Origin of the sequence: Pseudomonas sp. B21-017 (genome assembly GCF_024749245.1) — a bacterium.
In the GTDB taxonomy this organism is placed as follows: Bacteria; Pseudomonadota; Gammaproteobacteria; order Pseudomonadales; family Pseudomonadaceae; genus Aquipseudomonas.
The window spans coordinates 4558116-4672174 of sequence record NZ_CP087194.1; the positions used below are offsets into that span (position 1 = coordinate 4558116).

Sequence of the window (114059 nt, forward strand, 5' to 3'; positions counted from 1 at the left end):
GCACGCGATACTCTTCGCGCCAGGGGCTGAGGTTGTCCGCCGACACTTGGATCGACGCGCGGACCCGGCGCGAGTCCTGAGGATGAATCCGCGAGAACACCGCTTCGGCATTGCTCAGCAGCACCTCCAATTCGAGTTCGTAGATCTCGCGCATCCCGTCGCTGGCGTAGATAATGCTGAAGCGCCCATCGAACTCCATCTTGAACTGGTAAATCCCGCCGGGCACATGGGCACTGAGCTTCTTCAACAACAGGTCCCGCGCCGCCAGAGCCTCGTGGACACGCTTGCGCTCGGTGACGTCGATACAGATCGCCAGGTGCCCAACCCACAGCCCTTGTTCGTCGAGAACTGGGGTCGCCAGCATGTTCACCGTCAAATGGCTACCGTCGCGGCGCACCAGCGTCCACTCCCGGGCTTCATGACCGCCCTCTTCCCCGCCTTCGACCAACATGGCCTGACAGGTCGGAATCGGCTTGCCATAGCGCGCGCTCAACTCCGCCGACCGCGCCTCGAGCTCCCGGGGCAGGTGCAGGTTTTCCAGGGTCATGTGGCCCACGGCCTGCGCACTGGAGTAACCGAGCATGTGCTCGGCACCGGCATTGAAAGTGCTGACGATCCCCCGCAGGTCGGTGGCGATGATCGCCACCTGAGTCGCAGCATCCAGCACGCCGCGCAATTGGCCATGCGTGCCGCGCAGCTCTTGCTCACGGGCGTGCAGTTCCTCGGTCCGTTGCTCGACCATTTTCAGCGCCCGTTGCCGCTGGCTGACCAACACATAGAGAAACACACTGAGCAACAAGCTGAGTAAACCACCCAGCACCACCTGGCTGGTCACTGAAGAATGGTTGGCTTGCAGGAACGCAGCACTGGGGCGCATATCCACTTGATAATCGTGGTCGGCCAGGCGCAGCAAGCGCGTGGAGGATAAGTCACTGGCCCCCGCCGGGTTGGTCGACTCGTACAGCACTTCGTGTTGGTCATCGGTGGACAAGTCGAGAATGCGCACCGACAGAGAATCATGATTCTCTTCAGGCAGCCCGTCCGCCAGCAGCTGGCGCATGCTGATCACCGCCATCACATACCCGGCGGGCGTGGTGCCCGGCAGCTGCTGACGGCTGACCGGTGCCACCAGCAACACACCCCGTGAATAGGCAGGCTCAATGCCTACCAGATGCAATGGTTGCGAGACAACCATGCCGCCAGTTCGATCGGCACGCTCCAGGGTCGAACGGCGCAGGGGCTGGGCCAGCAGGTCGTAACCCAGCGGCGTGGGCAGTCGGCTCTGGGTTTGGGTATAGAGCACCGGCACGTACTCGTCCCGTTCCGCGGCCGGTTGCAACTGGCCGTCGGCGGTGAGTTCGCGAAAGGTGAAATTGCTCAAGCCTTCGTCATGCACGAAGCGTTCAAGCAAGGGGCGTTCGGCGCGGGAAACCCGTGGTGCCCAGGAATAGGCTTGAGTGCGCCGCAAAAGAGGTTTGGCGTAACCGTCGAATTCCTCGCGGGACACCGACTCGGAATTGGCGAAGAACCGGCGCAGGCCATCAAGGCGCTGCTCCTGATCTTCGAAACGTTCTACGATACGGCTGTAGCGTTCACTGGCGAGCAGTTGGAAACGTTGCCGCATTTGCTGATGAAACTGATTGAGCGTGGCCCAGGCCAGCAACCCCGTAAGAATCCCGCCGACGAGCAATACCAGCAGCGCGACCAGCCAGGCCGAGACATCTTCGCTGATAAAACCCAGGATCTTGGGGCGCACGGCGTGTAACGACATAAACGCAACTCATAACGCCAGGTGCCGGAAAGCCCATTGGCCATGAGTTGAGTTATAGCTATTAGCCACTAATTTGACCAGCACTGAAAGAACCAAAGAGCCTTTAAAAATCAAGGCTCTGTGGATCCAATCAGGCTCAAGTGTCAGCGAGCAGTGATCTTCCAGGCACGGTGGATCTTGCCATTACGGGCGAAATCCGGATCGATGGTCTGGGCCGTGATTTCTTCAACGGCATAACGCTCGGTGAGGTTTTCCTCGAGCTGGAACTTGCGGAAGTTGTTGGAGAAGTACAACACCCCACCCGGTGCCAGTCGCGCCATGGCCAGGTCGATCAACTGCACCTGGTCACGCTGCACGTCGAAGATCCCTTCCATGCGCTTGGAGTTGGAGAAGGTCGGCGGGTCGATGAAGATCAGGTCGTATTCGTCACGGCAGGCGTCGAGCCAGGTCATCACGTCGCCCTGCTCCAGACGGTTCTTGTCGGAGAAACCGTTCAGCGACAGATTGCGCCGCGCCCAGTCCAGGTAGGTTTTCGATAGATCGACGCTGGTGGTGCTGCGCGCACCGCCCTTGGCCGCATGCACGCTGGCGGTCGCGGTGTAGCAATACAGGTTGAGGAAGCGTTTGCCGGCCGCCTCTTTCTGAATCCGCATGCGCATCGGCCGGTGGTCGAGGAACAACCCGGTGTCGAGGTAGTCGGTGAGGTTCACCAGCAGCTTCACGCCGCCTTCGTTAACCTCGTTGAACTTGCCCTGGGCGCTCTGGCGTTCGTACTGCTTGGTGCCGCTCTGACGTTCGCGACGCTTGACCACCACGCGGCTCTTGTCGATGTTCAACGCCTGCGGGATTGCCGCGAGGGCATCGAACATCCGCGCCGAGGCTTTTTCCGGATCGATGGATTTCGGCGCGGCGTATTCCTGAACGTGGACCCAGTCGTGATACAGGTCGATGGCCATGGAATATTCCGGCATGTCGGCATCGTAGACGCGGTAGCAGTCGATGCCTTCACGCTTGACCCACTTGCCCAGCGCCTTGACGTTCTTTTGCAGACGGTTGGCAAACATCTGCCCGCCCTCGCTCAGGCGCGGCTGCTCGATCACCGGGGCGGGTGCCGGAGCCGGTTTGATCGGATTGCCGTTCTTGTTGTACTTGCGCTCTTGCGGCTCACTCGGTGCTTCATCATAGGCCGCCTGTTCACGCTCGGCCTGACGCTGTTCCGGGGTGCGACGCTCGCCGGTGACAAACTGGTCTGGCGTGACCTTGATCAGCAGCAATTTGCACGGCAATGCGCCGTTCCAGAACGAATACTGTTTGTGGCTGCGGATGCCCATGCGCTTGCCCAGGTCCGGGGCGCCGGTGAACACCGCCGCCTCCCAGTTCAAGCACGCCTGACGCAGACGCTCGCCGAGGTTCTGGTAGAGGTAGAGCAGGCTCGCCTCATCGCCCAGACGCTCGCCATACGGAGGGTTGCAGATCACCAGGCCTTTCTGGTTCTGGTCCGGACGCGGCTCGAACGTTGCCACTTCGCCCTGGTAGATCTTGATCCACTCGCTCAGGCCGGCACGCTCGACGTTGTTGCGGCCCGGTTGAATCAGGCGTGGGTCGGCTTCGTAACCACGAATCCACAGCGGTGGCTTGGCCAGGCCGGCCGCGGCGCGTTCGGTGGCCTCTTCGTGGAGCTTTTTCCACAGCGCCGGCACGTGCCCGAGCCAGGCGGTGAAGCCCCACTGCTCGCGACGCAGGTTCGGCGCCATGTCGGCGGCGATCATGGCGGCTTCCACCAGGAACGTGCCGACACCGCACATCGGGTCAGCCAGCGCGCCACCATCGGCGGCAATGCGCGGCCAGCCGGCACGGATCAGAATCGCTGCCGCGAGGTTTTCCTTCAGCGGCGCCGCGCCTTGCTGCAAGCGATAACCGCGCTGGTGCAGGCTGTGCCCGGACAGGTCGAGGGACAGGATGGCTTCGCCACGGTCCAGACGCAGGTGAACGCGCAGGTCGGGGTTGAGCTTGTCGATGGACGGACGATCGCCTTGCGGGGTACGCAGTTTGTCGACGATGGCATCCTTGACCTTCAAGGCGCCAAAGTGCGTGTTATCGATGCCAGAGCCGTGACCGCTGAATTCGACGGCCAGGGTGCCGTCGTTGAGCATGTGGTCTTGCCAATCGATATCCAGCACGCCGTGATAGAGGTCTTCGGCGTCCTTCATCGGGAAGCGCTTGAGCACCAACAGCACCCGGTTCGCCAGACGAGACCACAGGCACAAGCGATAAGCGGTTTCCATGGTGGCCATGCCGCGCACAGCCGAGGTGTGCTCGCGTGCTTCCTCAAGGCCAAGCCCGACGGCTTCCTCGATGAGCAGACCTTCAAGGCCTTTGGGGCAAGTGAGGAAGAGTTCGAAACGATCGGACATGGTAATTCCAGAGCCTTTAGCTAAGTGAACCGGCAACGCGTTGCCGATCCGGTTTTCAATCAGGCGTTTTTCTAACAGAACGCCCGCGTGGCACGAAGGTGTGCCGTCCCACCCTGACTGCTCGGGTTAAAAGAGCTTAGATGCCAGGGCAGATAAAAAAGTTGATGAAACAAAATGTCATAAGTCGACCCTTCGTCGAATAATACCCAAGAGCAACGGGTGTCATTCTCGTTAAGGCACAACCCCCAGCATCCAGCGGAGGGCCGATCATACCGGGCTTTGGCCAATCAACACGGCACAAATATCGTGTTACTTATGGCCATACCATCTTTATGGTTACGTTCTTATGACAAAACGGTCATTCCCTCGATGTGACGCATTGGTTAGAACTCAACTCAGGTTGACGTCGCAACGGCGTCAACACCTTGGCTCGCGACGCCGGCAGCGAGCCACCAACGGCAGAATTTTTCTGCCTGACCTCGATTGAGGTCGACGCGATACATACAGTCAACAAGTGAGGGAAACACCCTATGAGAAGACTTAAGCGTGATCCGTTGGAAAGAGCATTTTTGCGCGGATATCAATATGGCGTTGGTGGTAAATCCCGTGAGCTTTGCCCTTTTACTCTACCGTCGGTACGCCAAGCCTGGATCAATGGCTGGCGAGAAGGACGCGGCGACAATTGGGACGGTATGACCGGCACTGCGGGAATCCACAGACTCAACGAACTTCACGCCGTCGGCTAATACAGGGCACACACTCCGACACGACAATCTGATTACGCTACGACTTAACCACGCACGTCCTATCCGGACGGCGGGCTTCGGCCCAGGGGCTCCTTCGGGGAGCCCTTTTTTATGCCTGCAAAGAAACTACGGTGGTGAGGTCGTTTCTGTGGCGAGGGAGCTTGCTCCCGCTGGGCTGCGATGCGGCCCCAAAACCAATCAACCCGGAGTGTCAGGTAAAACGCGGTTGCAGGATTTACGACTGCTTCGCAGCCGAGCGGGAGCAAGCTCCCTCGCCACAAAAGCCCCCACCATCAGGGCCCAAATCAGGCTTCAGCGCAGCGCGGCGATGGCATCTACCGATTCACGAATCAGTGCCGGGCCTTTATAGATAAAGCCCGAATAGATCTGCACCAGGCTCGCACCCGCGGCGATTTTCTCAGCCGCGTGCTTGCCTTCGGTGATACCGCCCACGGCGATGATCGGCAAGCGACCGGCCAGTTCCGCCGCCAGCACCTTCACGGTGTGGGTGCTCTTGTCGCGAATCGGGGCGCCGGACAACCCGCCCGCCTCGTCACCGTGCTCCAGGCCTTCGACGCCGACGCGGCTCAGGGTGGTGTTGGTGGCGATCACCGCATCCATCCCGGTTTCGATCAGTGCCTGGGCCACCTGCGCGGTTTCTTCATCGCTCATGTCCGGTGCGATCTTGATCGCCAGCGGCACATGTTTGCCGTGGCGCAGGGCCAATTCCGCCCGGCGCGTGGCCAGGTCGGCGAGCAATTGCTTGAGCGAGTCGCCGAATTGCAGGCTGCGCAGGCCCGGCGTATTCGGTGAGCTGACGTTGACGGTCACGTAGCTGGCGTGGGCGTAAACCTTGTCCAGGCAGATCAGGTAATCGTCGACCGCACGTTCAACCGGCGTATCGAAGTTCTTGCCGATGTTGATACCCAGCACGCCCTTGTACTTGGCCGCGGCCACGCGAGCGAGCAAGTGATCGACGCCAAGGTTGTTGAAACCCATGCGGTTGATGATCGCCTCGGCTTGCGGCAAGCGGAAAATCCGTGGTTTCGGATTACCCGGTTGCGGGCGCGGGGTGATGGTGCCGATTTCGACGAAACCGAAACCCAGTTGGGCAAATCCGTCGATCGCCGCGCCGTTCTTGTCCAGACCGGCCGCCAGACCCACCGGGTTCGGGAACTCCAGGCCCATGACCGTCACCGGCATTTTCGCCGGTGCCTTGCACAGCAAGCCGTTGAGGCCCAAACGCCCGCCCGCGCCGATCAGGTCCAGGGACAGATCGTGGGAGGTTTCCGGGGAAAGTTTGAACAGCAGCTGACGGGCCAGGGTGTACATGGGCAGGCTTGACTCGGGTGGCGATGAGAGGCGGCGATTATAGCCGCGCATCGAGTCCACAGGCGAGGCGCACGACAAAATCAGCCAGCGATGGCATATGCCTTGCACCAACATGGTCATCAGCACTCATGCCAACGACGGAATGAGTGGCAGGACAATGGCGTCGTCACCGGCTCTGCTCGCGCAGAGGCCATGGGGCGACGTTTTTTTTGGAAGGTGCAAATCGATGAATGAACCATCAGCCGGCCCACTGGCCTGGGTCAACGGCAGCGATGCCCCGGAAAAAACCGAAATCAACCTTGGCTTCATGGCTCTGAGCGACTGCGCCTCAGTGGTGGTCGCCGCCACCCAGGGCTTCGCCCAGCCTTACGGTCTGACCCTGAACCTCAAGCGCCAGTCGTCCTGGGCCAACCTGCGGGACAAACTGGTCAGCGGCGAACTCGACGCCGCCCACAGCCTGTACGGCCTGATTTACGCCGTGCACCTGGGCATCGGCGGCGTAGCCTCCACCGATATGGCCGTGCTCATGGGCCTGAACCAGAATGGCCAGAGCATCAACCTCTCCCACGGCTTGCAGGCCCTGGGCGTGACCAGTCCTGAAGCACTGGACCATCACGTGCACCAAAGTCGCCCAAAACTGACCTTCGCCCAGACATTTCCCACAGGCACCCACGCCATGTGGCTGTATTACTGGCTGGCGAGCCAGGGCATTCATCCGTTGCAGGATGTCGACAGCGTGGTCGTCCCCCCGCCGCAAATGATCGCGCACCTGCAAGCCGGGCGCATCGACGGGTTCTGTGTCGGCGAACCGTGGGCTGCCAGTGCGGTGCGACAGAATCTCGGTTTCACCATGGCCACCACTCAGACCATCTGGCCCGACCACCCGGAAAAAGTCCTCGGCTGCACCCGCGCCTTCGTCGAGCAATACCCCAATACCGCCCGGGCCCTGGTGATGGCGATCCTCGAGGCCAGCCGCTTCATTGAAGCCAGCCGCGAAAATCGCCGCAGCACCGCGCAACTGTTGAGCGCCCCCGAATACCTCGATGCCCCGCTCGATTGCATCGAACCGCGCTTGCTCGGTGACTATACCGACGGCCTGGGCAATCACTGGCAAGACCCACACGCGATGCGTTTCCACAGTGGCGGAGAGGTCAATCTGCCGTATTTGTCCGACGGCATGTGGTTCATGACCCAGTTCCGTCGCTGGGGCTTGTTGCGCGACGACCCGGATTACCTCCGCGTGGCCCGTCAGGTCCAGCAACTAGACTTATACCGTGAGGCCGCCACCGCTGTCGGCGTGCCCGCCCAGGCTCAGGAAATGCGCAGTAGTCAACTGATCGACGGCAAAGTCTGGGACGGTTCGGACCCGGCCGGCTATGCCCGCAGCTTCACGCTGCACGCCATGAGCGACAGCGCTCCCCTTCTCGCCAGCCGCTGACAGGAGCCTGCGAATATGTTGCGTATCCTGCTGATCAATGACACCGCGAAAAAAGTCGGGCGTCTGAAAGCGGCCCTGACCGAAGCCGGGTTCGAAGTCATCGACGAGTCCGGCCTGACCATTGACCTGCCCGCGCGCGTCGAAACGGTGCGTCCGGACGTGATTCTGATCGATACCGAGTCACCGAGCCGCGATGTGATGGAACAAGTGGTGCTGGTGACTCGTGATCAACCACGGCCAATCGTGATGTTCACCGACGAGCACGATCCCGGCGTGATGCGCCAGGCGATCAAGTCCGGCGTCAGTGCCTACATCGTCGAAGGCATTCACGCACAACGCTTGCAGCCGATTCTCGACGTGGCCATGGCTCGCTTTGAAAGCGATCAGGCCCTGCGCGCGCAACTGCACGCCCGCGACCAGCAACTGGCCGAGCGCAAGCGCATTGAGCTGGCCAAGGGGCTGCTGATGAAGATGAAGGACTGCAACGAAGAAGAGGCCTACACCCTGATGCGCCGCCAGGCCATGAGCCGCCAGCAGAAGCTGATACAGGTGGCGGAACAGATCATTGCCATGAGTGAGTTGCTTGGCTGAAGGACACCTTCGCGGGCAAGCCTCGCTCCTACAAGTGCAAGCACAATACCTGTAGGAGCAAGGCTTGCCCGCGAAGGCCGCGACTCGGTTTCCCTTGTTGGCACAGATCTCGCTAAGTAATCCCTGCAAGGTAACCAACGGCGGTTGCCCCACCTACGACAAAGACGTCGCTCACCTCATTCGCCCCCTTTTGCGAATCAGGTAGCGGCGTTTTTCCGTTTTGGCCCCAGAGACCGGGGCTGGTGGTGCGGCCGTTGCGGCGCCCCACCTGCAAGCTCATGACTCCTTCTTGATACGCCTGACAGCTGAGGTGCGCGATGAATTCAAGCTTCTGGAAATCCGGCCATACCCCGACACTGTTCGCAGCCTTCCTCTATTTCGATCTGAGCTTCATGGTCTGGTACCTGCTCGGCCCCCTGGCGGTGCAGATCGCCGCTGACCTGCACCTGACCACCCAACAGCGCGGGCTGGTGGTGGCCACGCCGATTCTGGCCGGTGCCGTACTGCGCTTTGCGATGGGCCTGCTGGCTGATCGCCTGTCGCCAAAAACCGCCGGGATCATCGGCCAGATAATCGTCATCAGCGCCCTGCTCGTTGCCTGGAAAGTCGGCATCCACAGTTACGAGCAGGCGCTGTTGCTGGGCCTGTTCCTCGGCATGGCCGGTGCGTCCTTCGCCGTCGCCCTGCCGCTGGCCTCGCAATGGTATCCGCCGCAGCACCAAGGCAAAGCCATGGGCATCGCCGGTGCCGGTAACTCGGGCACCGTGCTGGCCGCCCTGATCGCTCCGGTGCTGGCCGCCGCGTATGGCTGGAGCAACGTGTTCGGCTTCGCCCTGATTCCGTTGATCCTGACCCTGATCGTCTTCGCCTGGCTGGCCAAGAACGCCCCTGAGCGGCCGAAAGCCAAGTCCATGGCCGACTACCTCAAGGCCCTGGGTGACCGCGACAGCTGGTGGTTCATGTTTTTCTACAGCGTGACCTTCGGCGGCTTCATCGGCCTGGCCAGCGCCCTGCCCGGCTACTTCAATGACCAGTACGGCCTGAGCCCGGTCACTGCCGGTTACTACACCGCTGCTTGCGTGTTCGGTGGCAGCCTGATGCGTCCGCTGGGCGGCGCGCTGGCGGATCGCTTCGGCGGGATTCGCACCCTGTTGGCGATGTACACCGTGGCAGCGATCTGCATTGCGACCGTGGGTTTCAATCTGCCGAGTTCCTACGCAGCGTTGGCCCTTTTCGTCTGCACTATGCTCGGTTTAGGTGCAGGTAACGGTGCCGTATTCCAGTTGGTCCCACAGCGTTTTCGTCGGGAGATCGGTGTGATGACCGGTTTGATCGGCATGGCCGGTGGCATCGGTGGCTTCGCACTGGCGGCCGGCATGGGCGCAATCAAGCAAAGTACCGGCAGCTATCAAATGGCGTTGTGGTTGTTCGCCAGCCTCGGCGTACTCGCCTGGTTCGGTCTGCACGGGGTGAAACGTCGCTGGAGAACCACTTGGGGTTCGGCAGCCGTCACCGCTGCTCGGGTGTGAGGATTGAATGAGCCTGCAACTGAGTTTTGCCGAAGCCAGCGCCATCGGCCCTCGCGAAGAGAACCAGGACGCTCTGCGCCTGGTTACTCCGGCCCCGGCACTGGCGGCGAGCAAGGGTTACCTGTTCGCCATCGCCGACGGCGTCAGCCAATGCGCCGATGGCGGGCTCGCGGCCCGTTCGACCTTGCAGGCCCTGGCGCTGGACTACTACGCCACCCCGGAAACCTGGGGTGTCGCCCAGGCACTCGATCGCCTGCTACTGGCGCAAAACCGCTGGTTGCAGGCCAACGGCGGCGGGCAACCGCTGCTGACCACGGTCAGTGCCCTGGTGATGCGCGGCAGACGTTTCACCCTGGCGCATGTCGGCGATTGCCGGGTGTACCGCTGGCACGCCGACACCTTGCAACGGGTGAGCGAAGATCACGTCTGGGACCAGCCGGGCATGCAGCATGTGCTCAAGCGGGCCCTGGGGCTGGATCAACATCTGGTGCTGGATTTTCTGGATGGCGAATTGCGCCTGAACGAGAGTTTCGTGCTGCTCAGCGACGGCATCTGGGCCGTGCTGGGCGACACCGCCATCGCGGCGATTCTGCGCGATCAGCCTGACCTCAACAGTGCCGCGCAGACCTTGGTCAGCGCCGCGCACCTGGCCGGCAGTCAGGACAATGCCAGCGCCCTGCTGGTGCGGGTCGATGCCCTTGGCGAAACCAGCATCGGCGATGCACTGATTCATCTGCAGCAATGGCCACTCCCGCCTGCACTGAAACCGGGCCAGACCTTCGAAGGCTGGCAGGTCGAAGGGATTCTCGGCCAGAGCCAGCAATCGCTGCTCTACCGGGTGCGCGATGCACAACAACAGCGCTGGCTACTGAAAACCTTGCCCGGTGCTCTACGTGACGATCACCAGGCCGGGCAGGCATTGTTGTCGGAGGAATGGTTTCTCAAGCGTGTAGCCGGTCGACACTTCCCTGAAGTCCATGCCGCCAGTCAGCGTCAGCATTTGTACTACGTGATGCGTGAATACTCCGGGTCGACCCTGGCTGAGTTGCATGAACGCGTCACAACGCTGCCCCTGGCGCAATGGCAGGACTTGGCCGAACGCTTGTTGCGGGCTGTCGGCATCCTGCATCGACGGCAGATCCTGCATCGCGATATCAAACCGGAAAACCTGCTGCTGGGGGACGACGGCGAGTTGCGTCTGCTGGATTTCGGCCTAGCCTACTGTCCGGGGCTGTCCGAAGATCAAGCCTTCGCCCTGCCCGGCACGCCCAGCTATATCGCGCCGGAAGCCTTTCGCGGCGACCCGCCGACACCCCAACAGGATCTGTATGCCGTCGGCGTGACCTTGTACTACCTGCTCACCGGGCATTATCCCTACGGCGAAATCGAAGCGTTCCAGCGCCCACGGTTTGGCGTGCCTGTCAGCGCCAGTCGCTACCGGCCCGACCTGCCGGAATGGATCGCGCAAAGTCTGGAGCGCGCGGTGGCGGTAGCCCCGGATCAGCGCTTTGAAACGGCCGAAGAATGGTTGTTGCTGCTGGAACAGGGAGAACGACGCAGTTTGAGCGTGCGACCCAGACCGTTGCTGGAGCGCGAGCCGTTGAAGGTTTGGCGGACGTTGGCACTGGTGTCGTTGCTGGTGAATCTGGTGCTGCTGTTTTTGTTGTTTCACGGTTAAAAGATCAAAAGATCGCAGCCTGCGGCAGCTCCTTCGGGAGCCCACGATCTCCTGCGGGAGCTGCCGTAGGCTGCGATCTTCTGATTTTTCTGCTTCAAAACCGGGCATCGCGCCTTGAACCGGTGCACGCAAACACCCTCCTCCCATGACCAGAGCCCATAAATCCGGCCCTTGCGAGACTTGGCACAACCACTGCATTACCTTTCCCAACAGACATAAAGCCCGGCCTTCAACGTAGAAGGCTGCGCTGCCCGAGAGAACGGGACAAGGACAAAGGCGTCCTCGCTAGTTAGCTAGCGGGACGCCTTTTTTTGTTTGCGCAAAATTTTGTCGAGCAAGGCCTGAATGCCCTGATGAGGCAGGCCCGAGCTCCCCGGAGAACCTGATGAAAAAACTAAAACTGGTGATGATCGGCAACGGCATGGCCGGGGTTCGTACCCTGGAAGAACTGCTCAAGCTGAGTAATGAGCTGTACGACATCACGGTCTTCGGCGCCGAACCGCATACCAACTACAACCGCATCCTGCTGTCCCCCGTACTGGCTGGCGAACAGACGTTCGAAGAGATCGTGCTCAACGATCTGGACTGGTACCTGGAAAACAACATCAAGCTGCTGCTCAACCGCAAAGTGGTGGAGATCGACCGGGTCAAACGCCGGGTCATCGCCGAAGACGGTACCGAGGCTGAATACGACCGCCTGCTGATTGCCACCGGCTCGACCCCGTTCATCCTGCCAATCCCCGGCAATACCTTGCAGGGCGTGATCGGCTACCGCGACATTGCCGACACCCAAGTGATGATCGACACCGCCAAGACCCACAAGCACGCCGTGGTCATCGGTGGCGGCCTGCTGGGCCTTGAAGCCGCCAACGGCCTGATGCTGCGGGGCATGCACGTCACCGTGGTGCACATCGGCGAATGGCTGCTGGAGCGCCAACTGGACAAAACCAGCGGCCAACTCCTGCAAACCGCCCTGGAAGCCCGTGGCCTGCATTTCCGCCTGTGCGAACAGACCCAGGCCCTGCACGACGCCGGCAATGGCCGGGTCGGCTCAGTGCAGTTCAAGAACGGCGACATCATCCCCGCCGATCTGGTGGTGATGGCCGCCGGCATTCGCCCCAACACCGAACTGGCGGAAAAAGCCGGCATCCCTTGCAGCCGCGGGATTCTGGTCAACGACACAATGCAAACCTACGACCCTCGGGTGTACGCCATCGGTGAATGCGCCAGCCACCGCGGCACCGCCTACGGCCTGGTCGCACCGCTGTTCGAACAAGCCAAGGTGTGCGCCAACCACCTCGCCCAACTGGGCTTCGCCACTTACAAGGGCTCGGTGACGTCGACCAAATTGAAAGTCACCGGCATCGACCTGTTCTCCGCCGGCGACTTCATGGGTGGCGAAGGCACCGAGACCATCACCCTCTCCGACCCGATTGGCGGGGTGTACAAAAAACTGGTGATCAAGGATGACGTGCTGGTCGGCGCCTGCCTGTACGGCGATACGGCAGACGGCGGCTGGTATTTCCGGCAGATCCGTGAGAACCATGCCATCGGCGAGATCCGCGATCACCTGATGTTTGGCGAAAATGCTTTAGGCGATGTAGGACATCAAGGCCAGGACAAAGCCATGAGCATGGCCGACACTGCCGAAGTCTGCGGCTGTAACGGCGTGTGCAAAGGCACCATCGTCAAAGCCATTCAGGAACACGGGCTGTTCAGCGTCGACGACGTGAAGAAACACACCAAGGCCGCCAGCTCCTGCGGCTCTTGTGCCGGCCTCGTCGAACAGATCCTGATCAACACCGTGGGCGGTGCGGCAGACGTCAAACCGAAAAGCGAAAAAGCCATCTGCGGGTGCAGCGACCTCAACCACGGGCAAATCCGCCAGGCCATCCGCGACCAGCATCTGCTGACCATCGCCGGCACCATGAGCTACCTGAACTGGCGCACTCCGAACGGCTGCGCCACCTGTCGCCCGGCGCTCAACTACTACCTGATTTCCACCTGGCCCGGCGAAGCCAAGGACGATCCGCAATCGCGCCTGATCAACGAACGCGCCCACGCCAACATTCAGAAAGACGGCACTTACTCTGTCGTCCCGCGGATGTGGGGCGGTGTGACCAATCCTTCAGAACTGCGGCGCATCGCCGACGTGGCCGACAAGTACAACGTGCCGATGGTCAAGGTCACCGGCGGCCAACGCATCGACTTGCTGGGGATCAAAAAGCAAGACTTGCCGGGCGTCTGGAAAGACCTGGACATGCCGTCCGGCCACGCCTACGGCAAATCCATCCGCACCGTGAAAACCTGTGTCGGCAGTGAGTTCTGCCGCTTCGGCACCCAGAATTCCACGCAACTGGGCATCGAGCTCGAACATGACCTGTTCAACATGTGGTCGCCACACAAAGTGAAACTGGCTGTCTCCGGTTGCCCACGCAACTGCTCGGAAGCGGGGATCAAGGACGTCGGAATTATCGGCGTGGATTCCGGCTGGGAGATGTACATCGGTGGCAACGGCGGGATCAAGACCGAAGTCGCTGAATTCTTCGTCAAGTTGAAAACCGCTGAAGAGGTGCGCGAATACAACGGCGCTTTCCTGCAGCTGTACCGTGAAGAAGCCTTCTACCTCGAGCGCACCGTGCATTACCTGCAACGGGTCGGCATGGAACACATCAAGAAAGCCGTGCTGGAAGACCCGGTACGGCGCAAGGCACTCAACGAACGCCTGCAATTCTCCCTGTCGTTCGAACAGGACCCGTGGAAAGAACGCCTCGAGCAACCACTGCTGAAAAAAGAATTCGAAGTCATTCCCGTGAAGAACCTGGAGGTGTCGGTATGAACTGGCTGGATATCTGCGCACTGGAAGAGATCAACACCCTTGGCTCGCGGATCGTCGCCGGCCCGAAAGGCGACATTGCGATTTTTCGTACGAGCGACGATGAGGTTTTCGCCCTCGACGACCGCTGCCCGCACAAGGGCGGGCCGCTGTCCCAGGGGTTGATCTACGGCAAACGGGTCGCCTGCCCGCTGCACAACTGGCAGATCGACCTGGAAACCGGCGAGGCCCAGGCTCCCGATATCGGCTGCGCCCACCATCATTCGGCACGGGTCGAAAATGGCCGGGTGTTGCTGGCTCTGCGGGAAGCAAGCTGATGGACCGCCAAATCACCGCCTCCACCTGCTGCTACTGCGGGGTCGGCTGCGGCGTGCTGATCGAGCATGACGGCGAGCGCATTCTCGGCGTCAGCGGCGATCCGGCGCACCCGGCCAACTTCGGCAAATTGTGCAGTAAAGGTTCGACCTTGCATCTGACCGGCGACCTGACCGCGCGGGCCTTGTACCCGCAACTGCGCCTGGGCAAAGGACTGGCTCGCAGCCGCACAGATTGGGACAGCGCCCTCGATCACGCCGCCAGTGTCTTCGCCAAGACCATCGCCGAACACGGCCCGGACAGCGTCGCGTTCTATATCTCCGGGCAATTGCTGACCGAGGATTACTACGCCTTCAACAAACTGGCGCGGGCGCTGGTGGGCACCAACAACATCGACAGCAATTCACGGCTGTGCATGTCTTCAGCGGTGGTCGGCTACAAGCGCAGCCTCGGCGCCGATGCTCCGCCCTGCAACTACGAAGACCTGGAACTGAGCGACTGCGTGATGATCGTCGGCAGCAACATGGCCTACGCCCACCCGATCCTGTTTCGTCGCCTGGAAGAAGCCAAATCCCATCGTCCGCAGATGAAAGTCATCGTCATCGACCCACGGCGCACCGACACCTGCGATCTGGCTGACCTGCACCTGGCGATTCTGCCCGGTACCGATGTCGCGTTGTTCCATGGGATTTTGCACTTGCTGCTGTGGGAAGACTGGATCGACCGCGACTTCATCAAGGCCCACACCGAAGGCTTGGCCGAGCTGAAAAAGCTGGTGCGCGACTACACCCCGACAATGGTTTCGCAACTCTGTGGCATCAGCGTCGAGCAACTGCACCAATGCGCGGAATGGGTCGGCACGTCACCGAGCTTTCTGTCGCTGTGGTGCATGGGGCTGAATCAGTCCACCGCCGGCAGCGCGAAGAACAGCGCGCTGATCAACCTGCACTTGGCTACCGGGCAAATCGGCCGGCCCGGTGCAGGACCTTTCTCGCTGACCGGTCAGCCCAATGCCATGGGCGGCCGGGAAACCGGCAGCTTGTCGAATCTGCTGCCAGGCCATCGCGAAGCGGCCAATGCCGAGCACCGCGCGCAAGTGGCCGCCTACTGGGGCGTCGATCAACTGCCCGAAAACACCGGGCTCACGGCCATCGAACTGTTCGAGCAGATGCGCAGCGGCAAGATCAAAGCCCTGTGGATTGCCTGCACCAACCCTGCCCAGTCGCTGCCGGACCAGACCACTGTGCGCGAGGCACTGCAAGCCTGCCCGTTCGTGGTGTTGCAGGAAGCCTTCCACACCACCGAAACCGCCGCATTCGCCGACCTGTTGCTGCCCGCCGCCAGTTGGGGTGAAAAGGACGGCACGGTTACCAACTCCGAGCGGCGCATTTCCCACGTCCGCCGAGCCATCGGCGCACCCGGTGAAGCACGGCCCGACTGGGCGATCACGGTGGATTTCGCACAGCGCCTGGAACAACATCTGCGTCCTGGAGCCTCCAGCCTGTTTGCCTTTGAAACCCCAGCACAGGTCTTCGACGAATACAAACAACTGACTCGCGGCCGCGACCTCGACCTGTCCGGGATCAGTCATGAGTTGATCGACCAGCTCGGACCGCAGCAATGGCCCTTCCCCGCCGGAGCCCGCGAAGGCACCGCGCGGTTGTACCTTGACGGGGTATTCCCGACCGCCAGCGGGCGTGCGCAGTTCGTGACCGACCCCTATCGCGCCGCCAAGGAACAACGCGATGCGCGTTTCCCGCTGACCTTGATCACCGGCCGCCTGCGCGATCAATGGCACGGCATGAGCCGCACCGGCACCGCCGCGCAGCTGTTCGGCCATGTCAGCGAAGCCGTGTTGAGCCTGCACCCGGATGAACTGCGTCGGCATCGCCTGCAACCTGGCGACCTGATCAATCTGAAAAGTCGCCGGGGCGCGGTGATCCTGCCGGTCAGCAGCGACGACAGCGTACGTCCGGGCCAGGCTTTCCTGCCGATGCATTGGGGCGACCGCTTTCTCAAGGGCGGTGTGAATACCCTCACCCTTCCCGCCTTCGATCCATTGTCGAAGCAACCTGAACTCAAACACAGCGGTGTACGACTCGAGCCTGTGAATTTGCCCTGGCAGCTTTTCGCCCTGATCGAAGGTGATGTTCAACAGCACCTGGAGACGTTGCGACCACTCTGCGAGGCGTTTTCCTACGCCAGCCTCAGCTTGGCCGGCCGTGAGCGTCCCGCGCTGCTGATACGCGCCGCCAGCGCCACCGCGCCAGAGCCGCAGTTGTTGCGTGATATCGATCAATGCCTGGGGCTCAACGACGGCCCGGTATTGGCCTACGACGACCCCCGGCGCTCGATCGGTAAACGGGTGCGTATCGAGAACGGCCGGATCACCGCGATTCGCCTGGCCGGTGAAACACTCGCCCAACATTGGCTGCAAAGCCTGTGGCTCGAAGGTCGCGCCGACGAACAACTGCGCCGTTGGCTGCTGGCACCGTTGAGTGCGCCACCAGGCAACGCTGGCGCCCCTGCATCCGGCAGCAAAACCCTGTGCAACTGCATGAACGTCAGCCAGAACGCAATCTGTGCCGGAATCAGCCGTGGCCTGGACTTGCAAGGTTTGAAACAAGAATTGGGCTGCGGCACGCAATGCGGCTCCTGCGTCCCGGAAATCAAGCGTTTACTGGCCGCCACTGCGCAGCCAGTCGCCGTCACCTCGTGAGGAAAACACTATGAGCGCAAAAGTCTGGCTGGTGGGTGCGGGTCCCGGCGATCCGGAATTGCTGACCCTCAAGGCGGTTCGTGCGTTGCGCGAAGCGGACGTGGTGTTGATCGACGATCTGGTCAATCCTGCGGTACTGGAGCATTGCCCGAATGCGCGAATTATTCCCGTGGGCAAGCGCGGCGGCTGTCGCTCCACGCCTCAAGCCTTCATTCATCGCCTGATGCTGCGTTATACCCGCCACGGCAAATGCGTGGTGCGGCTCAAGGGTGGCGATCCGTGCATCTTCGGACGCGGCGGTGAAGAGGCGCAGTGGTTACGTGAACGAGGGGTCGAGGTTGAATTGGTCAATGGCATCACCGCTGGCCTTGCCGGCGCGACCCAATGTGATATTCCACTGACGCTGCGGGGTGTCGCCCGTGGCGTGACACTGGTCACGGCGCACACTCAGGATGACAGCAGCCTGAACTGGCAGGCCCTGGCTCAAGGCGGCACCACGTTGGTGGTCTATATGGGTGTCGCAAAACTGAGCGAGATTCGTGAGCAACTGCTGGCCGGTGGAATGGCCGCCGATACGCCCGTGGCGATGATCGAAAACGCTTCGCTGCCGCACCAACGGGAATGCCGGAGCGACCTGACAGCAATGGAAGAGGATGCCCTCAGCTTTCAGTTGAAGAGCCCGGCGATCCTGGTGATCGGTGCCGTGGCAGCCTGCGCAACTTCATCGATGTGGGAGCGCGACTTGCCCGCGATGGTGGCCGATCAATCAGCCTGAACCCTACCTATTACTCCCTCTTCACCAAATCGCAGACAAAGAAAAGCCCGGCCTAAGCCGGGCTTTTCTTGAGCTGCGAGCTAATTACTTAGCTTGAGCTTCAACCTTCGCTTCTACGCGACGGTTTACAGCGCGACCAGCTTCAGTGGCGTTGTCAGCAACTGGGCGGGATTCGCCGTAGCCAACAGACTGAACGCGGGACGGCGAAACACCGTACTGGTTGGTCAGAACTTGCTTAACGGCGTTTGCACGACGCTCGGACAGTTTCTGGTTGTAAGCATCAGGACCGACGGAGTCAGTGTGACCTTCAACAACAGTAGTGGTGGATGGGTACTGCTTCATGAAGTCAGCCAGGTTTTTGATGTCGCCGTAGCTGTTAGGCTTGACTACCGACTTGTTGAAGTCGAATTTCACGTCCAGCTCAACACGAACAACTTCAGCAACTGCTGGGCAGCCATCAGCGTCAACAGTTACGTTGGCTGGGGTGTCTGGGCACTTGTCAACGTTGTCGCAAACGCCATCGTTGTCGCTGTCGGAGCAAACTTCAGCCGGTGCTGGAACTGGAGCAGCAGCAGGCTTGGAGCCGCCACCGAAGTTCACACCGATACCGACGCTAGGAGCCCACTCGGTGTCGCCCTGGTCGATGTTGTACTGAGCTTCAACGCCAGCACGGGCGTAGAAGTTTTCAGTGAAGTACAGCTTGGCACCGCCGCCAACGTTGGCGAAAGTGGAGCGGTTACGACCCGAACCGTTCTGGCCAATGCTCTGGTCCGAGAAACCGGCAGAAACGTATGGACGGATCATGTCGCCTGGGTTGTTGAAGTGGTACAGAGCGTCCAGAGCGGTATCAGCGCCCTTTACGTTGCGACCATCATCTGCACGTACGTTGTGTACTTCGTCGTAGGCCAGACGCAGTTCTACGTCGTCGGTCAGGAAGTAACCAACCGAGCCGCCGAACAGGTTGCCGTTGTTCTTGAAGTTACGATCGCTGTCGTACTGTTCTTTCTTGGCGAAGCCTTCGATTTCAACTGCGCCTTGGCCTTGTGCCAGCGCGCCGAACGAAGTAGCGGCAATAAGAGAACCAATGGCCAAGCCCAAGGTGTTTTTCAGTTTCATCCGTTAAATCCCCATCTGGTGATTGTGAAGCAGTCCCGCAAACCGGGGGACAACTCGGCGGCAAGTCTATCAGAACTTGCCTACACGTAAGAGATATTTGCGCCAAACTAAGTTTCGGCAATGCCTGCAAATTTCTCACGCAATTTGTCTAGAGCGCGTTTGTACCGCATTTTTGTTGCACTCAAACCCATGTGCATGATGTCTGCGATCTCCTGAAACTCCAGCTCTGCGACAAAACGTAGCACCAGAATTTCACGGTCAATCGGGTTCACATACACCAGCCAGCGATCAAGTCCGCCCTTCTCCTCGGGTTTCGGCGCCTTTTCTTCAGACGCTTCCTCGAGGGGGTCCAGACTCAAAGCGTCCATCAAGCGACGCTTACGCCGTTCCTTCCGATACTGCGTGATGCATTCGTTGTACGTGATGCTGTAGAGCCACGTCTTGAACTTCGATTTGCCCTCGAAGTTCTTCAGGCCGTACAGCACCTTCAACATCACTTCCTGACAGACATCGTCTGCATCACGATCGTTCCCCAGGTACCGTGCACAAACGTTAAATAATGTTCGCTGGTAACGCCGCATCAGTTCTTCATAGGCGCGCGTTACGTGAAACAGCTCGGTATGCGAGCGCGCGACCAACTCCTCATCAGAGAGCTCGCGGGGGTCGTAGCGCGTGGAGAGCGATTGAGCTTTATTCAAAACAAGTCGGGCCGACAGTCAGGTCAATGTCCGCCGCTGCCCTTCAGGGCAATTTGCGGCGGCATACATTAGCAGGATTTGCCGGGTTAGCGGCTACTCACATGCTGCTCCAGGAGAATCCGATTCGAGAGAGAGACTAGCTCACCCTCGTCGGTCAGCACCGTGGTTTTCACCGTGCCGATCTCTTCGATCTGCCCTTCGACCTCGCCAACACGCACTTGTTGCCCAACCTGATACAACTCACGCACATAGATTCCCGCAAGAATCTGACCGGCAATTTCCCGGCTTCCCAACCCCATGGCCAGCGCAACCGCCAGACCAACGGTAATCAAGACGATCACAATCACGTGGTTGAGCAGGTCTGTCTTGACCTCCAACTGGCTGATCGCAACCGAAATACTGATGATGATCACCAGGCCCTGGGCAATCCGCCCCAGGCCCGCGGCGTAATCCAGCCCTACACCTTCTGCCGCGCCACGTACCAGCCCATTGGCCAGTTGCGCCAGCAAGACACCCACCAGCAGCACCAGCGCCGCGCCGAATACTTTCGGAACATACAGCGCCAGCATGTCCAGCGTAGCCGAAACTCGTTCAAGTCCAAGGGATTCTGCGGCAGAAACGAGAAAAATCAGCAGGACGAACCAGTAGACAATTTTGCCGATCAGCGTCGAAATAGGCACCTGGAGGCCGGCGCGGGACAGCAATTTGGTCAGTCCGGTGCCACCCATCAGGCGATCAAGGCCCAATTTGGCGAGCAATTTTGAGAGCAGCGTGTCCAGCAGCTTGGCCACGACAAAACCCAGCAGCAGCACAACCAGTGCGCCAAACAGGTTCGGAATGAAGTTCGCAACTTTGGTCCACAACGCAGTCATTGCAGTGACGAGGCTCTGAGTCCAGAGATCAAGTTCCATATTCAATCAGCCTTATCAGCAGTGCGGGCGGTAGGTTTACGCAGACGAGAAACCGGCGCTACATGGGCCGATCCGTTATTCAGGGCGATCATCAGCGCGGGCAGCCAACGGCCCAGCAGGCTGAACAGATCGCCGGCACCGACCTGGCGGTTGGCGGTTTTCAGTACACGCCCCAGACAGGCATCGTCGTCACGGCTGGACGGCGATGCTTTGAGCATGTCACGCAAAGACTGTTCAAACGGATCGTGCATACGCACCTCTCGTGATGTCTGTCAAAGACGCGGTTAGATTTGGTCGGGTCACATGGCTCATCGTCAGACCCAGCGTAAACGTCGGAATAACCACCACTGCCCCAGCGCCACCAAGACCATCAACAGGCAGGCGATCAGGAAGCCGTAGGGATTGGCAGAGAACGGAATACCGCCGACGTTGATGCCCAAAAGACCGGTCAGAAAACTCATCGGCAAAAAGATTCCGGTGATGATCCCGAAGCGATACATCGTGCGGTTCATGCGCACGCTCAAACGCCGGTCTTCAGCCTCCAGGACCAGCCCCACGCGCTCCCGGGTCAATTCCAGTTCCTCGAGGTAACGGGTCAGGCTGTTGTTCAATTCGTTCCAGTAATCGCCATCGTCTTCGCAGAACCACGGCAGTTTTATCCGCGTCAGCTGACCGAAAATATCCCGCTGCGGCGCCAGAAAACGCTTCAGCCCAGCGGCCCTGCGGCGGATCTGCAAAACAGCCCCATGCTCAGGTGTATACCGTTCGTCGGCATCCAGCTTTTCTTCTTCCTCATCGACAACTTCCGAGAGGTCGCCGACCAGATCCTGCACTTTATGGGTAAGGTATTGCGCCATATACAGGATCAGCTCGGAAGCGCTTCTCGGCCCTTTGCCGTCGGCCAGTTGCACCAACAACTCTTCGGTGGCACGCAACGGCCGCAAACGCAGGGAAATCACCCGTTGGGCCGAACCGAAGATCCGCACCGAGACCATGTCTTCCGGCTCCGCGCCCGGATTCAGGTTGACCCCGCGCAGAAACAGCAGCAGTTCAGAGTCCGGCAGCGGCAAAAGACGCGGTCGGGTGTTCTCTTCCAGCAACAAATCGCAACTAAACTCACTCAGCCCGCTGGATTTGCGCAGCCAAGTCTGGGTTTGCGGGTGACTGCGATCCCAGTGCAGCCACAGGCTTTCGTGGGCCTGCAGCTGCAAATCATCGAGTTCAGTCCGGGCTATCGAACGCGCACCGCCTTTACCGTCCAGCACCAGGGCATGCACCAGCCCCCACTGCGCGTTTTCTTCCTCGAACATCCTCACCCCTATTCTTGAAACAAAAAGCCAGCAGCGCTTATTCAGGCATTTTCAGCGGGCTTGGCGAGACGATCACGCCGTTGTTGTCCGCATAAACGTAGTGGCCCGGGTGAAAGGTTACGCCCGCGAAGGTCACGGCAACGTTGAGATCGCCAACACCGCGCCTGTCGGTTTTCATCGGGTGACTGGCCAGGGCCTGAACCCCCAGATCAGTTTGCGCGATGACGTCGACGTCGCGGATGCAACCGTAGATCACCAGCCCTTCCCAACCGTTGTTCGCGGCTTTCTCGGCCAGCATGTCGCCCAACAGCGCGCGGCGCAGGGAACCGCCACCGTCGACCACCAGCACCTTGCCGTTGCCCTTGAGCTCGACTTGCTCCTTGACCCGCGAGTTGTCTTCGAAACATTTGATGGTCACGATTTCGCCGCCGAAAGAATCACGGCCGCCGAAATTGCTGAACATCGGTTCCAGCACCTGCACCAGCTCCGGATAGGCGTCGCACAGGTCAGGCGTGAGGTAATGGTTCATCGAGAAACTCCTGTAACAAGGAAGACAATCGAGTATGCAGCATACTCGGGCCAAGGCTGGACGGTTGCAAATCGCTCCGTTCGTACGAACACAGCGACCGCATCAATCACTCAAAGTGACCAGAACCACTCAATGCGTCACATATTAGCCGCAAGCCGACCAGAGAGAAATGCCCTTGTTAGAGCATCAGGCTCAAATCGCTGTGGCCAAATCCGGCTTTTCACCCAGTAAAGGCGTCTGTTGATCCGCCAGCCAGCGAGCCACCAACGGCCAGACTTCAGCCTGCGCAGCCTTGCTGACCAGCATTTCCACGTGACCGAAATTATCGCCAAAGCCTTGCTCGCGGCCAAGGGTGATGAACTGCTTGTGCTCGGAGCCGACTTGATCGAACAGCTTATGGCAGGCCCAGGTCGGGTCCTGATGATCGCCCGCGGCACTCACGGCCAGCACCGGCAATTGCACCTCGGCCAAACCCGCCCACCAGTCTTTGTCGGCATCGCCGAAGCGGCCGAACAGCCCGTACCAACGCATGCTTTCCAGGGCCAGGCCTATCGGCTCGTCCTCCGGGCCGCGCTTGAGCCGAGAGCCCGACAGTTGGGCAAAACGCTTGAGAATGAAGCGCCCGCTCCACTCCACCGGTGGAAACTTCAACGGCCAGTAAGTACGGCTGACTTGCGTGCCGAAAAACGCCGCGGAAGCCACGGCGGGCTCGCCCAGGTACTGGCCGCCCAACGCCGCGGCGAGGGTAATGCCGCCCAGCGAATGGCCGATCCAGTGCGGGATCTGGCCGCTTTGCTCGCGCACGAACGCGCCAATGGCCGGCAAATCGTAACGCGCATAGTCGGCGACGCTGTTCTGGCGATAGTTCTGGTTGCGCTGAGACAGGCCGTGACCACGCATTTCCGGAATCCACACATCGAATCCCAGACGCGTCAGGTAAGCGCCCAGGCCCAAACCTTTGGGAGAAAACCAGAACCGCCGATTGGAAAAACTGCCATGCAGCAGAATCACCGGCACGCCACGCACCGCCGGCTCATCGGCCAGGCCCAGGCGTGTCACAGCCAGCTCAACGGTGCCGTCGGGGCTGTTGCCGGGTTTCAAACGATAGACGTCTTCGCTCAGATCGCCGCGCCGCTCGGCGCTGATCAGGGCGACAGGAAATAGGTTGCTGCTACTTTGCATATGCTCTTGCACAAAAAAGGGCGGCATCCAGAGGAGCCCGCCCTACTTGAATCTCTGAAAGGGCCGATCACAGATCGGCCCCTTCACTCACACCATCAGGCCGAAGCCTGACCTTCAGCCAGGAAGAACCAGGTTTCCAGTACGGAATCGGGGTTCAGCGAAACGCTTTCGATGCCCTGCTCCATCAGCCACTTGGCCAGGTCCGGGTGGTCCGAAGGGCCCTGACCGCAGATGCCGATGTACTTGCCGGCCTTGTTGCACGCGGCAATGGCGTTGGCCAGCAGCTTCTTGACTGCAGGGTTACGCTCGTCGAACAGGTGCGCGATGATCCCGGAGTCACGGTCCAGGCCCAGGGTAAGCTGGGTCAGGTCGTTGGAGCCGATGGAGAAACCGTCGAAGAACTCGAGGAACTCTTCAGCCAGGATCGCGTTGGACGGCAGTTCGCACATCATGATCACGCGCAGACCGTTGTCGCCACGGGCCAGACCGTTTTCAGCCAGCAGATCGACCACCTGGCTCGCTTCGCCCAGGGTACGGACGAACGGCACCATGATTTCAACGTTGGTCAGGCCCATCTCGTTACGCACGCGCTTGAGGGCGCGGCATTCGAGCTCGAAGCAGTCACGGAACGATTCGCTGATGTAACGCGAAGCGCCACGGAAACCCAGCATCGGGTTTTCTTCTTCCGGCTCGTAGAGTTTGCCGCCGATCAGGTTTGCGTATTCGTTGGACTTGAAGTCCGACAGACGCACGATGACCTTTTTCGGCCAGAACGCTGCCGCCAGGGTGCTGATACCTTCGACCAGTTTGTCGACATAGAAGCCAACCGGGTCGTTGTAACCAGCAATGCGCTTGTCGACGCTGTCCTTGATTTCCTGCGGCAGGCCACCGTAGTTCAACAGCGCCTTGGGGTGCACGCCGATCATGCGGTTGATGATGAATTCCAGACGGGCCAGGCCCACACCGGCGTTCGGCAGTTGCGCGAAGTCGAAGGCGCGGTCCGGGTTGCCGACGTTCATCATGATCTTGAACGGCAGCTCCGGCATGGCATCCACGGAGTTTTTCTTGATGTCGAAGCCCAGTTCGCCTTCGAAGATGTAACCGGTGTCGCCTTCAGCGCAGGAAACGGTCACGCCCTGGCCGTCTTTCAACAGCTGGGTGGCGTTGCCGCAACCGACCACGGCCGGGATGCCCAGCTCGCGAGCGATGATCGCCGCGTGGCAGGTACGGCCGCCACGGTTGGTGACGATGGCGCTGGCGCGCTTCATGACCGGTTCCCAGTCCGGGTCGGTCATGTCGGAAACCAGCACGTCGCCCGGCTGGACTTTGTCCATCTCGGACACGTCCTTGATGATCCGCACCTTGCCGGCGCCGATGCGCTGGCCGATGGCACGACCTTCCACCAGCACGGTGCCGGTTTCTTTCAACAGGTAACGTTCCATGACGTTGGCCTGGGTACGACTCTTCACGGTTTCCGGACGGGCCTGCACGATGTAGAGCTTGCCGTCGTCGCCGTCTTTGGCCCATTCGATGTCCATCGGGCACTTGTAGTGCTTCTCGATGATCATCGCCTGCTTGGCCAGCTCGCTGACTTCGGCGTCGGTCAGGCAGAAACGCGCACGATCGGCCTTGTCCACGTCGATGGTCTTGACCGATTTACCGGCCTTGGCTTCGTCACCGTAGATCATCTTGATGGCTTTGCTGCCCAGGTTGCGACGCAGGATGGCCGGGCGACCGGCTTCCAGCGTGCCTTTGTGGACGTAGAACTCATCCGGGTTCACCGCGCCTTGTACGACGGTTTCACCCAGGCCGTAGGCGCCGGTGATGAACACCACATCACGGAAGCCCGATTCGGTATCGAGGGTGAACATCACCCCGGCGGTGCCGGTTTCGGAGCGGACCATGCGCTGCACGCCAGCCGACAGGGCCACCAGCTTGTGGTCGAAGCCCTGGTGGACGCGGTAGGAAATGGCGCGATCGTTGAACAGTGAAGCGAACACCTCTTTGGCGGCGCGAATGACGTTTTCGACACCACGGATGTTCAGGAAGGTTTCCTGCTGACCGGCGAAGGAAGCGTCCGGCAGGTCTTCGGCGGTAGCGGAAGAGCGCACGGCCACGGCCATGTCAGGGTTGCCGGCGGACAGCGTGGCGAACGCGGTGCGGATCTCGGCGTTGAGCTTCTCGGGGAACTCGGCTTCCATGATCCATTGACGGATCTGGGCGCCGGTCTTGGCCAAGGCGTTTACATCATCGACGTCCAGGGCGTCGAGGGCGGCATGGATCTGATCGTTCAGGCCGCTCAGTTCCAGAAAATCACGATAAGCCTGAGCTGTCGTGGCAAAGCCACCTGGCACCGATACACCGGCGCCTGCAAGGTTACTGATCATCTCGCCCAGGGATGCGTTCTTGCCCCCCACATGCTCTACATCATGGACGCCGAGCTTATCGAGGGAAACTACGTACTCTACCAAGGTGATCTCTCCACTAACTGTGTTGGAAAAGCTCAGAAGCCGGCGACTCGGGGGAGCCTTTGCCGGCTGTATGGCCTGGACCTGGAAAATAAGTGAGAATGCGGGCCATCGGTGGCCGACAAATCGCGCCTACTATATCCAAGAATCGTCACTAGCTTAAGGCCCAAGGTGCAAATGAAACGATCTGCTTTCTTTATCTCCGATGGCACCGGCATTACCGCCGAAACCCTCGGCCAAAGCCTGCTGGCGCAGTTCGAAAACATTACCTTCAGCAAAATCATACGACCGTACATCGACGACGCTGATAAAGCGCGGGCCATGGTACAACAAATCAACAAAGCCGCCGAAAACGATGGTTTTCGTCCGATTATTTTCGACACCATTGTCAATCAGGACATTCGTGAGATTCTCGCAACGTCGAATGGTTTCATGATCGACATTTTCTCGACCTTCCTGGCGCCCCTTGAACAGGAGCTGACCGAGCATTCTTCCTACACCGTCGGCAAATCCCACTCCATCGGCCATAACTCCAATTACATGGAGCGTATCGAGGCGGTGAACTTCGCCCTCGACAATGACGATGGTGCCCGCACGCACTATTACGACAAAGCTGACTTGATACTAGTAGGCGTGTCGCGATGCGGCAAAACACCGACGTGTTTGTACATGGCCATGCAATTCGGCATCCGCGCAGCCAACTATCCGCTGACCGAAGACGACATGGAGCGCCTGCAACTGCCGACCGCCCTGCGCGCCCATCATCACAAGCTGTTCGGCCTGACCATCGACCCGGACCGCCTCACCGCGATCCGCAACGAACGCAAGCCCAACAGCCGCTATTCGAGCTACGCGCAGTGCGAATTCGAAGTGCGCGAGGTGGAGAATCTGTTCCGACGCGAGAACATTCCCCACATCAATTCCACGCATTTCTCCGTGGAAGAGATCTCGGCGAAGATTCTGGTGGAGAAAGGTGTGGAACGGCGGTTCAAGTAGATAGTCGGCGGCAGTTATGCCGCCTTCGCGGCCAGCTAGATCACAAACAAATCCACAAACCGGTTCACCGGCGTCGCTTCAAGTGCTGCCGGGTCCTTGCACAGCGCAAGGATCTCGGCGCTTCGCTGAGCCGTGAAGCGCGTCGTCAGGTTGACCTTGAACTTGTCTTCCAGCAACGGAATGCCATCAGCACGGCGCCGGCGATGACCGATCGGGTACTCCACCATCACGTTATCGGTGCTGGAACCGTCCTTGAAGAACACCTGTACAGCGTTGGCGATGGAGCGTTTGTCCGCCTCCAGGTATTCGCGGGTGAAACGCGGGTCTTCGACAATGACCATTTTGTCGCGCAGCACATCGATAATCGGGTGCGCGGCGTGGAAGTCGTCTTCGTACTGCTCGGCCACCAGATTGCCGAATACCAGGGGTACGGCGGTCATGTACTGGAGGCAGTGATCGCGGTCCGCAGCGTTGGCCAGCGGGCCGACCTTGGAGATGATGCGGATCGCTGATTCGTGGGTGGTGATAACGATCCTGTCGATTTCATGCAGGCGATTCCTGACCAATGGATGCAGGGTGACGGCAGCCTCGCAGGCCGTTTGCGCGTGGAACTCAGCGGGGAAGCTGATCTTGAACAGCACGTTTTCCATCACATAGCTGCCGAACGGCCGGGAAAAACTGAAAGCTCGCTTGCCTTCAGGCTTGAGCCCCAGGTCGTTGTTGGTGTGGCTGAACAGTACATCGTAGAAACCCCATTGCTTGGCGGTCAGTACGCCGGGGATGCCCATCTCACCACGCATCGCAATGTCCGCCAGACGCACGCCCCGACTGGTCGCGTCTCCGGCCGCCCAGGATTTACGCGATCCGGCGTTCGGCGCATGCCGGTAAGTGCGCAGCGCCTGGCCATCGGCAAAGGCATGAGACAACGCCGACAGCAGCTGCTCGCGATTGGCGCCCATGAGTTTGGCAGTGACGGCGGTCGAGGCGACTTTCACCAGAATCACGTGATCGAGACCGACGCGGTTGAACGAATTTTCCAGGGCGATCACGCCCTGAATCTCGTGCGCCATGATCATGGCTTCCAGCACAGCGCGAATGGTCAACGGGGCGTCGCCATTGGCCAGGCGCTTTTGCGACAGGTGGTCGGCCACCGCGAGAATACCGCCGAGGTTATCGGACGGATGGCCCCATTCGGCGGCGAGCCAGGTGTCGTTGTAATCGAGCCAGCGGACGATGCAACCGATGTCCCAAGCGGCCTTGACCGGGTCGAGACGATAGCTGGTGCCGGGCACGCGGGCGCCGAAGGGGACGACAGTGCCTTCGACGATAGGACCCAGGTGTTTGGTGCATTCGGGGAAACGCAGCGCCAGCAAGCCGCAGCCGAGGGTGTCCATCAGGCAATTGCGGGCAGTATCAAGCGCCTCGGGCGACTGGATGTTGAAATTGAGGACGTAGTCGGCGATGTCCTGCAGAACCGTGTCGTAGTCGGGGCGGGTGTTCAGGTCGACGTTGGCGCTCATGTTCGATTCACTCTTGAAGTGGTTCGTTGATGGGACCTCGGTTCAGGGTAGTCTCAGTCGGTACAACACTCTTGTTTTGGAAATGCATCACCTATGGGAGCGGCGCTCCCACAGGGATTTGTGTATGCCTGGATTGAGGTTAGAAACAATCCCCCGGCACCCGGACATAACCTTCCATCAACACCCGCGCACTGCGGCTCATGATGGCTTTTTTCACCGTCCACTCACCGTTGACCTTTGCGGCCTCGGCGCCCACGCGCAAGGTGCCGGACGGATGGCCGAAGCGCACGGCGTTGCGTTCGATACCGCCCGCTGCCAGGTTGACCAAGGTGCCGGAAATCGCCGCCGCCGTGCCGATCGCCACCGCTGCCGTGCCCATCATGGCGTGGTGCAGCTTGCCCATGGACAACGCGCGCACCAGCAGGTCGATGTCGGCGGCTGCGATTTTCTTGCCGCTGGACGCAATGTAATCCGCAGGTGGGGCGACGAACGCGACCTTCGGCGTGTGCTGGCGCTTGGCGGCTTCATCCAGGTGTTCAATCAGCCCCATGCGCAGCGCACCGTAAGCGCGGATGGTTTCGAACATTGCCAAAGCCTCCAGGTCACTGTTGATCGCGCCCTGCAACTCGGTGCCGGTGTAGCCGATGTCTTCGGCGTTGATGAATATGGTCGGGATGCCAGCGTTGATCAGGGTAGCCTTGAGCGTGCCGACACCTGGCACTTCAAGGTCGTCCACCAGATTGCCGGTGGGGAACATCGAGCCACCGCCACCCTCTTCTTCCGCCGCCGGATCCATGAATTCGAGCTGCACTTCGGCGGCCGGAAAGGTCACGCCGTCGAGTTCAAAATCACCGGTTTCCTGCACCTCGCCATTGGTGATCGGTACATGAGCGATGATGGTCTTGCCGATGTTGGCCTGCCACACGCGCACCACCGCCACACCGTTGTGCGGAATGCGGCTGGCATCCACCAGGCCATTGCTGATGGCGAACGAACCGACCGCCGCCGACAGGTTGCCGCAGTTGCCACTCCAGTCGACGAAAGGTTTGTCGATGGCGACCTGACCGAACAGGTAATCGACGTCGTGATCGGCCTTGATGCTTTTCGACAGGATCACGGTTTTGCTGGTGCTGGAGGTCGCGCCGCCCATGCCGTCGATTTGCTTCTCGTACGGATCGGGGCTGCCGATCACGCGCAGCAACAAGGCATCGCGGGCGGTGCCTGGCATCTGCGCCGCTTCGGGCAAATCCTTGAGGCTGAAGAACACGCCTTTGCTGGTGCCGCCGCGCATGTAGGTGGCAGGGATTTTTATCTGAGATGCGTGAGCCATATTGATCCTGTATGGCCAGCGCGGGACTTGAAATCCCGCGCGGCTCGTCGTGTTAAACGGCAACCGCCGACTCTTCGAGGAAGTCCTGAGCGAAACGCTGCAACACGCCGCCGGCCTCGTAGATCGACACTTCTTCGGCGGTGTCGAGGCGGCAGGTCACCGGCACTTCGACGCGTTCACCGTTCTTGCGGTTGATCACCAGCGTCAGCGTCGCGCGCGGGGTGCGATCGCCGATCACGTCATAGGTTTCGCTGCCATCTATCCCTAAGGTTTTACGATTGGTGCCCGGCAGGAACTCCAGCGGCAACACGCCCATGCCCACCAGGTTGGTGCGGTGAATGCGCTCGAAACCTTCGGCGGCAATCGCTTCCACCCCCGCCAGACGCACGCCTTTGGCCGCCCAGTCCCGGGACGAACCCTGGCCATAGTCGGCACCGGCAATGATGATCAGCGGCTGCTTGCGTTCCATGTAGGTTTCGATGGCTTCCCACATGCGCATCACTTTGCCTTCCGGCTCCACGCGGGCAAGAGAACCCTGCTTGACCTTGCCGTTTTCCTGCACCATTTCATTGAACAGTTTCGGGTTGGCGAAGGTTGCGCGCTGCGCGGTCAAGTGGTCGCCGCGGTGCGTGGCGTAGGAGTTGAAGTCCTCTTCCGGCAGGCCCATTTTCGCCAGGTACTCACCCGCTGCGCTGTCGAGCATGATCGCGTTAGAAGGCGACAGGTGATCGGTGGTGATGTTGTCCGGCAGCACCGCCAGCGGGCGCATGCCCTTGAGCGGACGCGCGCCGGCCAGCGCGCCTTCCCAGTACGGCGGACGACGGATGTAGGTGCTCATCTCGCGCCAGTCGTACAGCGGCGTGACTTTCGGGCCAGTGTCTTCGTGGATGGCGAACATCGGAATGTACACTTGGCGGAACTGCTCCGGCTTGACCGAGGCCTTGACCACCGCGTCGATTTCTTCGTCGCTCGGCCAGATGTCTTTCAGGCGGATTTCCTTGCCATCGACCACGCCCAGTACATCTTTTTCGATGTCGAAACGGATGGTGCCGGCGATGGCATAAGCCACCACCAATGGCGGCGATGCGAGGAACGCCTGCTTGGCGTACGGGTGAATCCGCCCGTCGAAGTTGCGGTTGCCAGAGAGTACGGCGGTGGCATACAGGTCGCGGTCGATGATCTCTTGCTGGATCACCGGATCCAGCGCACCAGACATGCCGTTGCAGGTAGTGCAAGCGAAGGCCACGACGCCGAAGCCGAGTTGCTCCAGCTCTTTGGTCAGGCCGGCTTCATCCAGATACAGCGCCACGGTTTTCGAACCGGGTGCCAGGGACGACTTGACCCATGGCTTGCGGGTCAGCCCAAGCTGGTTGGCATTGCGCGCCAGCAGGCCGGCGGCAATGACGTTGCGCGGGTTACTGGTGTTGGTGCAACTGGTGATGGCGGCGATGATCACCGCACCGTCCGGCATCTGGCCGGGCACGTCTTCCCACTGGCCGGAGATGCCTTTGGCAGCCAGATCCGAGGTCGCGACACGCGCATGCGGATTGCTCGGGCCGGCCATGTTGCGCACCACCGAGGACAGGTCGAAGCTCAACCCGCGCTCGTACTGCGCGCCTTTGAGGCTATCGGCCCACAGGCCGGTCTGTTTGGCGTAGCTCTCGACCAGTTGCACTTGCTCGTCTTCACGGCCGGTGAGTTTCAGGTAGTCGATGGTCTGCTGGTCGATGTAGAACATTGCCGCAGTGGCGCCGTATTCCGGGGCCATGTTGGAAATGGTCGCGCGGTCGCCGAGGGTCAGGTTTGACGCACCTTCACCAAAGAACTCCAGCCACGCGCCGACGACTTTCTGTTTGCGCAGGTATTCGGTCAGCGCCAGCACCATGTCGGTAGCGGTGATGCCCGGTTGCAGCTTGCCAGTAAGCTCGACGCCAACGCTTTCCGGCAAACGCATCCACGACGCGCGGCCGAGCATCACGCTTTCCGCTTCCAGACCGCCGACGCCGATGGCGATCACACCCAGTGCATCGACATGCGGGGTATGACTGTCGGTGCCGACGCAGGTATCAGGGAAAGCCACGCCGTCGCGCACCTGGATCACCGGCGACATTTTCTCCAGGTTGATCTGGTGCATGATCCCGTTGCCCGGCGGGATCACGTCGACGTTCTTGAAGGCTTTCTTGGTCCAGTTAATGAAGTGAAAACGGTCTTCGTTACGACGGTCTTCGATGGCGCGGTTCTTTTCGAAAGCCTCGGGATCGAAGCCGCCGGACTCGACGGCCAGCGAGTGATCGACGATCAATTGCGTCGGCACCACCGGGTTCACTTGCGCCGGGTCGCCGCCTTGCAGGGCAATGGCATCGCGCAAGCCGGCAAGGTCCACCAGGGCGGTCTGGCCGAGAATGTCGTGGCACACCACGCGGGCCGGAAACCATGGGAAGTCGAGGTCGCGTTTGCGCTCGATCAGTTGTTTCAGGGAATCAGTGAGCGTGGCCGGGTCACAGCGACGCACGAGGTTTTCCGCCAGCACGCGGGAGGTGTACGGCAGGGTGTCGTAGGCGCCGGGCGCAATGGCATCGACCGCCGCACGGACGTCGAAATAATCCAGAGAGCTGCCGGGCAGCGGTTTGCGGAATTCAGTATTCATCGTCAGGACTCGGTCGCGGTAATTTCAAAAGGTGGGCGCCTGGCACCGGGCTGAACCCTGACCTGCAGGGTTCCCGGTTCCTTCAGTAACCAGTACCGGCGCCCTCCCCGGTCAGCGTTGTTCGATTGGCACGAACTTGCGCTGTTCGACGCCGACGTACTCGGCGCTCGGGCGGATGATGCGGTTGTTGGCACGTTGCTCGAACACGTGGGCCGCCCAGCCGGTCAGGCGCGAGCAGACGAAGATCGGTGTGAATAACTTGGTCGGGATGCCCATGAAGTGGTACGTCGAGGCGTGGTAGAAGTCAGCGTTCGGGAACAGTTTCTTCTGTTCCCACATGGTTGCGTCGATGGCTTCTGAAACCGGGAACAACACCGTGTCGCCCACTTCGTCGGCGAGTTTTTTCGACCAACCCTTGATCACCTCATTGCGCGGATCGTTGTCCTTATAGATCGCGTGGCCGAAGCCCATGATTTTGTCCTTGCGTGCCAGCATGCCGAGGGTGCCCTCGACCGCCTCTTCCGGCGAGCTGAAGCGCTCGATCATTTCCATCGCCGCTTCGTTGGCCCCGCCGTGCAGCGGGCCGCGCAGGGAACCGATGGCAGCTGTGATGCAGGAATACAGATCCGACAGCGTCGAGGCACACACCCGGGCGGTGAAGGTCGAGGCGTTGAATTCGTGTTCCGCGTAGAGGATCAGCGAAACGTTCATCACCTTGACGTGCAATTCGCTCGGTTTCTTGTCATGCAACAGGTGCAGGAAATGGCCGCCGATGCAGGCTTCGTCGGTCACGCAGTTGATGCGCTTGCCGTCGTGGCTGAAGCGATACCAGTAGCACATGATCGCCGGGAACGCGGCCAGCAGGCGGTCGGTTTTGTCGTGCTGCTCGGAGAAATCTTTCTCCGGCTCGATGTTGCCCAGGAACGAGCAACCGGTGCGCATCACATCCATTGGATGGGCGTCGGCGGGGATGCGCTCCAGCACTTCCTTCAACGCTTGCGGCAGGTCGCGCAGCTTGCTTAGTTTCTCGGTATAGCCGGCCAGTTGTAACTGGGTCGGCAGTTCGCCGTACAGCAGCAGGTAAGCCACTTCTTCGAACTGTGCGTCAGCCGCCAGTTCGCGCACGTCGTAACCGCGATAGGTCAGGCCGGCACCCGACTGGCCCACGGTGGACAGTGCGGTTTGCCCGGCAACCTGGCCACGGAGCCCGGCGCCACTGAGTACTTTTGCTTCGGCCATTGCTGTCTCCAATCTTGAATTTGTTAGGGAATCGGCAAGTTGTGGGGGATTGCGCCTTACTTCTTCGCCGCAAACAACGCATCGAGCTTCTGCTCAAACGTGTGGTAATCGATGCGATCGTAAAGCTCCATGCGCGTCTGCATGGTGTCGATGACGTTCTGTTGCGTGCCGTCGCGGCGGATCGCGGTGTAGACGTTTTCCGCAGCCTTGTTCATCGCGCGGAACGCCGACAATGGGTACAACACCAGCGACACATCGGCACCGGCGAGCTGCTCGGTGGTGTACAGCGGTGTCGCGCCGAACTCGGTGATGTTGGCCAGGATCGGCGCTTTCACGCGGCTGGCGAACAGTTTGTACATCTCAAGTTCAGTGATGGCCTCCGGAAAGATCATGTCGGCGCCGGCCTCGATGCACGCGGCGGCGCGATCCAGTGCAGACTCCAGACCTTCCACCGCCAGGGCATCGGTGCGGGCCATGATCACGAAGCTGTCGTCGGTGCGCGCATCAACAGCGGCTTTGATGCGGTCGACCATTTCCTGCTGCGAGACGATCTCTTTATTGGGACGGTGACCGCAGCGCTTGGCGCCGACCTGGTCTTCGATGTGAATTGCCGCCGCGCCGAACTTGATCATCGACTTCACGGTACGGGCGACATTGAACGCCGAGGAACCGAAACCGGTGTCGACGTCCACCAGCAGCGGCAGGTCGCAAACGTCGGTGATGCGGCGCACGTCGGTCAGCACGTCATCCAGGCCGGTAATGCCCAGGTCCGGCACGCCGAGGGAGCCGGCAGCCACCCCGCCCCCCGACAGGTAGATAGCCTTGAAACCGGCGCGCTTGGCCAACAGCGCGTGGTTGGCGTTAATCGTGCCGACCACTTGCAGCGGATGCTCGCTGGCGACCGCATCGCGGAAACGCTGGCCTGGAGTGCTCTTGTTGGAACTCATGACTCACCTCGTTCAGTGGCTGTCGGGTTAGCGCCGTCCTGGTAGTGACGGGCGATATTGCGTTTGGAGGCGCCGATGTGACGGCGCATCAACAACTCGGCCAGTTCACCGTCACGGTCGGCAATGGCATCGAGAATGCGGTGGTGCTCGGCAAACGCCTGGCGTGGCCGATTGGGCGTGGTGGAAAACTGGATGCGGTACATGCGCACCAGTTGATAGAGCTCGCCGCAGAGCATCTGGGTCAGGGTGCGGTTGCCGCTGCCCTGGATGATCCGGTAATGAAAGTCGAAATCACCTTCCTGCTGGTAATAGCCGACGCCTGCCTGAAACGCCGCATCGCGCTCGTGGGTTTCCAGCACCCGGCGCAGTTCGTCGATTTCTTCAACGGTCATGCGTTCAGCCGCCAGACGGCACGCCATGCCTTCCAGGGATTCGCGGATTTCGTAGAGTTCCAGCAATTCGGCGTGACTCAACGACACCACCCGCGCCCCGACGTGCGGCACGCGAACCAGCAGGCGCTGGCCTTCCAGTCGGTGGATCGCCTCACGCAACGGCCCGCGGCTGATGCCGTAGGTGCGCGCCAGCTCCGGCTCGGAGATCTTGCTGCCCGGGGCGATCTCACCCTTGACGATGGCCGCCTGAATGCGTCGGAAGACGTTTTCGGAAAGTGTTTCCGAGTCGTCCTGAACCGTGACCGGGGGATCGAGTTGATCCAGCATATTGTCGACACCTTTAAAAGCAATGCCGCAAAAACTAGCGAATAAGGCCGGTTACGTCAAAGGATAAATAGACATTGTCGACAATCGTCTAATAACCGCTTGCACCATAAAGAAGCAGCACCCCCGGTTACAGCCGTCTGCCAGCGCTGGCGCCATAAAACCACCGTGCTAGAATGCCGCCCGCATTTGCTTGTCATCTGCATTGCCTGTCATAAAAAAGGATAGGCATACGAGGGAGCTTGTGCAGCAATGCCAGGGCCTTGAATTGAAGAACGGACCGCTGCGCATCAGGATTTATGAGACTCAAGCTCTTCACCACATTTCTTTGTCTTCTTGGCCTGTCAGGTTTTGCCGCGGCAGGGGAAAAGACTGTGTACGGCCTCAATGAGTACGCGTCGCTGGATGGCATCAACCTGGAAGTTGCCGCCAAACTCGACACCGGGGCGAAAACCGCCTCGCTGAGCGCCCGCGACATCAAACGTTTCAAACGCAATGCCGAATCCTGGGTGCGCTTCTATCTGGCCATCGACGCCGCGCATTCGCACCCGATTGAACGACCGCTGGCCCGTGTCAGCAAGATCAAGCGCCGGGCCGGTGACTACGACCCGGAAGAAGGCAAGAAGTACACCGCCCGTCCGGTCATCGAGCTGGATATCTGCATGGGGTCGGCTTTACGCAGTATTGAAGTGAACCTGACCGACCGCAGCGCCTTCCAATACCCGCTCTTGATCGGCTCCGAGGCACTCAAGCGTTTCGATGCGCTGGTCGATCCAAGTCTTAAATACGCTGCTGGCAAACCTGCCTGCGCCACCGACGCACATACCGCAGAGTAATTCCAATGCGCTCTCTTACCCTCCATCTGAAATTGCTGATCGCCATCCTGGTGGTGCTGGGCATTTCAGTTACGGCCTATCAGATTTTCGTGCTCGGTATTCCGGTGACTGAAGATGCCACCGATGACTTGTGGAACATCGACGCCAAGGTCGAGTTCGTCGCCAACGCCAAAGACCCGATCAAGATCCAGATGTTCGTGCCGCCGCTGAGCCGCGACTACGTGAGCCTTAACGAGAGTTTCATTTCCAATAACTACGGTGTGGCAGTGAACCGTGTCGACGGCAACCGCAAGGTCACCTGGTCGGCGCGTCGGGCCAAGGGCAACCAGACCCTTTATTACCGCCTGGTGCTGACCAAGCGCTACACCGGCGAAAAATCCAAGGTCAAAGGGGCGACCTTCCGCGACAGCATCGCCGTCGAAGGTCCGGAAAAAATCGCCGCCGAAGCCTTGCTCGCGCCGATCCGCCAGCATTCGGCCGACGTCGAAACTTTCATCGGCGAAGCCATCAAGCGTGTCAACAACCTCAACGACGACAACGTGAAACTGCTGCTGGCCGGCGATCCGTCCACCGCGAACAAAGCCAAAATCGTCGAGCTGGTTCTGTCCATCGCCCACGTGCCGGTGGAAAAGGTCCACACCATCCGCCTGGTGGCCGATCAGCCGCAAACGCCTGAACTCTGGTTGCGCAGTTTCAACGGTACCGACTGGCTGTACTTCAACCCGGAAACCGGCGAACAGGGCCTGCCCACCGACCGCTTGCTGTGGTGGACCGGCGATGAAAACCTGATCACCGTCGATGGCGGCAAGAAAGCCAACGTCACCTTCAGCCTGAACAACAGCGAAATGAACGCCATTCGCCTGGCCAAGCTGACCGACGAGAACTCCGACGCCAATTTCCTCGATTACTCGCTGTACGGCCTGCCGCTGCAAACCCAGCAGACCTTCATGATCATGGTGATGATCCCGATCGGCGTGCTGGTGATCCTGATCCTGCGCAACCTGATCGGTATCCAGACACTCGGCACCTTTACCCCGGTGCTGATCGCCCTGGCCTTCCGGGAAACCCAGCTCGGCTTCGGCATCGTGCTGTTTACCATCATCACGGCGCTGGGGCTGTCGCTGCGTTCCTACCTTGAGCACTTGAAACTGCAAATGCTGCCGAGATTGTCGGTGGTGCTGACCTTCGTGGTGGTGCTGATCGCGGCGATCAGCCTGTTCAGCCACAAACTCGGCCTGGAGCGCGGATTGTCGGTGGCGCTGTTCCCGATGGTGATTCTGACCATGACCATCGAACGCCTGTCGATCACCTGGGAAGAGCGCGGTGGCGGCCATGCCATGAAAGTGGCGATCGGCACGCTGTTCGCCGCCTCCCTGGCGCACCTGATCATGAGCGTGCCGGAGCTGGTGTACTTCGTGTTCACCTTCCCGGCGGTCCTGCTGATTCTGGTGGCTTTCATGCTGGCCATGGGTCGCTATCGCGGTTACCGCCTGACCGAACTGGTGCGTTTCAAGGCTTTCCTGAAGGAGGCTGACGCCTGATGTTCGGTCTCTGGAAGACCTGGAAAGCCCTGGAGGCCCGGGGCATCATGGGGATCAATCGGCGTAACGCCGACTACGTGCTCAAGTACAACAAGCGCAGCCTGTACCCGATCGTCGATGACAAGATCATCACCAAGGAACGCGCCATCGCCGCCGGCATCCACGTGCCGGAGCTGTACGGCGTGATCTCCACCGAGAAGGAAATCGATAACCTCAAGGAGATCATCGGCGGGCGCACCGACTTCGTGATCAAACCGGCCCAGGGCGCCGGCGGCGACGGCATCATTGTGGTTGCCGACCGGTTCGAGGGGCGCTATCGCACAGTGTCCGGCAAGATCGTTGACCATGAGGAACTCGAGCACCATATCTCGAGCATCCTCACCGGCCTGTATTCCCTGGGCGGGCACCGCGACCGTGCGCTGATCGAATACCGCGTGACTCCGGACCAGATCTTCAAAAGCATCAGCTATGAAGGTGTGCCGGATATCCGCATCATCGTGCTGATGGGTTATCCGGTGATGGCCATGCTGCGCCTGCCGACCCGCCAGTCCGGCGGCAAGGCCAACCTGCACCAGGGCGCCATCGGCGTCGGTGTCGACCTGGCCACTGGCCTGACATTGCGCGGCACCTGGCTGAACAACATCATCAACAAACACCCGGACACCACCAACGCGGTAGACGGCGTGCAACTGCCCTACTGGGACGGTTTCATGAAACTGGCCGCCGGCTGTTACGAGTTGTGCGGGCTGGGCTACATCGGCGTCGACATGGTGCTTGACCAGGAGAAAGGGCCGCTGATTCTTGAGCTCAATGCCCGGCCTGGGTTGAACATTCAGATCGCCAACGATTGCGGCCTGACGTCCCGTACCCACGCGGTCGAGGCGCGACTCGAAGAGCTGAAGGCGCGCGGGATCACCGAAACGGCGCAGGAACGTGTGGCGTTCGTTCAGGAACTGTTTGGGCATATTCCGACGATTGAGGGCTGACCCCTCTGGCTCTTTGTGGCGAGGGAGCTTGCTCCCGCTTGACTGCGCAGCAGTCATAAAACGGCATCCTCGGTTTCTCTGAAAACCGAGGGGCTGATTTTTTTGGGCCTGCTTCGCAGTCCGCCGGGAGCAAGCTCCCTCGCCACAGGCAAACTTCCCTCGCCGCAGATGTATCTCTTGCCGACATCCCCTCTAGGAGCAAATCCTGCAGAGGACTACAATCGCTCCCCCGCCTCGTTGGCTGATCTGCCCCGCCCATGTTGACCTGTTCTGTACACCCGCTGCCCTATCGCGCCAACCCTGCCGAGTACTTCGCGGCGATTCGTCATGCCCCCGGTGCCGTGCTGCTCGACAGCGGCCGGCCGAGTGCCGAACGTGGGCGTTTTGACCTGCTCAGCGCCTGGCCGCTGGAGCAACTGGCCGTGTTGCCGGATGAAAGCGGCAGCCATTTCCTGCAACGCCTTCGCAAGAACCTTACACGGCTCGGTGAAGCAACCGTCCCTGACGACTTGCCCTTCGCCGGCGGCCTGATCGGCTACCTGAGCTACGACTTCGGCCGGCATCTGGAAAACCTGCCGAGCCAGGCGCGGGACGATCTGCAATTGCCCGACGCACGCTTCGGGCTGTATGACTGGGCACTGATCAGCGATCACCATCTGGCTACCAGTCAACTGGTGTTCCACCCGACGCTGATCGACAGCGAACGACAACGGCTGATCGAACTGTTCACTCAGCCCACCACCGAGAATATCCAGCCATTCAAACTGGACGGCCCGATGAGTGCTGACCTGAGCGCTGACGACTATCGGCAAGCCTTCGAACGCATTCAGCAGTACATCCAGGCTGGCGACTGCTATCAGGTCAACTTCGCCCAGCGCTTTCGCGCCCAATGCCAGGGCGATCCGTGGGCGGCCTATTGCGCGCTGCGGGCGGCTTGCCCGACACCGTTTTCCGGCTTCCAGAGCCTGCCCGACGGCGACGCGGTGCTAAGCCTGTCGCCGGAGCGCTTTGTCAAAGTCAGCGAGCGCCACGTCGAAACCCGCCCGATCAAAGGCACCCGCCCCCGCGGGCTGACCGCTGCCGAAGATGCGGCGAACGCCGCCGAACTGCTGGCCAGTCCCAAGGACCGCGCGGAAAACCTGATGATCGTCGACTTGCTGCGCAACGATCTGGGTCGTACCTGCCGCATCGGTTCGGTACGGGTGCCGGAGCTGTTCAGCCTGGAAAGCTATCCGAACGTGCATCACCTGGTGAGCAGCGTTACCGGCGAACTGGCGGATGACAAGGACGCGCTGGACTTGATCGCCGGCAGCTTCCCCGGCGGCTCGATTACCGGCGCGCCAAAAATTCGCGCCATGCAGATCATCGATGAACTGGAACCGACCCGTCGCGGGTTGTATTGCGGTTCATTGCTGTATCTGGACGTGCGCGGGGAGATGGACAGCTCCATCGCCATTCGCAGTTTGTTGGTCAAGGATGGGCAGGTGTGCTGCTGGGGCGGCGGGGGGATCGTCGCGGATTCGGATTGGCAGGCGGAGTATCAGGAATCGATTACCAAGGTGAAGGTGCTGCTCGAAACGTTGCAGAACCTCTGATACCGCACTTTTATGTGGCGAGGGAGCTTGCTCCCGCTGGGCCGGGCTGGCGCTCCAGTGCGAAGCGCCCCCCAAACCAGACACCGCATATCGTCAGATATAACGCATGCGACTGCTGCGCAGCCGAGCGGGAGCAAGCTCCCTCGCCACAGATCGGGTTTACAAGCTCAGATTGCGATTCGAAGCCTTGATGAATTCCTGCTTCAACTCGGCAAAGCTGTGCACCGCCGGGAACTGCGGGAACTCGCGAATCACGTTGTCCGGCGCGTGGAACAGAATCCCGGCATCCGCCTCGCCCAGCATCGTGGTGTCGTTGTAGGAATCCCCCGCCGCAATCACTCGGTAGTAGAGGCTCTTGAACGCCAAAACCGACTGACGCTTGGGATCTTTCTGACGCAGCTGATAGCCCGTGACCCGACCGGCATCGTCAGTAATCAGACGATGACAAAGCAAAGTCGGGAAGCCCAGTTGACGCATCAGCGGTTGGGAAAATTCGTAAAAGGTGTCCGACAGAATCACCACCTGAAAGCGCTCACGCAGCCAGTCGACAAATTCACTGGCGCCTTCCAGAGGCTTGAGCGTAGCGATCACTTCCTGAATGTCGGAGAGCTTCAGGCCATGCTCGTCGAGAATCCGCAGGCGCTGCTTCATCAACACGTCGTAGTCGGGAATGTCCCGAGTGGTGGCCCGGAGGGACTCGATCCCGGTTTTTTCGGCAAAGGCGATCCAGATTTCCGGGACCAGCACACCTTCAAGATCCAGACAGGCAATTTCCACAAGACACTCCCATTAGTATTATTTATGAGTCGAGCGAGCAAAAGGACTGCCGAACTCTAGCGACTCGCCCCCCTCCGTGCAACGCAGAGGACGCGCCAGCCACCGCAGGATTTTGTTACCATCGACGCATATAGAGCGCCCAGCGCCACCGACCTGTAGGAAGCCGCCCTGATGAGCCCATCGTTCGACGTCGTGGAACTCGCCACGACCTATGCCAACAAATCCGCCCAGGACATCCTGAAACTCGCGTTTGCCGAGTTCGGCGATGACCTGTGGATATCTTTCAGCGGCGCCGAGGATGTGGTGCTGGTGGACATGGCCTGGAAGCTGAACAAGAACGTCAAAGTGTTCAGCCTCGACACCGGCCGCTTGCATCCCGAGACCTACCGCTTCATCGAGCAGGTGCGCGAGCACTACAAGATCGATATCGAAGTGGTGTCGCCGGACTACAGCAAGCTCGAACCTTTCGTGAAGGAAAAAGGCCTGTTCAGTTTCTACAAGGATGGCCATGGCGAGTGCTGCGGCATTCGCAAGATCGAGCCGCTGCGTCGCAAACTGTCTGGCGTGACCGCCTGGGCCACCGGCCAGCGTCGGGACCAGAGCCCGGGCACCCGCAGCGCCGTCGCGGTGCTGGAAATCGACACCGCGTTTTCCACCCCGGAACGTACCCTGTACAAGTTCAACCCGTTGGCACAGATGACCAGCGAAGAGATCTGGGGTTACATCCGCATGCTGGAGCTGCCGTACAACAGCCTGCATGAACGCGGATTCATCAGCATTGGTTGCGAGCCTTGCACCCGTCCGGTGCTGCCGAACCAGCATGAGCGCGAAGGTCGTTGGTGGTGGGAAGAAGCCACGCAGAAAGAATGCGGGCTGCATGCCGGGAACATCATCAGCAAGTCCAAAGCTTAAAAGATCGCAGCCCGTAGCAGCTCCTGCAGGAGCTGGCGAAGCCTGTGATGGTTTTACTTTAAAAAAGTGTACACAGAAATGTCACCATAAGTGCCATATCTGTGTGCACTTTTAGTTTCAGTGCCCCAGAAAGTTACATTCCCCTGTCCTGACTTCCTCAGTCGAACACTCCGACAAAACCCTGCCCAAAATAATTACCTGTTCAATCGGTCAATTTATATCGTCTTTTTTTCAACTACTTATCTTCAATCAATAACAAAACGAAATTAGCCTTAAATTTTATAGATCACCGACTGGCACATATCTGGCTTAAGTGAACACATGTTTTGTATACAATAAATACAAAAACATACACACACTTTATATCCGCAAGCCTGAAGCGCCCTATCCCGTACAGGCTGCAGATGCCCCGTAACCAATGATGCTCTCCCACCCGCGACGAAGATTTGTCGAGCCCACGCTCATGCACAGTCATCGCGGCAACGAGCTTCAGGAGCCTGCCGGAATGCGTACTAGCCTCCCCAATAACAATATTGCGCTGGATCTGCCCTCTCCTCTTTCTACCTCCGTGATTCACGATCAAACGTTTCAACCACCCGTCGTGCTCAGCCCCCGCCTGCATAACAAGGACCTCGCGCCGACCAAGGCCGAAGGTCGGCGCTGGGGCCGTTACAGCATCTTTGCCCTGTGGACAAACGATGTGCACAACATTGCCAACTACTCCTTTGCCATTGGCTTGTATGCACTGGGCCTGAGCGGCTGGCAGATTCTGCTGTCCTTGGGAATCGGTGCTGCGCTGGTGTATTGCTTCATGAACCTTTCCGGTTACATGGGCCAGAAAACCGGGGTGCCGTTTCCGGTGATCAGCCGGATCAGTTTCGGCATCCATGGCGCGCAGATTCCTGCATTGATTCGCGCCGTTATCGCCATTGCCTGGTTCGGAATTCAGACGTACCTGGCGTCAGTGGTCTTTCGCGTATTGCTGACGGCGGTGCATCCCGGACTCGCCGATTACGACCACAATTCGATACTCGGACTGTCGAGCCTGGGCTGGGTGTGTTTCGTGGCGATCTGGTTCGTGCAGTTGGCGATTCTGGCCTATGGCATGGAAATGGTGCGACGCTACGAGGCGTTTGCCGGCCCGGTGATTTTGTTGACCGTCGCCGCCCTCGCCGGCTGGATGTACTTCCAGGCCAACGCCACCATCGCCTGGTCGATTCGTGAACCGCAGAGTGGCGGTGAGATGTGGCGCAATATCTTTGCCGGCGGCGCCTTGTGGCTGTCGATCTACGGCACGCTAATCCTCAATTTCTGCGACTTCGCCCGCTCTTCTCCCTGCCGCAAGACCATCCGGGTCGGAAATTTCTGGGGCCTGCCCGTCAACATTCTGGTATTCGCCGGGATCACCGTCCTGCTGTGCGGTGCGCAATTTCAGATCAATGGCCGGATCATCGAAAGCCCGACCGAGATCATCGCGTCGATTCCCAATACCTTCTTTCTGGTACTCGGTTGCCTGGCGTTCCTGATTGTCACCGTGGCGGTGAACATCATGGCCAACTTCGTCGCCCCGGCCTTTGTCCTGAGCAATCTGGCGCCCAAATACCTGACCTTCCGCCGCGCCGGACTGATCAGCGCGACCATCGCTGTGCTGATCCTGCCGTGGAACCTCTACAACAGCCCGCTGGTGATCGTGTATTTCCTGTCGGGCCTCGGCGCCCTGCTCGGCCCGTTGTACGGGGTGATCATGGTCGACTACTGGCAGGTACGAAAAGGCCGGATCAACGTGCCGCAGTTGTACAGCGAAGATCCCGATGGCGATTATTACTACAGCCGTGGGGTCAATTTGCGCGCCGTGGCGGCGTTCATTCCGGCAGCCTTGATCGCCATTGTCCTGGCCCTGGTACCAGGTTTCGACAGTGTCTCGCCATTCTCCTGGCTGATTGGCGCCGGGATTGCAGGGATGCTCTACCTGATCATCGCCAAACGGCAGCCTTACTACGCCGATGTCAGCGGAGAAGCCATCGCGGTCGATAACGTCAGCCATTAATCCTCTTGGCGGCCCGGTGACATCGGGCCGCAAACCACTCGCTATAAGGACCTCCCATGCGAATTCTCGTGGTCAACGTCAACACCACCGAATCCATTACCCAGGCCATCGCCCGTCAAGCACAGTCCGTGGCCGCGCCCGGCACGGAAATCATTGGCCTGACCCCGCATTTCGGCGCCGACTCCATTGAAGGCAATTTCGAAAGCTACCTGGCCGCCATCGCCGTGATGGACCGGGTCATGTCCTACGATCAGCCCTTCGATGCGGTAATCCAGGCCGGCTATGGCGAGCACGGCCGCGAAGGTTTGCAGGAGTTGCTCAATGTGCCGGTGGTGGACATCACCGATGCCGGCGCCAGCACCGCGATGTTCCTCGGCCATGCCTATTCGGTGGTCACCACCCTCGACCGCACCGTGCCGCTGATCGAGGATCGCCTCAAACTCTCCGGGCTCTGGGATCGTTGTGCGTCGGTGCGGGCCAGTGGGTTGGCGGTGCTGGAGCTGGAGTCCGATCCAGAGCGTGCGCTGGAGGCGATCGTCCGCCAGGCGGAACTGGCGGTGAGCGAGGACAAGGCCGAGGTGATTTGCCTGGGCTGTGGCGGCATGGCCGGGCTGGATGTACAGATTCGTCAGCGCACCGGCGTACCGGTGGTGGATGGCGTGACGGCGGCGGTGACCATTGCCGAATCACTGGTGCGGTTGGGGTTGTCGACGTCGAAAGTGCGGACGTATGCGACGCCGCGGCCGAAGAACATTATGGGTTGGCCGGGACGGTTTGGGCGGTAGACCGCGAAGGCCTCACCTCGGTCCCAAGCCGGGCTCAAACTGCACTGAACCGCTGCCCCAACCCCTGCTCGGCAAACTGTTCAATGATGAAGTCGACAAACGCCCGGGTCTTGCCCGGCAGCAGTTTGTGCTCGGCGTAATAGATGGAGATATTGCCATCGTCGACGTACCAGTCGGGCAGCACCCGCTGCAAGGTCCCGGCGTCCAGATAGCCAACGGCGAACGGCATGCTCACCAATGCAATGCCCAAATCCTGGGTCGCCGCCGCGCAGGCTGCTTCCGAATCGCTCATGGTCATTCGCGCCTTGAGCGTCAGCGGGCTGTGTTGCCGGTTGCGACAGGTCAGTTGCCAGGAACGCACGCGCCCCGTCTGCGGCGACCGTATCAGGATGCCATCGTGGCGCTGGAGGTCATCGGGCTCGATGATCGCTTCGTGCCCCGCCAGGTACCCGGCTGAAGCCACCAACACTCGATGGGCGGGCGTCAGCTTGCGCGCCACCACGCCCTGGGGCAGTTCGAATCCACCGCCAATCGCCGCATCGAACCCCTGGCCGATCAGGTCGACCTGACGGTTATCGAAATGCCAGTCCGGGTTGATCGCCGGAAAGCGCCGCAAAAACTCTCCGAGCAACGGCACGATGTACAAGCGCCCGAACACCGTGCCCATGCTGACCTTCAGCGTTCCCGCCGGACGTCCTTCGGCGCTGGCCAGGTTGGCCACGGCATTCTGGATCGTGTGCAGGCTGGCGCTGACTTCGCCGAGAAACAGCTGACCGGCCTCGGTCAGCGTCAGGCTACGCGTGCTGCGCTGGAACAGCCGCACACCAAGCCGCGCCTCCAGCTTGGCGACGCTCTTGCCCACCGCAGCAGGCGTCAGGCTCAAGCGTCGCGCAGCCTCGGCGAAGCTGCCGACCTCAGCGCTGCGCACGAAGCATTCGATACTGCTGAAGGTTTCCATAAGCGCCACTATAAACTTCTAGTTTACACAGACTATAGCAATCACGGTCTACCCGCCGGGTAATGCGAAGCCGATACTCGACTCCGACAACAAGGCAGCCTGCCTTGAACTTCTGGAGATCGACATGACCACTCAACACCTCAGCGGTAAAGTAGCTCTGATTCAAGGCGGTTCACGCGGTATCGGTGCTGCCATCGTCAAACGCCTGGCCGCAGAAGGCGCAGCCGTCGCCTTCACCTATGTCAGCTCTACCGCCAAAGCCGAAGACCTGCAAAACAGCATCATCTCCGCTGGCGGCAAAGCCCTGGCCATCAAGGCCGACAGCGCCGATGCCGTTGCTATTCGCAATGCCGTCAATGCCACCGTCGAGACCTTCGGCCGCCTGGACATCCTGGTCAACAACGCAGGCGTTCTGGCCGTCGCACCGCTGGAGGACTTTAAACTCGAAGACTTCGACCAGACCCTGGCCATCAACGTACGCAGTGTGTTCATCGCCACCCAGGAAGCCGCCCGCCACATGACCGAAGGCGGTCGCATCATCAACATCGGCAGCACCAATGCCGATCGCATGCCTTTCGCCGGCGGTGGCCCGTACGCCATGAGCAAATCGGCGCTGGTCGGCCTGACCAAAGGCCTGGCTCGCGACCTCGGCCCGCGGGGTATCACCGTCAACAACGTGCAACCAGGCCCGGTCGACACTGACATGAACCCCGCCAGCGGCGACTTCGCTGATAGCCTGATCCCGCTGATGGCTGTGGGTCGTTACGGCAACGTGGAAGAAATCGCCAGCTTCGTCGCTTATCTCGCAGGTCCCGAAGCTGGCTACATCACCGGTGCCAGCCTGACCATCGACGGTGGTTTCGGCGCCTGATACACCGTTCGATTGAAACAAAAACGCCGGCAATCAATTGCCGGCGTTTTTTTGTGTCAGGGACTTTTGTCTCAGGGACTACCGAATGATCAGGCCCACTCAAGCGCCGGCAAGCCACATGCACTGGGCTTGAACGCCTTCAACGTACGAAGAATGCCATCGGCGTGTGCGTACTTTTCGTCGGCCATCGCCGCATCCGGGACCGCAATCGCCGTCATTCCTGCCGCTTTGGCTGCAGTGACGCCGAACGGCGAATCCTCGAATACCAGGCAATCCCGGGGCGCGACCCCAAGGCGTCGCGCCGCCGTCAGGAAAATATCTGGCGCCGGTTTCGCCGCTCCCACTTCTGGGTCGTCAGCGGTGACAATGAAGTCAAACAGCGCGAACCAGTCGCGGTGCAAGGTGGTTTTCTGACCAAACGACTGACGCGAAGAACTGGTGCCCACCGCGATAGGAATGTTGTTGGCTTTCAAGTGCCGAACCAGTTCCTCCGCGCCGGGCATCGCCAGCGCCGTCGGAAAACGCTCGCGCATCAAGGGCTCGCGGATCACCAAAAACTCTTCGGCGGTGATCGGCAGGTCCAGCGCCTCGACCACATAGCGCGCCAGATCATCCGCGCCACGGCCAATGATGTTCTGTTTGACGCTCCAGTCGAAGGTCCGCCCATAACGCTCGGCAATGATGGACGTGACCTCGGTGTAAATGCCCTCGGTGTCCAGCAGCAAACCGTCCATATCGAAAATCACGGCCTTGATCGGACCGAACTCATCCAAGGGTGCACTCATCGCATCTGATCCGTTTTCTCACGACATCTCAGGGCGGCTCAGGTATGGCCGGATCCGTGATGGATTAAAGGGTTCAGCAGCATAGCGAGCGCGATTGGTCGAGAGCAACGGGCAATGCCTGGCGGATACAAAATCCTCTGCCAAGGGCGCCGTGATGATTTAGCGATTTCCCCTACACCAAACACCTCCTTTCCCGACTTCTTTCCTTTTTGATCCCCCGCAAAGTCTCTCGCTCCACATTGATCTGCGCGAGGGATTGCGAATGTTCGAACCTGACAAGGTCCTGGCCTTGAACAACGCCATCGGTCTGTTGGTGGTCGCCGCCATGAACCCCGAGCAGCCGAACATCGAAGCGCTGCTCGGTGATTTCCGACTCTGCCTCAACGACTACGAGGCCTGGGCGGAAAACTTCTGGACCGGTGGCGCGCTCAACGTCGAGCAAGTGTTCAAGGTCGGCAACGAAGTCCGGCTCAGCGCACCGAAGGACTCCACCGCGCCTTTCAGTTCAACACTCGCCATGTGCCCGGCCAGCGGTCCGTTGACCCTGGTGCATATGTTTGAAGCCGCGCGTTTCGTGCCGATCGGCGATACGCCGGTGATGCTCGAACCGGTTATCTCCCAGCACAACGGTGAGCTGACGTTCGGTGAGCCCGTCCATGCAACCATCGGCCCCAGCGGCATTCTCGAAATCCCCGAATGCTGGCGCGGCCATCGCTATCGCATCACCTTCTTTCCCAATGTTTCCACTGAACACGTCAAAGCACTCTACGCCTCCTATCAGGGCGTGATCGACGAGCTGGAAGGCTGGTTGCGCAACGAATGGACGAGCGAATTCGAGCCTTTATGGGCAGATTTTTCCAAAGCTGGTTTCACTCAACGCTACGGCCTGCTGCAACAGGCTGACTGGCACAGTTTCGAGCGTTCGCTGCACGGCTTGTGGGATGACGTGAAGCAGGTCTACGCCCTGGTGGCGGACCTGCAAAGCAGCAGCGAAAAACTCCTTGAGTACCTGACACAAGGCGAGCTTGAGACGCTGCTGAACGCTTCGGCTGAAACCATTGCCAATGTGTTGTTGATGTTGAGCGATGAGCCGTTGATGTTCATCCATCTCGCCGCCTTCACCAGTTGGCTGAGGATGTTGCCGCCGCAGTACATCGCCGAAGTCGTGGCACAAGTTCGTACGGAAATATTAATCAGCTTCCTGCTGGTGCGTCTCACAGGTCCTACGGGCCTGAAGCTCGGCATGAGCGCCAAAGTGCTGGGCAAGATCAAGTCCCATCGGGCTCGACAATGGTTGGCGACTGCCAGTTTGCGACTGGCCGAACTGACGGCCAAATCCGACCTGACAGCCCACGCTGGTGTCCTCAAACCGCTCGTGGTCAGTGCGCGCAATGCACCGCTGAAACCTGCACCGACGGTTCCACTGCAGATCAGCGCCGGCAACTCAGCGGTTGCGCAGGTGAACAATCCACTCGCCATTGCCCGCGACAAGTCTGCAGCCAAGACCCGGCTGGGCCGTCACGAACCCCACGACGATGCACCGAATCAAGCGAAAAACCCCAATGGCGACAGCGCCGATTGCTCGGCACTGACCTGCACCAACGGCTGTCCTGTGTCGATGGTCAGCGGCGAAGAACTGCTGACCCTGACCGACGGTGCGCTGGACGGGCTGCTGCCGTTTGCCTTCACCCGGTTGTACCGCACCAGCGCGGTGGAAATCGATTGCGGGCTGGGCTGGGGCTGGAGCCATTCGCTGGCGCAGCGGTTGGAGCTGGGCGTTGAACAGGTCGTCTGGATCGACCATGAAAACCGTCGCACCACGTTCCCGCTGCCGAGCAACGAACGCCCGGCGATCCACAACAGCCTGTCGCGCGCGGCGATTTACCTCGGTGATGACCCCGAGGAACTGATCCTCGCGCTGGCCGGCGAGACGAGCCGGTTCTACCACTTTCACAACGGTCGACTGACGGCGATCAGCGACGCCTACGACAACCGATTGCGCATCACTCGCGACCGCCAGGAACGTATTCAACGCCTCGACAACGGTGCCGGTCGTTCGCTGCTGTTGTGCTACGAGCGCAGGCACCTCATCGCCGTCGAATACCAGTCGTTTCACCCCAGCGATGACTTGGGTGAAGCCTGGCGTACAGAGCAAACACTGGCTTTCTACCGCTATGACGCCCGCCAGCGCTTGATCGAAGCGATCAATGCTGCTGGGGAAAGCGAGCGTTACGACTACGACGACCACCATGTAATTTTGCAGCGGCAACTGGCCGGCGGCGCGAGTTTCTTCTGGGAATGGGAACGGTCTGGCAAGTCGGCGCGCTGCGTGCGGCATTGGGCGTCGTTTGCGCAGATGGACACGCGTTATGTCTGGGACGACCAGGGCAGCGTCACCGTCCGGAACATCGACGGCAGCGAAGAGGTTTACGTCCATGACGAGCGGGCGCGGCTGGTGCGCCGGGTCGAGCTGGACGGCGGTGAGCAGCTCAAAAGCTACGACGACAGCGGGCGGTTGATTGCTGAGCAGGATCCGTTGGGGGCCGTCACCGAATACCGTTACGACGACGTCGGACGGCTGGTGACACTGATTCCACCGCAGGACGAACCGACGGCCTACGAGTATCGCAACGGTTTCCTGCATGCGCGCTATCGCGGTCAGGCGGTGTGGAAATACCAGCGCAATGCCCAGGGCGATGTCACCGAGGCGACCGATCCCGACGGTCAGATCACCCATTACCACTACGACGAACAAGGCCGGCTACTGTCAATCCGCTACCCGGACACCAGTCGGCATGTCTTTGTCTGGAATGCCCTGGGTCAGTTGCTTGAGGAAACACTGCCAGATGGTGGGCAGCGAACGTTTTCCTACGATGCGCTGGGACGGCAGACGACTCATCAGGACGAACACGGTGCCGTCACCCAGTACCAATGGGACGCCATTGGCCGACTGGTCCAGACAACATTCCCTACCGGAGCCACCCGCGGGTTCAGCTACAACGCCTACGGCAAGATCACCGCCGAACGCGATGAACTGGGCCGCATCACCCGTTACGAGTACGCCGACGACCTGCACCTGGTCAGCCGCCGGATCAATCCCGACGGCACCCAGCTCAAGTACCGCTATGACAATGCGCAGCTGCTGCTGACGGAAATCGAGAACGAATCCGGCGAACACTATCGGCTGGACTACACGCCCAGCGGCCTGATCCGACAGGAAACCGGCTTCGACGGCCGTCGTACCGCGTACGCCTACGATCTCAATGGGCACCTGCTGGAGAAAACCGAGTTCGGCGATGACGGCTCGCAGCTGGTGACGGCTTACAAGCGGGATTCGGCCGGGCGCTTGCTGGTCAAGACCTTGCCCGACGGCATCCAGGTCGAATACCGCTACGACTCGTTGGGCCGGCTGACCCGCGTCGACGACGGCTACGATCACCCGCTGGAGTTCGAGTACGACCAGCAGGACCGGCTGATCACCGAGCACCAAGGCTGGGGCACGTTGCGTTATGGCTACGACGCCTGCGGCCAGCTCAACCGCCTGCGCCTGCCGGACGGCAGCAAACTCGACTACCACCACGCCAAGGGCGGTGCGCTGACGGCCATCGACCTCAATGGCGCACGACTGACCTCGCATACGTTCCTCGCCGGTCGCGAACAAAACCGTCAACAAGGCCTGCTGCTCAGTGAATATGCCTACGACGAACAGGGCCGTCTGAAGGCCCACGCTGTCGGCCAGCACCAACATCCGCTCTACCGCCGCGACTATGCCTACAGCCTCAATGGCAATCTCGACAGCATCGCCGACACCCGCCATGGCCAGCGCAGCTATCAGTACGACCCGCTCAATCGACTGATCCGCGTGCGCCACTCCCGCGACCAACAGCCGGAAAGCTACGCCCACGACCCAGCCGGTAACCTGCTGATGCAGGACCGCCCCGGCCCGACGTCCGTCAAAGGCAATCGCCTGTTGATGCAGGGCGATCGCCACTTCGACTACGACACCTTCGGCAACCTGATCCGCGAGCGCCGTGGCACCGGGCAGAAACTGGTCACCGAATACCGCTACGACTGCCAGCATCGGCTGGTCGGCGTCACTACGCCGGATGGTCGTTGTTCAAGTTATCGCTACGACGCCTTCGGCCGCCGCATCGCCAAAACCGTCGACGGCAAAACCATCGAGTTTTTCTGGCAAGGCGACCACCTCGTCGCCGAACACAGCCAGGACCACCATCGCAGCTACGTCTACGAACCCGGCAGCTTCCGCCCGCTGGCGATGCTCGACGGCAAAGGCCCGCGTAAGGCTTGTCCTTTCTACTACCAGCTCGACCACCTCGGCACCCCGCAAGAACTCACGGACTACAGTGGCGACATCATCTGGGCCGCCCGATACACCGCCTATGGCCGCCTCACCCGCCTCAACCGCGACACCCACCAGGTCTTCGATCAACCGCTGCGCTTTCAAGGGCAGTATTACGATGCGGAAACCGGCCTGCATTACAACCGGCATCGCTACTACAATCCGGATATCGGACGGTACCTGACGCCGGACCCGAGCAAGTTGGCGGGCGGGTTAAACGGCTATCAGTACACGCGCAATCCGGCGGGTTGGGTTGATCCGTTGGGGTTGAGCGAATGCCCTGGGGGGGATGGGTGTAAGACGCCGTCGTTTGGGGATGAGGATCCGGCGGGTAAGACGGGGGTTGATGAGGGGGAGCCAAAAACTCCCTCCCCCAAAAGAGAAGAGGATTACTTATATCGCGGGGACGAGCGAGGGCCTGATGATGTATTTCAAAATGGTTTTAAAAGCAAAGGAAAAAGCAATGATTTATTGCTCCACTCTATAGACAGTGAAAATCCACCCAGTAATTTTATCAGCACATCACCGTCGCGAGATGTTGGCAAGCTTTTCGCCACTGGATATCACACAAAAGTAGGTTACCTCTATACCCTTCAAAAAATAGATGGGTATGACTTACAAAAAGAGCTTGGACAAGCTTATCTTTTCGGACCAGAAAAAGAGATAGCCATAGCTAACCGTATAGAGAATGTCGACGTACTTGGCGCAACGCTAATCATAGATGACGGCCGAGAGCTCGGCTATTCCATACCAAATCCGTACAGGAAAATAAAAAAATGATATCAAAGGTTGAAATCACCATAAGCATTGACGGCATAAAGGAAGTCGCCAACCTTATATGCGACAACAAAGAAATAACCATAACTCTCACAATGAAAAATGGCTTTAACAAAAAATATTCGGACAGTGACTTTTATAGATGCTTCGCACGTGTCAGAGAGGACAATCCCAACATACAATTTCTCTGCAAGGGATCAAAAATCAACGTACATCCTTCCAGCATGTCATCACAAATGTCTCTTGGGTTGAAAGCATATGAATTGACATTGGGTAAAGCGTCGTCACTCACCGATGTAGTTTATATTTTTGATTATGATGAGAGCAATCTAACAAACGATCCAAATGAACAGCGATCTTTCTACAGATGCTGGATTGAATCAGAAAAGATCTAACCATCAAAAGCCCGGTTCACGTCCGGGCTAAATCAGCTTAAGGAACTCTAACCTCCCGCGCTATCATCTGTCCTATCCGTCCCAATACTCCCAGAACCACCTGATCCTCCAGACCCACTTCCAGAACCACTCCCCATCGAACTTCCACCACTCACCGACCCGCTGCCCTTCCCCGGGTCGATGCTACTCCCGTTGGTATCACCACCATTCCCACCACCAAGGGTGTCCGGTGGCAGCGCCTTCCCATCCGAGGTACCCGCATTCATTTCCGAATAAGGCGGCATCCCGCCCTTGTCGACCGGCGCATCGCGACCGGTAGATTCAGCAAACGTCGTCAATGAACTGATCGACAAAAAGCCGACCATCGTAAGCGCCATCCATTTTGATCTGATCATGGTGCATCTCCTTTAAAGAGTGCTTTACCTGATCTCTGGCGGTGATCGCTTTTAAAAGGTGTCGCTCAATCGACAATCTGCGATGCACCACCACACAGGTTTCAGCTCGGTTCCCCCGAAGCGTCATCGCCGGCGATGTCCGGGTCTTCCGGGTCGGCTTCCACATTACCGCGCCTCACATCATCGGCGGGCACCTGTTCCACAGCGGTGTCGTCATCGTCGGGCGGGCGCTGGTCGCGGCGCAGCGAATTGGTGGGCGAAGGCAGCGGATATTCGGGGGTATCGTCGATATCGGAGTCTTTCGGATCAGCGTTCATAACGCACCTCTCAATGGACCTGAAAAGCAGATCCTTGCCTTTCGAGGCCAACACGACAGACACGGTTCGATCAGAGGGATTAATCGGTCGGGCCGACCGCTAAATCACTCGTCGTCTTCCTCGTCATACTCATCATTCTCCAGGTTGCCCACATCGTCTGCGTCATCGGCATCGTTGAGCGGCACCGTGGCGTCGTCCATCAGAGACCCCGGATCTTCGTTGCCAGGATCGTTGATCGGGCCTTCTTCTTCCTTGTCTTCGGTTTCCGGACTCATGGGCATGCCTCACAACGTTCAGAGTTATATAAAGTTCGAGAGGTCCTACGGCAAATCGTTCCAGCGTCCTATCGATAGAAACGAAAAACCCGGCACTCGGCCGGGTTTTACTTTAACTCGATATCGAGTTAGTGATTCTTGTACTTATTTTTATGCTTGTGTTTGTAGTAGCCGCCACCGGAATGCGAACTGCCGCGGTCATCACCCATGCTGCTGCCCACCGCGCCACCGGCTGCGCCACCCAGGCCAGCGCCAATGGCCGAACCAGTGGAGCCACCCAGGCTGTTGCCGATCACCGAACCACCCGCCGCGCCGAGACCACCGCCGACGGCCGCTTCTGTGCGACTGCCCTTGCGCGCACCGACCGCACTGCCTGCCGCACCGCCGACGCCAGCGCCCACCGCGGCCCCGGTGCTGCCGCCCAACTGCCCGCCGACTACGTTGCCCAACACACCGCCAAGACCACCGCCGACTGCAGCATCACCGTTGCCGCCCGCCATTGCGCCCTGAGCGACCAAAAGCCCCAAAAACACCGTGGACAATGTCAAACGCATGAAACGCATGATATGCACCTCTAATTTCCGCATTGGGGGAAGAAACGTGCCGCGGATAGGCATCAGCCTGCATCTGGGTCTGTTATACAGAAAACCAATACCGACTGTATGAGATTTGAGCCACATGATGCAGAAACGTTCCAAAACGAAAAAGCCCGGCATTAAGCCGGGCTTTTTCAGCTGACCTTCAGGATCAATGACGCTTTTTGGACAGGTTGCTGCCTACGCCGCCACCCAATGCGCCACCCAGGCCTGCGCCGATGGTGGAGCCGTTCTTGCCGCCCAGGCTGTTACCGATTATCGAACCGCCCGCCGCGCCAACACCGCCGCCGATGGCCGCTTTGGTGCGGCTGCCTTTACGTGCGGCAACAGCGCTGCCGGCTGCACCCGCTACGCCAGCACCAATCGCTGCGCCAGTGCTGCCGCCCATTTTTTGGCCAACCACGTTACCCAACGCACCACCCAGACCACCACCGAGCGCGGCTGTGCCGTCGCCGGCAGCCATCGCACCTTGAGCAACCAAAAGGCCCAGAACCAGAGCAGGCAGTGTCAAACGCATAACAAGAACCTCAAAAAAGTGGAAACCGAAAGGCCGGAGATTGAATGCTTTAGCGGAGGGAAAGTCCAGACACAAAACCAGAACAACCTCGCCAATGGCGACGGTTGGACAGCGTTTATGCAAAAGGTTTTATGACAGGCAAAAAAAAGCCCGCTGGGGAGACGGGCCAGGGTACTGCTTTCTAACGGATGAGCTGAGCCTACGGAGGCCGGTGTGAAAAGTTTGTGAAAAAAATACCAGTGCTCGCAAAGTTGTAGGACATTTCTCGGCATTGCCACCGAGCCACCCTTCCTGCCCTTCAGAAACAAGAAACCCCGCTCAATGACGGGGTTCGTGCTGTGATCGGTTTACTTCCTGGAGGGCGCCCCCAGCTTGGGCATAAATTTCGATTTCGGCCCTCGGGTCCTAGGCACTGCAGATTTGATTTTGTTGATTTTGATACGGTCTTCGCCGAAGCTCGGCACATAGTCCGTCTGACCACACTGCACGCAATCATTGATTGGAAACTCTGCACCGTCGTCTTCGATATACGGCTCAGCCATATCTTCGCTCCTCTCAAAACGGGTCGATACCGGCAAGCCCTTTTTGCCTGAAAAATATCGACCACCCTGGTTTTTGAGACTAGCCGGTCATTCCCAGACTTGTGATTCAGATCGTTACATGCCCGACGAATGGCCAGTACCGAGCAACCTACCTCAGCTTGACCGCCGTCCCGGTCACAAACACCACCACCATCCCACCCTTGCCGGCCGGCATGCTGATCTCATAATCGAGCCCCACCACCGCATCCGCCTGAAGCGCCCGCGCCCGCTCCTTGATCTCATCGGTCGCCTGAATCCGCGCCTCCTTCAATGCCCGCTCCAACGTCTGAGAACGCCCGCCGAAAAAATCCCGCATCCCGGCGAACATGTCGCGAATCACGTTAACGCCCTGCACCGACTCGGCGCTGACGATGTCCAGGTAGGCGGTGATTTGTCGACCTTCGATGGTGTGGGTAGTGGTGGTGATCATGGGATGTCCTTGTTCAGAGCTGTCATCAATGAAGTGAAACGACGGTAACTGACACGATGGCTGAATTCCGCTCGAGGAGTTTGCAGTCTAATGCATGAAATCCAGACGCCAGAAACCACAAAACCCCTGACTTCTCTCGAAATCAGGGGTTTTATGTATATCGAATTTGGCGGTGAAGGAGAGATTCGAACTCTCGATACAGTTTCCTGTATACACACTTTCCAGGCGTGCTCCTTAAGCCACTCGGACACTTCACCGTATCTCGTCAAACTTATTCAGTCTGTCGAGGCGCGCTAATGTAGTCGAAAGCTTTTCTGATGGCAAACATTTTTTTCAGAATTTTCATGCGCTTAACGCGATTAGCGCTTTGGGGGCGTTCAAGGGCATGGCAAACCTGCCAATCTCCGGCTTCGCCTCCCCTTCTATATAGAAGCCAATGCACGATGGGCGGGGCGGACAATGCCTGGAGGGCCGGAAAAGGGTGACTGGCGGGTCAGTCACGGCGCTTTACCTGGCCTACAGCGGTGGGTAACGTCTGCCCTACTTTATTAGAAGGATTGGCGTCATGAGTGAGTTGATTTCCTACCATCTCGAAGACGGTATCGCGACCCTGACCTTGAGCAATGGCAAGGTCAATGCTATCTCTCCGGACGTGATTGTCGCGTTTAACGCTGCGCTGGATCGGGCGGTAGCGGATCGGGCGGTGGTGATCATTACCGGTCAGCCGGGGATTTTGTCGGGTGGTTATGATTTGAAGGTGATGACGGCCGGCCCTAACGAGGCCATGGCACTGGTGGCTGCCGGTTCGACCCTGGCTCGTCGCCTGTTGTCGCATCCGTTCCCGGTGGTCGTGGCATGTCCTGGGCATGCGGTGGCCAAAGGTGCGTTTCTTCTGTTGTCGGCTGACTACCGCATCGGTGTCGATGGCCCGTTCAGCATTGGCCTGAACGAAGTGCAGATCGGCATGACCATGCACCATGCCGGTATCGAACTGGCCCGTGATCGTCTGCGCAAGTCGGCGTTCCATCGCGCGGTGATCAATGCCGAGATGTTCAACCCACAAAGCGCCATGGATGCCGGCTTCCTCGATAAGGTGGTGTCGGCCGAAGAGCTGCAAGACGCGGCGCTGGCGGCGGCTCGTCAGTTGAAGAAGCTCAACATGATCGCCCACAAGAACACCAAGTTGAAAACGCGCAAGGCGCTGCTGGAGACGCTGGACAACGCGATCATCCTGGATCAGGAGCACATGGGCTAAGCCCGAACGCGTTGCACCGAAAAGCCCGACCGTCGTGTCGGGCTTTTTCTTGGGTGTCTGGTTTAAAACCTTACAACCGCTCTAGGCCGCATCTGACCCACAAGTCGGAAACATGCACTAAAAAATCGGCTATCTCCCACTTTTATAGCGGCAATTGCCGAAAACAGTGCACATCCGTACACTGCGCCACCTTTTGTCCCGGTGGGCCTTTAAATGCTGTTTGTGTTTCGTATGTTATTGATGGGCCTGCACTTTATTCTGGCCGGTGCGCTTGGAGTGATTCTCGGGCTGTGCCGTCCGTTCAATCCGGACAACAGCCGTTTGTGCGCCCGTCTGTATGCGTGGCCGGCAATGTGTATTTTGCGTTTACGGGTCAAGGCCGATGTCGGGCCGCTGATGGATAAACCCGACAGCTGTGTGATCATCGCCAACCACCAGTCCAACTACGATCTGTTTGTGTTCGGCAACGTGGTGCCCCGCCGCACCGTGTGCATCGGCAAGAAGAGCCTGAAGTGGGTGCCGCTGTTCGGGCAGTTGTTCTGGCTGGCGGGCAATGTGTTGATCGATCGCGGCAATGCGCACAAGGCACGCCAGTCGATGCTGACCACCACGCACACCTTGCAAAATGAAGACACCTCGATCTGGGTCTTCCCCGAGGGAACCCGCAACTTGGGCGAAGAGCTGCTGCCGTTCAAGAAAGGCGCGTTCCAGATGGCGATTGCCGCCGGCGTGCCAATCGTGCCGGTGTGTGTCAGCAGTTACGTCAAACACATGCGATTGAACCGCTGGCGCAGTGGGAAGATTCTGATCCGTTCGTTACCGGCAATTCCTACGGCTGGATTGAGTCTGGATGACATGCCGATGTTGATCGCCCAGTGCCGCGAACAGATGCGTGAGTGCATCGACTCGATGGATCGGCAACTGCAAGCCGCCTGAATGAAACCCGCCCTGTGCGGGTTTTCTTTTGCCTGCGAACTCTACCGATTTTGCTGACTCTCAAGCAGTAGACAAGGTTAAGCTGAAACCTGCCTGGCACCGCCAGTCTTTACCAATAGAAAGCGACCGATAAGAAGTGTGAATCATCATGGGTAGAGTCGTTGCTGCTGCGGTTTACAGCGCTGGTAAGAAAGTCACCAATATCACGCTTGACGAAGGTGCGGCCTGGGCTGCCAAGCCTGGCCACTTTGTGTGGATCGGCCTCGAAGAGCCCAATGCGCAGGAGCTGTTCAACCTGCAACGCCAGTTCAACCTGCACGAATTGGCCATCGAAGACGCCCTGGAAAAACACAGTCGACCGAAGCTGGAAACGTTCGGCGATGCGCTGTTCATCGTCACGTATTCGCCGATCCGCCATGAAGGCAAATTGCAGTTCATCGAGACGCATATCTTCGCCGGCAAGGGTTACATCATTACCGCACGTAACGGTCATTCGGCGTCCTACGCCCATGTCCGACAGCGTTGTGAGGCGCGCCCGCTGTTGCTGGAGCATGGGGAAGATTTCGTACTCTATGCCATCCTCGATTTCGTGATTGAAAACTACCAGCCGATGGGCGAAGCGATTCATGCCGAGATCGATGAGCTGGAGAGTAATGTCCTCTGCGGTTCCCTGAACGAACGCGACATCCAGAAACTCCACGGCCTGCGCCGCGATGTATTGCGCTTGCGCCGGTACGCGGCACCGATGGTGGAGATCGGTGAGGAACTGCAAAAGCTGAGCTTTCCGTTTATCGACAAAAATATGCGCCCGTATTTCCGCGATGTGCAGATTCATGTCACGCGGCAACTGGAAGACCTGACGACCCTGGCGGACATTGCCAGCCAGACCATCGAGGTCGGGGTGTTGCTGGAGGCGTCACGCCAGAGCGTGGTGCAGCGCAAATTTGCGGCGTGGGCGGCGATTCTGGCGTTTCCGACGGCGATAGCGGGGATTTACGGGATGAACTTCCAGGACATGCCAGAGTTGACTTGGCATTACGGGTATTTTGCGGTGTTGGGGTTTATTACCGTTGGATGCGTCGGTTTGTGGGCGAGTTTCAAGCGGTCAGGATGGTTGTAGAGCCGCGTGTTTTCAGTGAGAGCCGGTTGCCCCCATTCGCGAGCAAGCCCGCTCCCACAGGGATTCTCAGTGTGTCACCCATCGTGTGCACACCGAGGATCTACTGTGGGAGCGGGCTTGCTCGCGAAGCTTTTAGCTTTTAGCTTCAACCGGTCCAGCATCAGGCTTGTGCGCCACAAACCGCATCATCCACTCTGCGACGGTAGTGCCGTGATGCTCGTGTTCAAGACTCGCCATACCTTGCGAATAAATCTGCTCGCCCAGCGCCTCTTGGCGGATATCCAGCAGCGCCCGTGAGTAATCGTGAATGAACTCCGGATGCCCCTGGAAGCACAGCACCTGATCGTTGATGTGGTACGCGGCGAACGGGCAGAAATCGCTAGAAGCAATCACTGTAGCGTTTTCCGGCAACGCGGTGACCTGATCCTGGTGACTGATCAGCAACGTCAGTTCTTCCCTCACCGGGCTCATCCACGGCGCCTTGGCCGCGAGTTTGTATTTGTGGGTGCCGACTCCCCAGCCCTGGGTCGCCCGCTCGCTCTTGCCGCCCAATAGCAGCGCCAACAGTTGGTGACCGAAGCACACGCCCAACAGTTTGTCGCCACGTTCGTAGCGCTTGAGCAGGTACGTCTTGAGGGTTTGAATCCACGGGTCGGTGCCGAAGGAATCGGCCTTGCTGCCGGTGACCAGATACGCATCGAAGGTCAGGTCATCGCTGGGATAATCGCCCTGCATCACGTTGTACACGCTGAATTCGGCCGCGATGGGTTGCTGCGAAAACAGACGCTGGAACATCTGCCCGTAACCCTGATATTGATCGACCAGTTCCGGACGCAGGATGTCGGTTTCCAGAATGCAGATGCGTAACGACATAAAAAATACCTGACACATGGTGGGAATAATGCACACCCCAGAGCCTGCCTTGAAACACGGTGGCAAGGCAAGCCCCGGAAGGCGTCATCGGTCCCTTGGAACGCCGCCTTAGAACAGCGCGTCCTTGGCGGCTTTCTCCAGCAACAGCGCAGGCGGCGTGAAGCGTTCGCCATATTGCTCGGCCAGGTACTGGGCGCGGGCAACAAAGTCTTTCACACCGTACTGGTTGATGAATTGCAGCGCACCGCCGGTCCAGGCTGCGAAGCCGATGCCGAAGATCGAGCCGACGTTGGCATCCGCTGTCGAGGTCAGCACGCCCTCCTCTACACAACGCACGGTTTCGATGGCTTGGATGAACAGCAGTCGATCACGCACATCCTTCGGCGAAATCTGCCCGTCAGCTTTCTCGAAACGGGTTTTCAGCTCCGGCCACAAATGTTTCTGCCCGGCGGCCGGGTAATCGTAGAAACCACCTCCAGCGGCCTTGCCCGGACGCTTGAATTCCTTGAGCAACAAGTCAATCACGGCAAACGCCGGGTGCTCAATCAGCGGTTTCCCTTCCGCTTGCAGGTCTTTGGCGGTTTGCTGGCGGATATGGCTCATGAGGCTGAGGGAAACTTCGTCGGAGATCGCCAGAGGCCCGACAGGCATGCCGGCCTTGCGCGCTTCGGTTTCGATCATCGGCGCGCTCACCCCTTCGCCGAGCATCGCGATGCCTTCGTTGGTGAAGGTGCCAAACACCCGCGACGTAAAAAAGCCACGACTGTCATTGACCACAATCGGAGTTTTCTTGATTTGCAGGACGAAATCGAAACCGCGAGCCAGGGTTTCGTCGCTGGTATGGACGCCTTTGATGATTTCCACCAACGGCATTTTCTCCACGGGACTGAAGAAATGCAGGCCGATGAATTTGCTCTGGTCTGGCACGGCGGTGGCCAGGCCACTGATCGGCAACGTCGAGGTATTGGAGGCGATCACCGCGTCCGGGCCGACGACGGTTTGCGCTGCCGATGAGACCCTGGCTTTAAGCTCGCGATCTTCAAACACCGCTTCGATAATCAAATCGCAACCAGCCAGATCCGCATCATTTTCGGTGGTATGGATTCGCGTCAGAATCGCCTCGCGCTGCTCCCGGCTCAACTGACCCCGAGCAACCTTCTTGTCCAGCAGCGCCGCCGAGTGAGCCTTGCCCTTCTCTGCCGCGGCGAGGTTGATGTCTTTGAGCACCACATCGATACCGGCTGAGGCGCTGACAAACGCGATGCCCGCGCCCATCATCCCGGCGCCGAGCACGCCGACTTTCTTCGTCACGTAAGGCGCTATGCCCTGAGGTCGCGAACCGCCGGCATTGATCTCATTGAGCTGGAACCAAAAGGTGCCGATGAGGTTTTTCGACACCTGGCCCGTAGTCAGTTCGGTGAAATAGCGGGTTTCGATCAGGTGCGCGGTGTCGAAATCCACCTGAGCGCCCTCCACCGCGGCGCAGAGGATTTTCTCCGGCGCGGGCAGGCACCCCTGGGTTTTACTACGTAGGATCGACGGCGTGATGGCCAGCATCTGCATGACTTTCGGATCCGACGGCGTACCGCCAGGGATCTGATAACCCTTCACATCCCAACGCTGCACAGCAACCGGATGAGCAGCAATCCACGCCCGCGCCTTGGCCATCAGCTCATCGTGATCGACAGCCAACTCATCGATCAACCTCGCTTGCAGCGCCTGTTGCGGGCAGATTTTCTTGCCTTCCAGCAGATACGGCAGAGCTTTTTCGATGCCCAGCATGCGCACCATGCGCACCACCCCGCCGCCGCCCGGCAACAGGCCGAGGGTGACTTCCGGCAGGCCAAGCAGCACCGACGGGTTGTCGAGCGCCACACGGTGATGGCATGCCAGGCAGATTTCCCAACCGCCGCCGAGCGCCGCACCGTTAATGGCGGCAACCACCGGTTTACCGAGGGTTTCCAGGGTGCGCAACTGGCCCTTGAGGGTCAGCACCATGTTGTAAAAGGCTTGGGCTTCGGACTTGCCGACCTTGATCAGTTCATTGAGGTCGCCACCGGCGAAGAAGGTTTTCTTGGCCGAGGTGATGATCACGCCGGCAATCGCATCCTTGTCGGCGACCAGGCGCTCGACACAGGTGGCCATGGCCTCGCGGTAGACCGCGTTCATGGTGTTGGCGCTCTGGCCCGGCATGTCGATGGTCAGGACGACGATCCGGTCCTGGCCCTTTTCGTAACGAATGGCTTGGGTCATGGCAATTTTCCTTGAGTCGGATTTTCTTAAAGGCAGGCTCAGAGGCGTTCGATGATGGTGGCAATGCCCATGCCGCCGCCGACACACAATGTCGCCAGGCCATAGCGCAGGCGCCGGGTTTCCAGTTCATCGAGCAGCGTGCCGAGAATCGCGCAACCGGTGGCGCCGAGCGGGTGGCCCATGGCGATGGAGCCGCCGTTGACGTTGACCTTGTCCGGGTCGATGGCCATGTCCTTGATGAACTTGAGCACCACCGAGGCGAACGCTTCATTGACTTCGAAAAGGTCGATGTCTTCGACTCGCAGCCCGGCCTTGGCCAGTACCTTGCGGGTGGCCGGCGCCGGGCCGGTGAGCATGATGGTCGGGTCGGTGCTGGTGACCGCCGTGGCGACGACCCGCGCCCGTGGCTGCAAGCCCAGCGCCCGGCCCTTCGCTTCGGAGCCGATCAGCATCAGCGCCGCGCCATCGACGATCCCGGAGCTGTTGCCCGGTGTGTGAACGTGGTTGATCCGCTCGACCTGGCTGTACATCCGCAATGCCGTGGCGTCGAAGCCCATTTGCCCGATCATTTCGAAACTCGGCTTGAGCTTGCCCAGGCCTTCCATCGTCGAATCGGCGCGAATGAACTCATCGTGATCAAGCAGGATGATGCCGTTCTGGTCCTGCACCGGCACCAGCGACTTGTTGAAGGAACCATCCGCCCGCGCCCGCGCCGCTTTCTGCTGGGAGTGCAACGCGAAGGCATCGACGTCCTGACGACTGAAACCTTCGATTGTCGCGATCAGGTCAGCACCCACGCCCTGGGGTGTGAAATGGCTGTGCAAGTTGGTTTCCGGGTCCAGCGCCCAGGCCCCGCCGTCGCTGCCCATGGCCACGCGGGACATCGACTCGACGCCACCGACCACCACCAGATCTTCGAAGCCGGAACGCACTTTCATCGCGCCCAGGTTCACTGCCTCCAGCCCCGACGCGCAGAAGCGATTGAGTTGCACACCCGCCACGCTGACGTCCCAATCGGCCACTTGTGTGGCGGTCTTGGCAATGTCGGCGCCCTGATCACCGATAGGCGTCACGCAGCCAAGCACCACGTCGTCGACCTGACTGGTGTCCAGGGAGGTGCGCTGCTGCAACGCCGTCAGCAGCCCGGCCACCAGGTTCACTGGCTTGACGCTGTGCAAGGCGCCATTGGCCTTGCCTTTGCCACGGGGCGTGCGTAACGCGTCAAATATCAAAGCTTGGGTCATGGCGTTCTCGAACCTGAGGGTGATCTCTATACCCTCACCTTATGCCGAGCAGCCGTGGATTCAATGACCACACCGCTCATTGGCGTTGACGCTCACGCTCAGACGAACGGTAGTCAGCTATCGGATTAATCGATTCGTGTCACCAAGCTGTCTAGCCAACGGGCGCCCAAGAAGATGGCCATAGGCCTCATGTCTTTTTGGCAGCGATCAGCGCTAAGTCCATACGAATTGGATCTAAGCCAAGCGTGACGCGGGCCCTAATGTAAACCTGTACGAAGTTGTCGTCGGGTTTTGCCGAGGCTCTCGTCCTACAGGAAGTGCAGCGCTCTGCCGTCATGGAGATATGCAGGCAGGCAACCAGGAAATAACAAAAAAGGCGGTCAAGCCATGTTCAAACATTCGAAAGTACGTCAAGCCGGGCTCATTCTATTTGCTACTACGCTGTTGTTGATTTTGCCGAACCTGACCAAGGTGCTTGGCTGATCGAGCAGCGGGGGTTTTCATTTCGCCTGATAAAAATGTGACTGGCTCGCTATCCGGGCCGGCGTGGCTGTGCCAACCTTTGCGGCACTTCCACGACATGGACGACGATCACTTGAAAGCGCTCATTTTGTTTGGGGCCTTGCTGCTCAGCACGCCTCTGTCTGCCGCGCAGCTGAATCTTGAGTTGGGCGCGAGCCCTCGCACCTGGCAGACCGAGGAATTGCTCAAGCATCCTCAGGCTCAGACCATCACGATCACTAACGACGTTTCCTACAAACGGGACATGAGCTATCGCGCCGTGCCGTTGGCAGCGTTGTTGACGGGCATCAAGCCTGACGACCACTTGCAAGCCGTGGCCCTGGACGGTTTTGCCGCCGAACTGGCCGCCGCACCGTTGCTCAATACCCAGGGCGCGCAGGCCTGGCTGGCGATTGAAGACCCGGCCAAGCCGTGGCCGCCGCTGTCCGAGGGCAAGCCCAGTGCCGGGCCGTTCTATCTGGTCTGGACCGATCCACAGGCGGGCAATATCAGTCCCGAGCAATGGCCGTTCGAAGTGGCGAGCATCAAGCGCATGGCCCCGGTGGATGAGCGCTTCCCTGCCCTGTTACCCGATCCTGCATTGAAGGCGGACCATCCGGTGAACAAGGGCTTTGCGCTGTTTCAGAAGAACTGCCTGGCCTGTCATCGACTCAATGGCGCGGGGGACGCGCAGTTCGGGCCGGACCTGAATATTCCGTTCAACCCGACCGAGTATTTCGGCGCAGACTTCCTCAAGCGTTACATCCGTGACCCGCAGAGCTTGCGCCAGTGGCCGCAGGCGAAGATGCCCGGGTTCTCGCCGACGGTGTTGCCGGAGGGGGATCTGGAGTTGTTGGTGGGGTATTTGAAGCACATGGCGGGACGCAAGGTGTCTACGGCCAAGTAAACATCCACCTGTGGCGAGGGAGCTCGCTCCCGCTGGGGCGCGAAGCGGCCCTCAAATCAGGCGACGCGATCCGTCAGGCAAACCGCATTCGCCGGGTTTGCGACTGCTGCGCAGCCGAGCGGGAGCAAGCTCCCTCGCCACAATGAATGACTGCTACTGCTGTTGGACGGAGATCACCGGCGCAGGCGTCGGCGCGACCAACACCTTGGCATGCATCTGCTCATACCCACCGCCACGGCGCATACCGCGCACCGGACAGGCGTCGAGGTAGTCCAGGCCCACGGCCAGTTTCAAGTGACGTTCAGGCCGGGCCAGTTCGTTGGTCACATCGAAGCTATACCAGGCGTCATCCAGCCAGGCTTCCGCCCAGGCGTGACTGGCCAAGTGTTCGCTGTTCTCGCTGTACAGATACCCCGACACATAACGCGAGGGAATGCCCAGGCTGCGGGCGCAGGCGAGAAACGCATGGGTATGGTCCTGGCAGACCCCGGAACGCCCGGCGAAAGCTTGCGCGGCGCTGGTCTCCACTTCGGTGGCACCTGGCGTGTAGGTCATGTGCTGGTTCAGGCCATGCATCAAATCGATCAGCGCCGTGCGATCCCGCCGTTGCTTGCACGCCTTCTCGGCAAACGCGCGCAGGGCTTCGTCGGCTTCGGTCAGCCGGGTGAAACGCAGGAACGGCAGCGCCGACTGACTCTCGTGCTCGGCTTCGCGCAGCTCGTCGATGTCGACCTGGCCACGGGCGCCGATGATGATCGCTTCATGCGGCTCATCCAGGGTCAACACATGCAGGATGTTGCCGAACGGATCGAGTTGCGCGCGCACCGGGCGCGGCAGGTCGAGTTGCCAGCTCAGCACGTGCTGGCGCTCGCTGTCGTGGGGTGTCAGTCGCAGGTACTGGATGCTCGCCCGCACCTGATCTTCGTAGTGATAGGCGGTCTCGTGGCTAATGGAAAGTCTCATGCAGCCTCCAGATAGGAACTGTGTATGGCATTGCCCAACTGGCGCACCAGCGGGATGAACTCGGTCAGCCAGGTGTGCAGGCCTTCGTCGAGGATTTCGTTGATACCGGTGTAGCGCAGGCGCGCGTCCATTTCCGCCGCCAGGCGTTGTGCGGGACGGCCGTTGGCCCCCGGTAGTTGAGCGAGAATCTGATCGACCTCTTCGGTGCAGGCTCGCAGGGATCGCGGCACATCGGCGCGCAGCAATAACAGCTCGGCCACATGCCGGGCGCCGGGGGCGTCGCGGTAGATTTCGGTGTAGGCCTCGAACGATGACAAGGCCCGCAACAAGGCGCTCCATTGGTAATAGGCGTGGGCCGTACCGTCACTGACTGCTTCGGCTTGATCGCCGGCCATTTCGTAACGGGCATCTAGCAGGCGCAAGGTGTTGTCGGCCCTTTCGATAAAGGTGCCCAGACGAATGAAGCGGAACGCGTCGTTACGCATGATCGTGCCGTAGCAAGCGCCGCGGAACAGGTGGGAACGTTCCTTGATCCACTCACAGAAACGGCTCATGCCGTAGCGACTCAAGCCCTGCTCGGCGATCCCGCGAATTTCCAGCCAGGTGGCGTTGATGTTTTCCCACATGTCGGCGGTGATTCGCCCACGCACCGCATGGGCGCTGGCTCGCGCGGCACCGAGGCAGCTGTAGATGCTCGCCGGGTTGGCCGCGTCCAGGGCGAAAAAATGCAGCAGCCGTTCGGCATGCAGATCGCCGTGGCGCGCCAGGTAATCGTCCAGGGTGCCGGTGATCAGCAACGGCATGGCCAGTTCGTGCAAGCCGTCACCACGACCGTCCTGGGGCATCAGCGACAGCGAATAACTGACGTCGAGCATCCGCGCGAGGTTTTCCGCCCGCTCCAGGTAACGCGACATCCAGTACAGATCCGAGGCAGTTCTACTTAACATGGCAAGCTTCCTTCAATCCTCGACCACCCAGGTGTCCTTGGTTCCGCCGCCCTGGGACGAGTTCACCACCAGGGAGCCTTCACGCAAGGCGACACGGGTCAAACCGCCGGGCACAACCCGGGTTTCGCGGCCAGACAATACAAACGGACGCAGGTCGATGTGGCGCGGTGCGATGCCGTTTTCGACAAAGGTCGGACAGGTCGACAACGACAACGTCGGTTGCGCGATGTACGCGTGGGGCTTGGCTTTGATCCGCTCGCGGAAAGACTCGATCTCCGCTGCCGTCGCCGCCGGCCCCACCAGCATTCCGTAACCGCCGGAGCCTTGGGTTTCCTTGACCACCAGCTCCGGAAGGTTGGCCAGCACGTGGGACAGTTCAGAAGGATTACGACACTGCCACGTCGGCACGTTCTTCAAGATCGGCTCTTCATCGAGGTAGAAACGAATCATGTCCGTGACGAAGGGATACACCGACTTGTCGTCCGCGACCCCGGTGCCGATGGCATTCGCCAGCACCACATTGCCGGAGCGGTAGGACGACAGCAGCCCTGGAACGCCAAGCATCGAATCGGGGTTGAACGCCAGCGGATCGAGGAACGCATCGTCGAGGCGACGGTAGATCACGTCGACCGCTTTCGGCCCGTCCGTGGTGCGCATGAACACCTTGTCGTCGCGCACGAACAGGTCGGCGCCTTCCACCAGTTCAACGCCCATTTCCCGAGCGAGGAACGCATGCTCGAAAAACGCACTGTTGAAACGCCCCGGCGTCAGCACCACCACGCTCGGGTTGTCGATCGGGCTGGAGCTTTTCAGGGTGTCGAGCAACAGGTTCGGGTAGTGGTCGATCGGCGCGATGCGCTGGGCCGCGAACAACTCGGGGAACAGGCGCATCATCATCTTGCGGTCTTCGAGCATGTAGCTCACGCCGCTGGGGGTACGCAGGTTGTCTTCGAGCACGTAGTACGTGCCGTCGCCATCGCGTACCAGGTCGACGCCGGAAATGTGCGAATAGATATCGCGGTGCAGATCCAGCCCTTGCATCGCCAACTGGTATTGCTCGTTGGCCAGCACTTGTTCGGCCGGGATGATGCCGGCCTTGATGATGCGCTGCTCGTGATAGAGGTCGGCAAGGAACATGTTCAATGCCTTGACCCGCTGAATGCAGCCGCGTTCGACGACCCGCCATTCACTGGCGGGGATGCTGCGGGGAATGGTGTCGAAGGGAATCAGGCGCTCTGTCCCCTGCTCATCACCATAGAGCGTGAAGGTAATCCCGGCACGATGAAATAACAGATCGGCCTCGCGTCGCCGTTGTGCCAAAAGCTCGTCAGGCGTTTCGGCCAGCCAACGGGCAAACTCCCGATAATGCGGACGGACCTGGCCGCCGGCATCGTACATCTCATCAAAAAAGGTGCGGATCATGCCGTACTCCTTGTCACACGGACATCCAGGCCTTCGCAAGGCCCGTGCCATAGGCAGAAACGCTTTGATATCAATCAGTTGAATAATGTTGCTGCGCGCCCCGCACCAATCCTGTGCGGTAATTGCCCCACCCTGATCGCCCCCGCTTCATGGCGAAGCAATGCTGTCGCCTATCAGCAGCATAGTCAGAGTTGATTTCACTGCTCGGGAGGGAGATGCGGATAATCCGTACATTCGCTGGAAAACTGATCGCTCTTCCCTTTAGCCGCCTGTTCAGGTGGCTTTTTTTGTCCGTTTGAAATGTGGCGAAATAAAAAGATCGAAACAAAAAACGGCCAACCCAAAGGTCAGCCGTTACTAAGTGTCACTGTTCATAAGCTTATGCGAGTAGCCCTCGTATCTCCTGTTTGACGCCCCATCCCTCGATGATGCCACCCAGAGGCTCGACCACCGCCTCGAAGTCCTGCTCGAAGTCGCCGATCCCGTCGTAGGTGGCGTACATCACTTTGCTCAGTTCCAGCGACCACGCGCCGTCGTCACGCGCGCTGATCTGGGCATTCAAGGATTCACCACAAAAATGACCTGCCGCCCTGCGTGCCCGCTCCTCGTCCGGGAAAATGGCGTAGAACTCGATGGGATGGAATCGTGAAAAATCGAAACCGCCTTCTTTCATGCGGCGCAGCACGCTGCTGCTGATGTCTTCTTGATAGGCTGTGCTCATGAAACGTCCCCCTCAGACTGATGGATAGACTTTCCGTATTCCCTGCACTTTCGATGCGGCAACAGAGGTTGCCGCCGGGAAACAAGCATGTAGCTGACAAGACCAGACCTTAGCGAGTCACTCGCTGATCTCGGTTGCAGAGTAGCCTCAAGACAGAGCCGCTGCCAAGACCTGGTGGTGAATGTGACAGGAGGTGTATCAAATCGGAGTAATACTGAGGATTTCAATGCTGTGCTGGGATTTCAGACTTTTGACGGTCGGATCATCGGTACGACCCTCCAGATCATTGAGGTCCAGTTTCGCAGCCACCGGCAGTCGCCGGTCGCGAATGAGTTGGGCGGCTTGCTCGTTGCTCGGGCACTCCTCGCACTCGAAGAGTTCGTCGACTGATTCACCGTGTTCATCCACGAAAGTGATTTTCCACTTTTGCATCGGTGCCTCCTCGGTAAAACCCATGGATGGGCTTACATCTATCTCGACTCGTGCATTGGCCGATCGTTCCAAGGGATCCTAAAAGCGAGACATGAAAAAAGGCCGTCACCCGCGTGTTCACACACCGGCGACGGCCTTTCTTATCGACGAAGCATCAGTCGTTGCTAGGTTTGTTCACCGCTTGCAGCACGTACTGCGGCAACGCGAAGGCACCAATATGGATTTCCGGGTTGTAGTAGCGGGTGATGATGCCGCTGCCGGCGAAGCGCTGTTGCAGGGTTTCGCGGGACAATTTGCGATAAGCGGTATCGGTCGCGCCCCAGGCGAAGGTCATTGCGCCGCCGATGTAGGTCGGCACGGCCGCCTGATAGAAGTGCCAGTCCGGGAACAGGCTGCGCAGGCGGCCGGCGGTGGTTTTGACTTCTTCGATTTGCATGAACGGGGTGCCGTTCTGGGTCACCAGAATGCCGCCCTCGTTCAGGCAGCGGTGGCAAGCCTGGTAGAAGTTTTCGGAGAACAGTACTTCCCCCGGACCGATCGGGTCGGTGGAGTCGGAAATGATCACGTCGAACTTTTCGGTGGTGGTGGCGACGAAACGCATGCCGTCGTCGATCACCAGGTTCAGGCGTGGATCATCGAACGCACCCTTGGAGTGGTTCGGCAGGAATTCCTTGCACATGTCGACCACGGTGCCGTCGATTTCGACCATGGTGATGTGTTCGACGCTGCGGTGCTTGGCCACTTCACGCAGCATGCCGCCGTCGCCACCACCGATGATCAGCACGCGCTTGGCGGTGCCATGGGCGAGGATCGGCACGTGGGTGAGCATTTCGTGGTAGATGAATTCGTCGGCTTCGGTGGTCTGGATTACGCCATCCAGCGCCATCACCCGGCCCATGCGCGGGTTTTCGAAAATCACCAGGTGCTGGTGTTCGGTGCGCACTTCGTGCAGCAGTTTTTCCATGCGAAAACGCTGGCCATAGCCTTCGTAGAGGGTTTCCAGGTACTCGCTGGTTGGGGTATTGCTCATGGGAAGTGCTCCGATGAATGCGGGTGGCAACGGACGGTTACCCGCCCATGATGGCCAATCGATCGCCTCGATTGACCGGGAAAGGCGCGCATTCTACGTCGCGGAACATGACAGGTCGAACCTTCTGATGCACACACCGGTAGGAGCGAGGCTTGCCCGCGAAGAACGATGACTCGGTCTATCAGGTACACCGCAGCGATCCTTTCGCGGGCAAGCCTCGCTCCTACCATGAAGATCGTCAGATCCGCACATCGCCTCTTGGCCCGGCGATGGCCCAGATGATCAGGCCCAGCACCGGCAGCAGCAGGATCAAAAGCACCCAAAGGACTTTCATCCCGGTTTCGGCGCCACTTTTAAGCACGTTAATGATGGCCCAGATATCCAGGGCAAAAATAATCAGGCCGATCAGGGTGTTGAACGTGGAACCCATGGTGTCGCTCCAAAAAAATGGTAGGCACTCTTAGGATAGTCGGGCCTGGCGAGGGTTCCGTTTTATTACCGTTGTAGACGGCTTCAGACGTGGATGGCCACTTTCAGGGCTTCCAGGGAGGGCGCAGCGGCGATGCCGACTTCGGCGCACAACTCCAGCACCCGTGGCACGTCGTTGCCATAGACCAGCACCACTTGCAGTTCGTCGTCGAGCAACTGGCTGAAATTCATCAAGGTGTAGCCACCGTTTTCCTTGTTCAGGCTGCTCATCTGCACCTGAATGCGATTGAGTGCCGTCAGGGCTTCGGTTTTGGCCAGTTGCTTGGGCTTGATGTTGAACTCAACGCCGGGGCCGAACGAGGCGACGATCTGCGCGAACAGGTCCATGTAGGTGTCGGCCTGGAACAGCACGGTTTCCGGCAGACTGCCGACGACAACCCACTCGCCCAACGGGATCGGAAAGGTGTCGTCGTAGTTGATGTCTGGATTGGCCGCCAGAAAAGCCTCGGGATCGGCGTAGGCCTGAGCCGCTTCGTCAGCGATTTTCAGGATTTCGTCCTCGCCCATGCACCCGGAGCTGATTTTGCTGATGAGTTCGACGAGTGCGGCTTTCATGAGGTGGATCCTGTAGCGAGGGAGTTTTGAGGGCGCGAAGGATAACGCATTCGGAAACGGATTGCGGGACCTGGCAGGAACCTGTGGCGAGGGGGCTTGCTCCCGTTCGGCTGCGAAGCAGTCGTAAATCCGGTGAATGTGGTCTATCTGAATGACCGCGATCGCTGATTTTGGGGCTGCTTCGCAGCCCAGCGGGAGCAAGCTCCCTCGCCACAAAAGCCCGAATCAGGCCAGGAGTTTTTGCAGCTGAGCCGTGGTATCCGCCGCGCCCATGGTCTTGGCCGCGTCCAGCGCAGACACGCCATTGGCGTCCTTGGCTTTCGGATCGGCGCCTTTGCTGATCAGGTAGTCGATGATTTCGACGCGGTTGAACATCGCCGCCATCATCAACGCAGTGCGTCCGTCGAAGGACGAACCTTCCACTTCAGCGCCACCCTCGACCAACGCCTTGACCACTGCCAGATCACCCTTGAATGCCGCGCCGGCAATCGGGCTCTGGCCGTTGTCGTTGCGAATCTCGGGATCGGCCTTGTGTTCGAGCAAAACTTTTACGGTGTCGACATGGCCGTGGTACGCGGCGAGCATCAGTAAAGTGTCGCCCTTGTGGTTGCGCAGGTTCGGCGGCAGGCCCTTGGTCAGCAGCGCAGCCATCATGGCCGCATCGCCCTCGCGCGCTTTGTTGAACACCTGTTCGGCAAATTCAGCAGCCTCTTCGGGGGTCATCTGGCGGCTTTTGTCTGACATTGGGGACTCCACATTCGGTCAATCGGAAAGCCGATAGTTTCCCGAGCAGCCCGGAACCTGTCACTTGTTTTTTCTCATGGACGGTCATAGCGATATTCAATAGCGACCCTTTCAATAGCGATGCCTGCCTCCGTAAATATCCGCCAGCACCTGCTCGGTGACTCGCACGTAGGTTTCGGTGCCCGGCAGCCAGGCATAAATCGGGTCATCGCCGGTTTTGCTCGGGTCGAAGGCTTCGTCCTTGAGCCGGGTCTTCTGGTACTTGAAGGTCCCGGTGGTTTCCATTTTCACTTTCACCCGCAGGAACAGTGGCACCGCATAGGCCGGCATTTGTTGCCTGGCGAACGCCAGCAACTCACTGAAATCCAGGGTCGCCAGGGATTCGGCCGGGGTGATGGCCGCCATCCCCGCCCGCCCGTTGGTGTTGTGGATTTCCACGCCATAGGCCACGGCTTCGGCGATGTGCGGGTGTTGCAACAGGATGTTCTCGACCTCGGTAGTGGAGACGTTTTCGCCCTTCCAGCGGTAGGTGTCGCCCAGGCGATCGACAAATTGCGCATGACCGAAACCGATGTTGCGCAGCAGGTCACCGGTATTGAAGTAGCGGTCGCCCTTCACGAACACATCGTGGAGCACCACTTTTGCGGTCTTCTGTGGATCGGTGTAGCCGTCCAGAGGCGCCTTGTCGTCGATCCTCGCCAACAACAGCCCCTGCTCGCCCTTGGCCACTTTGTGCATGAAGCCGTTGGCATCCCGCGTGGGGGCACCGCTGTCGTGGTCGTACGCCACCAGCTCCCAGGACATCAGGGAAAAGCCAATGGTGTTGTCGAAGTTGAGGATGTTGGTGAAACCAATATTGCCGTCGCTGGCGGCGTACAGCTCGCAGATGTGGTCGACGGCAAATCGCGTCTTGAACTCGTTCCACGCGCCGGGGCGCAGACCATTGCCGATCATCTTCCTCACGCTGTGCCGACTGTCGTCGACGCTGCGCGGTTGATCCACCAGGTAGCGACACAATTCGCCAACGTACCCGAGGGTGGTCGCCCGGTATTTGCGCACGTCGCTCCAGAACTGGCTGGCGCTGAACTTGCGGCGGATGGCAAACCCCGACGCCCCGCTGATCGCCGAGCCCCAGCACACGCAAAGCCCGGTGGCGTGGTACAGCGGCAAGGTGCAATAGACGACGTCCTGCGGCTGCATGTCCAGGGCGATCAGCCCGAAGCTGGCGGAGCTGCGCATCCAGCGGCCGTGTTTGAACACCCCGGCCTTGGGCAACCCGGTAGTGCCCGAGGTGTAGATATAGAAACAAGGGTCGTCGAAAAAAACCTGCCGGCTGCTGACGGGATTGTCACTGGGCGCGTCGCAGCTGGCCGCCATCAGGTTAATGAAGCCATCGGGCGTTTTGCCCGGATCGCGATAAGTGTCTTGATCGGCGACAAACCAGGTGCGCGCCACATCGATGGCCACCCGCTCGCGGACCGCATTGAAGGCCGGAACCAGCTCTTCTCCGACCACAATCCCTACAGGCGCCACCAGATTCAGGCTATGAACCAGGGTATCGCGGGTCTGGGAGGTATTCAGCAAGGCGCTGATCGCACCGACCTTGGCCACCGCCAATATCGTCACCAGCAGTTCCACACGGTTCTCGATAAACACCGTGACCACATCGCCCTTGCCGATGCCTTGGGCAATCAGGTGATGGGCGATGCGATTGGCCCACTGATTGGCCTGTGCATAAGTGAGCATCACGTCGCCCTGCAGCAATGCCGGGCCATCGGGATTGCGCAACGTCGCCTGCTCGAAGCTCCAGCCGAGACCACACGGTTGGGTCGGGTCCTTGACGTTGGCGACTTTCATGCCCTTCACCACGCGGGGGATGGCTTTGGCAATGGAAGGCAGCTTGCGGAGCATCATGCCCCAGGTAATCGTGTCGTGCAGCGTGCGGCTCATGGTTGCTCCCGTTCGATCTTTTTATTGTCGGGTGGCGTTGATTGAGGCCGAAAATACGTCAGGGCTTCTTGAGCTGTACACGCGGTTTTTGCAATGTTTTGTATCCGCGACCGATGCCTTCGCAAAGCGGAACTCCGCCGTTGCGATTGGTTCCATCCAGTTGTCGACGATCTCGCAAAATGCAGGATGCACGATGGCCATTCATGCAAATTGCACGAAAGCCAAAAAATCATAAAAATATAACTTACTGATTTATATGAAATTTTAAAAATATAGGTGCTGGCACAATCACTGCAACTACCCCTCCATGTTGCCCTTCAAGCACAAAATGGAGCTGATAGACATGAGCCTGATCCAGGAAAAATTTTCGTCGCTGTTCTCCAACTTCGAAGTGACCACCCAGCCCCGGCCGGATGGCGGCATTCTGCTGACCCTGCGCAGCCACGACGGTAAAGTCTTCAAACGTTCGATTTCCTACCAGCAATTGCATGCCGGCGATCAGCTGTCATGGGTCATCAGCGCGATTCGCCGTGACGTCGCCGAACAGGCCAGCGAACTGCCGCAGATTTCCATGCTGCAAAGCCAGCAACGGTTCGCACTGCCGACCTATCACTCGGCATAACCCGTCACAGCGCTATAAACGATCAGGCCGTGAGAGCTTTCGCTTCACGGCCTGAGTTGTTTCTACGGCTGATGTTTAAAAGGCAGACGGACTGATCCGCGCAAAACTGTCCACCGTCACATGCCCTGCCAATTCCCCGCCCTCACGAGCCAGGCCACAGGTTGCCATGCCTGCCGTGCGCGCCGCGTCCAGTTCCTGAACGATGTCGGACAGAAACAGAATCTGCGAAGCCTCGATACCAATCGCCTGGGTGATGCGCTCATAGGACTGCGCTTCGCGCTTGGGCCCTGAAGTGGTGTCGAAATAGCCACTGAACAGTGGCGACAGATCCCCCGCCTCCGAACAACCGAAAATCAGTTTTTGCGCCTGAATCGAACCCGAGGAATAAACAAACAGTTGATAGCCTTCCTGATGCCAGCGCTTCAGCGCGTCAACGGCGTCCGGGTAAACGTGGCCCTTCAACTGCCCGGCCTGATACCCCCGCTCCCAGACCATGCCCTGCAACGCCTTGAGCGGCGTGGCCTTGCGGTCTTCGGCGATCCAGCCCAAGAGAATTTCGATGACCCGCTCGACGTCGGCTTGCGGTTCACCGCTGTCACGCCGAACAGCGGCGAGCTGTTCGGCGACGTCAGCACGTTCGGCATTTTCGCGAACGAAGTCCGGCAGGTGTTTGGCCGCGTACGGGAACAACACGTCGAACACAAAACTCACCGCGCTGGTGGTGCCTTCGATATCGGTGAGAATCGCTTTGATCGGCATCGGTTCAGTCCTCAAGACACGGGAAGTGGCTGGCAATGTCATCGCCGGTGAAGTTGGCCACCCAGCCTTCGGGGTTGTTGAACAGGCGGATTGCGACGAAATGCGGGTTTTCACCCATGTCGAACCAGTGCTTTGTGCCGGCTGGCACCGAGATCAGGTCGTTCTTCTCGCAGAGCACGGCGTACACGTAATCGTCGATGTGCAGGGTGAACAAGCCACGGCCAGCGACGAAAAATCGCACTTCGTCTTCGCCATGACGGTGTTCATCGAGGAACTTGGCACGCAACTCGGCTTTTTGCGGGTGATCGCTGTTCAAGCTGACCACGTCGACGGTGATGTAACCGCGCTCGGTCATCAACTTGTCGATTTGCTCCTGGTACGCGGCGATCACTTCTTCCTGGCTAGCGCCAGGCTGGATTTTCGCTGCGGCTTGCCAACGGTCGAAACGCACGCCCTGCTCGGCCAGGGTCGAGGCGATGTCTTCAAAGTGGGTCAGCACCTTGTTCGGAATGTCAGGGCTTGAGACATGGTAAACGGACAGGCTGCTCATCAGGGCAACTCCTTAACAGTTCATGCATTACGGTTAAAGAGCGAGCGCGTCTTCAACTCGCACTCGAACAAAAATTCAAAAGCCTCGATCTGCCGCAGTGCGTCGCTCATGCGCGCGCCCCACGTGTAGAGGCCATGACCGCGAATCAGGTAGCCGACGCAATCAGGGTGGGCGTCGAGCCAAGGCTGCACCTTGGTGGCCAGCCGCGCAATGTCCTGGTCGTTGTCGAAAATCGGCACGCACACCCGGGACTCGTGGGTCGACACGCCGCTGAAGGCCTTTTGCAGTTCGTAGTCTTCGAACTCGATGAAATCTTCCGGCGTCAGGCGCGACAGCACCGTGGCGTTCACTGAATGGGTGTGCAGCACCGCGCCGATCTCCGGACGCCAGCTATAGAGCTGGGTGTGCAACAGGGTTTCGGCGGACGGCTTCTTGCCTGGCTCCAGGCTGTTGCCTGACAAGTCGGTGGCCAGCACATCGTCCGGGCCCAGTTGGCCCTTGTGCTTTCCGGACACGGTCAGCAAGGCTTCGGTCGGCGACAGGCGGGTCGAGTAATTGCTGCTGGTGGCCGGCGACCAGCCGCGGCCATACAGAAAGCGCCCGGCGTCGATGATTTCCTGGGCGAGGTGTTCACGGGTAAGGCTCATGGCCTGTCCTCTTGCATACGTGTGGCAATGATAACGGCAGCGGCAAAGGCTGCGAGGCTGGCAATACTAAAGGTCAATGTGGCGCCGAGGGCATTCCAGCTGTAGCCGGAATACAACGCGCCCAGTGCACCGCCGGTGCCGGCCAGCGCGGCATACAACGCCTGGCCCTGGCCTTGCTGGCGCGCGCCGAAGCTACGTTGCACGAACTGGATGGCAGCGGCGTGAAAGCTGCCGAAGGTGGCGGCGTGCAGCACCTGGGCGAACAGCAACACCCAAAGGAACTCGGCAAACGAGCCGAGCAACAACCAACGCAAAGCCGCCAGCAGGAAACTCGTCAGCAGCACCCGGCGTACCGAGAAGCGCGCGAGAATCTTGCTCATGAACAGAAACATCAAGACTTCGGCGACCACGCCGACCGCCCAGAGCATGCCGATCAGCCCGCGACTGTAACCGAGTCGCTCAAGGTGCAAGGTCAGAAAGGTGTAATACGGCCCGTGACTCATCTGCATCAGCGCCACGCACGCATAAAACGCCAACACCCCGGGGTTGCGCAATTGCTGGAGGAATCCGTCCCCCGCCAACCGTTCACCCTGAACCGGTTGCGCGTTGGGCACCCAGAGACTGCTGACGACGATCCCGGCCATGATCAGCACCAGTGCCACCGGGTAAATGTCGAGGCTGAGCCATTCGAACAATCGGCCCAGCGCCACGACAGTGATGATGAAACCGATGGAGCCCCACAGGCGAATCTGACTGTAACGCGAGGTCTGTCCCCGCAAATGAGCCAGGGTGATGACCTCGAACTGCGGCAACACCGCATGCCAGAAAAACGCGTGCAAGGCCATGACCATCGCCAGCCAGGCGTAGCTTTTGCTGACGAAAATCAGCGAGAAGGTCAGCAAGGTGCAGGCGGCGCCGAAACGCACGATCGCCAGGCGTCGCCCGGTGTAGTCACCGAGCCAGCCCCAGATATTCGGCGCCACGCAGCGCATCAGCATCGGGATCGCCACCAGTTCGCCAATGCGCGCGGCGCTGAAGCCCAGATGATCGAAGTACAGCGCCAGAAACGGCGCTGTCGAACCGAGCAAGGCGAAATAGAACAGGTAGAAGCTGGAAAGCCGCCAGTACGGGAGCGCCGCCACCGTCATCAGACTGCAGCGGCTTTCAGATCAGCCATTAAAGCTGCCCCAACACCGGAGTGCTCACGCGCACATCGGCGTTCTGCCCGCGGTGACGCAGCAAGTGGTCCATCAGCACGATGGCCATCATCGCTTCGGCGATTGGCGTGGCGCGGATGCCGACGCACGGGTCGTGACGGCCCTTGGTGACGACCTCCACCGGGTTGCCATGGATATCGATGGAACGGCCCGGCGTGGTGATGCTCGATGTAGGCTTGAGCGCCAGGTGCGCAACGATCGGCTGACCCGACGAAATGCCACCGAGAATGCCGCCGGCGTTGTTGCTGAGGAAACCTTCCGGGGTCATTTCATCGCGGTGTTCAGTGCCACGCTGGGCGATGCTGGCAAAACCGGCACCGATTTCCACGCCCTTGACCGCGTTGATGCTCATCAGCGCATGGGCCAGTTCGGCGTCGAGGCGGTCGAAGATCGGCTCGCCGAGGCCCGGCATCACGCCTTCGGCGACCACGGTGATCTTCGCGCCGACCGAATCCTGGTCGCGACGCAACTGGTCCATATAGGCTTCCAGCTCCGGCACTTTGTCCGGGTCGGGGCTGAAGAAGGCGTTATCTTCCACCGAATCCCAGGTCTTGAACGGGATTTCGATCGGGCCGAGCTGGCTCATGTAGCCACGAATGACGATGCCCTGGGTGGCCAGGTATTTCTTGGCAATCGCGCCGGCGGCTACGCGCATGGCGGTTTCACGGGCCGAACTGCGACCGCCGCCGCGGTAATCGCGCTCACCGTATTTGTGATGGTAGGTGTAGTCGGCGTGGGCCGGACGGAACAGATCCTTGATCGCCGAGTAGTCCTTGGACTTCTGGTCGGTGTTGCGGATCAACAGGCCGATGGCGCAACCGGTGGTGCGGCCTTCGAACACGCCGGAAAGGATTTCGACTTCGTCGGCTTCCTGGCGCTGGGTGGTGTGGCGGCTGGTGCCGGGCTTGCGGCGGTCCAGGTCGCGCTGCAGGTCCTCAAGGGAGATCTCCAGGCCCGGCGGGCAGCCATCGACAATGGCGACCAACGCCGGACCATGGCTTTCGCCCGCGGTGGTGACAGTGAACAGCTTGCCGTAGGTATTGCCGGACATGCAGGACGCTCCGTGAAATCGAACCTAAAATACGTAATGCGCGCCAGTATACGCAGGCTACCCAAGTAGTTCATCCTCGAACCTTATGGGTGCCTGCGAGTCCAACCGGCACCTTGTTGATGATGGCGTGATGATGCTGCGAGTTCTAGCCTTGAGCCTTACCCTGTTTACCGGTTTTGTACAGGCCTCCGTCCTGCAACGCCCGATCACCCTGGACACCGACAGTGGCGAGCTTTTCGGCTCGCTGTTGCTGCCCAAGTCCGACACGCCGGTACCGGTTGTCCTGATCATTTCCGGCTCCGGCCCTACGGATCGTGACGGAAACAACCCCGACGGCGGGCGCAACGACAGCCTCAAACGGCTGGCCTGGGTGCTGGCCAAACACAACATCGCCAGTGTGCGTTACGACAAACGCGGCGTGGCGGCGAGCCTTGCGGCAACGCCCGATGAACGCAATCTGTCGGTGGAAGCCTACGTGGCCGATGCCGTGGCCTGGGGGCAGAAGCTCAAGGCCGACCCGCGCCTGGGCAAACTGATTTTGCTGGGCCACAGCGAAGGTGCGTTGATTGCCAGCCTGGCGGCGCCAAGTGTCGACGCCGCGGCGGTGATTTCCCTGTCCGGCAGCGCGCGGCCGATCGATCAAGTGCTGCGCCAGCAGTTGAGCAATCGCTTGCCGCCGGCCTTGATGCTGCGCAGCAATGAACTGCTCGACAGCCTCAAGGCCGGCCACACTGACGACAACGTGCCGCCGCAGTTGCAGGTGATTTTCCGCCCCAGCGTGCAGCCGTACCTGATTTCACTGTTCCGCCAGGACCCGGCAGCCGCCTTCGCCAAACTGAAGATGCCGGCACTGATCATTCAGGGCAGCAACGACATCCAGGTCGGCGTGGGTGACGCCAGGGCGCTCAAAGCCGCCAAACCGGACGCCGAACTGGCACTGATCGAAGGCATGAACCACGTCATGCGCATCGTGCCCAACGACGTGAAGCGGCAATTAGCCTCCTATAAAGATCCGCAATTGCCCCTGGCGGCGGAGCTCGGCGCACGAATCCTCGGATTTATTGACGGACTTCGCCCCAGTTAAGCTCCAGTCCTGAAAAAAACGGCCGATAAGCCTTTGTCGCCAGCGCTATGACTGGTGGCAACAGGGCTTGGACAGGATCTCGCCGTTATGACTGATACCCAGACTTCACCCGACTCCACCGCTGAAAAAGACACACCGCCAGCGGTCGAGCTGCCGTGGGCGGACGTCCACGTCGAGCACCACAAAATGCTCCGCCTGGCGCCGTTGCAAACCGACCGTAACACCGGCGGCCGACCGCTGCGCTTTGTCGAATTCGGTTACGCCGAACGCAACAGCAAGGAGCACAGCCTGCTGCGCATGGCCATCAAGCTGCCAGGCCAACGGGTGCGCAAAGAACAGAATTATCTGGATGTGTGGGTCGATCACACCGCCAAACGCGTGCATTTCGCTCCGGAAAGCGGCTTGCAGATAGAGCCGATGAACCGTGGCATCGGGCGCTATATGGCGGCTCAAGGCATCACTTGGGCGAAGAAACGATGGCCCGCCTACACCGTCGACGGCACTGACCTGAACAACAAGGACGCGTTGAACGAAGACACGCGCCTGCGCCGCGACCACTTTCTGCGGGTGCACGGTTTTGACGTGGCCTACGCCGATGCCCAGCATTTGAAGGGCAGCGTCAAAGAGGTGCAGATCGGTGATTTGCTGGGCGACTGGAACAGCGAAAAGCTGCAACAGGTGGAAATCCTCGAAGCCGCGCAGATGCTCCAGCAAGCCGAGCAGAACCTGGCGGAACAGGAAGTCAAACTGAAGAAACACGAAGAAAAGGTCAGCAAGTACAAGCGTGAAGACGCTGGACTGCGTTTTACCATTACCTGTCTGGTGGCGTTTGCGGTGTTTCAGGCGGGGTTGTTGATCTGGATTGCCACGCATCGGTAACCGACATCAAACCCAATTGTGGTGAGGGAGCTTGCTCCCTCACCACAATATTCGGGGTCAGATGCGAGAAGCGAACAGCGCCTGATGATCGCGGCACTGCTCGGCGGTCAGCATGAACACCCCATGCCCACCGCGCTCGAACTCCAGCCAGGCGAAATCGACTTCCGGGTACAACGCCTCGACGTGAACCTGGCTGTTACCCACCTCGACGATCAATAAACCTTTCTCGGTCAGATGATCCGCCGCTTCGGCGAGCATGCGGCGCACCAGATTCAAACCGTCGTCGCCACAGGCCAGGCCCAGCTCGGGTTCGTGTTGATATTCGTCCGGCATGTCGGCGAAATCTTCCGCATCGACGTAAGGCGGGTTCGACACGATCAGGTCGAAACGTTGCCCTGGCAAACCATCGAAACCATCGCCCTGAACGGTGAACACGCGCTCGTCGACACCGTGGCGCTCGATGTTCTGGTTAGCCACTTCCAGTGCTTCGAACGACAGGTCGGCCAAAACCACTTCGGCGTTCTGGAACTCATAGGCACAGGCGATACCGATGCAACCGGAACCGGTGCACAAGTCGAGAATGCGCGCAGGTTCGGCACCCAGCCACGGCTCGAAACGTTTTTCGATCAGCTCGCCAATCGGCGAACGCGGGATCAGCACGCGTTCGTCGACAATGAACGACAAGCCGCAGAACCAGGCTTCGCCCAGCAGGTAAGCGGTCGGAATGCGTTCTTCGATGCGGCGCTTGAGCAGGCGTTGCAGATTGACCAGCTCATCGTCCTCCAGACGGCAGTCCAGATAGCTGTCGGCGATTTCCCACGGCAAGTGCAGCGCACCCAATACCAGTTGACGGGCTTCGTCCCAGGCGTTGTCGGTCCCATGGCCGAAAAACAGATCCTCCCCATGGAAGCGGCTGACGGCCCAACGGATATGGTCACGCAGGGTACGAAGGCGGGAAGTGATCACGGGGTAAACTCCAGAAAAAACGACTGACGATTCTAACAGCCAAAAGGCGCCGCGACGACGCAGGAAAAACACCGGATCAGATGTAGGACTCTTCTATTTTTTCAGCGAGCTATTGAACAGAACGAGTATCTTGACAAGGCTGCGAGCCAGCAACGGCGGTGCCTGCGATGGAAGCGATTCACAGAAGCGCTCAGCCAGAGGACAATGCCGCAAAAGCCCCACCCGAAGGAGCCCCAGAATGTCCGTTCCAAAAACGATGTTTCAACTCAGCGGCCGTGGTTACGCAGCGGCCAATCTGGGTCATGCGACCCTAGTCATCATCGATGCCCAGAAAGAATACCTCAGTGGTCCACTGGCCCTGAGCGGCATGGATGCTGCCGTCGCGAACATCAAACACCTGCTGACCGCTGCCCGTGCAGCCGGTCGGCCAATCGTGCATGTGCGTCACCTCGGCACCGTCGGTGGGCTGTTCGATCCCCAGGGCGAACGCGGTGAGTTCATCCCGGGCCTGGAGCCACAGGGCGACGAAACCGTCATCGGCAAATTGCTGCCAAGCGCGTTTCACGGCACCGAACTGTACGATCGCCTGCAACAACTGGGCTCGCTCGACCTGATCGTTTGCGGTTTCATGAGTCACTCCAGCGTCAGCACCACCGTGCGTGCGGCGAAGAACCTGGGCTTTCGCTGCACTCTGGTGGAAGACGCCTGCGCGACGCGGGATTTGCCTTGCAAGGGCGGGATCCTCAGTGCCGAACACGTTCAGCAGACCGAAATGGCGATCATGGCGGACAACTTCGCCACCCTCGCCCTGACCCGCGACCTGATCTGATCAACCGTCGATGAGCGGCCCAAACCGCCGCTCATCCGCAAAAGCCTCTCATTTGCCGTAATTGCCCTAGCCTCAGGAACATCCCGGTCAACTCCCGGTCGAAGGGCCGATACCCATTGAGGAAGGTCGGAATGAAGTTATCCGATGGTTTTGATGCACGCCGCTTGCGGCCCAAGGGCCAACGCAACTGGCGATTTCGTTTCGGCGCAGCGTTCGCTGCCCTGCTGGCGATGTGCGGTGTATTGCTGGCGATGGCCGGCGCGGCCAGCCTGCTCGGGCGGCCACCGGCGTTGGGCGAGTTGAATGCCAGCCCGCTGGGCTCGTCGATCATTCTGGCGGTGGGCGTGTTCGTGCTGTACCTCGGCGTGTCGCTATGGCGCCGCTGCCGTCGCCGTTCGCGCCAGTCGCGAGAGCTGAACATAGCCCCGCACCTGATGAAAAAACACGACTGAATCAAAGGCCTGGCGTTTTGACGGGCCTCAATTGTTATGGATAGCGCTCCGACTTGGGTAAACTGCCCCCCCTTCGCGGAGGCTGACATGCAAGACGACGATTTTTCCCTGTTCAAAAGCGCGATCCAAGGCGTCAAGCCGATCAAGCACGATCGCGCCGAAACCGGCAAACCCAAGGCCGACCGCGCGCAAATCGCCAAGCTGCGCCAGGCCGCCACTGTGCGCACCGATGCGACCACCGTTGACGGGCTGTCCGATCAGTTTGTGATTGATGTCGGCCCGGAAGACGAGCTGATGTGGGCACGTGACGGTGTTCAGGAAAGCCAGATGCGCAAGCTCAAGATCGGACAGATTCCGTTCGAAGGCAGCCTCGACCTGCATGGCATGAACGTGGAAAAGGCCCGTGAAACCCTCTGGGCGTTTCTGGCCGAAGCAACTAAATTCGAAATCCGCTGCGTGCGCGTCACCCACGGCAAAGCCGTGCGTCTGGACGGCAAGCGGCCGATGATCAAGAGTCACGTCAACACCTGGCTACGTCAGCATCCACAGGTGCTCGGCTTCACCTCGTGCCAGCCGAAACACGGCGGCGCTGGAGCGGTTTACGTGATGCTTAAACGAACCATGATGGAAGGTCGCGACGAGTAAAGCTGTCGCTTCACGCTTGCAGCGCCGTGTTTGCCACCGTACCCTTGCCCTTTGCGTAAAATCCCACAGGTAGTTTCATGTCCCTGGAACAGAATTACACCGCGATTCTCGGCCAATTGGGCGAGGACGTGTCCCGCGAGGGCCTGCTCGACACGCCAAAACGTGCCGCCAAAGCCATGCAGTACCTCTGCCGCGGTTATGAACAGACGCTGGAAGAGGTCACCAACGGTGCCTTGTTCAGCTCCGACAACAGCGAGATGGTGCTGGTCAAGGACATCGAGCTCTACTCGTTGTGCGAGCATCACCTGCTGCCGTTCATCGGCAAGGCGCACGTTGCCTATATTCCGAGCGGCAAGGTACTGGGACTGTCGAAAGTCGCGCGGATCGTCGATATGTACGCCCGCCGCCTGCAGATCCAGGAAAACCTCAGCCGCCAGATCGCCGACGCGGTCCAGCAAGTCACCGGCGCCCTGGGCGTGGCAGTGGTGATCGAGGCCAAGCACATGTGCATGATGATGCGCGGTGTGGAGAAACAGAATTCGACGATGATCACCTCGGTGATGCTCGGTGAGTTCCGCGAAAACGCCGCCACCCGCAGCGAGTTTCTCAGCCTGATCAAGTAACGCGCAGCAAGAAGAAAACCGGCACTGATCGCCGGTTTTTTTTCGCCTGCGAAAAATCAGGTAAGCTGCGCGCCTTCTGTTTGCCCTGAGAGACTTATACCGTGTTCGTCAAAGCGCTTCGTGTCGGCCTCGGCCAACTGATCATCTTCATCGATTTCATCACCCGCCCTGGCAAGAAGCAGCGCCCCGCCGCCGCTCAGGCTCAGGTCGAAGCGGCCGCCAAGGACCTGACGCTGTATCAGTTCCACGCCTGCCCGTTCTGCGTGAAAACCCGTCGCACCCTGCGTCGCCTAAACGTTCCGGTGGCCTTGCGCGATGCCAAGAACAGCGAACAGGATCGCCAGGCCTTGCTGGAGCAAGGCGGCAAGATCAAGGTGCCGTGCCTGCGCATCGAAGAGAATGGCCAGACCACCTGGATGTATGAGTCCAAGGTGATCATTGATTATCTGGATAAGCGGTTTGCTGCGGTCTGACGCTTCTGTGGTGCCGGTATAAACACCGCAAAACCCGAACAAAAATAAACCGGCCAATTGGCCGGTTTATTCGTTTCTACACCCTCCCCCACCAACAGCCTCAGGCTGCTTGCGCCGCCTGGGCCTGACGCACCACCGCTGCCAATCGCTTGAGCCCTTCGTCCAGCCGTGCCGGGTCAATGTGGCTGAAGTTCAGCCGCAGATGGCCGGGGTTGTTATCCGGCTCAGGGAAAAACGGTTCGCCCGGCATGAACGCCACATCTGCTGCCAGCGCCGCTTTGAGCAGCGTGCGGGTATCCAGCGGCAGCTTGAGCGTCAGCCAGAAAAACAGCCCCCCCTGCGGCACGTTCCAATCCGCCAGATCGGAAAAATGCCTTTCAAGTGCCGACTGGAACGCATCCCGACGAACCCGGTAGAAGTCCCGCAACTCGCCCAAGTGCTGCTGGTATTTTTCAGTACCGATCCATTGCAGCGCTTGCCATTGCCCGATGCGGTTGGTGTGCAGATCGGCCGATTGCTTGAGCCGCAGCAAATGCGGGAACAGGTCCGGACTGGCAATCAAATAACCAACCCGCAGGCCCGGCAGCAGCGTTTTCGACACGGTGCCGGTGTAGATCCAACTGGCCTTGGTCAAGCGGCTGACGATCGGCGTGGCACTGCCGCCGTCGAAGGTCAGCTCACGGTACGGTTCGTCTTCGATCAGGGTCACGCCGAACTCGTCGAGTAACGCCGCCACCGCATCGCGCTTGGCTTCGCTGTAGCGCACCGCCGACGGATTCTGAAACGTCGGGATCAAGTAGATGAACGCTGGCTTGTGATGTTCCAGACGGCTGCGCAGTTGCGCCAGGTTCGGGCCATCAGCCTCCAGCGGGACGGTGATGCAGTCGGCGCCAAACAGCTGAAAAATCTGCAACGCTGCCAGATAGGTCGGCGCTTCAAGCAGGATTTCGGTGCCTTTGTCGATGTGGAGCTTGGCCGCCAGATCGAGGGTTTGTTGCGAACCGCTGACCACCAGCACCTGACTCGCCTCACACGGCACGCCCAACGCCCGGGCTTCGGCCGCCAACGCTTCACGCAGTGCCGGCTCGCCTTCGCTCATCCCGTATTGGCCCATGGACAGCGGCATCTGCGCCCATTCGACTTTCGGCAGCATGGCTTCGGCCGGCAAACCGCCGGCGAACGACATCACTTCCGGGCGCTGGGCGGCGGCGAGGATTTCACGGATCAAAGAACTTTTAAGGCGCGAGACACGTTCGGAAAAAGCCATGGGGTCACCGGTAGCGGGGCCTGAGGAAAATGAGTCAAACTGATTGACCGAAATTACGACAGAACGAGCGGATACGTCAACATGCTTGACCTTAAAAACCCCACCACCCAGCAACAAGCCATGGAAGCGTTCTTCTTCGGCTATCAGGCCTTCACCGCCAAGGCTGATGAAATGCTCGAGCGTCGCGGCTTGAGCCGGGTGCATCAGCGCATCGTGTTTTTCATCGCGCGTTATCCGAACCTGAGCGTCAAGGAGTTACTGGCGCTGCTCGGCGTGACCAAGCAGGCGCTGAACATTCCGCTGCGGCAGTTGGTGGAAATGCATTTGGTGAACAGCGTCGCGTCCCTGACCGACAAGCGTAAGCGGCTGCTGGAACTGACTGTGGAAGGCGCGCGGTTCGAGCAGTCGTTGCGGCGCGAGCAGGTGAAATTGCTCGAGCGGGTGTTTGCCGAAGCTGGGGAGACGGCGGTGAATGGGTGGTTGGCGGTGAATCAGGCATTGGGGGAAGTAACCAGAGTTGATCGGAACGACACCTGACTGTGGCGAGGGAGCTTGCTCCCGTTCGGCTGCGCAGCAGTCGCAAAGAACGATAACGCCGGTATGCCTGAAAAATTGCCACCGCCTGAGTCGGGCCGCTGCGCGCCCCAGCGGGAGCAAGCTCCCTCGCCACAAACAGCTCGCTACACATCACATTTCATATCTATATACCCCGCCTGCCATTTTTTTCGTCTACAAAATCAAAAACATTATTTGCTTTATTTGTATACAAAAGCATAATTCGCTTCGTGCGAGTTCCTGACCATCAGGTCAACAAATTCGCAAGTACCTCAAAGGGTCGCTGCCACCCTCATGGGTCCGGCCCTGGAAATAACAATAAAACTCTTGAGGAGTACTCGCTGTGGAAAGCCGCAAATCCGAAGCCTCGACGCTGGAACTCTCGCCGCCGTTACGCAATGGCTGGCTGGAGCGCATCTTCAAACTCAGCTTGCACGGCACCACGGTGAAGACCGAGCTGATCGCCGGTCTGACAACCTTCATCACCATGGCCTACATCATCTTCGTCAACCCCAACATCATGGCCGATGCCGGGATCGATCACGGTGCCGCGTTCGTGGCCACCTGCATCGCCGCCGCGCTGGGTTGCCTGTTGATGGGCCTGTACGCCAACTGGCCGGTGGGCCTGGCGCCGGGCATGGGCCTGAACGCGTTCTTCACCTACACCGTGGTCGGCACCATGGGCTACAACTGGGAAACCGCTCTCGGCGCGGTGTTCGTGTCCGGCGTGTTGTTCATGTTCCTGACCTTTTCCCGGATTCGTGAATGGCTGCTCAATAGCATTCCGGTGAGCCTGCGCTTCGCCATGGGTGCGGGTGTGGGCCTGTTTCTGGGGCTGATCGGCCTGAAAACCTCGGGCATCGTCGTCGATAGCCCGGCCACCCTGATCAAGCTCGGCTCCCTGCGCGAGCCCGGCCCACTGCTGGCTGCCATCTGCTTCCTGATGATCGCCGTGCTCAGCTACCACAAAGTGTTCGGCGCGATCCTCATCAGCATCATCACCGTGACCCTGGCCGGCTGGGGCCTGGGCCTGGTGCACTACGAGGGCATCATGTCGGCCCCGCCAAGCCTGGCACCGACCTGGATGGCCATGAACATCGCCGGCGTGTTCAACGTCAGCATGATCAGCGTGGTGCTGGCCTTCCTCTTTGTGCACATGTTCGACACCGCCGGCACCTTGATGGGCGTCGCCCAGCGCGCCAACCTGGTGAACGCTGACGGCCGGATCGAAAACCTGTCCCGTGCCATGAAAGCCGACAGTGCCTCCAGTGTTTTCGGGGCGGTGGTGGGTGTTCCGCCGGTCACCAGTTACGTGGAAAGTGCCGCTGGCGTAGCGGCGGGTGGTCGGACTGGTCTTACCGCCGTGACCGTAGGTGTGCTATTTATTGCCGCAATGTTTTTCGCACCGCTGGCTGGCATGATCCCCGCTTATGCAACCGCCGGTGCGCTGATTTATGTAGCGATGCTGATGATGGGCGGCATGGCGCACATCGAATGGGACGAAGCGACCGACAGCATTCCGGCGATCGTCACCGCGATCATGATGCCGCTGACCTTCTCGGTCGCCGACGGCATCGCGCTGGGCTTCATCACTTACGTGGTGCTGAAGGCCGGTACCGGTAAGTACAAGGAAATATCCGTCAGCCTGTGGGTGCTCTGCGCGATCTTCATCGCCAAGTTCATCTTCTTGTAAGCGTCACGCGGTACGCGTTTCAAACCAGCCTCACCCCGTCGGGTGGGGCTTTTGTGCATAGGGAGGAAAGTGATGAGTCTGGAAACCTGGCTGCTGTTCAGCGGCGCTGCGCTGGTGGTGATCCTGATACCGGGGCCACTGTCTTTGCTGATGATCAGCAACAGTCTGAATTACGGTTTGCGCCGTTCTTACCCGGCGTTTCTCGGGGGTGTGTTTGCTTCGATCTGCCTGCTCAGCGCTTCGGCGCTCGGCCTGGGTGCATTGCTGCTGGCGTCGGAACAGCTGTTCAGCGCCCTGAAAATCGTCGGCGCGCTGTATCTGTTCTACCTCGCCTGGCAGAGCTGGCAGCAATCACGCCAACCCTCCCTGGGCGCCGAAGTGCCCCAGGCTGCGCCGGTGCCACGCTTTCGTGCACTGTTCGGGCGCGCATTCATGCTCGGCGCCAGCAACCCGAAAGACATTTTGTTCTTTGCCGCGTTCCTGCCGCAGTTTTTGAGTGCCGAACAACCGTTCCTGCCGCAGTTGCTGGTGATGATTGCCACCTGGACCGTGCTGGATCTGCTGTGCAAGCTGGCTTATGGGCTGGGGGCTCATGGCGCGGCGCGGTATCTGCGTAGCGGCAAGGGGCAAAGCTGGTTTAACCGGGTCAGTGCCGGGTTGTTCAGCGGTGCGGGCGCGGCCTCATTGTTGAGCCGCTAAGGGCAAAAGATCGCAGCCTCGTTGCACTCGACAGCTCCTACAGGGGGAATGCGTTTCCATGTAGGAGCTGCCGAAGGCTGCGATCTTTTGACTTTCCACCAGGCGAAAAAAAGCCCGCAGTGTGAGCGGGCAAAAGACCAAAGAAGCTATATGCGCAGTCGCTTCCAGGTTGAGGCAGCTGCTTGGGGGATCAGCTGCCGCGATACGTGGAATAGCTGTATGGCGAAATCAGCAAAGGCACATGGTAGTGATCCTGTTCGGCAGAAATGCCGAACCGCAGCACCACCACGTCGAGGAACGCAGGCTCAGGCAGCTGAACGCCCCGGGCGCGGTAGTAATCGCCCGCATGAAATTGCAGTTGATAGACCCCGGTACGGTAGTCATCGCCTTGCAGCAACGGCGCATCGACCCGGCCGTCGCTGTTGGTGAGCGCCGTGGCGACCAGTTCCAGCTGCGAGCCTTCGACGCGGTACAGCTCGACCTTGATCGAACTGCCCGGGCAACCGTGTGCAGCGTCCAAAACGTGTGTAGTCAAACGTCCCATTGATTCTGCGCGCCTGCCTGCGTGGAGCAGTCAGACCTCGCGCCTCCCGAAGTCAGTTGAAAAGGAGACCGCACCGTTCCGGAGCACGAAACGTTGCGGCGAGCGACTGATTAAGACATTTTTCAAAAAAATTGTACACAATAAAAACGACATTTTTACTGCCACCAACGGCATTCAGGGTTTGCAGGCGAATCTTGCGCCAAACCATAAGATCAGTGGACCTTTTATCCATTAGCTGACCAGTCAGGCAGGTTTCTTGCAGCACCCTCCAATGAGGGCAGTCAGTGAAAAATGCAAAAAATCAGGCTTACAAAGTGAATATAAAGTTGTATACAATCACTCCATCGCTGTGACGCCAGCCTGCCCTCTCATCGCCAGGCCGCCACACACACCCTGACTTTGAACAAGTCGACACGAACAAGAAGGAAGACTGCAGTGAGCGCTGACTACCCACGCGACCTGATCGGTTACGGCAGTAACCCTCCTCACCCACACTGGCCGGGCAATGCCCGCATCGCCCTGTCCTTCGTGCTCAACTACGAGGAAGGTGGCGAGCGCAATATCCTTCACGGCGATAAAGAGTCCGAAGCCTTCCTCTCGGAAATGGTCTCGGCGCAGCCGCTGCAAGGCGAGCGCAACATGAGCATGGAATCCCTTTACGAGTATGGCAGCCGTGCCGGCGTCTGGCGGATTCTGAAACTGTTCAAGGAATTCGACATCCCGCTGACCATCTTCGCCGTGGCCATGGCCGCCCAGCGTCACCCGGACGTGATCCGCGCGATGGTCGAGGCCGGCCACGAAATCTGCAGCCACGGCTATCGCTGGATCGACTACCAGTACATGGACGAAGCGCAAGAACGCGAGCACATGCTCGAAGCGATCCGCATCCTCACCGAAATCACCGGCGAGCGCCCGCTGGGCTGGTACACCGGCCGCACCGGCCCGAACACCCGTCGGCTGGTGATGGAAGAAGGCGGTTTCCTCTATGACTGCGACACCTACGACGACGACCTGCCCTACTGGGAACCGAACAACCCGACCGGCAAGCCACACCTGGTGATTCCATACACCCTGGACACCAACGACATGCGCTTCACCCAGGTCCAGGGCTTCAACAAGGGCGACGACTTCTTCGAATACCTGAAGGACGCGTTTGACGTTCTTTATGCCGAAGGCGCCGAGGCACCGAAGATGTTGTCGATCGGCCTGCACTGCCGGCTGATCGGCCGCCCGGCGCGCCTGGCCTCGCTCAAGCGCTTTATCGAATACGCTAAAAGTCATGAACAGGTGTGGTTCAGCCGCCGTGTCGACATCGCTCGCCACTGGCAGCAAACCCACCCGTACCAAGGGGCTGCCAAATGAGCACCTTTCAAACGCTGAAACCCTCGACCCTGAGCCGCGACGCATTTGTCGCCGCCTTCGCCGACATCTACGAACACTCGCCATGGGTAGCCGAGAAGGCCTTCGACCTGGGCCAGGACGCTTCGATCGACCAGATCGAAACCCTGCACCAGCGCATGAGCGACATCCTGTTGAGCGCCGATCACGCCAGCCAACTGGCCCTGATCAACGCTCACCCGGACCTGGCCGGCAAAGCCGCCGTCCAGGGCCAACTGACCGAAGCCAGCACCCATGAACAGGCCGGCGCCGGTATCCACCAATGCTCGAGCGATGAGTTCCAGCGCTTCACCGAGCTGAACGACGCCTACAAGGCCAAGTTCAAGTTTCCCTTCATCATGGCGGTAAAAGGCAGCAACCGGCATCAGATCCTCGCGGCGTTCGAAACGCGCATTCACAACTCGGTCGACACCGAATTCAAATGCGCGCTGGCGGAGATCAACAAAATCGCGTTGTTCCGATTACTGACCCTATAGCAAGCCTGGCCCGACGTTGACGAACGCAAAAAACGCCCCGGGCCCTGCAAGCATCCCAAGCCAACTTATTAAAGGCAGACAAGAAGAATGAAAGCTTACGCCGTACCTTTCGAGAAGTTCGTCAACCTGGCCGACGCCCGTCTGGGCACCAAAATCATCTCGGTCACCGATGACTGGTTCGCAGACGCCAACCGTCTGTTCCAGCCGACCCCGGCCGTGTGGAAGGAGGGCGTGTTCGATGACAACGGCAAGTGGATGGACGGCTGGGAGTCGCGCCGCAAGCGCTTCGAAGGCTACGACAGCGCGGTGATCCGCCTGGGCGTACCGGGTTCGATCAAAGGCGTGGACATCGACACTTCATTCTTCACCGGCAACTACCCGCCATCGGCCTCCCTGGAAGCCTGCTTCCTGGCCTCGGGCGAGCCGGACGAAAACACCCAGTGGACTGAAGTGCTGTCGGCCGTCGAACTGCAGGGCAACAGCCACCACTACCACGAAATCAATAACGACCAGGCGTTCAGCCACCTGCGCTTCAACATCTATCCGGATGGTGGCGTGGCCCGTCTGCGCGTGTACGGCATTCCGTTCCGCGACTGGTCGGCCGTTGGCGACAACGAACAAGTCGACCTGGCTGCGGCCCTGAACGGCGGTCGCGCCCTCGCCTGCTCCGATGAACACTTCGGCCGCATGAGCAACATCCTCAACCCGGGCCGTGGCATCAACATGGGCGATGGCTGGGAAACCGCACGTCGTCGTACTCCTGGCAATGACTGGGTGATCGTCGCGCTGGGCCATGCGGGTGAAGTCGAGAAAGTCATCGTCGACACCCTGCACTTCAAGGGCAACTACCCGGACAGTTGCTCGATCCAGGGCGCATTCGTGAAGGGCGGCACCGACAGCCAGATCGAAACCCAATCGCTGTTCTGGCGCGAACTGCTGCCAAGCCAGAAGCTGGAAATGCACGCCGAACACACCTTCGCCGAACAGATCAAGGCGCTGGGCCCGATCACCCACATCCGCCTGAACGTGTTCCCGGATGGTGGTGTGAGCCGCCTGCGCGTTTTGGGCAAGGTCGCGAAGTAATGCTGAGCCTGTAGGAGCCGGGCTTGCTGGCGATAGCGCCCTCACTGACGCCATCGCCAGCAAGCCGGCTCCTACAAAAGCAGTACCCCAACACATTCGAGATTAAGAAGACCAGCATGCGCACATTGACGATTGAACCGCTGACCAAAGAAGCCTTCGCCCCTTTCGGTGACGTGATCGAAACCGACGGCAGCGATCACTTCATGATCAACAACGGTTCGACCATGCGCTTCCACAAACTGGCGACGGTGGAAACCGCCACGCCAGAGGACAAGGCGATCATCAGCATCTTCCGCGCCGACGCGCAGGACATGCCGCTGACCGTGCGCATGCTGGAGCGCCATCCGCTGGGCAGTCAGGCGTTCATTCCGCTGCTCGGCAACCCCTTTCTGATCGTGGTCGCGCCACTTGGCGATGCACCTGTATCAGGCTTGGTCCGCGCCTTCGTCACCAACGGCAGGCAGGGCATTAATTACCATCGCGGCGTCTGGCACCACCCGGTGCTGACGATCGAAAAGCGGGATGACTTCCTGGTGGTTGATCGCAGTGGCACAGGCAATAACTGCGATGAGCATTTTTTCCAAGAGGATGAGTGTTTGATCCTCGCCCCCCACCAATAAGAGAAGGTCTGATCACTCGACAACAAGGGTGACAGGCGAGAGGTAAAGACTGTGGAAGCACATCTGTTGGAATGGCTGAACCTGAGCGTGCGCTGGGTTCACATGATCACTGGCGTGGCCTGGATCGGCGCGTCGTTCTATTTCGTCTGGCTGGAAAACAACCTCAACCGGGTCAACCCGAAAAACGGGCTGGCGGGCGATTTGTGGGCAATCCATGGCGGCGGTATCTACCACCTGGAAAAATACAAACTGGCTCCACCGACCATGCCGGACAACCTGCACTGGTTCAAATGGGAAGCCTATTTCACCTGGCTGTCGGGGATCGCGCTGCTGTGCGTGGTGTTCTACTCCAACCCGACGCTGTACCTGCTGGCACCGGGCAGCACCCTGAGCGGCCCTGAAGGCGTGGCTATCGGCCTCGGCTCGTTGTTCATCAGCTGGTTCATCTACTCCTTCCTCTGCGACTCGGCCCTGGGCAAACGCCCTGCCCTGCTAGGCGCAATCCTGTTCGTGCTGATCATCGGCGCCGCCTACGGCTTCAGCAAAGTGTTCAGCGGTCGTGGCGCATACCTGCACGTCGGCGCGATCATCGGCACCATCATGGTCGGCAACGTGTTCCGCATCATCATGCCGGCCCAGCGCGCCCTGGTGGCGGCGATCGCCGAGAATCGCACGCCCGATCCGGCGCTGCCGGCCAAAGGTTTGCTGCGTTCGCGGCACAACAACTACTTCACCTTGCCGGTGCTGTTCATCATGATCAGCAACCACTTCCCGAGCACCTACGGCAGCCAATACAACTGGCTGATCCTGGCCGGGATCGCGGTGCTGGCGGTGTTGGTGCGTCACTACTTCAACACCCGTCACGACAGCCACAAATTCGCCTGGACCCTGCCCGTTGCGGCGGTCGGCATGATTTGCCTGGCCTACGTGACCGGCCCGGCGCCGATGTCCAGCGCACCTGAAGTGGCCAAGGCACCTGGGACCATCGAGTACCAGCCGCTGCCGGAAACCGCCCTGGGCGGTGGTGCCAAACCTGAAGCGGCGAAACCTGATGCGCCTGCCGCTGCACCAGCCCAGGCCTCGAATCAGGGCCCGACGTTCGACAAGGTTCACAGCGTGATTCAGGAACGTTGCGCGGTCTGTCACTCGGCCAAACCCACCAGCCCGCTGTTCAGTGCCGCACCGGCCGGCGTGATGTTCGATACGCCAGAACAGATCCGCCAAAACGCTGCCCGCATCCAGGCTCAAGCGGTCACCAGCCAGATCATGCCACTGGGCAACATCACCCAGATGACCCAGCAGGAACGTGACCTGATCGGCGCGTGGATTGTTCAGGGAGCTCCGACCCATTAATCGTTGAAAAGCTTCGCGGGCAAGTCGGATCGCCGCCCGCTCGCTCCTACAAGGTCAACACAATCCCTGTAGGAGCGAGGCTTGCCCGCGAACGGCCGCACTGCGGTCCCCCTGATACAAAAATCACAAGAATAAAAAAGATCCGAGGTGTTGCATGTCCGAGCTATCCGAAGCGCGCATCCCCGACGCACCCGCCATTCAACGTTTACCCCTTGTGCAACTGATTCTGGTCGGCCTGCAACACGTTCTGCTGATGTACGGCGGCGCCATTGCAGTGCCGCTGATCATCGGGCAGGCCGCCGGCCTGAACCGTGAAGAAATCGCCTTCCTGATCAACGCCGACCTGCTGGTGGCTGGCATTGCCACCATCGTCCAGTCGCTGGGCATCGGCCCGATGGGCATTCGCATGCCGGTGATGATGGGCGCCAGTTTCGCCGCGGTCGGCAGCATGGTGGCCATGGCCGGCATGCCCGGCATCGGCCTGCAAGGGATTTTCGGCGCGACCATTGCCGCCGGTTTCTTCGGCATGCTCATCGCACCGTTCATGTCCAAGGTCGTGCGCTTCTTCCCGCCGCTGGTGACCGGCACTGTCATCACCTCGATCGGTTTATCGCTGTTCCCTGTAGCCGTGAACTGGGCCGGTGGCGGCGCTGGCGCGGCTCAATTCGGTTCACCTGTCTACCTGGCCATTGCTGCACTGGTGTTGGCCACCATTCTGCTGGTCCACCGCTTCATGCGCGGATTCTGGGTCAACATCTCGGTGCTGATCGGCATGTGCCTGGGTTACGCGATTTGCGGCGTGATCGGCATGGTCGACCTCAGCGGCATGGACCAGGCGCCGTGGCTGCAAATCGTCACCCCGCTGCATTTCGGCATGCCGAAATTCGAGCTCGCACCGATTCTGTCCATGTGCCTGGTGGTGGTAATCATCTTCGTCGAGTCCACCGGGATGTTCCTCGCGCTGGGCAAAATCACCGGCCAGGACGTCACGCCGCGGATGCTGCGTCGCGGCTTGCTGTGCGATGCCGGTGCTTCGTTTTTCGCCGGCTTCTTCAACACCTTCACCCACTCCTCATTCGCTCAGAACATCGGCCTGGTACAAATGACCGGCGTACGTTGCCGCTCGGTGACCATCGTCGCCGGTGGCTTACTGATCGTGCTGAGCCTGCTGCCGAAAGCCGCGTTCCTGGTGGCATCGATACCTCCGGCGGTACTCGGCGGCGCGGCGATTGCGATGTTCGGCATGGTCGCCGCCACCGGGATCAAGATTCTCCAGGAGGCCGACATCGGTGACCGGCGCAACCAGTTGCTGGTGGCGGTGAGTATCGGCATGGGGCTGATCCCGGTGGTGCGTCCGGAATTCTTCGCCCACCTGCCGATGTGGATGAGCCCGATCACCCACAGTGGCATCGCCATGGCCACGCTTAGCGCCCTGGCATTGAACCTGTTGTTCAACATCCTCGGCGGTCACGAACGCGCAGCCGTCAACGACTGCCACGCCCACACGCACTGACACAGTACAAAGCACACACCCTGTGGCGAGTTCCCACAGGGGTGGCTGCCTGCACCTCAAACAATAAAAACAAGAGGGAGCAACAGATGATTCGTACCCAGACAAGTCTGTCGTTCAGCAATGCCCCACACCTGTCGCCAGTGCTCTGTTGCGGGGCACTTGAGACCTGGCCAAGGAGTCAGTATTCTCCGCGGCCGCCCGAATCCGGTCTAAAAAAAAGCCCGGATTTAATTCCTGACCGGAAAGCCAACTTACCCCGGCTCCGGGCAGTATCAAGGCTTCCCGAAAAGACGCTCAATCGACTGTTTTAGAACAGCCGAACGGGCATTTTTTGGCTTTTTGAAAGCCTTGGCTCAGCTCTTGCTAACAGCACCAAAGCTGACCGAATGGATGATTTTTTTACAGCAGCAAGAAAAGGCGCCACACCAGAGCGCCGACCTTAGAAAAATAACGTGGAACCACCTACTTTTTGGGAGCAACCGAATGAAACGTACGTGCACCAGCCTGATGCTCGCGGGATCCTTGCTGGCCGGGGGCCAGGCCATGGCCGGCGACTTGCTGCAATGGCAGAACAACAGCCTGACCTACCTCTATGGCAAGGACTTCCAGGTCAACCCGCGCATTCAGCAAACCGTCACTTTCGAGCACGCCGATGCATGGAAATACGGCGACAACTTCATGTTCGTCGACAAGATTTTCTACAACGGCAAGGACGACCCCGGCGTCGGTTCGAACACCTACTACGGCGAAATCAGCCCGCGCTTGTCGTTTGGCAAAATCTTCGACCAGAAACTGGAGTTCGGTCCGGTCAAGGACGTGCTGCTGGCCATGACGTACGAGTTTGGTGAAGGCGATACCGAGTCTTACCTGATCGGTCCTGGTTTCGACCTGGCGATTCCTGGCTTCGACTACTTCCAGCTGAACTTCTACCAGCGTCACACCGAAGGCAGCCGCCCGGGTGACAACGTCTGGCAGATCACCCCGGTCTGGTCCTACACCATTCCGGTGGGCGATTCGAACATCCTGATCGATGGCTTCATGGACTGGGTGGTCGACAACGACAAGAACAGCAAAGGCACCTACCACGCCAACCTGCACTTCAACCCGCAGATCAAATACGACTTGGGCAAAGCGCTGAACATTGGCGAGAAGCAGTTGTATGTGGGTGTCGAGTACGACTATTGGTCGGACAAGTACGGGATCAGGGACAGTCAGTACTTCAAGACCGATCAGAGCAACACGAGCTTGCTGGTGAAGTTCCACTTCTGATCGTAAAAGCTTCGCGGGCAAGCCTCGCTCCTACAGGTCTTGTGTCGTTCACCGGTTATGTGAACGACTCAAATCCGTAGAAGCGAGGCTTGCCCGCGAACAGCCACACCGCAAATCTCAAGCCGGAACCGCAGGCTCCACCAACCCCAGAAACCGGCACAGCTCATCGCGCTTGGCCAACGCATCGCGCCGCCCCAGATCAATCAATTCGCTGCAATACCCCGCCTCGAACAGCAGATAACTCAGCACCCCTGCCCCGCTGGTCTTGGTCGCCCCCGGCCCGCGTAAAAACAGGCGCAAGGCTGCCGGCAGTTCCTGGCGATGCCGCGCGGCAATTTCATCGATCGGCTGACTCGGTGAAATCACCAACACATCCACTGGCGCCGCTCCCAATGCACGACTCGAGATGCCATCGGGCAGCAGATGGCTGAACTGGTTCAGACGCTGCAACAACTCGATGTCACTTTCCAGGCTGTCAATGAACGTACTGTTGAGCAGGTGCCCACCGACTTGCGCCAGGGTCGGCTGCTGACCGGTGTAGGCACGTTGCAGCGGCTGTTGCGGATCGATCCCGCGCGGGTTGCCGCTGACGCCCACCACCAGCACGCGACTGGCGCCCAGGTGCAGGGCCGGGCTGATCGGTGCCGATTGACGCACCGCGCCATCGCCGAAATATTCTTCGCCGATTTTTACCGGTGCGAACAGCAACGGAATCGCGGAACTGGCGAGCAGATGGTCGACAGTCAGTTGGGTCGGCACGCCGACTCGCCGATGGCGCAACCAGGATTCGATGGTGCCGCCGCCCTGATAAAACGTGACGGCCTGGCCGGACTCGTAGCCGAACGCTGTAACCGCTACGGCCCGCAATTGCTTCTGCGCAATCGCTTCGGCAATCCCGGGCATGTGCAGTTTGTGATTGAGCAAGCGGCGCAGCGGCGAACTGTTAAGCAGGGCCACCGGCACCGGCGAGCCAATGCCCATCAGGTTGTGACTGACAAAACGGGCGGCCTGATGAATCACCCCCGGCCAATCGCTGCGTAATACCAGATGGCTGCGAAAACCTTGCCAGAAGGCCGTCAGACGCTCGATCGCACTCCGAAAATCCATCGCCCCACTGGCCAGGCTGACCGCATTGATCGCACCGGCCGAGGTGCCGACGATCACCGGAAACGGATTCGTCGCCCCCATCGGCAGCAGCTCGGCAATCGCTGCCAGCACGCCTACTTGATAGGCCGCACGAGCCCCACCGCCGGAAAGAATCAACCCTGTAACCGGTTCAGCAGGACTCATTGCAACACTCCATGGTGCTTAAAGGGATCGGTGACTCAACCGCGTTTGGCGTACAGTTTCGGCTCGCCCGGTGGGCGGCTCTTGAAGCGGCGATGCGCCCAGAGATATTGCTCCGGACATTCGCGCAACGCACCCTCCACCCATTGGTTGATCCGAATGCAATCGGCCTCTTCCGTCTCGCCGGGAAAGCCTTCGAGCGGGGCATGAATCACCAGTCGATAACCGCTGCCGTCAGCCAGGCGCTCCTGGGTGAACGGCACCACCAGCGCCTTGCCCAAGCGTGCGAATTTGCTGGTGGCGGTGACAGTTGCCGCCTGAATCCCGAACAGCGGCACGAAGATACTTTGCTTGGCGCCGTAGTCCTGATCCGGTGCGTACCAGATCGCTCTCCCTGCGCGCAGCAGTTTGAGCATGCCCCGCACGTCGTCGCGCTCCACCGCCAGCGAGTCGAGGTTATGCCGCTCGCGGCCTTGGCGCTGGATGAAGTCGAACAGCGGATTCTTGTGTTCGCGGTACATGCCATCGATGGTGTGTTGCTGACCGAGCAACGCTGCGCCGATCTCCAGCGTGGTGAAGTGCACAGCCATCAGAATCACGCCCTTGCCTTGCGCCTGAGCCTGTTTCAAATACTCCAGGCCTTCGACATGGGCCAGTTTCGCCAGACGCTTGCGCGACCACCACCAGCTCATGGCCATCTCGAAGAAGGCGATGCCGGTGGAAGCAAAGTTTTCCTTGAGCAGGCGTTTGCGCTCGGCAGCGGATTTTTCAGGGAAACACAGCTCAAGATTGCGCTTGGCAATGCGCCGTCGGTCGCCGGCCACTCGGTACATCAATGCGCCCAGGGCGCGACCGATCGCCAGTAACGCCGGATACGGCAACTGCACAATCAGCCACAACAGCCCCAGGCCACACCACAGCGGCCAGAAACGCGGAGAAAGAAATGCTGTTCGAAATCGCGGGCGTTCCATTAAAGGTTCCGGAAAGTTAATGGCCGCGCATTCTACATCGTTCGACCCGGCTTGCGGCCTGCGGGCGTTCTCGTTATAAGTCTCGGCACTTTTAGTGACAAGCCGTTGTATGCCGACCATGAGCCAAACCGAACCGCTAGACCAAGATCCCGTGTTCCAGTTGAAGGGCAGCATGCTGGCCATTACGGTGCTGGAACTGGCCCGTAACGACCTCGTGAACCTTGATCGGCAACTGGCCGCCAAGGTCGCCCAGGCGCCCAACTTCTTCAGTAATGCGCCGCTGGTACTGGCCCTGGACAAACTCCCGGCCAGCGAAGGCTCGGTCGACCTGCCGGGATTGATGCGCATCTGCCGCCAGCATGGCCTGCGCACCCTGGCGATCCGTGCCAGCCGCATTGAAGACATCGCCGCCGCCATTGCGGTCGATCTGCCAGTGCTGCCGCCGTCCGGCGCGCGGGAACGCCCGCTCGACCCGCTCGAAGGCGTCGTGGCGAAGAAACCGGAAAAACCACCGGAGCCGACCATCAAACCGACAAAAATCATCACGTCGCCAGTACGTGGTGGCCAGCAGATTTATGCCCAGGGCAGCGATCTGGTGGTGATTTCGTCGGTCAGCCCGGGGGCGGAACTTCTCGCCGACGGCAACATCCATGTATACGGCGCGATGCGCGGTCGTGTGCTGGCCGGCGTCAAAGGTGATACGAAAGCCAGGATTTTCTGTCAGCAAATGACCGCTGAACTGGTCTCCATCGCCGGTCACTACAAGGTTTCCGAGGACCTGCGCCGCGATCCATTGTGGGGCGCCGGAGTACAAGTCAGCCTGTCGGGTGACGTGTTGAACATCATTCGGCTTTAACGGATACTGCCGCATTTTCCAAGCATCTCTAAAACGTAGCGAAAACGGCTCAAACGAAGTAGGAAAAAGGCTAAAAGCAGTGTTTACCGGGGGTAGATACCGCTCAAAACCGGATTCCAGCCAAGGCTGTCCGACTGCAGTAGTTTTTCAAGAGATGTTTTTCAGGGGCTAAACGTCCTTTTTCCTTAGGGGTAAAACACCTTGGCCAAGATTCTCGTGGTTACATCCGGCAAGGGTGGTGTGGGTAAGACCACCACCAGCGCCGCTATCGGTACCGGCCTCGCTCTGCGTGGTCACAAAACAGTTATCGTCGACTTCGACGTCGGCTTGCGTAACCTCGACCTGATCATGGGTTGCGAGCGCCGCGTGGTGTATGACTTCGTCAACGTGGTGAACGGCGAAGCCAACCTGCAACAGGCCCTGATCAAAGACAAGCGCCTGGAAAACCTCTACGTGCTGGCCGCCAGTCAGACCCGCGACAAAGACGCGCTGACCCAGGAAGGCGTAGAAAAAGTCCTGATGCAGTTGAAAGAAGACTTCGAATTCGTGGTCTGCGACTCCCCGGCCGGTATCGAGAAAGGTGCCCACCTGGCCATGTACTTCGCTGATGAAGCGATCGTCGTGACCAACCCGGAAGTCTCCTCCGTACGTGACTCGGACCGCATGCTGGGCCTGCTGGCCAGCAAGTCCCGTCGCGCCGAAAACGGCGAAGACCCGATCAAGGAACACCTGTTGCTGACCCGCTACAACCCTACGCGCGTCGTCAACGGCGAAATGCTCGGCGTCGAAGACGTCAAGGAAATCCTCGCGGTGACCCTGCTGGGCGTGATTCCGGAATCGCAAGCCGTCCTCAAAGCCTCCAACCAGGGCGTGCCGGTGATTCTCGACGACCAGAGCGACGCCGGCCAGGCGTACAGCGATGCTGTCGATCGTCTGTTGGGCAAGACCGTGGACCATCGTTTCCTCGATGTCGAGAAGAAGGGATTCTTCGAGCGACTTTTTGGAGGTAGGTAATGAACCTTTTTGACTTCTTTCGTGCCAACAAAAAGCCCAGTACCGCCTCGGTAGCGAAAGAGCGTCTACAGATCATCGTGGCGCATGAACGCGGCCAACGCAGTACGCCGGACTACTTGCCAGCCTTGCAGAAGGAACTGGTGGAAGTGATCCGCAAGTACGTCAATATCGGGTCCGATGACGTGCACGTCGCTCTGGAAAACCAGGGCAGCTGCTCGATTCTGGAACTCAATATCACCCTGCCCGATCGCTGAGTCGATCCGGCGGGAGCCACGGCGGCTCAGGGCCCTTCCATGACTGGAGGGGGCCTGAGTCGCCGTTGGCGTTTGTTACGAGGCTGTTTTAATGCCGTTGTCCAACATCCGCATCATCTATCAGGACGCCGCCGTACTGGTGGTGGATAAACCGACCCTGTTGCTCTCCGTCCCCGGACGGGCCGATGACAACAAGGACTGCCTGATTACGCGCCTGCAAGAAAACGGCTACCCGGAAGCGCGAATTGTCCATCGGCTGGACTGGGAAACCTCCGGCATCATTCTGCTGGCCCGTGACCCGGACACTCATCGCGAGCTGTCTCGGCAATTTCACGACCGCGAAACCGAAAAGGCCTACACCGCCCTGTGCTGGGGACAACCGGAACTGGACAGTGGCAGCATCGATTTGCCCCTGCGCTACGATCCGCCGACCAAGCCACGGCATGTGGTGGACCACGAATTCGGCAAGCACGCCCTGACCTTCTGGCGTGTACTGGAGCGTTGTGGCGACTGGTGCCGCGTCGAGCTGACGCCGATCACCGGCCGTTCTCACCAGTTGCGCGTGCACATGCTCTCCATCGGCCACCCGCTGCTGGGTGACGGGCTCTACGCCCATCCGCAAGCCCTGGCTGCCTGGCCACGCCTGTGCCTGCACGCGAGCATGCTGAGCTTCACTCATCCGCAAAGCGGCGAACGCCTGCGCTTCGAGTGCCCGGCACCGTTCTAACGGTGGTGCCCAGGCTTCGGTGTCGAGGGGGCTGTTGTGGCGAGGGAGCTTGCTCCCGCTGGAGTGCGGAGCACTCCCAAAACCAGCGACCGTATTCTGTCGGGCACACCGCGCAAGCAGGATTTGCGGCCGCTGCGCCGCCGAGCGGGAGCAAGCTCCCTCGCCACATTAAATCTCACGCGCCGCCAACATCAGGCCCGCCGCACTTTGCGCTTTCAATACGTTAAACTGGCGCCACTGCTGTCTGGAGCTTCTTATGCGCGAAGAGTTGAACCAAGGCCTGATCGACTTCCTCAAGGCCTCCCCTACCCCGTTCCATGCCACCGCCAGCCTTGTCCAGCGCCTGGAAGCGGCCGGTTTTGTGCGCCTCGACGAGCGCGAGCCCTGGACCACCGAAGCCAATGGCCGTTACTACGTCACCCGTAACGACTCTTCGATCGTCGCGTTCAAAATGGGCCGTCATTCGCCCCTGCATGGCGGCATTCGCCTGGTTGGCGCGCACACCGACAGCCCGTGCCTGCGGGTCAAACCCCAGCCGGAACTGCAACGCCAGGGCTTCTGGCAATTGGGCGTCGAAGTCTATGGCGGTGCACTGCTGGCGCCGTGGTTCGACCGCGATCTGTCGTTGGCCGGCCGCGTGACCTTCCGTCGCGATGGCAAGGTCGAGAGCCAGTTGATCGACTTCAAGGCTCCCGTTGCAATCATTCCGAACCTGGCCATTCACCTCAACCGTGAAGCCAACATGGGCTGGGCGATCAATGCCCAGACCGAGCTGCCGCCGATTCTCGCGCAATTCGCCGGTGACGAACGCGTGGACTTCCGCGCCGTGCTCACCGATCAGCTGGCCCGCGAACATGGCCTGAACGCCGATGTGGTGCTCGATTACGAGCTGAGCTTCTACGACACCCAAAGTGCTGCCGTCATCGGCCTGCATGGCGATTTCATCGCGGGCGCTCGCCTGGACAACCTGTTGTCGTGCTACGCCGGCCTGCAAGCATTGCTGACGACCGAAACCGACGAAACCTGCGTGCTGGTCTGCAACGATCACGAAGAAGTCGGTTCCTGCTCGGCCTGTGGCGCCGACGGTCCGATGCTTGAGCAAACCCTGCGTCGCCTGTTGCCCGAAGGGGATGAATTCGTACGGACCATTCAGAAATCCCTGCTGGTCTCGGCCGACAACGCCCACGGCGTGCACCCGAACTACGCCGACAAGCACGACGCCAACCACGGCCCGAAACTCAATGCCGGCCCGGTAATCAAGGTCAACAGCAACCAGCGCTACGCCACCAACAGCGAAACCGCCGGGTTCTTCCGTCATTTGTGCATGGCCGAAGAAGTACCGGTGCAAAGCTTCGTGGTGCGCAGCGACATGGGCTGCGGCTCGACCATCGGCCCGATCACCGCCAGCCACCTGGGCGTGCGCACCGTGGACATCGGCCTGCCGACGTTCGCCATGCACTCGATCCGCGAGCTGTGCGGTAGCCATGACCTGGCACACCTGGTCAAAGTGCTGAGCGCGTTTTACGCCTGCCGCGAATTGCCATAACCCTTGTGATTAAAAGGCAACTTTTGTGGCGAGGGAGCTTGCTCCCGCTCGGCTGCGAAGCAGTCGTAACTTGGCAAACTCGGTCTGGCTGATTAGCCGATGTTGCTTTGTTTTGGGGCTGCTTCGCAGCCCAACGGGAGCAAGCTCCCTCGCCACAATGATCTTGCGATCCATTCCTGCCACACATCACCAACGCCCGCCCGAAAGCCGCCTAGACTTGCAGTAACCCCTCCGACAAGGCTGTCACCATGATCTCGATGTCTTCGTTTCACGCCATGCTGATCCCGATTCTTTCCGGGATGATCATGTTGGCCATCGGTTTCAACTTTCGCGACAAGAACGCCGGTGTGTTCGCGATGTGGGTCGGCATGCTGATGATCCTCGCCACCGTGATCTACAAGATCCTCGCCAAACTCAACGAATAAATCCTCGCGCCCGGCTCGCATTGATTTTGACGGGCTCGTACACTCGGCCGATTCGCTCATCCGAGGTTGACCGCCTAGTGTTCGCTCGTCTTTTTGCCCTGCCCTGTTTGTTCCTTGTCTGCCTGATGACGCTGCTGCCGCTGACGCCTGCCCAGGCGGCCGGCTTGCCGGGGCTGCTCAGCGGCTCGGCGAAAACCCAGCCCGAAGCGCAAGCTCCACTGGGGCAGTCGCTGGACGAAGTCATCAAGTCGCTGGAAAACGATCAGCAACGGACCAAACTGCTGGCGGACCTGAAAAAGCTGCGCGACGTCAGCAAAAAAGCCCAACCGACCACAGAAGAAGGCGTGCTGGGCCTGATCGGCGGCACCCTGGCCAGTTTCGAAAAGCAATTTTCCGGCGCCGACAGCCCCCTCACTCGCTGGTCCGAAGAAGTCAACCTGGCCAAGGATGAACTGGTGGCACTCATGCTGCCGGCCAATGAATGGCTGCCCATCATATTTGCCTTCGCCATGATCCTGATGGTCTGGAGCTTGCTGGCCGCCGCCCTGATCTGGCTCGGCCACCGAGTGCGCATGCGCTTCGGCCTCACCGAAGAACTGCCGCAACACCCCAAGGCCCTGGACATGCTGCGCTTTGCCTTGCGCAAACTCGGGCCGTGGATGATCGCCCTGGTCATGACGGTTTACATGACCTACGCCCTGCCCTCGTCACTGGGCAAAAGCCTGGCCATGGTGCTGGCTTATGCGCTGGTGGTCGGTACCTGTTTCTCGGCGATCTGCGTCATCGCGTTTTCCCTGCTCGATGGCCCGCATCGTCATCGCGCCCTGTACATCCTGCGGCATCAGGCCTTCCGCCCGTTGTGGCTGATCGGCAGTTTCGCCGCCTTCGGTGAAGCCCTGAACGACCCGCGCCTGATCGCCAGCCTCGGTGAACATCTGGCCCATACGGCGGCGACGTTCGCCAATGTACTGGCGGCGATCTTCACAGGTTTTTTCATTCTGCGTTTCCGCCGGCCCATCGCGCACCTGATCCGCAACCAGCCGCTGTCTCGGCGCCTGACCCGCCGCGCCTTGAGCGACACGATCGAAATCCTCGGGACGTTCTGGTATCTGCCGGCGCTGGTGCTGGTGGGCATCTCGCTGTTCGCCACCTTCGTCTCTGCTGGCGACACCAGCACCGCGTTGCGTCAGTCGCTGATCTGCACCGTGCTGCTGGTGTTGTGCATGGTCATCAACGGGCTGGTGCGCCGTCATTCACTCAAGCCTCAACGCGGCCCCAAGCGCCATGCGCTGTATTCGGATCGTCTGAAAAGCTTCTTCTACACCCTCGCCCATCTACTGGTATGGCTGGCGTTCATCGAACTCGGCCTGCGGGTCTGGGGCATGTCGCTGATTCGCTTCACCGAAGGCGAAGGCCATGAAGTCAGCGTCAAACTGTTCAGCCTCGGCGGCACGCTGATTTTTGCTTGGCTGATCTGGATTCTCAGCGACACCGCCGTGCACCACGCCCTAACCCGCTCGCGCAAAGGCCTGGCCAATGCCCGCGCGCAGACGATGATGCCGCTGATCCGCAACGTGCTGTTCGTGGCGATTTTCATCATTGCGCTGATCGTCGCCCTGGCGAACATGGGCATGAACGTCACGCCGCTGCTGGCCGGTGCCGGTGTCATCGGCCTGGCCATCGGTTTCGGCGCGCAATCGCTGGTGGCCGACTTGATCACCGGGCTGTTCATCATCATCGAAGACTCCCTGGCCATCGACGACTACGTGGACGTCGGCGGTCACCTGGGCACGGTCGAAGGCCTGACCATTCGCACCGTGCGCCTGCGGGACATCGACGGCATCGTCCACACCATTCCGTTCAGCGAAATCAAAAGCATCAAGAACTACTCCCGGGAGTTCGGCTACGCGATCTTCCGGGTGGCGGTGCCCTCAAACATGGACATCGACGAGGCGATCAAGCTGATGCGCGACGTCGGCCAGAAAATGCGCACCGACCCGCTGCAACGGCGCAACATCTGGTCGCCGCTGGAGATCCAGGGGGTCGAAAGTTTCGAGTCCGGCAATGCGATTCTGCGCGCGCGCTTCAAGACCGCGCCGATCAAGCAGTGGGAAGTGTCCCGGGCATTCAATTTATCGCTGAAGCGGCATCTGGATGAGGCCGGGCTGGATCTGGCGACACCGCGCATGAGCATTCAGGTGATCACCCCCGGTGGCGAACAATCTGCGTAGATGGGGTTCAAACCACATCCACCCCGACATGAATCGCATCATGGCGCCAAAACTCCAGGTCACAATCGATCAGCCGCTGGTGCTGATCGTAGTTGACCCGGGCAATCCGCAACCCCGGGCTGCCCACCGACACCCGTAAAGCCGCCGCGGCGTCCACCGACAACGCGGTCGGCACGATCTCGAAGCGCACCCGCCCGTAGTGCAAGTCGTAATGCCGCGCATACAGTTCGGTCATCGACTGATTCAAATCGAAATCCAGGATCCCCGGAAAATACTGCGGGTTCAGGTAGTGCTCCACATACAGCACCAATCGCCCGTCAATCCGTCGCGAGCGGCAGATCTGGATCACGCTCGACAGCGCCGGCAACTGGAGCCAGGCACATACCGCCGCTGACGCCGGTTGCAAACGCGCGGAAATCACCTCGGTGGACGGCACCCGCCCCTGGGCGCTGACCATCGCGTGAAAGTGGCTGCGTTGCATCAGGTTATAAGCCAGCCGTGGTGGCGACACGAACCAGCCGCGACGCTCCTCGCGATAAATCTGGCCCTGGGCCTCCAACTGCAACAACGCCTCACGCACGGTGATCCGCGTGGTACCGAACAACTCACTGAGCTTGCGCTCGGCCGGCAACTTGCTCCCAGGCGCCAACAGCCCGTGGTCGAGCTGTTCTTGCAGAACCTGCCCGATCGCTGTCACCGCTTTGGTTGTCTCGATGCGCATCAACGTTACCTATCTGGACTAGACCAGCACTGATTCAGGGCAGAACCGCGATTGAAACCGGGCTCCATCAATTGCCTGCAAGCCTAGGCACTGCAGATGACTGACAGATGACAAAGCCGCCGAACGGTTGCTTCAGACACCTGCAATTTCATGGCCAAGTCCCTTTCATATCAGCCCTTTAGCCATGGTCTACGCTTATCTCGCACCCCGCGTATCCGAGCGCAGGAAATTCAGGCCGACCGGTCGTCGACATCAAAATGTCATCCAGGACGCCTAAATTGGCTCAGGTATTGCTGACCTAGACCAACACAACCGCAATCGCAGCGTTGAAAACGCCCAAAGGAGCTTCGGATGAAACAGTTTTTCCTGGCATCACTGTTAGGCTCGACCATTGCCCTGTGCACTGCCGCCATGGCGGCGGATACCGATCTGAAAACACTCGAAGCCGCTGCGAAAGCGGAAGGCGCCGTCAACAGCGTCGGCATGCCCGATGACTGGGCCAACTGGAAAGGCACCTGGGAAGACCTGGCCAAGAAATACGGCCTGAAACACATCGACACCGACATGAGCTCGGCCCAGGAAATCGCCAAGTTCGCTGCCGAAAAAGACAACGCCACAGCCGACATCGGCGACGTCGGTGCCGCCTTCGGCCCGATCGCGGTCAAGCAGGGCGTGGTGCAACCTTACAAGCCGAGTACTTGGGCACAGGTTCCGGACTGGGCCAAGGACAAGGACGGTAACTGGGCACTGGCCTACACCGGCTCCATCGCGTTCATCATCAATAAAAAGCTGCTGCACGGTTCCGAAGCACCGACCAAATGGGCCGACCTCAAGAGCGGCAAGTACAAAGTCTCCATCGGTGACGTAAGCACCGCAGCCCAGGCTGCCAACGGCGTACTGGCCGCCGCCCTCGCCAATGGCGGTGACGAGAAAAACATTCAGCCAGCCCTGTTGCTGTTCGCAGACATCGCCAAGCAAGGCCGCCTGTCCATGGCCAACCCGACGATCGCCACCATGGAAAAGGGTGAAATCGAAGTCGGCGTGGTCTGGGACTTCAACGGCCTGAGCTACAAGGCCAAGATGGCCAATCCGGATGACTACACCGTGCTGATTCCATCCGATGGCTCGGTGATTTCCGGCTACACCACCATCATCAACAAATACGCCAAGCACCCGAACGCCGCCAAACTGGCCCGCGAATACATCTTCAGCGACGCTGGCCAGATCAACCTGGCAAAAGGCAACGCCCGTCCAATTCGCGCCGAGCATTTGACTCTGCCGGAAGAGGTCAAGGCCAAACTGCTGCCTAACGAGCAGTACAAAAAGGTCACGCCGATCAAAGACGCCGACGCGTGGGAAAAGACCTCCAAGTCGCTGCCGCAGAAGTGGCAGGAAGAAGTCATCATCAATATGCCGTAAACCTGTAGATCCCCATTTGGAACTCCGATGGAGATCCAAATGGGGAAGCGGGCCTGTGGCGAGGGGGCTTGCCCCCGTTCGAGTGCGCAGCGCTCGTAGATACTGGGTCCGCTGCGCGGCCCAACGGGGCGATGCGGCGGTCCGACAAGCCCCCTCGCCACAAGCCCGCTCCCACAGGGGATTGGTTGCGTATTTGATCATCTGTTTTTTGCGGAGTCCCACCCCCCATGAAGCACAACGTCATCCTTGTCGTGCTCGACGGCCTCAATTACGAAGTCGCGCGCCACACCATGGGGCATCTGCAGGCTTACGTTGGCGCAGGACGCGCGGCGCTCTACAAACTGGAATGTGCACTGCCGGCCCTGTCCCGACCACTTTACGAATGCATCCTGACCGGCGTTGCGCCGATCGACAGCGGCATCGTTCACAACAACGTCTCGCGCCTGTCCAACCAGCGCAGCATCTACCATTACGCCACCGACGCCGGCCTGAAAACCGCCGCCGCGGCCTATCACTGGGTCAGCGAGTTGTATAACCGTTCACCGTTCGTGGCTGCCCGGGACCGTCACACCGACGACCCGAAACTGCCGATCCAGCACGGTCACTTCTACTGGAACGACCACTACCCGGATTCGCACCTGTTCGCCGACGCGGAAAACCTGCGCCTGCGCCACGCGCCGAACTTTCTATTGGTCCACCCCATGAACATCGACGACGCCGGGCACAAGCACGGCCTCGACACCCCGCAATACCGCAACAGCGCCCGCTCGGCGGACGTCATCCTCGCCGACTACCTGCAAGGCTGGCTCGATGCCGGATACCAGGTGCTGGTGACCGCCGACCACGGCATGAACAACGACCGCTCGCACAACGGCCTGCTGCCTGAAGAACGCGAAGTGCCGCTGTTCGTCCTCGGCGACGCCTTCAGCTTCAACCAAGGCGCTGCACCGAAACAAACCGAACTGTGCGGCACCGTCTGCGAACTGCTGGGCGTGCCCCACGACAAACCTGTGTGCCGGGAGCTGCTCAAGTGAATGCCATGACCCGCGGTAAATGGCTGGCCGCTCTGTGCCTGGTGCCCTTCGCGATTTTCTTCTTCGTGTTCGAGATCGCCCCGCTGCTCTGGGTGATGATCAACAGCCTGCAATCGGAAGAGTTCGGTTGGGGCCTGGCCAACTTCAGCAAAATCTTCAACTCGAAGTTCTATTTGCAGGCGATCCAGTACAGCCTCGAGATCAGTTTCTGGTCCAGCGTATTCGGCATCGTCATTGCCGTGCTCGGCGCCTACTCCCTGCGCCGGGTCGACTCGAAACTGCGCAACTTCGTGAATGCGTTCGCCAACATGACCAGCAACTTCGCCGGTGTGCCCCTGGCCTTCGCGTTCATCATCTTGCTGGGGTTCAACGGCACCTTCACCATCATGCTGAAACAGGCCGGAATCATTCAGGATTTCAACCTGTACTCGAAAACCGGGCTGATCATTCTCTACACCTACTTCCAGATTCCCCTGGGCGTGCTGTTGCTCTACCCGGCCTTCGATGCCCTGCGCGAAGACTGGCGTGAGTCCGCCGCCTTGCTCGGCGCCAGCGGTTGGCAATTCTGGCGACACATCGGTCTGCCGGTGCTGACCCCGGCACTGCTGGGCACGTTCGTGATTCTGCTGGCCAACGCCTTGGGCGCCTACGCCACGGTCTACGCGCTGACCACCGGCAACTTCAACGTGTTGCCGATCCGCATCGCGGCCATGGTGTCCGGCGACATTTCCCTCGACCCGAACCTCGCCAGCGCCTTGGCCGTGGTGCTGGTGGCGTTGATGACCCTGGTGACCATCGTGCATCAGCTGCTGTTGAAGAGGAGCTACCATGTCTCGCGCTGAACTGGGGCCCGTCGGTGTCTACCACCGGGTCATCGTGTATTTGCTGTTTGCCATTCTGTTATTGCCGCTGCTCGGAACCTTGATCTACTCGATCGCCAGCAGTTGGTCGGCGACGATTATGCCCAGCGGCTTTACCTTCAAGTGGTACATCCAGCTGTGGAGTGATCCGCGCTTTCTCGACGCATTCGGTCAGTCGTTGCTGGTTTGTATCGGCTCGCTGATTCTGTCGGTGGTGCTGATCCTGCCACTGCTGTTCGTGGTGCATTACCACTTCCCTAAGCTCGACGCGCTGATGAACATCCTGATCCTGCTGCCCTTCGCGGTGCCGCCGGTGGTGTCGTCGGTGGGGCTGTTGCAGCTCTACGGTTCGGGGCCGTTCGCGATGGTGGGTACGCCGTGGATTCTGATCGGTTGCTACTTCACCGTGGCGCTGCCGTTCATGTACCGGGCGATCACCAACAACCTGCAAGCGATCAACCTGCGCGACCTGATGGACGCCGCGCAATTGCTCGGCGCCAGCACTTGGCAAGCTGCCTTCCTGGTGGTGTTGCCGAACCTGCGCAAGGGGCTGATGGTCGCGTTGCTGCTGTCCTTCTCGTTCCTGTTCGGTGAGTTCGTGTTCGCCAACATCCTCGTCGGCACCCGCTACGAAACCCTGCAGGTCTACCTCAACAACATGCGCAACAGCAGCGGCCACTTCACCAGCGCGCTGGTGATTTCCTACTTCTTCTTTGTGCTGGTTCTGACCTGGGTGGCCAATATCTTGAACAAGGACAAAAGCGAATGAGCTATGTAAGCGTCCAACATCTTCAGAAAGATTACTCAGGCACCACCGTCTTCAGCGACATCAACTGCGAAATCAGGAAAGGCGAATTCGTCACCCTGCTCGGCCCGTCCGGTTGCGGCAAGTCCACGCTGCTGCGTTGCATCGCCGGCCTGACCTCGGTGGACGGTGGCCAGATTCTGCTGGAAGGTCACGACCTCGTCCCACTGAGCCCGCAGAAACGCGGAATCGGCATGGTGTTCCAAAGTTATGCGCTGTTCCCGAACATGACCGTGGAGCAGAACGTCGCCTTCGGTTTGCGCATGCAGAAGGTCAACGCCGACGACAGCCAAAAACGCGTCGCCGAAGTGCTGAGACTGGTAGAGCTCAATGACTTCGCCGCCCGCTACCCGCATCAGCTGTCCGGTGGCCAGTGCCAGCGTGTCGCTCTCGCTCGTTCGTTGGTGACCCGGCCTCGGCTGTTGTTGCTGGATGAGCCGCTGTCGGCGCTCGATGCGCGGATTCGCAAGCACTTGCGCGAACAGATCCGTCAGATCCAGCGCGAACTCGGCCTGACCACGATCTTCGTCACGCACGATCAGGAAGAAGCCCTGACCATGTCTGACCGAATCTTCCTGATGAATCAGGGAAAGATCGTACAGAGTGGCGATGCCGAAACCCTCTACACCGCGCCCGTCGACGTGTTCGCCGCAGGCTTCATCGGCAACTACAACCTGCTGGACGCCGACAGCGCCAGCAAACTGCTGCAACGGCCGATCACCCACCGCATCGCGATCCGCCCGGAGGCCATCGAGCTGAGCCTGAACGGCGAACTCGACGCGCAGGTGCGCAGCCACAGCCTGTTGGGCAACGTGATTCGCTATCGGGTGGAAGCTCGGGGGGTGGAATTGGTGGTGGATGTGCTGAACCGCTCGGCGTCCGATCTGCATCCCGATGGTCAGCGCCTGGCACTTTCCATCGATCCGACAGCCCTGTGTGAGGTAGCCTGATGACCTTGCTGATGTTGAAGAGAGAACCGTACTGATGGCCCTGGCAATTTTTGATCTGGACGAAACCCTGATCCACGGCGACTGCGCCTCGCTATGGAGCGAACAGATGGCCCGCCTCGGCTGGGTCGATGGCGAATCCTTCCTGCGTCGTGACAAGGAATTGATGGATGCCTACGGCAGGGGCCACTTGGCGATGGAAGACTACATGGCCTTCAGCCTGGAGCCGTTGATCGGTCGCACGCCGGAAGAGATCGAGCACTTGGTAGCGCCCTGGGTGGAAGACTTTATCGAGCCGATCATCTTCAGCGACGCCACCAAAGCCATCGCCGCCCACCGCAAGGCCGGCGACCGGATTCTGGTGATCTCGGCCTCGGGCACGCATTTGGTCAAGCCGATTGCCGACCGTCTGGGCATCGACGAGATTCTTGGCATCGAACTGGAAGTGGCGCACGGGGTGTACAGCGGCAACACGGTGGGCACCCTGACCTACCGCGAAGGCAAGATCACCCGCTTGCTGGAATGGCTGGACGCCGAAGAGGAAAACCTTGAAGGCGCGAGTTTCTATTCCGATTCACGCAACGATCTGCCGCTGCTGCTGAAGGTGGATTTCCCGCATGTGGTGAATCCGGATCCAGTGTTGCTCGAACACGCCGAAAAAGCCGGCTGGCCGATCCATATCTGGAAATAACCCGGATCCCCTGTGGCGAGGGAGCTTGCTCCCGCTGGGCCGCGAAGCGGCCCTAAAATCAGTCACTATGGCTAGTCAGGTAAAACCGGTTTTCAGGTTTTGCGGCTGCTTCGCAACCGAGCGGGAGCAAGCTCCCTCGCCACAAAGGCACTCACAGGTTCATGTTGTCAGCT

General features: G+C 59.7%; 106 protein-coding genes and 1 tRNA gene (2 of these 107 cut by a window edge). 55 read left to right on the top strand and 52 right to left on the bottom strand.

Translation table 11 applies throughout. The features are described 5' to 3' along the window. On the bottom strand, positions 1 to 1771 hold the 5' portion of the coding sequence (locus LOY28_RS20450) for a diguanylate cyclase (RefSeq protein WP_258612457.1). Its footprint begins 620 nt before the window's first position; only the first 1771 of its 2391 coding nucleotides appear in the window; its start codon is at positions 1769 to 1771; the stop codon falls past the left edge of the window. A 143-nt stretch (positions 1772 to 1914) separates the two neighbouring features. Beyond that, the gene (gene rlmKL, locus LOY28_RS20455) at positions 1915 to 4185 is read right to left on the bottom strand and encodes a bifunctional 23S rRNA (guanine(2069)-N(7))-methyltransferase RlmK/23S rRNA (guanine(2445)-N(2))-methyltransferase RlmL (RefSeq protein ID WP_258612458.1); all 2271 of its coding nucleotides are present in this window, start codon (positions 4183 to 4185) and stop codon (positions 1915 to 1917) included. A gap of 530 nt (positions 4186 to 4715) precedes the next feature. On the opposite strand from rlmKL, the gene rmf reads away from it, so the two are divergent. Further along, entirely contained in the window at positions 4716 to 4931 is a 216-nt protein-coding gene (gene rmf / locus LOY28_RS20460) for a ribosome modulation factor (protein ID WP_003223300.1), read from the top strand. Positions 4932 to 5243: 312 nt separating this feature from the next. On the opposite strand, the gene LOY28_RS20465 is transcribed toward rmf, so the two are convergent. Then, a complete protein-coding gene (locus LOY28_RS20465; RefSeq protein WP_258614496.1) occupies positions 5244 to 6263 on the bottom strand; it encodes a quinone-dependent dihydroorotate dehydrogenase in 1020 nt (339 codons plus the stop codon). A 226-nt stretch (positions 6264 to 6489) separates the two neighbouring features. Here LOY28_RS20465 and LOY28_RS20470 point away from each other — a divergent pair, with 226 nt between their 5' ends. The 8 genes from LOY28_RS20470 (at position 6490) to cobA (ending at position 18144) form a co-directional block, all read left to right on the top strand. Next, the gene (locus tag LOY28_RS20470; RefSeq protein ID WP_258612459.1) at positions 6490 to 7701 is read left to right on the top strand and encodes a CmpA/NrtA family ABC transporter substrate-binding protein; all 1212 of its coding nucleotides are present in this window, start codon (positions 6490 to 6492) and stop codon (positions 7699 to 7701) included. A gap of 15 nt (positions 7702 to 7716) precedes the next feature. Then, positions 7717 to 8292: an ANTAR domain-containing response regulator gene (locus tag LOY28_RS20475; RefSeq protein ID WP_018925269.1), complete on the top strand. Its 576-nt coding sequence runs from the start codon at positions 7717 to 7719 to the stop codon at positions 8290 to 8292. A 317-nt stretch (positions 8293 to 8609) separates the two neighbouring features. Next, positions 8610 to 9821 (top strand): NarK/NasA family nitrate transporter, encoded by a 1212-nt coding sequence (locus LOY28_RS20480; protein WP_018925267.1) that lies wholly within the window; start codon positions 8610 to 8612, stop codon positions 9819 to 9821. Between the two features lie 7 nt (positions 9822 to 9828). Further along, complete coding sequence (locus LOY28_RS20485; RefSeq protein ID WP_258612460.1) at positions 9829 to 11499, top strand: bifunctional protein-serine/threonine kinase/phosphatase; 1671 nt, start codon at positions 9829 to 9831, stop codon at positions 11497 to 11499. Positions 11500 to 11884: 385 nt separating this feature from the next. After that, the gene (gene nirB / locus LOY28_RS20490; RefSeq protein WP_007940642.1) at positions 11885 to 14338 is read left to right on the top strand and encodes a nitrite reductase large subunit NirB; all 2454 of its coding nucleotides are present in this window, start codon (positions 11885 to 11887) and stop codon (positions 14336 to 14338) included. Continuing rightward, positions 14335 to 14652 (top strand): nitrite reductase small subunit NirD, encoded by a 318-nt coding sequence (gene nirD, locus LOY28_RS20495; protein ID WP_018925265.1) that lies wholly within the window; start codon positions 14335 to 14337, stop codon positions 14650 to 14652. The genes nirB and nirD overlap by 4 nt, the downstream gene beginning before the upstream one ends. Further along, a complete protein-coding gene (locus LOY28_RS20500) occupies positions 14652 to 17369 on the top strand; it encodes a nitrate reductase (protein ID WP_258612461.1) in 2718 nt (905 codons plus the stop codon). The genes nirD and LOY28_RS20500 overlap by 1 nt, the downstream gene beginning before the upstream one ends. Before the next feature lie 10 nt (positions 17370 to 17379). Next, positions 17380 to 18144 (top strand): uroporphyrinogen-III C-methyltransferase, encoded by a 765-nt coding sequence (gene cobA / locus LOY28_RS20505; RefSeq protein ID WP_018925263.1) that lies wholly within the window; start codon positions 17380 to 17382, stop codon positions 18142 to 18144. 84 nt (positions 18145 to 18228) lie between these two features. Here the strand turns inward: cobA and LOY28_RS20510 are convergent, their stop codons facing one another. The 8 genes from LOY28_RS20510 to ppsA all read right to left on the bottom strand — a co-directional run bounded on the left by LOY28_RS20510 (position 18229) and on the right by ppsA (position 26361). After that, the gene (locus LOY28_RS20510) at positions 18229 to 19260 is read right to left on the bottom strand and encodes an OmpA family protein (protein ID WP_018925262.1); all 1032 of its coding nucleotides are present in this window, start codon (positions 19258 to 19260) and stop codon (positions 18229 to 18231) included. 107 nt (positions 19261 to 19367) lie between these two features. Then, complete coding sequence (gene sigX, locus LOY28_RS20515) at positions 19368 to 19958, bottom strand: RNA polymerase sigma factor SigX (protein WP_017337463.1); 591 nt, start codon at positions 19956 to 19958, stop codon at positions 19368 to 19370. Positions 19959 to 20044: 86 nt separating this feature from the next. Then, positions 20045 to 20869 carry a mechanosensitive ion channel family protein gene (locus tag LOY28_RS20520; RefSeq protein WP_007940637.1) on the bottom strand — a complete coding sequence of 275 codons (825 nt, stop codon included), beginning with the start codon at positions 20867 to 20869 and terminating at the stop codon, positions 20045 to 20047. A gap of 2 nt (positions 20870 to 20871) precedes the next feature. Continuing rightward, positions 20872 to 21120, bottom strand: coding sequence for a hypothetical protein (locus LOY28_RS20525; protein ID WP_007940635.1), 249 nt, complete (start codon positions 21118 to 21120; stop codon positions 20872 to 20874). A 63-nt stretch (positions 21121 to 21183) separates the two neighbouring features. Further along, positions 21184 to 22179 (bottom strand): zinc transporter ZntB, encoded by a 996-nt coding sequence (locus LOY28_RS20530; protein ID WP_018925260.1) that lies wholly within the window; start codon positions 22177 to 22179, stop codon positions 21184 to 21186. A gap of 37 nt (positions 22180 to 22216) precedes the next feature. Then, positions 22217 to 22708 (bottom strand): ribonuclease E activity regulator RraA, encoded by a 492-nt coding sequence (gene rraA, locus LOY28_RS20535; protein ID WP_019579751.1) that lies wholly within the window; start codon positions 22706 to 22708, stop codon positions 22217 to 22219. Between the two features lie 192 nt (positions 22709 to 22900). Beyond that, positions 22901 to 23890 (bottom strand): alpha/beta fold hydrolase, encoded by a 990-nt coding sequence (locus tag LOY28_RS20540; RefSeq protein WP_018925258.1) that lies wholly within the window; start codon positions 23888 to 23890, stop codon positions 22901 to 22903. Positions 23891 to 23985: 95 nt separating this feature from the next. Then, positions 23986 to 26361 carry a phosphoenolpyruvate synthase gene (ppsA, locus tag LOY28_RS20545; protein WP_007940630.1) on the bottom strand — a complete coding sequence of 792 codons (2376 nt, stop codon included), beginning with the start codon at positions 26359 to 26361 and terminating at the stop codon, positions 23986 to 23988. 174 nt (positions 26362 to 26535) lie between these two features. On the opposite strand from ppsA, the gene LOY28_RS20550 reads away from it, so the two are divergent. Next, positions 26536 to 27354: a pyruvate, water dikinase regulatory protein gene (locus LOY28_RS20550; protein WP_018925255.1), complete on the top strand. Its 819-nt coding sequence runs from the start codon at positions 26536 to 26538 to the stop codon at positions 27352 to 27354. A gap of 35 nt (positions 27355 to 27389) precedes the next feature. Here LOY28_RS20550 and prpD read toward each other — a convergent pair whose 3' ends face one another. The 6 genes from prpD to LOY28_RS20580 form a co-directional block, all read right to left on the bottom strand. Beyond that, the gene (gene prpD / locus LOY28_RS20555) at positions 27390 to 28874 is read right to left on the bottom strand and encodes a 2-methylcitrate dehydratase (RefSeq protein WP_018925254.1); all 1485 of its coding nucleotides are present in this window, start codon (positions 28872 to 28874) and stop codon (positions 27390 to 27392) included. A gap of 139 nt (positions 28875 to 29013) precedes the next feature. Next, positions 29014 to 30204, bottom strand: a complete 1191-nt coding sequence (prpF, locus tag LOY28_RS20560; RefSeq protein ID WP_086945773.1) for a 2-methylaconitate cis-trans isomerase PrpF — start codon at positions 30202 to 30204, stop codon at positions 29014 to 29016. Between the two features lie 52 nt (positions 30205 to 30256). Next, entirely contained in the window at positions 30257 to 32851 is a 2595-nt protein-coding gene (gene acnD, locus LOY28_RS20565; RefSeq protein WP_258612462.1) for a Fe/S-dependent 2-methylisocitrate dehydratase AcnD, read from the bottom strand. A 111-nt stretch (positions 32852 to 32962) separates the two neighbouring features. Then, positions 32963 to 34090, bottom strand: a complete 1128-nt coding sequence (gene prpC / locus LOY28_RS20570; RefSeq protein ID WP_018925251.1) for a 2-methylcitrate synthase — start codon at positions 34088 to 34090, stop codon at positions 32963 to 32965. 56 nt (positions 34091 to 34146) lie between these two features. Then, positions 34147 to 35037 carry a methylisocitrate lyase gene (gene prpB, locus LOY28_RS20575; protein WP_018925250.1) on the bottom strand — a complete coding sequence of 297 codons (891 nt, stop codon included), beginning with the start codon at positions 35035 to 35037 and terminating at the stop codon, positions 34147 to 34149. Next, entirely contained in the window at positions 35034 to 35756 is a 723-nt protein-coding gene (locus tag LOY28_RS20580) for a GntR family transcriptional regulator (protein ID WP_007902102.1), read from the bottom strand. The genes prpB and LOY28_RS20580 overlap by 4 nt, the downstream gene beginning before the upstream one ends. Positions 35757 to 36052: 296 nt before the next feature. Here LOY28_RS20580 and LOY28_RS20585 point away from each other — a divergent pair, with 296 nt between their 5' ends. The 4 genes from LOY28_RS20585 (at position 36053) to pabB (ending at position 40711) form a co-directional block, all read left to right on the top strand. Continuing rightward, positions 36053 to 36589, top strand: coding sequence for an ATP-dependent zinc protease (locus LOY28_RS20585; protein WP_258612463.1), 537 nt, complete (start codon positions 36053 to 36055; stop codon positions 36587 to 36589). Positions 36590 to 36594: 5 nt separating this feature from the next. Then, a complete protein-coding gene (locus tag LOY28_RS20590) occupies positions 36595 to 38130 on the top strand; it encodes an inactive transglutaminase family protein (RefSeq protein WP_258612464.1) in 1536 nt (511 codons plus the stop codon). After that, complete coding sequence (locus tag LOY28_RS20595) at positions 38130 to 39116, top strand: alpha-L-glutamate ligase-like protein (RefSeq protein WP_258612465.1); 987 nt, start codon at positions 38130 to 38132, stop codon at positions 39114 to 39116. The genes LOY28_RS20590 and LOY28_RS20595 overlap by 1 nt, the downstream gene beginning before the upstream one ends. A gap of 257 nt (positions 39117 to 39373) precedes the next feature. Next, positions 39374 to 40711 carry an aminodeoxychorismate synthase component I gene (gene pabB, locus LOY28_RS20600; RefSeq protein ID WP_018925247.1) on the top strand — a complete coding sequence of 446 codons (1338 nt, stop codon included), beginning with the start codon at positions 39374 to 39376 and terminating at the stop codon, positions 40709 to 40711. Positions 40712 to 40870: 159 nt separating this feature from the next. On the opposite strand, the gene thrH is transcribed toward pabB, so the two are convergent. Then, positions 40871 to 41488 (bottom strand): bifunctional phosphoserine phosphatase/homoserine phosphotransferase ThrH, encoded by a 618-nt coding sequence (thrH, locus tag LOY28_RS20605; protein WP_007942165.1) that lies wholly within the window; start codon positions 41486 to 41488, stop codon positions 40871 to 40873. A gap of 171 nt (positions 41489 to 41659) precedes the next feature. Here thrH and LOY28_RS20610 point away from each other — a divergent pair, with 171 nt between their 5' ends. From LOY28_RS20610 to LOY28_RS20620, 3 genes are all read left to right on the top strand, one after another. After that, positions 41660 to 42400 carry a phosphoadenylyl-sulfate reductase gene (locus LOY28_RS20610; protein ID WP_007942164.1) on the top strand — a complete coding sequence of 247 codons (741 nt, stop codon included), beginning with the start codon at positions 41660 to 41662 and terminating at the stop codon, positions 42398 to 42400. 505 nt (positions 42401 to 42905) lie between these two features. After that, positions 42906 to 44447 (top strand): NCS1 family nucleobase:cation symporter-1, encoded by a 1542-nt coding sequence (locus LOY28_RS20615; RefSeq protein WP_258612466.1) that lies wholly within the window; start codon positions 42906 to 42908, stop codon positions 44445 to 44447. A 56-nt stretch (positions 44448 to 44503) separates the two neighbouring features. Further along, a complete protein-coding gene (locus tag LOY28_RS20620) occupies positions 44504 to 45232 on the top strand; it encodes an aspartate/glutamate racemase family protein (protein WP_258612467.1) in 729 nt (242 codons plus the stop codon). Positions 45233 to 45266: 34 nt separating this feature from the next. Here the strand turns inward: LOY28_RS20620 and LOY28_RS20625 are convergent, their stop codons facing one another. Beyond that, complete coding sequence (locus LOY28_RS20625; RefSeq protein WP_018925244.1) at positions 45267 to 46190, bottom strand: LysR family transcriptional regulator; 924 nt, start codon at positions 46188 to 46190, stop codon at positions 45267 to 45269. 124 nt (positions 46191 to 46314) lie between these two features. Here LOY28_RS20625 and LOY28_RS20630 point away from each other — a divergent pair, with 124 nt between their 5' ends. Beyond that, on the top strand, positions 46315 to 47061 hold the full coding sequence (locus tag LOY28_RS20630) for a 3-oxoacyl-ACP reductase family protein (RefSeq protein WP_086945778.1): 747 nt from the start codon (positions 46315 to 46317) through the stop codon (positions 47059 to 47061). Positions 47062 to 47150: 89 nt separating this feature from the next. Here LOY28_RS20630 and LOY28_RS20635 read toward each other — a convergent pair whose 3' ends face one another. Further along, a complete protein-coding gene (locus tag LOY28_RS20635; protein ID WP_258612468.1) occupies positions 47151 to 47846 on the bottom strand; it encodes an HAD-IA family hydrolase in 696 nt (231 codons plus the stop codon). Between the two features lie 262 nt (positions 47847 to 48108). On the opposite strand from LOY28_RS20635, the gene LOY28_RS20640 reads away from it, so the two are divergent. Both LOY28_RS20640 and LOY28_RS20645 read left to right on the top strand, forming a co-directional pair. Continuing rightward, positions 48109 to 52986 carry an RHS repeat-associated core domain-containing protein gene (locus LOY28_RS20640; protein ID WP_258612469.1) on the top strand — a complete coding sequence of 1626 codons (4878 nt, stop codon included), beginning with the start codon at positions 48109 to 48111 and terminating at the stop codon, positions 52984 to 52986. After that, on the top strand, positions 52983 to 53378 hold the full coding sequence (locus LOY28_RS20645) for a hypothetical protein (RefSeq protein WP_018925240.1): 396 nt from the start codon (positions 52983 to 52985) through the stop codon (positions 53376 to 53378). Before LOY28_RS20640 ends, LOY28_RS20645 begins: the two co-directional genes overlap by 4 nt. A 496-nt stretch (positions 53379 to 53874) precedes the next feature. On the opposite strand, the gene LOY28_RS20655 is transcribed toward LOY28_RS20645, so the two are convergent. From LOY28_RS20655 to LOY28_RS20685, 7 genes are all read right to left on the bottom strand, one after another. Beyond that, positions 53875 to 54090: a hypothetical protein gene (locus LOY28_RS20655; protein ID WP_018925239.1), complete on the bottom strand. Its 216-nt coding sequence runs from the start codon at positions 54088 to 54090 to the stop codon at positions 53875 to 53877. Between the two features lie 104 nt (positions 54091 to 54194). Further along, complete coding sequence (locus LOY28_RS20660; RefSeq protein WP_258612470.1) at positions 54195 to 54365, bottom strand: hypothetical protein; 171 nt, start codon at positions 54363 to 54365, stop codon at positions 54195 to 54197. 128 nt (positions 54366 to 54493) lie between these two features. Beyond that, complete coding sequence (locus LOY28_RS20665; protein ID WP_026331740.1) at positions 54494 to 54919, bottom strand: glycine zipper domain-containing protein; 426 nt, start codon at positions 54917 to 54919, stop codon at positions 54494 to 54496. Positions 54920 to 55112: 193 nt separating this feature from the next. Then, positions 55113 to 55478 (bottom strand): glycine zipper domain-containing protein, encoded by a 366-nt coding sequence (locus LOY28_RS20670; protein WP_019648242.1) that lies wholly within the window; start codon positions 55476 to 55478, stop codon positions 55113 to 55115. A 347-nt stretch (positions 55479 to 55825) separates the two neighbouring features. Beyond that, entirely contained in the window at positions 55826 to 56020 is a 195-nt protein-coding gene (locus LOY28_RS20675) for a hypothetical protein (RefSeq protein WP_007940781.1), read from the bottom strand. A 148-nt stretch (positions 56021 to 56168) separates the two neighbouring features. Beyond that, positions 56169 to 56489: a YbjQ family protein gene (locus tag LOY28_RS20680; protein ID WP_007940782.1), complete on the bottom strand. Its 321-nt coding sequence runs from the start codon at positions 56487 to 56489 to the stop codon at positions 56169 to 56171. Positions 56490 to 56656: 167 nt separating this feature from the next. Beyond that, positions 56657 to 56746: transfer RNA gene (locus LOY28_RS20685), tRNA-Ser, on the bottom strand. A 308-nt stretch (positions 56747 to 57054) separates the two neighbouring features. Here LOY28_RS20685 and LOY28_RS20690 point away from each other — a divergent pair. The 3 genes from LOY28_RS20690 to LOY28_RS20700 all read left to right on the top strand — a co-directional run bounded on the left by LOY28_RS20690 (position 57055) and on the right by LOY28_RS20700 (position 59800). Next, the gene (locus tag LOY28_RS20690) at positions 57055 to 57744 is read left to right on the top strand and encodes a crotonase/enoyl-CoA hydratase family protein (protein ID WP_258612471.1); all 690 of its coding nucleotides are present in this window, start codon (positions 57055 to 57057) and stop codon (positions 57742 to 57744) included. 213 nt (positions 57745 to 57957) lie between these two features. After that, the gene (locus LOY28_RS20695) at positions 57958 to 58680 is read left to right on the top strand and encodes a 1-acyl-sn-glycerol-3-phosphate acyltransferase (RefSeq protein WP_064619228.1); all 723 of its coding nucleotides are present in this window, start codon (positions 57958 to 57960) and stop codon (positions 58678 to 58680) included. A 148-nt stretch (positions 58681 to 58828) separates the two neighbouring features. Next, positions 58829 to 59800 (top strand): magnesium and cobalt transport protein CorA, encoded by a 972-nt coding sequence (locus LOY28_RS20700; RefSeq protein WP_258612472.1) that lies wholly within the window; start codon positions 58829 to 58831, stop codon positions 59798 to 59800. Between the two features lie 132 nt (positions 59801 to 59932). Here the strand turns inward: LOY28_RS20700 and LOY28_RS20705 are convergent, their stop codons facing one another. From LOY28_RS20705 to LOY28_RS20715, 3 genes are all read right to left on the bottom strand, one after another. Continuing rightward, on the bottom strand, positions 59933 to 60673 hold the full coding sequence (locus LOY28_RS20705; protein ID WP_258612473.1) for an amidotransferase: 741 nt from the start codon (positions 60671 to 60673) through the stop codon (positions 59933 to 59935). Between the two features lie 108 nt (positions 60674 to 60781). Then, positions 60782 to 62926, bottom strand: a complete 2145-nt coding sequence (locus LOY28_RS20710; RefSeq protein ID WP_258612474.1) for a 3-hydroxyacyl-CoA dehydrogenase NAD-binding domain-containing protein — start codon at positions 62924 to 62926, stop codon at positions 60782 to 60784. 38 nt (positions 62927 to 62964) lie between these two features. Further along, on the bottom strand, positions 62965 to 64170 hold the full coding sequence (locus tag LOY28_RS20715) for an acetyl-CoA C-acetyltransferase (RefSeq protein ID WP_258612475.1): 1206 nt from the start codon (positions 64168 to 64170) through the stop codon (positions 62965 to 62967). A 580-nt stretch (positions 64171 to 64750) separates the two neighbouring features. Here LOY28_RS20715 and LOY28_RS20720 point away from each other — a divergent pair. Then, on the top strand, positions 64751 to 65578 hold the full coding sequence (locus LOY28_RS20720) for a cytochrome c (RefSeq protein WP_018925214.1): 828 nt from the start codon (positions 64751 to 64753) through the stop codon (positions 65576 to 65578). Positions 65579 to 65731: 153 nt separating this feature from the next. Here the strand turns inward: LOY28_RS20720 and LOY28_RS20725 are convergent, their stop codons facing one another. The 10 genes from LOY28_RS20725 to LOY28_RS20770 form a co-directional block, all read right to left on the bottom strand. Next, positions 65732 to 66541 (bottom strand): transglutaminase family protein, encoded by an 810-nt coding sequence (locus tag LOY28_RS20725; protein WP_018925213.1) that lies wholly within the window; start codon positions 66539 to 66541, stop codon positions 65732 to 65734. Beyond that, on the bottom strand, positions 66538 to 67488 hold the full coding sequence (locus LOY28_RS20730) for an alpha-E domain-containing protein (protein ID WP_138866065.1): 951 nt from the start codon (positions 67486 to 67488) through the stop codon (positions 66538 to 66540). Before LOY28_RS20730 ends, LOY28_RS20725 begins: the two co-directional genes overlap by 4 nt. A gap of 12 nt (positions 67489 to 67500) precedes the next feature. Next, positions 67501 to 68910 carry a circularly permuted type 2 ATP-grasp protein gene (locus LOY28_RS20735; RefSeq protein WP_018925211.1) on the bottom strand — a complete coding sequence of 470 codons (1410 nt, stop codon included), beginning with the start codon at positions 68908 to 68910 and terminating at the stop codon, positions 67501 to 67503. Between the two features lie 379 nt (positions 68911 to 69289). Next, positions 69290 to 69631 (bottom strand): ribonuclease E inhibitor RraB, encoded by a 342-nt coding sequence (locus LOY28_RS20740; RefSeq protein ID WP_018925210.1) that lies wholly within the window; start codon positions 69629 to 69631, stop codon positions 69290 to 69292. 198 nt (positions 69632 to 69829) lie between these two features. Then, positions 69830 to 70063 carry a hypothetical protein gene (locus LOY28_RS20745; protein WP_018925209.1) on the bottom strand — a complete coding sequence of 78 codons (234 nt, stop codon included), beginning with the start codon at positions 70061 to 70063 and terminating at the stop codon, positions 69830 to 69832. Between the two features lie 154 nt (positions 70064 to 70217). Further along, entirely contained in the window at positions 70218 to 71093 is an 876-nt protein-coding gene (speE, locus tag LOY28_RS20750; RefSeq protein WP_018925208.1) for a polyamine aminopropyltransferase, read from the bottom strand. A 238-nt stretch (positions 71094 to 71331) separates the two neighbouring features. Further along, complete coding sequence (locus LOY28_RS20755) at positions 71332 to 71523, bottom strand: PLDc N-terminal domain-containing protein (RefSeq protein WP_007940802.1); 192 nt, start codon at positions 71521 to 71523, stop codon at positions 71332 to 71334. An 83-nt stretch (positions 71524 to 71606) separates the two neighbouring features. After that, positions 71607 to 72137, bottom strand: coding sequence for a hypothetical protein (locus tag LOY28_RS20760; RefSeq protein ID WP_007940803.1), 531 nt, complete (start codon positions 72135 to 72137; stop codon positions 71607 to 71609). 225 nt (positions 72138 to 72362) lie between these two features. Next, positions 72363 to 72881, bottom strand: a complete 519-nt coding sequence (locus LOY28_RS20765; RefSeq protein WP_019648228.1) for an ankyrin repeat domain-containing protein — start codon at positions 72879 to 72881, stop codon at positions 72363 to 72365. Positions 72882 to 72992: 111 nt separating this feature from the next. Then, positions 72993 to 74831, bottom strand: a complete 1839-nt coding sequence (locus LOY28_RS20770; protein ID WP_258612476.1) for a long-chain-acyl-CoA synthetase — start codon at positions 74829 to 74831, stop codon at positions 72993 to 72995. Positions 74832 to 75174: 343 nt separating this feature from the next. Between LOY28_RS20770 and LOY28_RS20775 the strand changes: the two genes are divergently transcribed. Next, the gene (locus LOY28_RS20775; RefSeq protein WP_018925205.1) at positions 75175 to 75453 is read left to right on the top strand and encodes a DUF3509 domain-containing protein; all 279 of its coding nucleotides are present in this window, start codon (positions 75175 to 75177) and stop codon (positions 75451 to 75453) included. Positions 75454 to 75528: 75 nt separating this feature from the next. On the opposite strand, the gene mtnC is transcribed toward LOY28_RS20775, so the two are convergent. Genes mtnC through aroC form a run of 5 tightly spaced genes read right to left on the bottom strand, consistent with a single transcriptional unit; the run spans position 75529 to position 79677 of the window. Then, the gene (gene mtnC / locus LOY28_RS20780; RefSeq protein ID WP_258612477.1) at positions 75529 to 76212 is read right to left on the bottom strand and encodes an acireductone synthase; all 684 of its coding nucleotides are present in this window, start codon (positions 76210 to 76212) and stop codon (positions 75529 to 75531) included. Between the two features lie 4 nt (positions 76213 to 76216). Then, on the bottom strand, positions 76217 to 76762 hold the full coding sequence (locus tag LOY28_RS20785) for an acireductone dioxygenase (RefSeq protein WP_018925203.1): 546 nt from the start codon (positions 76760 to 76762) through the stop codon (positions 76217 to 76219). A gap of 20 nt (positions 76763 to 76782) precedes the next feature. Next, complete coding sequence (locus LOY28_RS20790; RefSeq protein WP_258612478.1) at positions 76783 to 77409, bottom strand: methylthioribulose 1-phosphate dehydratase; 627 nt, start codon at positions 77407 to 77409, stop codon at positions 76783 to 76785. Continuing rightward, positions 77406 to 78557 carry an MFS transporter gene (locus LOY28_RS20795; protein WP_018925201.1) on the bottom strand — a complete coding sequence of 384 codons (1152 nt, stop codon included), beginning with the start codon at positions 78555 to 78557 and terminating at the stop codon, positions 77406 to 77408. Before LOY28_RS20795 ends, LOY28_RS20790 begins: the two co-directional genes overlap by 4 nt. Before the next feature lie 28 nt (positions 78558 to 78585). After that, a complete protein-coding gene (gene aroC, locus LOY28_RS20800; RefSeq protein WP_018925200.1) occupies positions 78586 to 79677 on the bottom strand; it encodes a chorismate synthase in 1092 nt (363 codons plus the stop codon). An 85-nt stretch (positions 79678 to 79762) separates the two neighbouring features. Here aroC and LOY28_RS20805 point away from each other — a divergent pair, with 85 nt between their 5' ends. Next, positions 79763 to 80761: an alpha/beta hydrolase gene (locus LOY28_RS20805; protein ID WP_018925199.1), complete on the top strand. Its 999-nt coding sequence runs from the start codon at positions 79763 to 79765 to the stop codon at positions 80759 to 80761. 87 nt (positions 80762 to 80848) lie between these two features. Further along, on the top strand, positions 80849 to 81640 hold the full coding sequence (locus LOY28_RS20810; protein WP_018925198.1) for a hypothetical protein: 792 nt from the start codon (positions 80849 to 80851) through the stop codon (positions 81638 to 81640). Positions 81641 to 81697: 57 nt separating this feature from the next. On the opposite strand, the gene prmB is transcribed toward LOY28_RS20810, so the two are convergent. Beyond that, positions 81698 to 82606 carry a 50S ribosomal protein L3 N(5)-glutamine methyltransferase gene (prmB, locus tag LOY28_RS20815; protein WP_018925197.1) on the bottom strand — a complete coding sequence of 303 codons (909 nt, stop codon included), beginning with the start codon at positions 82604 to 82606 and terminating at the stop codon, positions 81698 to 81700. A gap of 238 nt (positions 82607 to 82844) precedes the next feature. Between prmB and LOY28_RS20820 the strand changes: the two genes are divergently transcribed. The 5 genes from LOY28_RS20820 (at position 82845) to LOY28_RS20840 (ending at position 85628) form a co-directional block, all read left to right on the top strand. Next, positions 82845 to 83435: a cysteine hydrolase family protein gene (locus LOY28_RS20820; RefSeq protein WP_018925196.1), complete on the top strand. Its 591-nt coding sequence runs from the start codon at positions 82845 to 82847 to the stop codon at positions 83433 to 83435. A 131-nt stretch (positions 83436 to 83566) separates the two neighbouring features. Then, on the top strand, positions 83567 to 83887 hold the full coding sequence (locus LOY28_RS20825) for a hypothetical protein (protein WP_018925195.1): 321 nt from the start codon (positions 83567 to 83569) through the stop codon (positions 83885 to 83887). Between the two features lie 87 nt (positions 83888 to 83974). Beyond that, positions 83975 to 84532, top strand: a complete 558-nt coding sequence (locus LOY28_RS20830) for a Smr/MutS family protein (protein ID WP_008005647.1) — start codon at positions 83975 to 83977, stop codon at positions 84530 to 84532. A 77-nt stretch (positions 84533 to 84609) separates the two neighbouring features. Beyond that, complete coding sequence (folE, locus tag LOY28_RS20835; RefSeq protein WP_007988130.1) at positions 84610 to 85155, top strand: GTP cyclohydrolase I FolE; 546 nt, start codon at positions 84610 to 84612, stop codon at positions 85153 to 85155. 101 nt (positions 85156 to 85256) lie between these two features. Continuing rightward, complete coding sequence (locus tag LOY28_RS20840) at positions 85257 to 85628, top strand: glutathione S-transferase N-terminal domain-containing protein (RefSeq protein WP_105339707.1); 372 nt, start codon at positions 85257 to 85259, stop codon at positions 85626 to 85628. Positions 85629 to 85728: 100 nt separating this feature from the next. On the opposite strand, the gene LOY28_RS20845 is transcribed toward LOY28_RS20840, so the two are convergent. Further along, positions 85729 to 86895, bottom strand: a complete 1167-nt coding sequence (locus tag LOY28_RS20845; protein ID WP_258612479.1) for a PLP-dependent aminotransferase family protein — start codon at positions 86893 to 86895, stop codon at positions 85729 to 85731. A gap of 81 nt (positions 86896 to 86976) precedes the next feature. Between LOY28_RS20845 and LOY28_RS20850 the strand changes: the two genes are divergently transcribed. The 3 genes from LOY28_RS20850 to LOY28_RS20860 all read left to right on the top strand — a co-directional run bounded on the left by LOY28_RS20850 (position 86977) and on the right by LOY28_RS20860 (position 89842). Further along, positions 86977 to 87432: a MarR family winged helix-turn-helix transcriptional regulator gene (locus LOY28_RS20850; protein ID WP_258612480.1), complete on the top strand. Its 456-nt coding sequence runs from the start codon at positions 86977 to 86979 to the stop codon at positions 87430 to 87432. A gap of 361 nt (positions 87433 to 87793) precedes the next feature. Then, positions 87794 to 89143 (top strand): NCS2 family permease, encoded by a 1350-nt coding sequence (locus LOY28_RS20855; RefSeq protein WP_018925191.1) that lies wholly within the window; start codon positions 87794 to 87796, stop codon positions 89141 to 89143. Positions 89144 to 89215: 72 nt separating this feature from the next. Continuing rightward, positions 89216 to 89842 (top strand): LysE family translocator, encoded by a 627-nt coding sequence (locus tag LOY28_RS20860; RefSeq protein WP_096479757.1) that lies wholly within the window; start codon positions 89216 to 89218, stop codon positions 89840 to 89842. A gap of 190 nt (positions 89843 to 90032) precedes the next feature. Here the strand turns inward: LOY28_RS20860 and uraH are convergent, their stop codons facing one another. Continuing rightward, the gene (gene uraH, locus LOY28_RS20865; RefSeq protein WP_007940831.1) at positions 90033 to 90386 is read right to left on the bottom strand and encodes a hydroxyisourate hydrolase; all 354 of its coding nucleotides are present in this window, start codon (positions 90384 to 90386) and stop codon (positions 90033 to 90035) included. 435 nt (positions 90387 to 90821) lie between these two features. On the opposite strand from uraH, the gene puuE reads away from it, so the two are divergent. From puuE to LOY28_RS20900, 7 genes are all read left to right on the top strand, one after another. Then, entirely contained in the window at positions 90822 to 91748 is a 927-nt protein-coding gene (gene puuE / locus LOY28_RS20870; RefSeq protein WP_007940832.1) for an allantoinase PuuE, read from the top strand. Continuing rightward, the gene (gene uraD / locus LOY28_RS20875) at positions 91745 to 92260 is read left to right on the top strand and encodes a 2-oxo-4-hydroxy-4-carboxy-5-ureidoimidazoline decarboxylase (RefSeq protein WP_204125033.1); all 516 of its coding nucleotides are present in this window, start codon (positions 91745 to 91747) and stop codon (positions 92258 to 92260) included. Before puuE ends, uraD begins: the two co-directional genes overlap by 4 nt. Before the next feature lie 87 nt (positions 92261 to 92347). Then, positions 92348 to 93343, top strand: coding sequence for an allantoicase (gene alc, locus LOY28_RS20880; protein WP_007940834.1), 996 nt, complete (start codon positions 92348 to 92350; stop codon positions 93341 to 93343). 116 nt (positions 93344 to 93459) lie between these two features. After that, on the top strand, positions 93460 to 93963 hold the full coding sequence (locus LOY28_RS20885; RefSeq protein ID WP_018925187.1) for an ureidoglycolate lyase: 504 nt from the start codon (positions 93460 to 93462) through the stop codon (positions 93961 to 93963). A 51-nt stretch (positions 93964 to 94014) separates the two neighbouring features. After that, on the top strand, positions 94015 to 95316 hold the full coding sequence (locus LOY28_RS20890; protein ID WP_018925186.1) for a urate hydroxylase PuuD: 1302 nt from the start codon (positions 94015 to 94017) through the stop codon (positions 95314 to 95316). A gap of 154 nt (positions 95317 to 95470) precedes the next feature. Beyond that, positions 95471 to 96829 carry a nucleobase:cation symporter-2 family protein gene (locus LOY28_RS20895; RefSeq protein WP_018925185.1) on the top strand — a complete coding sequence of 453 codons (1359 nt, stop codon included), beginning with the start codon at positions 95471 to 95473 and terminating at the stop codon, positions 96827 to 96829. A gap of 483 nt (positions 96830 to 97312) precedes the next feature. Next, positions 97313 to 98098, top strand: coding sequence for an outer membrane protein OmpK (locus tag LOY28_RS20900; protein WP_018925184.1), 786 nt, complete (start codon positions 97313 to 97315; stop codon positions 98096 to 98098). A gap of 117 nt (positions 98099 to 98215) precedes the next feature. On the opposite strand, the gene LOY28_RS20905 is transcribed toward LOY28_RS20900, so the two are convergent. Then, entirely contained in the window at positions 98216 to 99388 is a 1173-nt protein-coding gene (locus LOY28_RS20905; RefSeq protein WP_111454643.1) for a patatin-like phospholipase family protein, read from the bottom strand. Positions 99389 to 99423: 35 nt separating this feature from the next. Continuing rightward, entirely contained in the window at positions 99424 to 100356 is a 933-nt protein-coding gene (locus LOY28_RS20910) for a lipid A biosynthesis lauroyl acyltransferase (protein WP_018925182.1), read from the bottom strand. Between the two features lie 118 nt (positions 100357 to 100474). Here LOY28_RS20910 and minC point away from each other — a divergent pair, with 118 nt between their 5' ends. The 7 genes from minC (at position 100475) to LOY28_RS20945 (ending at position 107409) form a co-directional block, all read left to right on the top strand. Beyond that, positions 100475 to 101212 (top strand): septum site-determining protein MinC, encoded by a 738-nt coding sequence (minC, locus tag LOY28_RS20915; RefSeq protein WP_026286338.1) that lies wholly within the window; start codon positions 100475 to 100477, stop codon positions 101210 to 101212. Positions 101213 to 101413: 201 nt separating this feature from the next. Further along, entirely contained in the window at positions 101414 to 102226 is an 813-nt protein-coding gene (gene minD, locus LOY28_RS20920) for a septum site-determining protein MinD (protein ID WP_007940844.1), read from the top strand. Continuing rightward, entirely contained in the window at positions 102226 to 102480 is a 255-nt protein-coding gene (minE, locus tag LOY28_RS20925) for a cell division topological specificity factor MinE (RefSeq protein ID WP_007940845.1), read from the top strand. The genes minD and minE overlap by 1 nt, the downstream gene beginning before the upstream one ends. Positions 102481 to 102571: 91 nt before the next feature. Continuing rightward, positions 102572 to 103207 (top strand): RluA family pseudouridine synthase, encoded by a 636-nt coding sequence (locus LOY28_RS20930; RefSeq protein ID WP_018925180.1) that lies wholly within the window; start codon positions 102572 to 102574, stop codon positions 103205 to 103207. A gap of 256 nt (positions 103208 to 103463) precedes the next feature. After that, positions 103464 to 104753 carry a M18 family aminopeptidase gene (locus LOY28_RS20935; protein ID WP_018925179.1) on the top strand — a complete coding sequence of 430 codons (1290 nt, stop codon included), beginning with the start codon at positions 103464 to 103466 and terminating at the stop codon, positions 104751 to 104753. A 248-nt stretch (positions 104754 to 105001) separates the two neighbouring features. After that, positions 105002 to 105178, top strand: a complete 177-nt coding sequence (locus LOY28_RS20940) for a hypothetical protein (protein WP_008005668.1) — start codon at positions 105002 to 105004, stop codon at positions 105176 to 105178. Between the two features lie 77 nt (positions 105179 to 105255). Next, positions 105256 to 107409 carry a mechanosensitive ion channel family protein gene (locus LOY28_RS20945; protein WP_086945806.1) on the top strand — a complete coding sequence of 718 codons (2154 nt, stop codon included), beginning with the start codon at positions 105256 to 105258 and terminating at the stop codon, positions 107407 to 107409. Between the two features lie 7 nt (positions 107410 to 107416). Here LOY28_RS20945 and LOY28_RS20950 read toward each other — a convergent pair whose 3' ends face one another. Next, positions 107417 to 108130 (bottom strand): UTRA domain-containing protein, encoded by a 714-nt coding sequence (locus LOY28_RS20950; RefSeq protein ID WP_007940851.1) that lies wholly within the window; start codon positions 108128 to 108130, stop codon positions 107417 to 107419. Positions 108131 to 108481: 351 nt separating this feature from the next. Here LOY28_RS20950 and LOY28_RS20955 point away from each other — a divergent pair, with 351 nt between their 5' ends. The 6 genes from LOY28_RS20955 (at position 108482) to LOY28_RS20980 (ending at position 113886) form a co-directional block, all read left to right on the top strand. After that, positions 108482 to 109549 (top strand): ABC transporter substrate-binding protein, encoded by a 1068-nt coding sequence (locus LOY28_RS20955; protein WP_018925177.1) that lies wholly within the window; start codon positions 108482 to 108484, stop codon positions 109547 to 109549. A 227-nt stretch (positions 109550 to 109776) separates the two neighbouring features. After that, positions 109777 to 110583: an alkaline phosphatase family protein gene (locus LOY28_RS20960; protein ID WP_258612481.1), complete on the top strand. Its 807-nt coding sequence runs from the start codon at positions 109777 to 109779 to the stop codon at positions 110581 to 110583. 5 nt (positions 110584 to 110588) lie between these two features. Further along, positions 110589 to 111425: an ABC transporter permease subunit gene (locus LOY28_RS20965; protein ID WP_169342458.1), complete on the top strand. Its 837-nt coding sequence runs from the start codon at positions 110589 to 110591 to the stop codon at positions 111423 to 111425. Next, on the top strand, positions 111412 to 112212 hold the full coding sequence (locus LOY28_RS20970; protein ID WP_018925174.1) for an ABC transporter permease: 801 nt from the start codon (positions 111412 to 111414) through the stop codon (positions 112210 to 112212). The genes LOY28_RS20965 and LOY28_RS20970 overlap by 14 nt, the downstream gene beginning before the upstream one ends. Next, positions 112209 to 113198, top strand: a complete 990-nt coding sequence (locus tag LOY28_RS20975; protein ID WP_007936172.1) for an ABC transporter ATP-binding protein — start codon at positions 112209 to 112211, stop codon at positions 113196 to 113198. The genes LOY28_RS20970 and LOY28_RS20975 overlap by 4 nt, the downstream gene beginning before the upstream one ends. Before the next feature lie 34 nt (positions 113199 to 113232). Beyond that, positions 113233 to 113886, top strand: a complete 654-nt coding sequence (locus tag LOY28_RS20980; RefSeq protein ID WP_138866073.1) for an HAD family phosphatase — start codon at positions 113233 to 113235, stop codon at positions 113884 to 113886. Positions 113887 to 114053: 167 nt separating this feature from the next. Here LOY28_RS20980 and LOY28_RS20985 read toward each other — a convergent pair whose 3' ends face one another. Further along, on the bottom strand, positions 114054 to 114059 hold the 3' end of the coding sequence (locus LOY28_RS20985) for a zinc-binding dehydrogenase (RefSeq protein WP_026286337.1). Its footprint extends 957 nt past the window's final position; only the last 6 of its 963 coding nucleotides appear in the window; its start codon lies off the right edge, out of view; its stop codon occupies positions 114054 to 114056.

Bases quoted from the DNA above. Each gene is read 5' to 3' on its own strand.
- rlmKL (WP_258612458.1), bottom strand. From the start codon at position 4,185: ATGTCCGATCGTTTCGAACTCTTCCTCACTTGCCCCAAAGGCCTTGAA.
- rmf (WP_003223300.1), top strand. From the start codon at position 4,716: ATGAGAAGACTTAAGCGTGATCCGTTGGAAAGAGCATTTTTGCGCGGA.
- LOY28_RS20465 (WP_258614496.1), bottom strand. From the start codon at position 6,263: ATGTACACCCTGGCCCGTCAGCTGCTGTTCAAACTTTCCCCGGAAACC.
- LOY28_RS20470 (WP_258612459.1), top strand. From the start codon at position 6,490: ATGAATGAACCATCAGCCGGCCCACTGGCCTGGGTCAACGGCAGCGAT.
- LOY28_RS20475 (WP_018925269.1), top strand. From the start codon at position 7,717: ATGTTGCGTATCCTGCTGATCAATGACACCGCGAAAAAAGTCGGGCGT.
- LOY28_RS20480 (WP_018925267.1), top strand. From the start codon at position 8,610: ATGAATTCAAGCTTCTGGAAATCCGGCCATACCCCGACACTGTTCGCA.
- LOY28_RS20485 (WP_258612460.1), top strand. From the start codon at position 9,829: ATGAGCCTGCAACTGAGTTTTGCCGAAGCCAGCGCCATCGGCCCTCGC.
- nirB (WP_007940642.1), top strand. From the start codon at position 11,885: ATGAAAAAACTAAAACTGGTGATGATCGGCAACGGCATGGCCGGGGTT.
- nirD (WP_018925265.1), top strand. From the start codon at position 14,335: ATGAACTGGCTGGATATCTGCGCACTGGAAGAGATCAACACCCTTGGC.
- LOY28_RS20500 (WP_258612461.1), top strand. From the start codon at position 14,652: ATGGACCGCCAAATCACCGCCTCCACCTGCTGCTACTGCGGGGTCGGC.
- cobA (WP_018925263.1), top strand. From the start codon at position 17,380: ATGAGCGCAAAAGTCTGGCTGGTGGGTGCGGGTCCCGGCGATCCGGAA.
- LOY28_RS20510 (WP_018925262.1), bottom strand. From the start codon at position 19,260: ATGAAACTGAAAAACACCTTGGGCTTGGCCATTGGTTCTCTTATTGCC.
- LOY28_RS20520 (WP_007940637.1), bottom strand. From the start codon at position 20,869: ATGGAACTTGATCTCTGGACTCAGAGCCTCGTCACTGCAATGACTGCG.
- LOY28_RS20525 (WP_007940635.1), bottom strand. From the start codon at position 21,120: ATGCACGATCCGTTTGAACAGTCTTTGCGTGACATGCTCAAAGCATCG.
- LOY28_RS20530 (WP_018925260.1), bottom strand. From the start codon at position 22,179: ATGTTCGAGGAAGAAAACGCGCAGTGGGGGCTGGTGCATGCCCTGGTG.
- rraA (WP_019579751.1), bottom strand. From the start codon at position 22,708: ATGAACCATTACCTCACGCCTGACCTGTGCGACGCCTATCCGGAGCTG.
- LOY28_RS20540 (WP_018925258.1), bottom strand. From the start codon at position 23,890: ATGCAAAGTAGCAGCAACCTATTTCCTGTCGCCCTGATCAGCGCCGAG.
- LOY28_RS20550 (WP_018925255.1), top strand. From the start codon at position 26,536: ATGAAACGATCTGCTTTCTTTATCTCCGATGGCACCGGCATTACCGCC.
- prpD (WP_018925254.1), bottom strand. From the start codon at position 28,874: ATGAGCGCCAACGTCGACCTGAACACCCGCCCCGACTACGACACGGTT.
- prpF (WP_086945773.1), bottom strand. From the start codon at position 30,204: ATGGCTCACGCATCTCAGATAAAAATCCCTGCCACCTACATGCGCGGC.
- acnD (WP_258612462.1), bottom strand. From the start codon at position 32,851: ATGAATACTGAATTCCGCAAACCGCTGCCCGGCAGCTCTCTGGATTAT.
- prpC (WP_018925251.1), bottom strand. From the start codon at position 34,090: ATGGCCGAAGCAAAAGTACTCAGTGGCGCCGGGCTCCGTGGCCAGGTT.
- prpB (WP_018925250.1), bottom strand. From the start codon at position 35,037: ATGAGTTCCAACAAGAGCACTCCAGGCCAGCGTTTCCGCGATGCGGTC.
- LOY28_RS20580 (WP_007902102.1), bottom strand. From the start codon at position 35,756: ATGCTGGATCAACTCGATCCCCCGGTCACGGTTCAGGACGACTCGGAA.
- LOY28_RS20585 (WP_258612463.1), top strand. From the start codon at position 36,053: ATGAGACTCAAGCTCTTCACCACATTTCTTTGTCTTCTTGGCCTGTCA.
- LOY28_RS20590 (WP_258612464.1), top strand. From the start codon at position 36,595: ATGCGCTCTCTTACCCTCCATCTGAAATTGCTGATCGCCATCCTGGTG.
- LOY28_RS20595 (WP_258612465.1), top strand. From the start codon at position 38,130: ATGTTCGGTCTCTGGAAGACCTGGAAAGCCCTGGAGGCCCGGGGCATC.
- pabB (WP_018925247.1), top strand. From the start codon at position 39,374: ATGTTGACCTGTTCTGTACACCCGCTGCCCTATCGCGCCAACCCTGCC.
- LOY28_RS20610 (WP_007942164.1), top strand. From the start codon at position 41,660: ATGAGCCCATCGTTCGACGTCGTGGAACTCGCCACGACCTATGCCAAC.
- LOY28_RS20615 (WP_258612466.1), top strand. From the start codon at position 42,906: ATGCGTACTAGCCTCCCCAATAACAATATTGCGCTGGATCTGCCCTCT.
- LOY28_RS20620 (WP_258612467.1), top strand. From the start codon at position 44,504: ATGCGAATTCTCGTGGTCAACGTCAACACCACCGAATCCATTACCCAG.
- LOY28_RS20625 (WP_018925244.1), bottom strand. From the start codon at position 46,190: ATGGAAACCTTCAGCAGTATCGAATGCTTCGTGCGCAGCGCTGAGGTC.
- LOY28_RS20630 (WP_086945778.1), top strand. From the start codon at position 46,315: ATGACCACTCAACACCTCAGCGGTAAAGTAGCTCTGATTCAAGGCGGT.
- LOY28_RS20635 (WP_258612468.1), bottom strand. From the start codon at position 47,846: ATGAGTGCACCCTTGGATGAGTTCGGTCCGATCAAGGCCGTGATTTTC.
- LOY28_RS20640 (WP_258612469.1), top strand. From the start codon at position 48,109: ATGTTCGAACCTGACAAGGTCCTGGCCTTGAACAACGCCATCGGTCTG.
- LOY28_RS20645 (WP_018925240.1), top strand. From the start codon at position 52,983: ATGATATCAAAGGTTGAAATCACCATAAGCATTGACGGCATAAAGGAA.
- LOY28_RS20655 (WP_018925239.1), bottom strand. From the start codon at position 54,090: ATGAACGCTGATCCGAAAGACTCCGATATCGACGATACCCCCGAATAT.
- LOY28_RS20660 (WP_258612470.1), bottom strand. From the start codon at position 54,365: ATGAGTCCGGAAACCGAAGACAAGGAAGAAGAAGGCCCGATCAACGAT.
- LOY28_RS20665 (WP_026331740.1), bottom strand. From the start codon at position 54,919: ATGCGTTTGACATTGTCCACGGTGTTTTTGGGGCTTTTGGTCGCTCAG.
- LOY28_RS20670 (WP_019648242.1), bottom strand. From the start codon at position 55,478: ATGCGTTTGACACTGCCTGCTCTGGTTCTGGGCCTTTTGGTTGCTCAA.
- LOY28_RS20675 (WP_007940781.1), bottom strand. From the start codon at position 56,020: ATGGCTGAGCCGTATATCGAAGACGACGGTGCAGAGTTTCCAATCAAT.
- LOY28_RS20680 (WP_007940782.1), bottom strand. From the start codon at position 56,489: ATGATCACCACCACTACCCACACCATCGAAGGTCGACAAATCACCGCC.
- LOY28_RS20690 (WP_258612471.1), top strand. From the start codon at position 57,055: ATGAGTGAGTTGATTTCCTACCATCTCGAAGACGGTATCGCGACCCTG.
- LOY28_RS20695 (WP_064619228.1), top strand. From the start codon at position 57,958: ATGCTGTTTGTGTTTCGTATGTTATTGATGGGCCTGCACTTTATTCTG.
- LOY28_RS20700 (WP_258612472.1), top strand. From the start codon at position 58,829: ATGGGTAGAGTCGTTGCTGCTGCGGTTTACAGCGCTGGTAAGAAAGTC.
- LOY28_RS20705 (WP_258612473.1), bottom strand. From the start codon at position 60,673: ATGTCGTTACGCATCTGCATTCTGGAAACCGACATCCTGCGTCCGGAA.
- LOY28_RS20710 (WP_258612474.1), bottom strand. From the start codon at position 62,926: ATGACCCAAGCCATTCGTTACGAAAAGGGCCAGGACCGGATCGTCGTC.
- LOY28_RS20715 (WP_258612475.1), bottom strand. From the start codon at position 64,170: ATGACCCAAGCTTTGATATTTGACGCGTTACGCACGCCCCGTGGCAAA.
- LOY28_RS20720 (WP_018925214.1), top strand. From the start codon at position 64,751: ATGGACGACGATCACTTGAAAGCGCTCATTTTGTTTGGGGCCTTGCTG.
- LOY28_RS20725 (WP_018925213.1), bottom strand. From the start codon at position 66,541: ATGAGACTTTCCATTAGCCACGAGACCGCCTATCACTACGAAGATCAG.
- LOY28_RS20730 (WP_138866065.1), bottom strand. From the start codon at position 67,488: ATGTTAAGTAGAACTGCCTCGGATCTGTACTGGATGTCGCGTTACCTG.
- LOY28_RS20735 (WP_018925211.1), bottom strand. From the start codon at position 68,910: ATGATCCGCACCTTTTTTGATGAGATGTACGATGCCGGCGGCCAGGTC.
- LOY28_RS20740 (WP_018925210.1), bottom strand. From the start codon at position 69,631: ATGAGCACAGCCTATCAAGAAGACATCAGCAGCAGCGTGCTGCGCCGC.
- LOY28_RS20745 (WP_018925209.1), bottom strand. From the start codon at position 70,063: ATGCAAAAGTGGAAAATCACTTTCGTGGATGAACACGGTGAATCAGTC.
- speE (WP_018925208.1), bottom strand. From the start codon at position 71,093: ATGAGCAATACCCCAACCAGCGAGTACCTGGAAACCCTCTACGAAGGC.
- LOY28_RS20755 (WP_007940802.1), bottom strand. From the start codon at position 71,523: ATGGGTTCCACGTTCAACACCCTGATCGGCCTGATTATTTTTGCCCTG.
- LOY28_RS20760 (WP_007940803.1), bottom strand. From the start codon at position 72,137: ATGAAAGCCGCACTCGTCGAACTCATCAGCAAAATCAGCTCCGGGTGC.
- LOY28_RS20765 (WP_019648228.1), bottom strand. From the start codon at position 72,881: ATGTCAGACAAAAGCCGCCAGATGACCCCCGAAGAGGCTGCTGAATTT.
- LOY28_RS20770 (WP_258612476.1), bottom strand. From the start codon at position 74,831: ATGAGCCGCACGCTGCACGACACGATTACCTGGGGCATGATGCTCCGC.
- LOY28_RS20775 (WP_018925205.1), top strand. From the start codon at position 75,175: ATGAGCCTGATCCAGGAAAAATTTTCGTCGCTGTTCTCCAACTTCGAA.
- mtnC (WP_258612477.1), bottom strand. From the start codon at position 76,212: ATGCCGATCAAAGCGATTCTCACCGATATCGAAGGCACCACCAGCGCG.
- LOY28_RS20785 (WP_018925203.1), bottom strand. From the start codon at position 76,762: ATGAGCAGCCTGTCCGTTTACCATGTCTCAAGCCCTGACATTCCGAAC.
- LOY28_RS20790 (WP_258612478.1), bottom strand. From the start codon at position 77,409: ATGAGCCTTACCCGTGAACACCTCGCCCAGGAAATCATCGACGCCGGG.
- LOY28_RS20795 (WP_018925201.1), bottom strand. From the start codon at position 78,557: ATGACGGTGGCGGCGCTCCCGTACTGGCGGCTTTCCAGCTTCTACCTG.
- aroC (WP_018925200.1), bottom strand. From the start codon at position 79,677: ATGTCCGGCAATACCTACGGCAAGCTGTTCACTGTCACCACCGCGGGC.
- LOY28_RS20805 (WP_018925199.1), top strand. From the start codon at position 79,763: ATGGGTGCCTGCGAGTCCAACCGGCACCTTGTTGATGATGGCGTGATG.
- LOY28_RS20810 (WP_018925198.1), top strand. From the start codon at position 80,849: ATGACTGATACCCAGACTTCACCCGACTCCACCGCTGAAAAAGACACA.
- LOY28_RS20820 (WP_018925196.1), top strand. From the start codon at position 82,845: ATGTCCGTTCCAAAAACGATGTTTCAACTCAGCGGCCGTGGTTACGCA.
- LOY28_RS20825 (WP_018925195.1), top strand. From the start codon at position 83,567: ATGAAGTTATCCGATGGTTTTGATGCACGCCGCTTGCGGCCCAAGGGC.
- LOY28_RS20830 (WP_008005647.1), top strand. From the start codon at position 83,975: ATGCAAGACGACGATTTTTCCCTGTTCAAAAGCGCGATCCAAGGCGTC.
- folE (WP_007988130.1), top strand. From the start codon at position 84,610: ATGTCCCTGGAACAGAATTACACCGCGATTCTCGGCCAATTGGGCGAG.
- LOY28_RS20845 (WP_258612479.1), bottom strand. From the start codon at position 86,895: ATGGCTTTTTCCGAACGTGTCTCGCGCCTTAAAAGTTCTTTGATCCGT.
- LOY28_RS20850 (WP_258612480.1), top strand. From the start codon at position 86,977: ATGCTTGACCTTAAAAACCCCACCACCCAGCAACAAGCCATGGAAGCG.
- LOY28_RS20860 (WP_096479757.1), top strand. From the start codon at position 89,216: ATGAGTCTGGAAACCTGGCTGCTGTTCAGCGGCGCTGCGCTGGTGGTG.
- uraH (WP_007940831.1), bottom strand. From the start codon at position 90,386: ATGGGACGTTTGACTACACACGTTTTGGACGCTGCACACGGTTGCCCG.
- uraD (WP_204125033.1), top strand. From the start codon at position 91,745: ATGAGCACCTTTCAAACGCTGAAACCCTCGACCCTGAGCCGCGACGCA.
- alc (WP_007940834.1), top strand. From the start codon at position 92,348: ATGAAAGCTTACGCCGTACCTTTCGAGAAGTTCGTCAACCTGGCCGAC.
- LOY28_RS20885 (WP_018925187.1), top strand. From the start codon at position 93,460: ATGCGCACATTGACGATTGAACCGCTGACCAAAGAAGCCTTCGCCCCT.
- LOY28_RS20895 (WP_018925185.1), top strand. From the start codon at position 95,471: ATGTCCGAGCTATCCGAAGCGCGCATCCCCGACGCACCCGCCATTCAA.
- LOY28_RS20900 (WP_018925184.1), top strand. From the start codon at position 97,313: ATGAAACGTACGTGCACCAGCCTGATGCTCGCGGGATCCTTGCTGGCC.
- LOY28_RS20905 (WP_111454643.1), bottom strand. From the start codon at position 99,388: ATGAGTCCTGCTGAACCGGTTACAGGGTTGATTCTTTCCGGCGGTGGG.
- LOY28_RS20910 (WP_018925182.1), bottom strand. From the start codon at position 100,356: ATGGAACGCCCGCGATTTCGAACAGCATTTCTTTCTCCGCGTTTCTGG.
- minC (WP_026286338.1), top strand. From the start codon at position 100,475: ATGAGCCAAACCGAACCGCTAGACCAAGATCCCGTGTTCCAGTTGAAG.
- minE (WP_007940845.1), top strand. From the start codon at position 102,226: ATGAACCTTTTTGACTTCTTTCGTGCCAACAAAAAGCCCAGTACCGCC.
- LOY28_RS20930 (WP_018925180.1), top strand. From the start codon at position 102,572: ATGCCGTTGTCCAACATCCGCATCATCTATCAGGACGCCGCCGTACTG.
- LOY28_RS20935 (WP_018925179.1), top strand. From the start codon at position 103,464: ATGCGCGAAGAGTTGAACCAAGGCCTGATCGACTTCCTCAAGGCCTCC.
- LOY28_RS20940 (WP_008005668.1), top strand. From the start codon at position 105,002: ATGATCTCGATGTCTTCGTTTCACGCCATGCTGATCCCGATTCTTTCC.
- LOY28_RS20950 (WP_007940851.1), bottom strand. From the start codon at position 108,130: ATGCGCATCGAGACAACCAAAGCGGTGACAGCGATCGGGCAGGTTCTG.
- LOY28_RS20955 (WP_018925177.1), top strand. From the start codon at position 108,482: ATGAAACAGTTTTTCCTGGCATCACTGTTAGGCTCGACCATTGCCCTG.
- LOY28_RS20960 (WP_258612481.1), top strand. From the start codon at position 109,777: ATGAAGCACAACGTCATCCTTGTCGTGCTCGACGGCCTCAATTACGAA.
- LOY28_RS20965 (WP_169342458.1), top strand. From the start codon at position 110,589: ATGACCCGCGGTAAATGGCTGGCCGCTCTGTGCCTGGTGCCCTTCGCG.
- LOY28_RS20970 (WP_018925174.1), top strand. From the start codon at position 111,412: ATGTCTCGCGCTGAACTGGGGCCCGTCGGTGTCTACCACCGGGTCATC.
- LOY28_RS20975 (WP_007936172.1), top strand. From the start codon at position 112,209: ATGAGCTATGTAAGCGTCCAACATCTTCAGAAAGATTACTCAGGCACC.
- LOY28_RS20980 (WP_138866073.1), top strand. From the start codon at position 113,233: ATGGCCCTGGCAATTTTTGATCTGGACGAAACCCTGATCCACGGCGAC.